We start from the raw sequence: 110905 nt of genomic DNA, 5'->3' as shown, positions 1-110905 counted from the left end.
GGCGTTCCCACGCCCACCACAGTGCCGCCGCCGGCGCCGCCTTCGGGGCCCATATCGACCAGCCAGTCGGCCGTCTTGATGACGTCCAGGTTGTGCTCGATCACGACGATCGTATTGCCCGCGTCGCGCAGCTGGTGCAGCACCTTGAGCAGCAGGTCGATGTCGGCGAAGTGCAGGCCGGTGGTCGGCTCGTCGAGGATGTAAAGCGTGCGGCCGGTGTCGCGTTTGCTCAGTTCCAGCGCGAGCTTGACGCGCTGCGCCTCGCCGCCCGACAGCGTGGTCGCGGCCTGGCCCAGCTTGATGTAGGACAGGCCCACATCGAGCAGGGTGTGCAGCTTGCGCGCGATGACGGGCACCGCCTTGAAGAACTCGGCCGCGACCTCGACCGTGAGGTCCAGGATCTGCGCGATGTTCTTGCCCTTGTATTGCACTTCGAGCGTTTCGCGGTTGTAGCGCATGCCCTTGCAGACGTCGCAGGGCACGTAGACGTCGGGCAGGAAGTGCATCTCGACCTTGACCACGCCGTCGCCCTGGCAGGCTTCGCAGCGGCCGCCGGCGACGTTGAAGGAAAAGCGCCCCGCGCCATAGCCGCGTTCGCGGGCCGTGTTCATCTCGGCCATCAGCTCGCGTATCGGCGTGAAGAGACCTGTGTACGTGGCCGGGTTGCTGCGCGGCGTGCGGCCAATCGGCGACTGGTCGACGTTGATGACCTTGTCGAAATGCTCTATGCCTTCAATCGCTTCATGTGCCGCGGGCTCTTCGTGCGCGCGGTAGAGCGTGCGGGCCACGGCGGTGTACAGCGTGTCGTTGACCAGGGTGGACTTGCCCGAGCCGGACACGCCGGTCACGCAGGTCAAGAGCCCCACGGGAAACTCGACGCTCACGCCCTTCAGGTTGTGGCCGGTCGCGTTGATCACGCGCAGCGCCTGCATGTCGCCCAGCGTGGCCTGGTGCACGGCCTCGCGCGCGGCGCGGCGTTCGGCGGCCGGGCTTTGCGGAAAGCGTGAGACCTTTTTCTTCTCGGCGATTTCCACCGCCTTCACGGTCGGCAGCCAGGGCGTGCGGCGCTTGGGCACGGCGATTTTCAGCGTCTGCGCCAAATACTTGCCTGTCAGCGAATCGGGGTTGTTCTTGACTTCGTCGAAAGTGCCCTGGGCCATCACGCGCCCGCCGTGGATACCGGCGCCCGGCCCCATGTCGATGACGTGGTCGGCCGCACGGATCATGTCCTCGTCGTGCTCGACCACCAGCACGCTGTTGCCGATGTCGCGCAAATGCTTGAGCGTGCCGATCAGGCGGTCGTTGTCGCGCTGGTGCAGGCCGATGCTGGGCTCGTCGAGCACATACATCACGCCCGTCAGGCCCGAGCCTATCTGCGAGGCCAGGCGTATGCGCTGCGATTCGCCGCCTGAAAGTGTTTCGGCGCTGCGGTCCAGGCTCAGGTAGTTCAGGCCCACGTCGTTGAGGAACTTCAGGCGCAGGCCGATTTCGCGCACCACCTTGGCGGCGATCTCGGCCTTGGCGCCTTCCATTTTCAAGGTGCTGAAATACTCAAAACTCTCGCGCAGGGTGGCGTGGCTGATTTCATAGATTGCCTTTCGCCCGGGCTGGGCGCCGCCTTCGGGCGCGCTGACCAGGTAGACATGGCGCGCCTCGGTGCGCAGGCGCGTGCCTTCGCAGTCGGGGCAGGGCTGCACGCTGCGGTAGCGGGACAGCTCCTCGCGCACGGCGGCGGAGTCGGTCTCGCGATAGCGGCGCTCGAAGTTGGTGATCACGCCTTCGAAGGGGTGCTTCTTGCTGATCTTCTTGCCGGCGAAGTTGCCCGAGTCCATCACGTAGCTGAACTTGATTTCCTCGTCCCCCGAGCCGTGCAGCACGACCTGCTGCACGTTGTCGGGCAGGTCCTCGAAGGCCGTGTCGATGTTGAATTTGTAGTGTTTGGCCAGGCTCTCGAGCATCGAGAAGTAGTAGCCATTGCGCCTGTCCCAACCCTTCACGGCGCCGCTGGCCAGGCTCAGCGAGGGGAAAGCCACCACGCGTGCCGGGTCGAAAAACTCCATGTGGCCCAGGCCGTCGCAGGTCGGGCAGGCGCCCACGGGCGAGTTGAACGAGAAGAGCCGCGGCTCCATCTCGCTGAGCGAATAGTCGCAGACCGGGCAGGAGAATTTGGCGCTGAACAGGTGCTCCTTGCCGGTGTCCATTTCCAGTGCGATGGCCTTGCCGTCGGCCAGGCGCAGCGCCGCCTCGAAGCTTTCGGCCAGGCGCTGCTGCAGGTCGGCCCGCACCTTGATGCGGTCTATCACCACGTCGATGTTGTGCTTCTCGGTCTTCTTGAGCTTGGGCAGGTCGTCGAACTCATAGGCTGTGCCGTCGACACGAAAACGCACATAACCCTGCGACTGCATCTCGGCGAAGACGTCGACGAACTCGCCCTTGCGGTCGCGCGCCACCGGCGCCAGGATCATCAGCTTGGTGTCTTCCGGCAGCGCCAGTACGGTGTCGACCATCTCGCTGACGCTCTGCGCCTGCAGCGGCAGGTCGTGGATGGGGCAGAACGGCGTGCCGGCGCGCGCGAACAAAAGGCGCAGGTAGTCATGGATCTCGGTCACCGTACCCACGGTCGAGCGCGGGTTGTGCGAGGTGGCCTTCTGCTCGATGGAGATCGCGGGCGACAGGCCCTCGATCATGTCCACATCGGGCTTGTCCATCAGCTGCAAAAACTGGCGCGCGTAGGTCGACAGGCTTTCGACGTAACGGCGCTGGCCTTCGGCGTACAGCGTGTCGAAGGCGAGGGACGACTTGCCGGAGCCGCTCAGCCCGGTGATCACCACCAGCTGGTTGCGCGGGATGTCCAGGTCGATGTTCTTGAGGTTGTGCGTGCGCGCCCCGCGAATGCTGATACGTTGGGCCGCCAGGGCCTGGGCCAGGTAGCGGCCCTGGGCGGGCTCCGCCACGTGCCGGCCTTCTGCGGCCTGGGAGGCAAGGTATTTGCTGTCGTCGGGAGAGTTCAAGATGTGGCAGCCGCAAAACTCTCCATCATAGACCGAAGCACCGTTTCAAGCACAATAGCCGTCTGTACAAGGTCTGGACGGCCGGGCTTGCCGCGCCCCGGCGCCCCAAACTCCCGATCCGCCCCGTCTTGGGTCATTTTTAACCCGCTTGTTCGTCTTTTTTGTCTGTTTTATTCCCGTGCCCGCGCCATCCTCCCCCGTGTCCTTTCCCATGACCGCCACCGAGCGGCGCGCCAGCGCCTCGCTGGCGTCGATTTTTGCGCTGCGCATGCTGGGCCTGTTCCTGGTGCTGCCGGTGTTCGCGCTGGAGGCGGCCAGGTACCCGGGCGGTGACGACCCGGCGCGCGTCGGCCTGGCCATGGGCATTTACGGGCTGACCCAGGGCCTGCTGCAGATTCCTTTCGGCATCGCCTCGGACTGGTGGGGCCGCAAACCGGTGATTATTTCCGGCCTGCTCATATTTGCCCTGGGCAGTTTCATCGCGGCCTGGGCCCCGGACCTGAACTGGCTGGTTGCCGGCCGCGCGCTGCAGGGCGCGGGCGCCATTTCGGCCGCCGTCACCGCGCTGCTGGCCGATTCAACGCGCGATGAAGTGCGCACCAAGGCCATGGCGCTGGTGGGCGGCAGCATCGCGCTGATGTTCGCGCTCTCGCTGCTGGTCGCGCCGCTGCTGGCGGCTTACATCGGCCTGCACGGCCTGTTCGCCCTGACCGGCGCGCTGGCGCTGGCCGGCATCGCGGTGGTCGCCTGGTGGGTGCCGCCCGAGCCGGTAGAACATGCAAATCGCCCGCGCGGCAGCATGCTCGAAGTCCTGAAAGACCCCGCCCTGCTGCGGCTGGATTTCGGCGTCTTCGTGCTGCATGCGGTGCAGCTGGCCATGTGGGTGGCGATCCCGGCGCTGCTGGTGGCGGCCGGGCTGGACAAGGCCCACCACTGGCAGGTCTACCTGCCGGCGGTGCTGGCTTCTTTTGTCGTGATGGGTGCGGTCTTATTCCCGCTCGAGCGCCGCGGCTACCTGCGGGCGGTGTTCCTGGGCGCCGTGGGCCTGGTTTTTGTGGTGCAGCTGGGGCTGCTGTGGGTGGCTTCGTCGGCCGCAGCGCCGCACGCCCTGGGCGCGCTGGCCGCCTTGTTGTTCCTGTTTTTCTGCGGTTTCAACGTGCTGGAGGCCACCCAGCCCAGCCTGGCCTCCCGGCTGGCGCCTGCGCCTGTGCGCGGCGCGGCCCTGGGCGTGTACAACACCCTGCAATCGCTGGGGTTTTTTGCCGGCGGCGCGGTCGGCGGCTGGGTCACCAAAGCGCACGGCGCCCCGGGGCTTTTTATGCTGTGCGGCGGCCTGATGCTCACTTGGCTGCTGGTGGCCTGGCCCATGCGGGCGCCGGGGCGGCATGCGACGGTCGCGACCACTGGTGGCGAGGCCTTGCCGGGCCAGCCAGTTAAACTGTAGCCATTCATAAATAGCAGGGCCCCGCCCTGTAGATCAGCTCAGGAGAACCCCTCATGGCATCCGTCAATAAAGTCATCGTCGTCGGCAATCTGGGCCGCGACCCCGAAATGCGCAGCTTCCCGAGCGGCGACCAGGTCGCCAACGTCACCATCGCCACCACCGACAAGTGGAAGGACAAGCAGACCGGCGAAATGAAAGAGGCCACAGAATGGCACCGCGTGGTGTTCAACGGCCGCCTGGCCGAAATCGTCGGCCAGTACCTGCGCAAAGGCTCGCAGGTGTATGTCGAAGGCTCGCTGCGCACGCGCAAGTGGACCGACAAGGACGGCATCGAAAAATACACCACTGAAATCCGCGCCGACCAGATGCAGATGCTGGGCAGCCGCCAGGGCATGGGCGGTCCCGGCGGTGACGACGGCGGTGGCGGCGGCTACGAGGCTCCGCGCCAGTCCGCACCCGCGCGCGCGCCGGCTGCAGCCGCACCGCGGCAAGCGCCCGCGGCGTCCAAGGCGGCCAGCGGCTTTGACGACATGGATGACGACATCCCGTTCTAAATACAGATACGGAAAAGCCTTTTGATTGAAGCCCGCGCTCCGAGAGGAGGGCGGGTTTTTTCTTTTCTGTCTTTCCTTTTTTATTCGTTGCTCATGGCCTGACGGACCAGCAGCGTGTCCGTGAATTGCTCAAAGGCCACGACCTTCCCGTCCCGCAGGTGCCAGACGTGGGCCACACGGGCCTGCATGTCCTTTCCCGTGGCGCGGTAAGTGCCGTGGTAGCTGCCCATCCCGACGATGTGCTCACCACCGTCGATGAGGCTTTGCAGTTCGAAGCGATAGCCGATCCAGTCCCGGCCCAGCACGGCAAAGACGTTCTCGGCCACCGCCTGCGGCCCGACCCAGGTACCCGCGCAGGGAAAGCCCGCCATCTCGGTCCAGCGCACCTGGGGCGAAACATGGGCCATCATTTCGTCGATGTTTCCCTGGGCCGAGGCGGCGTAATGGGCGCGGACGATGTCGATGTTCGACATCATGGCTTCAACCCCACTTCATCTCGCCCTTGGCGACCTTGGCGCCGATTTGCAGCGCCACGCCCATGCCGGCGTTCGGGTAACGCCGGGTCATGGCCGCGATGAGGGCGCCGCTGTCGGCGGCCTTGGCCAGCACTTCCTCGAAAGCCACGAGGTAGTCGCGTGTGTATTGGATCGCGCTTGCGTCTACAGCCGCCGTGACTGCCATGTGGCCGGGGACCACCACGGCGGGCTTGTGCGCGGCCATGGCGTCAAGCGTCTTCACCCAGGCTGCGCGCGCCTCGGCGCCCTGTGTGTCGGCGGTCCACACGTGAACGCCGGAGAACAGCAGCACACCGCCGAAGATGGCGTTCAGCGAAGGCACCCAGATGTAGCGGCGATTGGGCAGGCCGTCGGCATCGACGATCTCGATGGCCTGGCCTTCCACGCTGAGGCTGCGGCCATCAAAGGCTTCAGGCATCACGATGTCCGCCAGCGCCTGTGGGCCATTCTCCTTGAGCTGCGGGCCCCAGGTTGCCAGCTTCTTTTCCACGTTGCCCTTGATGGCCGCGATGGTGGCCGGTGCGGCGATCACCTTGGCGTCGGGAAATGCCGCCTTGATGGGCGCCAGGCTGAAGTAGTAGTCAGGATCGCTCTGGCTGATGTAAATGGTCGTCAGCTTTTTGCCGGTGGCCTTGATGGCTTTGGCCAGCGCCTTGCCGTCGGGAAGCGTAAAGCCTCCGTCGATCAGGACGGCTTCACGCTCGCCGGAGATCAGTACCGGGGCACGGAAGAATCCGTGTTCGCCGGCGGGGAAATGTTTCCAGGTCAGTTGGGTATTTGCAGCCATAGCGCTTTTCACTCCTAGGATGGCCGTCGCGACAGCCGCGCCGGCTACAGTTTTGATTGCTTCTCTTCGTGTGGTCATGGTTTTTCCTTCTTCTTGGACAGTTAACTGAACGGGTTGCGGGGAGGGCGGTGGGGCTCAGGCCGCCTCGAGCGCGCCGGCCAGCGCGCGCGGATTGGAATAAAAATCGGCGTGATTTACGACCCAGCGCTTGGCGCCCGATTCGGCCACCAGGGTGGGCACGCCACGCGCGCCGAACTCCTGCATCAAGGCCTGCCCGCGGCTGATGCGGGCCTGGTTGGCCGCGAGAAGATCCTCATCAGGCTGCGCCACCCTTGCGGCGGCCTGCTCGAGGCCGAGCCCACGCAGAATGCCGGCCAGGGTTGCCAACGAGGTTGTGTCCTTGCCGTCCACGTAGCGCGCACTCTGTATCGCCTTGAGGGCTTCCAGTTCCCGGCCCGGCGCCGTCAATGACACGGCCGTCAGCGCCAAGGTGGCGGGGCCGCTGTCAAACAGCCGCTGGCGATCACCGAGAACCTGCTCGCGGTACTGCTCGGTGAAGCGCTGCCCCGTCAGGCGCTCAATACGCTGGTCGTTGGACCAGGCATAGGCGGCGAACTCACTGTTCATGGGCCGTGCGCCCTCGCCGGAGAACAACCCCGTCGGCAGCAATTCGATGCTGACAGCTGGAACTTCGCTCAAGGCCGAGAGCGCCGGTATGGCGCCGTAGCACCAGCCGCACAGCGGGTCGAACAGGTAATGGAGGGTCTTGGTCATGGGGTTCTTTGGACGTTTCTGGCTCACTGGTGGTGATCGTAGGCACTATGCATTGACTGTTAAAGACATCTCTGATAAACACAATGTATGTTTAAAGCAAACAATCAAGACGAGGGCGGGCTTGGAGGGCTGGGAAACCTGAGGCGCCTGGCTTACTTCGCGGCGGTGGTGGAAACCGGCTCTTTCACCGCGGCAGCGGACCGCCTGGGAATCACCAAGGCAGTGGTCAGCCAGCAGGTTGCGCGGCTGGAGCGCGAATTCCGGACATCACTCTTGGTCCGCACCACACGCAAGGTGCAGCCCACCGAACTGGGCCAGGCCTTCTACCTGCGCTGCGCGCTGATCCTGCGCGAAGCCGGCGATGCCTTCGACGACCTGGCCGAGACCTCGGCGGAGCCGTCCGGCATGCTGCGGCTCACCGCGCCTTTCGACTACGGTGTCGGCGTGGTGGTGCCGGCCATCGCCGCCTTTATCCGGCGCTATCCCGCATGCAAGGTCGATGCCGTCCTCACCGACCAGACTCTGGACCTCATGTCGGGCAACATCGAACTGGCGATCCGTGTCGGCTGGCTAGCCGAAACCAGCCTGCAGGCGCGAAAAATCGGCGCTTTCCGGCAACTGCTCGTGGCGTCGCCGGCCATGCAGCCGCAAGTGGCGCGGCTCACCGGCCCGCAAGACATCGCCGGCCTGCCCTTCATCGCCAACACCGCCCTGCGCGACCACCTCACATGGAATTTCACGCTCAACGAGAGCGAGCGCCAGGCCGTGAGTGTGCAGGCCTCGATTTTTCTCGACGCCACACTCGCCGTGCGCGAAGCCGTGTTCCAGGGCGCGGGGCTCTCGGTGCTGCCGGACTATGCGGTGGCCGCCGATCTTGCGGCCGGCCGCCTCATCCAGGTCCTGCCGCAGTGGCAGCTGCCTTCAGGCGGCATCCACGCGGTCTTTCCGGCCGCGCGCTTTCGTCCCGCGAAGGTCCGTGCCTTTGTCGACCTGCTGGCGGACAGGGAGCAGCAGCGGCAGGCCGTCAACGCGTCAAGCGCAAGCTGACGCCCGGCCCGCGGAGGGTCTCTTCAGGCGTGCGGGCTCCGCTCCCGCGCCGCCTTCCAGCGCGACGAACACGGCGTGGCCGTCGTTGATCCCGTCGTGGCCACGCGCGCGCCTTGCGCCCGCCGCCGCCTTGCGCGCCAGCGCGGCGAAGCCACGGGCCGCCATCAAAGCCACGAAGGCCGTGGCGCTCAAGGGCCGGGCGAGCAAGGCGCCGGTGAAACTTGCGCAGCGAGGCTCCCAGCGCAGGATGACGCCCTGCGCGCTTCCCGCCGGTTCGATCACCGCGTTCTCATGGTCGGCAAGGTGCAGGCGCTGGCCGGCGTCGATGAAGTGGTCGCCGGGATCGTTGTGGCGCGTCAGCCAGAGGCGCCCCCGCAGCACTGTCAATTCGCCGCCGCGCCGGGGCAGGCGCAGCGCCTGGCCGGGCACCAGGTGCCGGGTTGCGCCGTGAAGCACGGCGCTCTTGGGTTTCGCATTCATCATGAACCTTTTTGCGGTATTGCCGCCGTCGCCGGTGTCAAAGCCCGGCAAGGGCATGCAGCGCGGGGTTGTCGATCTGGCCGGCGAGCAGCTTCGCCGCGGCCAGGCTTGCGCCGTCGCCCAGGGCCGCGCGATGCAGGCAGGCACGCACCGTCAGTTCGCGCATGCCGCTGCGCGCGGCGAGCTCCTGCAGTTCGTTGATCCAGGCCGAAGCCTGGGGCATGGCCTCTGCCACCGCGACGCCGCACAGCGCGTCGAGCGCATAGGCCTTGCCCCACAGGTAGGCATCGGGCAGGCGCACGCAGCGTGCCAATGCATCGACCAGGATCTCGGCGGCGCGCCGGGGCTCGCCGCGCGCCATCGCCACGCGTCCCAGCCCCCGGCCGGCAATGCCTTCCCAGCAAGGATCGCCGATCTGGCAGCCGAGCGCGAAGGCATGCTCGAAACGGTTCGCGGCGGCCTCCACGTCGCCGCGCAGCAGGTCGACTTCGGCCCGCAGCGATTGCGGCCAGGGCACAAAAGCGGTCCAGCCCGGCTGGGCCAGCGCCACCGACCGGTCCAGGGCGTCGGCGGCGGCGTCAAGCTCATCGTGCAGCAGCAGCGCGCGGCCAAGCATGGACAGCGCATAAGCACGCTGCCTGGGGTCGCCGGCTGCGGCACCTAGCGCGTCGGCCTCTTGCAGCAAGGCAATGGCGGGCGCGTAGTGCGCGGTATCGCTGAGCGCGGCGCCGTAGACGGTGGCGATGCGTGCCAGTTCCGCGCGGTCCTCGCCGGCCAGCGGCCTTGCGCGCTGCAACCATGCCAGGGTGCGTTCATAGCGGCCGCGCAGGAACTCGACGTAACCGAGTTCACGGCACGCGGCGGCGGCGAGCACCGGCGATACGTCGTGACCGACTTCCAGCGCCTCGTGAAGCGCCGTGGCGCCTTCCTCGTCGCGCCCGCGCGCGGCATGCACCAGCGCGCCGCCCAGGGCCACCCGGGCGCGCGCGCGCAACGCCGCGTCGCCGGTGGCGTCGGCCTCGACGATGGCGCGGCGCAGGCATTGCAGCCCGGCATCGAGCGCGCCGGCGCCGATCGCCGCCTCCCCGGCTTCCAGTTGCGCGAGTGCGGCGGCGCGCCCGGTGGCGGGCCGCGCGGTAGGCGTCGCAGTGGCTGTGCGCAGGGCTACGTCCAGCGCGGCGCCGGGTTGCACGCCGAGTTCGCGCTGGAACAACTCACGGCAGGCGGCGGCCTGGCGCGCAGCGCCGACCCCGTCGCCCGAAGCCGCGAGGCTGCGCACCAGCAGGGCCTGGTAGTTTTCGTCGAGCGGGTTTTGCCGCACCAGCCGGCCGGCCAGCCCGGCCGCTTCGGCCATGGCGCCGGCGGCCATGCGGGCCAGGGCGGCCTCGCGCAGCACGGCTTCCGCGGCAGCCTGAAGATGGCGGCGCTCCGTGGCGAGCCAGACCTCGAAGGCCGGGCTGCCCGAGAAGTTCATGCCCTCCAGCAGTTCGCGGTCCAGGCCGGGCACGCACAGGGCTTGCGCCCAGCTTCCTGACAGCACGGCCCTGAGGTCGACATAGCTGGCCGGCGTCAAGGGCAGGGCGATCAGTTCGCCGCGCAATTCCGCATGGCCGAGCAGGCGGCGCAGTTCGCTGAGGTTCCAGCGCAGGGCGGCCAGCGGGTCTTCGGCATCTTCGAACAGCAAGCCCGCCAGGTGTTTGCGGCTGACCGGCGCATCGCTGCGCACCAGATAGGCCAGCAGGGCCCAGGCCTTGTGCCCGCGCGGCGCCGGCACGGGCTGGCCGTCGCGCTCCACGCGCGGCGGGCCCAGCAGGTGGACGGCAAGCCCCAGGGGTGGTGGCGGCAGGCTGGGGGTTTGCGCGTCCACCGGCGGGCCTCAGGCTTCGGCGGTGGTGGGGTCGATGACGCCGGTGACCCGCGCGACGGAGTCCGCCGGGAAGCCGCCCCTGCGCGCATGCTCCCTCACGAGATCTTCGCTGGCCGCGTTGTAGATGCAGTACATCTTGCCTCCCGTCAGGTAGCTCTTGACCCACTGCACTTCGGGGCCCAGCTCGCGCAGCACGCCGCACGATTTCTGGGAGATGGAGTGCAGCTCGGCGGGCTTGAGGGCGCCGAGTCCGGGGATGGCACGTTCGATCACGAATTTGGGCATTACTGTCTCCGTAAAAAGTTGAAGGAGACCCGACGATAGGCAGTGTACGTGTGAGCCTGCGTGTGAGGAAATGGGTTCAGAGGGCGTGCCGGCCTAGCCCATTTGTGCCTTTTTGCTTACAAGTTGGGCGGGCCGGAATGTGCCTTTCATGGATAGCATCTGAGTGTTCGTGGTGCCCTGCCTGGCGGCGGCCCTTTCCAACACAGAATTCCCTCAAAAAAAATGACGAACCTGATCTCCGCGCCGCGCAGCCTCCTTTTGGGCACCGCCCTGGTACTGGGCGGCTTCTGCGTCCCGCCGACAGCCCTGGCCGGCGGCAACATCGAGCCGATCGCCGATATCCTCCCGGCCACGGGCAGCGCCGGGCTCGGCATGGTGATGCGCGTCGAGCGCTCGCCCTACAAGGACGCGGGCAGCCGCTACGACCTGCTGCCGCTCTACCTCTACGAAGGCGAGCGCCTGTTCCTGCATGCCAACCGGGGCGGCGTGAAGCTGCTCAACGGCAGCGAGCGGCGCCTGGACCTTTTTGTGGAGCAGCGCCTGGAAGGCTTTCCCACCGAGCGCCTGCCGGCCAGCCTTACGGGCATGTCGGCGCGCGACTCCGCCCTCGACCTGGGCTTGGCCTACCGCTGGCGCCAGCCCTGGGGCACGCTGCAGGCCGAGCTGGTGCATGACATCGGCAACACCTACAAGGGCAATGAATTCCGCCTCGGCTATACCTATGACTGGCGCTCCGGCCCCTGGATGCTGCGCCCCAGCCTGACGGTGGCGTTTCGCGACGCCAAGCTCAACAACTATTACTACGGCGTGCAGCCCGGCGAAGCCACGGCAAGCCGCCCCGCCTACGCGCCCGGCGCGGGCGTGCAGACTTCGCTGGGCCTTTACGGCTCCTATGACGTCACGGAGCGCTGGCGCCTGCTGGCCGGCGTGTCGGCGACCTTCCTCGGAAACAAGGTCAAGGACAGCCCCATCGTGCAAAAAAGCGTGCTGCCCGCGGTCTACGTGGGTGCGGCCTACGACTTCGGCGGCCACAAGCGCGAGTGGGCCGAGAACGGCTCGCCCACCTACTTCAAGGTGCTGTACGGCAAGTCCACCGAGGACGGCTGCCACCTGGCCAAGATCATCACGGCGCAGTGCCTGTCCACGGCCAAGACCAACCCGACCAGCATCAGCGGCGTGCAGATCGGCAAGCCTTTCCTGAACAACGTGAACGGCTGGCCGCTGGACTTCATCGGCTATGTGGGCCTGACACACCACAACGACCGCGGCCTGCAGCCCAACGGACTGCAACTCGACCTTTTCATGAAGGCCGTGTATTCAGGCTTCCCCTGGAGCGACCGCGTGAAGACCCGCCTGGGCCTGGGCCTGGGGGTGTCGATGGCGCAGCGGGCTCCTTACATCGAGTCCTCCAGCCTGGCGGCCAACGGCAAGCCGGCTTCCCGCATGCTCAACTTCCTGGACCCGACCCTGGACGTGAGCCTGGGCGACTTGATCGGCTACCGGCCGCTCAAGGAAACCTACATCGGTTTCGGCGTGTCGCACCGCTCGGGTATTTTTGGTTCGTCGCGCCTGCTGGGCAATGTCAACGGCGGCTCCAACTACATCTACACCTACGTCGAAACGGCGCTGTGACGCGCCGCGCCGGCGTGAGGTGACATCGCAGGCTGGTTCTGCACATTGCTGGCGGTGATCACGCCGCCGCCAAGGCAGACTTCACCCTGGTAAAGCACGGCTGACTGCCCCGGCGTCACCGCCCATTGCGCATCGCTAAACGCCAGCTCACAGCCGGCCATGGAGGACTGGCGCAACTCGCAAGGCGCGTCGGCCTGCCGGTAGCGCGCCTTGGCGGCCATGGCACCGGGCGCGGGTGCGCTACCCGCCACCCAGCTGCAATCCTGCGCCGTCAGCACCGTCGATTGCAGCCAGGGATGCTCATGGCCTTGCACCACCCACAGCGTGTTGGTTTCCAGGTCCTTGCGCGCCACGAACCAGGGCTCGTGCTCGCCCACGCCGCGCAAGCCGCGCGCCTGCGCGGCCTTCAAGTCGGCGCCTTTGGCTTTCACGCCGCCTATGCCCAGTCCCTGGCGCTGGCCCAGCGTGTAGAAGGACAGGCCCACGTGCTCGCCGAGCACGCGGCCCTTGTCGTTTTTGATGGGGCCGGGCGCCTTGGCGATGTAGCGGTTCAGGAAATCGCGGAAAGGCCGTTCGCCGATAAAGCAGATGCCGGTCGAGTCTTTCTTCTTCGCATTCGGCAGGCCGATCTCGTCGGCGATGCGGCGCACTTCAGTCTTGTGCAGCTCGCCCACCGGGAACAGCGTCTTCGAAAGCTGCGCCTGGTTCAGGCGGTGCAGGAAATAGCTCTGGTCCTTGGCCGGGTCCAGGCCCTTGAGCAGCTCATGCAGGCCGGTGGCCTCGTTGTGGCGCACGCGTGCATAGTGACCGGTCGCGATTTTTTCGGCGCCCAGGCGCATGGCGTGGTCCAGGAAGGCCTTGAACTTGATTTCGGCGTTGCACAGGATGTCGGGGTTCGGTGTGCGGCCGGCCTGGTATTCGCGCAGGAATTCGGCGAACACGCGGTCCTTGTAGTCGGCCGCGAAATTGACGTGCTCGATCTCGATGCCGATCACGTCGGCCACGGCCGCGGCGTCGACAAAATCAATGTTGGACGAGCAGTATTCGCTGTCGTCGTCATCTTCCCAGTTCTTCATGAAGATGCCGATGACCTCGTGGCCCTGCTGTTTGAGCAGGTGCGCCGTCACCGCAGAGTCCACGCCTCCGCTCAAACCCACGACGATCCGCTGCGCGGACTTGCCTTTTTGACCCATGGGGCAATTATCCCCGCAGCCCCAAACACCGGGGGTTTGCGGGGGTGATGGCGCGCTGGGGGCCAGGCCACTGCCGCCGCAGACCGGCGTTCGCCAGGGGGCAAACCGCCGGGTTTGCTGAGCCGTTCGGACTATTGTCGGTGGCTGCACCGTATCTTCGCGGATGTTTCCAGCACAATGGAATGCCCCCTTCTTGCAGGAGCTGCCACATTGCAACGACGTCAATTTCTTTCCCGCACCGGCCGGGCCGTCACGGCTGCCGGCATGGCCACCGGGCTGCCATGGCTTTCGTCACTGGCCCAGGCTGCGGGCCTCAAGCCCGTGGGCAAGGCCCAGGCCTTCGACTACGCGGTGCTCAAGGGCCAGGCGCGCGAGCTGTCGGCCAAACCCTACCGGCCCCGGGCTACCGCCTTGCCGGCCGGTATTTCAGACTTGAACTGGGACCAGCACCAGGCCATCCGCTTTCGCGACGACCATGCCTTGTGGGGCGATGACAAGCTGCGTTTTGTGGCGAAGTTTTTCCACCTCGGCCTGTTCTTCAAGACCCCGGTGCGCATGCACGAAGTGAGCAACGGCCAGGCACAGGAGCTGGCCTATGACCCGGCCATGTTTGATTACGGGAAAAGCGGCGTGCGGGGCGACAAGCTGCCCGCCGATCTCGGATTTGCCGGCTTCCGGCTGAATTTCCACACCGACCCGGTGCGTGACGTGGCGGCCTTCCTCGGCGCAAGCTACTTCCGCGCGGTGGGCGGCGAATGGCAGTACGGCCAGTCGGCACGCGGCCTGGCTATCGACACGGCGCAGACTTTCCCGGAAGAGTTCCCGGATTTCATCGGTTACTGGCTCGAAAAGCCGGACCCGAAAGCCGCTTCACTGACCGTCTACGCGCTGCTGGACTCGCCGAGCGTCAGTGGCGCCTACCGCTTTGTGATCACGCCGGGCGACACGCAGATCATGGACCTGGACGTGGCGCTGTACCCGCGCAAAACCATTGACCGCCTGGGCATCGCGCCCTGCACCAGCATGTTCCAGACCGGCGAAAACGACAGGCGCATGGGCTGGGACTGGCGCGGCGAAATCCACGACACCGACGGCCTGGCCATGCACAGCGGCACGGGCGAATGGCTGTGGCGCCCCTTGACCAACCCGGCGCAATTGCAGTTCAACGCCTTCCAGGACGACAACCCGCGTGGTTTTGGCCTGATGCAGCGCGACCGCAACTTTGACCACTACCAGGACGACGGCGTGTTCTACGAAAAACGCCCCAGCCTGTGGGTCGAGCCCAAGGCCGGCTGGGGCGCGGGCGCGATACAGCTGGTGGAAATCCCGACCGTGGACGAAACCTTTGACAACATCGTGGCCTTCTGGAACCCCCGGGACAAGCCGCAGGCAGGGCAGGAGCTGCTGTTTTCCTACCGGCTGCACTGGGGTGGCCAGCCACCCGCCGCGCAAGGACCGCTGGCGCGCTGTGTGGCCACACGCACCGGCCTCGGCGGCGTGGTCGGGCAAAAGCGCACCGCCTATGCATGGCGTTTTGCGGTCGATTTTGCGGGCGGGGACTTTTCCTTGCTGAACCGCGGGGCCCAGGTCAAAGCCGTGATCACCGCCTCGCGCGGCACGATTGAGTTGACGTCGGCCCGGCCGCTGGACGCCATCAAGGGCTGGCGTGCCATGTTCGACCTGCGCCCCGACGGCGACAGCACGGCACCCATCAACCTGCGCATGCATTTGCAGGTCGACGGCCAGTCATTGACGGAAACCTGGCTGTACCAGTGGACACCGCCGCCGGTGGCGCAGCGGATTCTTTACTGAGGACTGCGCTGGCCCAGGAGTGCATGCACGCTGGGATCCGTGGTCACCAGGCCCAGTGGGTAGCGTTTGTCGGCCAGGTAGTCCTCCATGCAGGTCAGCAGCAGGGGGCTGCGGTGCATGGCGGCGCTGGCCCGGATTTCGTCGGCCGTCAGCCAGACGGTGCGCACAATGCCTTCGTCCAGCGCCTGGCCGGGCACGTGCTCGCCGAGTTCACCGCAGAAGGCGAAGCGCAGGTAGGTGATGTCCAGCGGCTCGTCCTGGCCGGGCACGGCCCGCTCGAAGCGCGACAGGTAGACGCCGACGATGGCGGTGGGCTTGAAGTGGAAGGCGGTTTCTTCCAGCGTCTCCCGGGCGCAGCCTTGCACAGGGCTTTCGCCCGGGTCCAGGTGGCCGGCGGGGTTGTTGAGCTTCAGGCCGTCCCGGGTTTCTTCCTCCACCAGCAGGAATTTGGGGACGCCGTCGATTATTTTTTCTATGACCGCAGCGACCGTGACGCTGGGCTTCCATCGATTGTTCATGGCCGTGATTATCCGTGGCGTGGGTGACAGTTCTTCCGGGTATTTTTCCCGGGCCGGGTGAGCGGCTTCTATGGTGCAGGCGCCGGATGTGAGGCGCCGAACCCTCGGGCAAAACTCTCGCGCAGGTGCTCGACAAAATACTGCACGGCCTTGGGAACCTGGGCCGACCAGGGCCGCAGGGCATAGATGCGCTCGCCGAAGAAGCCCTGCACCTGCCAGTCGGGCAGCACGTGCACCAGGGGCGGCTGCCCCGGTGAGCCCCCGCCGCTCGCGGGCACGCTGAAGTCCGGCAGCAGGCCAATGCCCAGGCCGGCCACCAGCGCCTCGCGCAGGACCTCGCTGTTGTTGGCCTTGAGCGTGCCGGTGATGTTCACGCCAACCTGTTCGCGTGATTTGCGTTTGCCGCTGCGCACAAAGGTCCAGCTCGCGGTGTTGTGGCTGCCCAGGTAGAGCAGGCAGTCGTGCGCGGCGAGTTCCGAGGGTTGCGTGGGCACGCCGCGCCGCGCCAGGTAGTCGGGGCTGGCCAGCAGGATGGAACGGGTCTCGCACAGCACCCAGGCCACATGGGTTTCGGGCGGCGCATTGGTGTGGCGTATCGCCAGGTCGAAGCCCTCGTTGGCCAGGTTCACGAAGCGGTCGGTCAGCTCGAGCTCGATGTGGATCTCGGGAAAGCGCTTGAGGAAAGCCGCCACGCAGGGCGCCAGGTGCTGGCGCCCCAGGGCGACCGGCGCCGTCACGCGGATCAGCCCGCGCGGCGTGCCCACCAGGTCCTTCACGGCCGAATAGCTTTCGCTGATGCGATTGAAGGCCGGCTGCATGCCGTTGACCAGCTGCTGGCCGGCCTCGGTCAGGCCCACCGAACGCGTGGTGCGCCGCACCAGCGTCACGCCGGCGGCGCGCTCCAGCTCGCTGATGCGCATGCTGGCCGAGGCCTTGGAAACGCCCAGGCGGCGAGCCGTCTCGGTAAAGCTGCGGGTGGCGGCCAGCACCGTCAGCAGGTGCAGGTCGGCCACGAGGGGGGAGAGCTGGTCGGAGGACATCGGTAAAGCGCTCCAGGCGCCTGATTGTTCAAAAATATGAACAATGTAATCACAAATAGGGGAGTTATCAATCCGGCCCCGCGCGCCTAGACTGCCATCAAGCCGAGCTTTTCGGCGCTTGCAACCGCCGCCAGGCCTTCCATCCAGAGGATTCCCCATGTCTTTATCCCCCGCCGCCACCGCTCCGCAGGCCACCATAGGCCATTACCTGCAAGGCCGCGTCGCCGCGCCGGCCTCGGGCCGCAGCCAGGAAGTCTTCAACCCCGCGACCGGCGCCGTGTCGGGCCACGTCGCGCTGGCCAGCACGGCCGAAGTCGACGCCGCCGTGGCGTCCGCGCAGGCGGCTTTCCCGGCCTGGGCCGACACGCCGCCGCTGCGCCGCGCACGCGTGCTGTTCAAATTCCTGGAGCTGCTGAACCAGAACAAGGACAAGCTGGCCCACATGATCACCGCCGAGCACGGCAAGGTGTTCACCGACGCGCAGGGCGAGGTCTCGCGCGGCATCGACATCGTGGAATTCGCCTGCGGTATCCCGCAACTGCTCAAAGGCGACTTCACCGACCAGGTCAGCACCGGCATCGACAACTGGACGCTGCGCCAGCCCCTGGGCGTGGTGGCGGGCATCACGCCCTTCAACTTCCCGGTGATGGTGCCGATGTGGATGTTCCCGGTGGCGATCGCCGCCGGCAACTGTTTTGTGCTCAAGCCCAGCCCCATAGACCCCAGCCCCAGCCTCTTCATGGCCGACCTGCTGAAGCAGGCGGGCCTGCCCGACGGCGTCTTCAACGTGGTGCAGGGCGACAAGGAGGCGGTCGACGCGCTGCTGGTGCACCCCGACGTGAAGGCCGTGTCCTTTGTCGGCTCCACGCCGATCGCCAACTACATCTATGAGACCGGCGCGCGCCACGGCAAGCGCGTGCAGGCCCTGGGCGGCGCGAAGAACCACATGGTGGTCATGCCCGACGCCGACCTCGAGCAGGCGGTTGACGCGCTGATAGGCGCGGGCTACGGCTCGGCCGGCGAGCGCTGCATGGCGATTTCGGTGGCCGTGCTGGTCGGCAATGTGGCCGAGAAGCTGGTGCCCATGCTGGAGGCGCGCGCCAAAACCCTGGTGATCAAGAACGGCGTGGAACTCGACGCCGAGATGGGCCCCATCGTCACCTCGGCCGCGCACCAGCGCATCACGGGCTACATAGACACCGGCGTGAAAGAGGGCGCCAAGCTGCTGGTCGACGGGCGCGGCTTCACGGGCGCCCAGGCCGGCGCCGGTTGCGACAAGGGTTTCTGGATGGGCGGCACGCTGTTCGACCACGTCACACCCGACATGCGCATCTACAAGGAAGAAATCTTCGGCCCGGTGCTGGGCTGCGTCCGCGTCAAGGACTTCGCTGAAGCGGTGAACCTCATCAATGCCCATGAGTTCGGCAACGGCGTGAGCTGCTTCACCCGCGACGGCAACGTGGCGCGCGAATTCAGCCGGCGCATCCAGGTCGGCATGGTCGGCATCAACGTACCGATTCCGGTGCCCATGGCCTGGCACGGTTTCGGCGGCTGGAAAAAGAGCCTTTTCGGCGACATGCACGCCTACGGCGAAGAGGGCGTGCGCTTCTACACCAAGCAAAAATCCATCATGCAGCGCTGGCCCGAAAGCATAGGCAAAGGCGCCGAGTTCGTGATGCCCACGGCCAAATAACACGGCGCACCCTCGGGCATGACAGCCCCATCAGCCCCATCAGCCCCATCAACCGAATGGCGGTTGATGGGGCTTATTTTTGTGACCGGCATCCGCGCAGGCAAAAACTATAGACTGCCCTGACAAAAAATCGCAAAAATCTCATGTAAGCTTCATGACAGGTACAAAAACGCACACGCACAAGACAGATCGCGCACAAGCCCGCCCGCGGGCTGATGTCCACCAAGCCCATACCAACGTACTGAGGAGAGACCCATGCTGATTGGGGTACCCGCCGAAATCACGGCCGGAGAAACACGCGTCGCCATCACGCCCGAAACGGCCAAAAAGCTCAAGGCCCAGGGGCATACCGTCCGGGTGCAGTCGGGCGCCGGCGTCGCTGCCAGCGTTCCCGACGAGGCCTACACGGCCGTCGGCGCGGAGATCACCGACGCGGCGGGCGCCTACGGCGCCGACATCGTGCTCAAGGTGCGTTGCCCGCTGGACAGCGAAATGGGCCTGGCCAAAGCCGGCGGCGTGCTGGTCGGCATGCTCAATCCTTTTGATGCCGCCGGCCTGCAGCGCCTGGCCGCGGGCAAGCTGACTTCCTTTGCCCTCGAAGCCGCGCCGCGCACCAGCCGCGCGCAAAGCATGGACGTGCTGTCTTCCCAGGCCAATATCGCCGGCTACAAGGCCGTGATGATGGCGGCCGACCGCTACCAGCGCTTCTTCCCCATGTTGATGACGGCGGCCGGCACGGTCAAGGCCGCGCGTGTGGTCATCCTGGGTGTCGGCGTGGCCGGCCTGCAGGCCATCGCCACGGCCAAGCGCCTTGGTGCGGTCATTGAGGCCAGCGACGTGCGCCCCAGCGTGAAAGAACAGGTCGAATCGCTGGGCGGCAAGTTCATCGACGTGCCCTATGAAACCGACGAAGAGCGCGAAGCCGCCGTCGGCGTGGGCGGTTATGCCAAGCCCATGCCGCCCAGCTGGCTGGAACGGCAAAAGGCCGAGGTCGCCAAGCGCGTGGCGCAGGCGGACGTGGTCATCACCACGGCCTTGATCCCGGGCCGCGCGGCCCCGGTGCTGGTCACCGAGGACATGGTCAAGGCCATGAAACCCGGCAGCGTGATCGTCGACCTGGCAGCACCGCAGGGCGGCAACTGCCCGCTCACCGAAGCCGGCAAGACCGTGGTCAAGCATGGCGTGACCCTGATCGGCGAAACCAATGTGCCGGCACTCGTCGCGGCCGACGCCAGCGCGCTCTACGCCCGCAACCTGCTCGACTTCCTCAAGCTCATCATCACCAAAGAGGGTGAACTCAAGATAGATATGGAAGACGACATCGTCGCGGCCTGCCTGATGACGCAAGGCGGCGAGGTGAAGAAAAAATGACCGACAGGCTGCTTTCGCTGGTGATGCTGGCAGCCGCGATGGCCGCTTCGCCCGCGCATGCCGAAACCGTCAAGGTGGGCAGGGCCAGCATTGAGTTGCCGGAAGGAAACTGGAAAGCGCTGGCGTCCAGCAATGGGCAAGACACGGTGGACGGCAATGGCACGGGTGGTGCGCTGCCGACCGAAACCCGCTCGTTTGCCTTCATCTCGGGTGGCCGCGTGATGGCCATTCTTTACGTGGACTCGTCAAAGGGCGGGGGGATTCGCGTCAACTGGGCCAATACCTGCACGAGCAACCAGAACGTCCATGCCCTGAACCTGACGAAAGACCCCAATGCGCTCGAATGCATCCGGGCTTCAATCCCCTTGAAGGCGGAGCTGTATCTGAAGCGTGCCATGCCCGAGGTATTGAGCGCTATGGAAAGCCAGGGCCTGGCTGTGCCGCCGGCCATGCAATCCATCGGTGTGACGCTAGGCAGCTCCGGTGGCACCAGCATGCATGTGAACCTGCTCGTGGTGCCGGGCTTTCTCGGTTCGCAGGGCGAAGAGGTTTCCACATTTCCGGCGTACCTGAAACCCGGCCAGCTTGTATGGGCGCGCCAGCTGGCGGCGGCAGTCAAAGGTAGCGTCTACTCCATGAGCGGCAGCATGACCCTCCCACCCCTGGCCTTCGCTCCCCACCTTACTTCATCAACTTCTCGATAGGCGATCATGGAAGCAGTTTCCCCCACCATCATCAACCTGATTATTTTTGTCCTGGCCATCTACGTGGGCTACCACGTGGTGTGGACCGTCACGCCGGCCCTGCACACGCCGCTGATGGCGGTGACCAACGCGATCTCGGCCATCGTGATCGTGGGCGCCATGCTCGCGGCCGCGCTGACCGAAACGCCGCTGGGCAAGACCATGGGTGTGCTGGCCGTCGCGCTGGCGGCCGTCAACATCTTCGGCGGCTTCCTGGTCACGCGCCGGATGCTGGAGATGTTCCGCAAGAAAGAAAAGAAAGCCGCTGCGCCCGCTGAAGGAGCCGCCAAATGAGCATGAACCTCGTCACGCTGCTGTACCTGGTGGCCTCGGTTTGTTTCATCCAGGCGCTCAAGGGCCTGTCGCACCCCACCAGCTCGATACGCGGCAACCTGTTCGGCATGGTGGGCATGGCCATTGCCGCGCTGACCACGGCCGCGCTGATCGTCGAAATCTCGGGCGGCAAGGCCCTGGGCATGGGCTATGTTCTGTTGGGCCTGGTGGTCGGCGGGGGCTACGGCGCTTGGCGCGCCAAGACGGTCGAGATGACCAAGATGCCTGAGCTGGTGGCCTTCTTCCACAGCATGATCGGTCTGGCCGCGGTCTTCATCGCCGTGGCTGCCGTGGCCGAGCCCTATGCTTTCGGCATCGCGGCCAAGGGCAACCCCATCCCCACCGGCAACCGGCTGGAGCTGTTCCTCGGCGCGGCCATTGGCGCCATCACCTTCAGCGGCTCGGTGATCGCCTTCGGCAAGCTGTCGGGCACTTACAAGTTCCGCCTGTTCCAGGGTGCGCCGGTACAGTTCGCCGGCCAGCACAAGCTGAACCTGGTCCTGGGCCTGCTGACCATAGGCCTGGGCCTGGTGTTCATGTTCACGGGCAGCTGGCCCGCCTTCTTCGCGATGCTGGCGCTGAGCTTCGTGATGGGCGTGCTGATCATCATCCCGATCGGCGGCGCCGACATGCCGGTGGTGGTGTCCATGCTCAACAGCTACTCGGGCTGGGCGGCGGCGGGCATCGGCTTTTCGCTCAACAACTCCATGCTGATCATTGCCGGCTCGCTGGTCGGCTCGTCGGGCGCCATCCTCTCGTACATCATGTGCAAGGCGATGAACCGCTCCTTCTTCAACGTGATCCTGGGCGGCTTCGGCGGCGAGGCCGGCACGGCCGCCGCGGGCGCCAAAGAGCAGCGTCCCGTCAAGTCGGGTTCCGCCGACGATGCCGCTTTCATCCTGGGCAATGCCGAGACCGTGATCATCGTGCCCGGCTACGGCCTGGCGGTGGCGCGCGCGCAGCACTCGGTGAAAGAGCTCGCGCAAAAACTCATCGACAAGGGCGTCAACGTCAAGTACGCGATCCACCCGGTGGCCGGCCGCATGCCGGGTCACATGAACGTGCTGCTGGCCGAGGCCGAAGTGCCCTACGACCAGGTGCACGAAATGGAAGACATCAACGCCGAGTTCGGCCAGGCCGACGTGGCCATCATCCTGGGCGCCAACGACGTGGTGAACCCCGCCGCGCACGTCAAGGGCAGCGCCATCTACGGCATGCCCATCCTGGAGGCCTACAAGGCCAAGACGGTCATCGTCAACAAGCGCTCCATGGCGGCCGGCTACGCGGGCCTGGACAACGAACTCTTCTACATGGACAAAACCATGATGGTCTTCGGCGACGCCAAAAAGGTCATTGAAGACATGGGCAAGGCTATCGAGTAAGCCAGGAAGCTGTTTTCGACCGCCGGGTTTTCCGCGGCCCTTGCGCTGCGGGCCCTCCGGTTTAGAGGAGCTTCCCTTCTGATTTCCCGGGCTTCCTAGGGAAAACGCAATAGCCACGAAGAGGGCATGCCATGAGAATCCATGGCTGTAAGCAAAACGTAATGGAGAAGACAAACATGAATGCAGCGACCATTGACCGCCCATGGCTCAAGGCCTACCCGCCGGGCGTTCCCACCGACATCGACGCGTCGCAATACCCGTCGCTGGTGGCCCTGATGGAGGAAAGCTTCAAGAAGCACGGCAGCCGCGTCGCTTACAGCTTCATGGGCAAGGACGTCACCTTCGCCCAGACCGACAGCTTGTCGCAGGCTTTCGGCGCCTACCTGCAAAGCCTGGGCCTGGCCAAGGGCGACCGCGTCGCCATCATGATGCCCAACGTGCCGCAGTACCCGGTGGCCGTGGCCGCCATCCTGCGCGCCGGCTACGTAGTGGTCAACGTCAATCCGCTGTACACGCCGCGTGAACTCGAGCACCAGCTCAAGGACTCGGGCTCCAAGGCCATCGTCATCATCGAAAACTTCGCCAACACGCTGGAGCAGTGCATCGCCGCCACGCCGGTCAAGCATGTGGTGCTGTGCGCCATGGGCGACCAGCTCGGCATGCTCAAGGGCGCGCTGGTCAACTACGTGGTGCGCAACGTCAAGAAAATGGTGCCGGCCTTCAACCTGCCCGGCGCCGTGCGCTTCAACGACGCGGTCGCGCAAGGCACGCGCCTGACCCTCAAGCGCCCCGACATCAAGCCCGACGACGTGGCCGTGCTGCAGTACACCGGCGGCACCACCGGCGTGTCCAAGGGCGCGGTGCTGCTGCACCGCAACGTGATCGCCAACGTGCTGCAGTCCGAGGCCTGGAACGGTCCGGCCATGGCCAGCCTGCAGGCCGGCCAGCAGCCCGTTTACGTCTGCGCGCTGCCGCTGTACCACATCTTCGCCTTCACCGTGAACATGATGCTGGGCATGCGCACCGGCGGCAAGAACATCCTGATCCCCAACCCGCGCGACCTGCCCGCGGTGCTCAAGGAACTGTCCAAACACAAGGTCAACAGCTTCCCGGCCGTCAACACGCTGTTCAACGGACTGGCCAACCACCCGGACTTCAACACGGTGGATTGGTCGCACCTGAAGGTGTCGCTGGGCGGCGGCATGGCCGTGCAAAGCGCGGTGGCCAAGCTGTGGCTTGAAAAAACCGGCTGCCCGGTCTGCGAGGGTTACGGACTGTCCGAGACCTCGCCTTCGGCCAGCTGCAACCCGACCAACAGCAAGGCCTTCACCGGCACCATCGGCGTGCCGATTCCCGGCACTTACTTCAAGCTGCTCGACGACGACGGCAATGAAGTGCCGCAGGGCCAGCCCGGCGAGATCGCCATCAAGGGCCCGCAAGTCATGGCCGGCTACTGGCAGCGCCCCGACGAAACCGCCAAGGTCATGACGCCCGACGGCTACTTCAAGTCCGGCGACATCGGCGTGCTGGATGAAAACGGTTTCTTCAAGATCGTCGACCGCAAGAAGGACATGATCCTCGTGAGCGGCTTCAACGTCTACCCGAACGAGATCGAGGACGTGGTGGCCAAGCTCGACGGCGTGATGGAATGCGCCTGCGTGGGTGTGGCCGACGAGAAATCCGGCGAAGCCGTGAAGCTGGTGATCGTCAAGAAAAACCCGGACCTCACCGAAGCCCAGGTGCGTGAATACTGCAAGACCAACCTGACCGGCTACAAGCAGCCCAAGGTGGTGGAGTTCCGCACCGACCTGCCCAAGACACCGGTCGGCAAGATTTTGCGCCGCGAGTTGCGCGATAAAAAATAAGCCAGTGGCCAACAAGTTTTTAGAGCCTGCAAAGGTTTTCTAAGGGCGGCGCGAGTCGCCCTTTTTTACGCCTGTGCTTTGTGGGCACAATCCTGCCATGCCAATGTCCCAGACCGCCTCAAGCTCCCCGGCCCCCGTCGCCATCCTCAGCGCCCTGTTGCAGGAGCAGCAAGGCCTCATGGAGCTGCTGCACCAGCCGCGCAAGGTGACGCACGCCGGCCGCGACTTCTGGCTTGGCGACCTGCACGGCAGGCCGGTGGTGCTGGCCCTGTCGAAGATCGGAAAGGTGGCGGCCGCCACCACCGCGACCGCGCTGATCGAGCGTTTTGGCGTGCGCCGCATGGTCTTCACCGGCGTGGCCGGCGGCTTGGGCTCGGGAGTGAATGTCGGCGACGTCGTGGTGGCCAGCGATTTTGTGCAGCACGACCTCGATGCCTCGCCGCTGTTCCCGCGTTATGAAGTGCCGCTGTACGGCCGCAGCCGCTTTGAGGGCGACGCGGCGCTCACGGCGCTGCTGTTCAATGCGGCCTCGGCGGCGCTCGGTGACGGCGGCGCCAGCGCGGCCTTTCCGGGTGCGCGCGTTCACCGGGGCTTGATTGCGAGCGGCGACCGGTTTGTCTCTGGCGCCGGCGAGTCGCGCAGCCTGCATGCCGCGCTCACGGGCGCAGGCCACGCGGTGCTCGCGGTCGAGATGGAGGGCGCTGCCGTGGCGCAGGTCTGCCACGACTACGGCGTGTCCTTTGCCGCCGTGCGCACCATCTCGGACCGCGCGGACGACAGCGCGCATGTGGACTTCCCGCGTTTTGTCGAGGAAGTGGCCAGCCGCTATGCGCACGCCATCATGGAGCGGCTGCTGCTGTCGCTGGAGCCGTAATCGCAGCGGGATCAGCCCGCGCCGTGGCACTTCTTGTATTTTTTCCCGCTGCCGCAGTGGCAAAGGTCGTTGCGTCCCGGCGTGGCCTCAACCCGCACCGTCTCGACCTTGGGACCCATCGTCTTCCACAGCTCGCGCAGGTCGTACACCGCCCAGATGGCTTCGCCGAAGGCATTGAGCCGGGCAATGCTGGTGCTGGGCGCGCCGTCTTCGCTCAGGGGTGAGACCTCGGGCGCGGCCGTGTCGTCCTCGGTCATGGCCACCACGGCCTGTAGCGCGCCGTCCAGCCATTTGGCGGCATCCTTGTCGCGCGGGGCCGTCCATTCGTCGGGCCAGCTCTCGACCGCGAACATAAAGCCCAGCGCCCAGACCTGGGCAAAGGCCGGCAGGTCTTCACCCTTGAAGGCGGCGCGCTCTTCGGGCGCCATCTCGGCCACGGCGCCGCGTATGTCCATTACTTCGGGGTGGTAGCAGTTGTCGTCTTCCAGCGAATCGACTTCGGCATCGAGCGCGGTTTCGACTTCCTGCCAGCGCCGGTTCCACAGCGTGAGGAAGCGCTCACCTTGTTCGGTGCTCGCGAAGGAGCCGCCTTCCGGGTCCGGCGCCTCGCCTTCAGCGGGCACGGCCAGCAGCACGGGCAGGTATTCCGCGGCGGCGATGGGGCGGCGCGAACAGACCACGGCGGCCATGAAGCCTTCGCAGAATTCCCACTGCGGCGTCTCGTCGTAGCGGGTGCGCAAGTCGTCGAGGATGGCGTCGAGCGCGTCGAAGTCCTCGGCTTCCAGGAAAGCCGGCTCCGCCGAGGATGCTGGGGAGGAAGTGGTTTTGGGGGTGGGCTTCATGAAAAACAGTCCTGAGCCTCACGCGAGGCTCTTATGATGCAAAGTGTATCTGCCGCATCGCGGTTATTTTGCCCCTCTCCTCACAGAAGCGCCACCATGTTCCTCCAGCGTCTGGATGCCCGGTTCCCGGTCCGTTACTCCTTCATGGCGCTGTGCGCATTGGGTGCCTTGCTGGCGTTGTTCAGCCTGCTTGCCTTCGGCGTGGGCTGGCTGGCGCTGCTGGTTTGCCTCGCGTTGGTCGGGGTGGGTGTGCGCGACCTGCGGCAGACCCGGCATGCGGTGCTGCGCAACTACCCGGTCATAGGCCACATGCGCTTTCTGTTCGAGTTCATCCGGCCCGAGATGCGCCAGTACTTCATCGAAAGCGACAGCGAGGCCACGCCTTTTTCGCGCGCCCAGCGTTCGCTGGTCTACCAGCGCTCCAAGGGCGAGCCCGACAACCGGCCTTTCGGCACACAGCTCGACGTGGGCGCGCAGGGTTATGAGTGGGTCAACCATTCAATGGCGCCGACCAAGCTGGCCTCGCACGACTTCCGCGTCTGGATAGGCGGCTCACCCGAGCATCCTTCGCCTTCGGTCGAACCCTGCACCCAGCCCTACCATGCCAGCGTGTTCAACATCTCGGCCCTGAGCTTCGGCTCGCTCTCGGCCAACGCCATCATGGCGCTCAACAAGGGCGCCAAGCTGGGCGGCTTTGCGCACGACACGGGCGAGGGCTCGATCTCGCAGCACCACCGGCTGCACGGCGGCGACCTGATCTGGGAAATCGGCTCGGGCTATTTCGGCTGCCGCAACGAGGACGGCAGCTTCAGCGAAGAGCGCTTCGCGGCCAACGCGCAAGACCCGCAGGTCAAGCTGATCGAACTCAAGATGAGCCAGGGCGCCAAGCCCGGCCACGGCGGCATCCTGCCCGGCCCCAAGGTCACCTCAGAAATCTCGGCGGCGCGCGGCGTGCCGCAGGGCAAGGACTGCATCTCGCCCTCCAGCCACAGCGCGTTTTCCACGCCGGTCGAGATGATGCATTTCATCGCCAGGCTGCGAAAGCTCTCGGGCGGCAAGCCGACCGGCTTCAAGTTCTGCATAGGCCATCCCTGGGAATGGTTCGCCATCGTCAAGGCCATGCTGGAGACCGGCATCACGCCGGACTTCATCGTGGTGGACGGCGCCGAGGGCGGCACCGGTGCCGCGCCCGTTGAGTTCACCGACCATGTGGGCGCGCCGCTGCAGGAGGGCCTGCTGCTGGTGCACAACACGCTGATCGGCGTGAACCTGCGCAGCCGTGTTTCCATAGGCGCGGCCGGCAAGGTGGTCAGCGCCTTCGACATGGTGCGGCTCATGGCGCTGGGCGCCGACTGGTGCAACGCCGGGCGCGGCTTCATGATGGCACTGGGCTGCATCCAGGCGCAGAGTTGCCATACCGGCAAATGCCCGACCGGCGTCACCACGCAGGACCCGGTGCGCCAGCAGGCGCTGGTGGTGCCCGACAAGGCCGAGCGCGTGCGCAACTTCCACCGCAGCACCCTGCACGCGCTGCAGGAGCTGGTGCAGGCCGCGGGCCTGTGCCACCCGCGCGAGGTCAACGCCCACCACATCGTGCGGCGCCTGACCGACACCGAGGTGCGGCTGCTCAGCAACCTCATCATGCAGGTGGAACCCGGCGCGCTGCTGGGCTCGCTGGAAAAACAGAACACCGTGTTCAGCTACTACTGGCCGCTGGCCAGCGCGCACAGCTTTCGCGCCAACGGCGCCGCCATGCAGGCGCCGGCCGGGCCCGACGGCGCGACAGCCGCTTCGCCGGTGCATGCGTAGCTTGCCCGGCTGGCGGGGCTCCGGCATTTTTCCCCGGTTTTCCCGCTTTTGATATTTTCCGGAGCGCCCTACACTCCCTCGTCGGCCTGTCTGGCCCAAATTTCTTCCACCCATCACTTCAAGATCTTTCATGGCAGTCAAAAAATTCCTGGCGGTAGTTCTTCTGGCCGCTCTGGCCTGCACCGGTGCGCATGCGGCGGAAGCCCGCCTGGCCCTGCTGATCGGCAACGCGGCCTACAAGCCGACACCCCTGCGCACCCCCGTCAACGACATGCGCCTGATGGAAGCTGCCTTGAAGGATGCCGGCTTCACCGTGATGAAGGCCGAGAACGCGTCTCTGCGTGACATGCGCCGGCTGGTGCGTGATTTCGGCGACCGGCTCAAGGCCGACGGCGGCGTCGGCCTGTTTTATTTCGCCGGCCACGGCGTGCAGGTGCGCGGCGAAAACTTCCTGGTTGGCACCGATTCCGACATGCGCCGTGAAGACGAGGTGGCCGACGATTCGCTCAACGCCAACACCATCCTGGAGAAGATGCAGACCGCGGGCAACCGCGTCAACCTCGTGATCCTGGACGCCAGCCGCAGCAGCCCCTTTGCCGTGAAGTCGCGGTCGGCCGTTGAGGGATTGGCCGGCATGCGCGCGCCGGGCGGCTCGCTGGTGGCGCATTCCACGGCGCCGGGCTCGGTCGCGCCGGAGGGCACGGGCCGCAACGGGCTTTACGCCGAAAACCTGGCCAGGACGATTCGCCTCCCGGGCCTGCCGGTCGAGGAAGTTTTCAAGCAGGTGCGCAGCGCCGTTCGCAAGCAAAGCAACAACCTGCAAAACCCCTGGGAGAACATGGCGCTGGAGGGGCAGTTTGCCTTCAACGGCCTGCCCACGGCGAGCCGTCCCGACACCGCGACGATGGAGCTGGCTTTCTGGGAAAGCGTCAAATCCAGCAACCAGCCGGCCGAACTGCAGGCCTATCTGTCGCAATACCCTGAGGGCGTGTTTGCAAGCCTGGCTCAAGTGCGAATGGCGCAGCTGAAGGCGGGCGGACCCACCACCGCATCGGCATCGGCCGCGGAGGGTGGCCTGATTGGCACCTTGGACCTGATCGACGGCTTCAGCAAACAGAAACGCAAAATGGATGTGAGGACTGTTGATACCGGCAGCACGCGGAAGGGGTACTCCACCGGTGACATGATCTCCGACCAGGGCCAGGTTCTCCAGCTGCGTGTCGGCGAACACGTGCTGCGTGTGACCGGCGGTGCCTTGTGGACGGTGCCACTGCAGGACCAGGCCTCCGGACAGGCCTTGGTGGAACAGGTCGACACCGGCTATCGCGCGCGCGGAACATTCCGCTGGACAGCCACGCCCATAGGCCAGGGAAAGGTCCGCGTGGATGGGACGGTGGCCTACTCCTCGCCAACCCCCCTCAATGCGAAGCCGGTCTATATGTACGGCAAATGGACGTCCACCTACAGTGCCGGACGCGAGCTGGCGGACACCAGCAGTGCGCGGCTGCGAAGCGAGATTCCATTGTTCACCAACATCATGAGCACGGAGCTCAAGTTTCGCTAGCCGTACGCGATCACTCTCTGGATTTCCACCATGACTCCACGCCTGTTTCTCTTCCTGATTGCGGTATTTTTCTGGAGTCAGCCTGCGGCGGCACAAGGAACTCCCGAGCCGAAACTGGCCTTGCTGATCGGCAACGCGGCCTACAGGCTGGCGCCGTTGCGCACGCCTGTCAACGATGTGCGCCTGATGGAAAACGCCTTGAAGGAAGCCGGCTTCACCGTGATGAAGGCTGAGAACACGTCCCTGCGTGACATGCGCCGGCTGGTGCGTGATTTCGGCGACCGGCTCAAGGCCGGCGGCGGTGTCGGCCTGTTTTATTTCGCAGGTTACGGCGTGCAGGTGCGCGGCGAGAATTTTCTGGTCTCCACCGATTCCGACACGCGCCGTGAAGACGAGGTGGCCGACGATTCGCTCAATGCCAACACCGTGCTGGAGAAGATGCAGACCGCGGGCAACCGCGTCAACCTCGTGATCCTGGACGCCAGCCGTGCCAGCCCCTTTACCGTGAAGTCGCGGTCGGCCGTTGAGGGCCTGGCCGGCATGCGCGCGCCGGGTGGCTCGCTGGTGGCGCACTCCACGGCGCCGGGCTCGGTCGCGCCGGAGGGCACGGGCCGCAACGGGCTTTACGCCGAAAACCTGGCCCGGGCGATTCACCTCCCGGGCCTGCCGGTCGAGGAGGTCTTCAAGCAGGTGCGCAGCGCCGTTCGCAAGCAAAGCAATGACCTGCAAACTCCCTGGGAAAACACGGCGCTGGAAGGGCAGTTTGCCTTCAACGGCCAACCCGCTGTGAACCGTCCCGATACCGCGACGCTGGAGCTGGCTTTCTGGGAAAGCGTCAAATCCAGCAACCAGCCGGCTGAACTCCAGGCCTATCTGTCGCAATACCCCGAAGGCGTGTTTGCAAGTCTGGCCAAAGTGCGAATGGCGCAGTTGAAAGCAGGTGGGCCGATTGCCGCATCGGCGGACGGCGGCCTGCTGGGCACGCTGGAGATGACCGATAGCTTGACCAAACAAAAACGCAAACTGGACGTGAAGACCGTCGATACCGGCAGCACCCGGAAGGGGTACTCCACCGGCGATGTGATCTCCGACCAGGGTCAGGTTCTCCAACTGCGTGTCGGGGAACATGTGCTGCGTGTGACCGGCGGTGCCTTGTGGACGGTGCCACTGCAGGACCAGGCCTCCGGGCAGGCTTTGGTGGAACAGGTCGACGCCGGCTATCGCGCGCGTGGGACCTTCTACTGGACGGCCACACCCATAGGCCAGGGCAAGGTCCGCGTGGATGCAAAGGTATCGTATTCCTCGCCAGTCCCCGCCAGCTTGAAGCCGGTTTATATCCATGGCAAATGGACATCCACTTACAGCGCCGGGCGCGAACTGGCGGACTCCTCAAGCTCCGTGATGAGAAGCATGGGATCCTCCGCCACCAATTTGATGACCACCGAACTCAAGCTCCGCTAGCCGGACCTAATATCTCTCTGGATTTTCACCATGACCCCACGCCTGTTTCTCTTCCTGATCGCAGTATGTTTCTGGAGCCAGCCTGCGGCGGCACAAGGGGCTCCCGAGCCGAAACTGGCCTTGCTGATCGGCAACGCCACCTACAGGCTGGCACCGCTGCGCACGCCTGTCAACGATGTGCGCCTGATGGAGGCCGCCTTGAAGGAAGCCGGCTTCACCGTGATGAAGGCCGAGAACGCGTCCCTGCGCGACATGCAGCGGCTGGTGGGCGATTTCGGCGACCGGCTCAAGGCCGGCGGCGGTGTTGGTTTGTTTTATTTCGCCGGCCACGGCGTGCAGGTGCGCGGCGAAAATTTCCTGGTCTCCACCGATTCCGACACGCGCCGTGAAGACGCGGTGACCAACGACGCGCTCAACGCGAGCACCATCCTGGAGAAGATGCAGGCCGCGGGCAACCGCGTCAACCTCGTGATCCTGGACGCCGGCCGCGAGAACCCTTTTACCGTCAGGTCGCCATCGCCCTCCGAGGGCCTGGCCGGCATGCGCGCGCCTAGCGGCTCGCTGGTGGCGTATTCCACCGCGCCGGGCTCGGTCACGCCCGATGGCCCAGGCCGCAACGGCCTTTACACCGAAACGCTGGCCAGGGCGATTCGCCAGCCGGGCCTGCAGGTCGAGGACGTCTTCAAGCAGGTGCGCACTGTCGTTCGCAAGCAAAGCAACAACCTGCAGATCCCCTGGGAAAACACGGCGCTGGAAGGGCAGTTCTCCTTCAGCACCCAACCCGCATTGGGCCGTCCCGATACCGCGGCGCTGGACCTGGCTTTCTGGGAAAGCGTCAAATCCAGCAATTCCTCGGCCGACCTCCAGGCCTACCTGTCGCAATACCCCCAGGGCGCGTTTGCCGGCCTGGCGCAAGCCCGGCTTGTGCAGCTGAAGGCGGCCGAATTGAGCAAGGCGTCGGCGCCCGCCGTGTCCGAACTTGTGGGCACGCTGGTGAGCAACGACAGGGCTTACGGCCAGAAGAGTTCGGTCGCCGTCACGATCAGCCAGCGCAACGACCAGCGCACTGTGTATTCATCGGGCGACATCATTGCCAGCGGTGGCCGCATCGAGCAATTGCGGGTGGGCGATGTGGTGGTGAAAGTCACGTCGGGCTCACTCTGGACCTTGCCCGCCAAAGCCGGTGCCAAGGGAGAAGCCCGCATTGAACGGCTGAACGCCGGATCGCGCTCGCTCGGCAAGATGACCTGGAGCTCGGTCGATGCCGGCGGCGGCAAGACCCGCATCGATGCCAGCGTGGCCTATCACTACCGCTACCTGGGCGTTTACGACGAGCGGGTCTATGGCAAATGGACGGCAACTTACAGCGACCAGCGGGACTTGCCGGATTCGACCTCGGGACGGCTGGAGGGCCTGATGGGCGGGCGTAATGTGGTGTCAACCGAGTTCACGCTGCGTTAAGCCAGCAGGCACGGCAGAACAGCGTTTACATTGCGCTTTGAGCCCGGGCCCCGCTGGCAAGAATCCTTTTTTTCATCGACAGGATGTGCCTGTCCTTGCTTAACAGCAGGGCCTTGTGCGTGATCGCAAGGTCGATGAACTTCTGGTCGTCCGCGTCGCGGCAGGTCAGGGCCGATTTGCCGGGCGCATCGCACAAGCGAACCGCCGCGTCGAAGGCCGAGAGAACCTCCTCCGCGGTGAGCCGGTAAAACGCAAGGCGCGTCACGATCTGCGGATAGGCAAGCACGCGTTCAAGTTCGTCACGCATGGCCTGTGTTGCCAGCCACTGGAATTTGCCGTCCGCCAGGGCTTGCCGCAATGGCGCGGCGGCCGCATCGGCAAACACGAGAATGTCCAGGACGATGTTGGTGTCGATGACCACCGGTTCCCCCTGCGCAGGCAGGGCCGCGGCCGACTGCAGCACTGCGCTCACGGTTTGTCTGGCGAATCGGTCGGCGAATCGGCACCCGCTCCGCCGGCCGGCTTGCCGCGCGCCGAGCCGGCCACCATGTCGAAGCGGAACAGCCGGCATTCGATCGGACCGTTCCACATGGGCACGCGGCGCGATTCTTTCAGGCGCATCTTGCCGGGCAGCTTGAGGTCAGGCGTCAGCACGTGGGCCGTCCAGCCCGCGTAGTTTTTCTTCCAGTGCGCGGCCAGCTGTGGAAAGAAGTCGGCCGCTTCCTCGCCCCAGGCGTTTTGCGCCTGCTCGCGGCCGGGGTTGGCCGAGCGGTCGCGCGAAGTTTCGAAGGCGGGCTCTTCGCGGCTGTCGCCGCCATCGGGGTTCAAGGGCTGGCCGAACTCGTCGATGGGCTGGTTGCGGTGGTCGTGCTGGACGTCCCGGCTTTGCTGGCGCCGCTGGTCGCGGCCCTGCACACCGGTGATGCCGGCCACACCGGCCACGTCGATGCGCTCGCCATAGGGCGGGTTCACCAGCATCACGCCCGAGGGCGCGGGCGGCATGCGCTGCAGCGCGTCGCCGCCGCGGAATTCCACCGCGTTGGCCACGCCGGCACGCTCGGCATTGCGTTCGGCGAAGTCGACCATGCGGAAGGACACATCGCTGCCGAACACCGGCGCCGTGGGTTCGGTGATGGCGGCCTCGGCCTGGTCCAGCAGGCCGTCCCACACATGGCCCTGGAAGGGCAGGTATTTCTGGAAGGCGAAACGGCGGTTGATGCCGGGCGCGATGTTGCAGGCGATCTGCGCCGCCTCGATGGCGATGGTGCCCGAGCCGCAGCAAGGGTCGTAGAGCGGCACGCCGTCCTTGCACAGCTGGTCCCAGCCGCTGGCGGCGATCATCGCGGCGGCCAGGGTTTCTTTGAGCGGCGCATCACCCTTGTCTTCGCGCCAGCCGCGCTTGAAGAGCGGTTCGCCCGAGGTATCGATGTAAATCGTGACGGTGTCGGTCGTCAGGTGCACATAGACGCGCACGTCGGGCCAGCGCGTGTCGACGCTGGGCCGCACGTCGTCGAACTTGGCGCGAAAACGGTCGGCGATCGCATCCTTGATCTTCAGTGCCGCGAAGTTCAGGCTTTGCAGCGGGCTGTGCTGGGCGGTGATCTCGACCTTGAAGGTCTGCTTGGGCGTGAACCAGATTTCCCAGGCCACGTTGGCCGCGGCGTTGTACAGGTCTTGTTCACTGCGGTACTGGTTGTGCTGCAGCTCGATCAGCACGCGCTGTGCCAGGCGGCTGTGCAGGTTGAGCTGCAGCGCGTCGCGCCAGGAAGCCTGCAACTGCACGCCGGCGCGCCAGGCCTTGCCGTCGATACCGGTGACGCGCTTGACCTCGGTGGCCAGCAAGGTTTCAACGCCCGCGGCGCACGGTAAAAATAACTGGAGCTGGTTCATGTCGGATTCTTCAAAGGACTGCTGGAAATTCGATTATCGGGATGCCGGGCAAGGCGCACGGAGCGCAGGAACCGGAATGCACTTGCGGTGCATGAGGATTCCGGGCACCGCGCAACGCCGCCATGCGCCCGAGAATCGGAGTTATAGCGATTTGCGCAAATTAGCTGGGGCGATGCGCAGCGCCTCGCGGTACTTGGCCACGGTGCGGCGCGCGCATTCAATGCCCTGCTCCTTGAGCATTTCGGAAATCTGGTTGTCGCTGAGCGGCTTTTTCAGGCTCTCGGACGAGACGAATTGCTTGATCAGCGCGCGCACCGCGGTGCTGGAGGCGTTGCCGCCGGTTTCAGTGCCCAGGGCGGAGCCGAAGAAGTACTTGAGCTCAAAGGTGCCGAAGGGCGTGCCCATGTACTTGGCGGTGGTCACGCGCGAAATCGTGGATTCATGCAGGCCCAGCTCGTCGGCGATCTCGCGCAGCACCAGCGGGCGCATGGCGAGCTCGCCGTGCGTGAAGAAGTTTTTCTGCCGCTCGACGATGGCGCTGCTCACGCGCAGGATGGTGTCGAAGCGCTGCTGGATGTTCTTGATGAACCAGCGCGCCTCCTGCAGCCGTTGCTGCAGCGCCTGGCCGCCCTGGCCCTTGTGCTGCTTGAGGGCGTTGGCGTAGATGTCATGCACGCGCAGGCGCGGCATCACGTCGCCGTTGAGCGAGACCTTGAAACCGCGGCCCGACTTCACGACGATGACGTCGGGCACGATCAGGTTGCGCTCCACGTTCACGAAGCGGCGGCCGGGTTTGGGGTCGAGACGGCCTATCACGGCGATCGCGCCCCGGACGGCGGCTTCGGTGAACCCGCACAGGTGCGACAGGCGTTTCACGTCGCGTTTGGCCAGCAGCTCCATGGGCTGCTTGCACATGGCGATGGCGGCGCGGGTCTCCTCGCAGTCCTTGCAGTCCAGCAGCTGCAGGCCCAGGCATTCGGCCAGGTTGCGCGCGCCCACGCCGGCAGGCTCCATGTGATGCAGCAGCTTGAGCGCCATGGCAAAACGCTGCTCGAGGTCCTCGGCCTGTTCCAGGTCGTCGCCGGCCAGGCCCGCCGCGAGCGAGGCCAGGCTGTCTTCGAGGTAACCGTCGTCGTTGAGCGACTCGATCAGGAAATGCAGGGCCGCGCGGTCTTCTTCGGACAGACGCAGGCCCAGCGACTGGCGGTGCAGGTGGTCTTGCAGCGACTCGTGGGCGCCGGTCAGGTCGGAGGCCTCGGTGTCGCCCTCGTCGTTGTTGTTCTTGCGCGCCGGCGCATCGCTGCCCCATTCGCTGTCGTCGGGCGTGGTTTCCACCGTGCCGTCGCCTTCCCAGCTTTCCTCGAGCTTGGGCTCCGCGCTGACCTCGGCATCGGCGGGGGCCGAAGTCCCGGCATCCTCCGCGCCGCCGCCCGTCGAATCCGCCGCGGATTCAAACTCGCGGCTGTCCTGGCTGACCGGCGTGTTGAGGTGCTCCAGCCCGAACTCTTCGCGCACCGCCGTTTCTTCGGCCACCTCGAGAAACGGGTTTTCGTCGAGCATCTGCTCGACTTCCTGGCTCAGCTCAAGCGTCGACAGCTGCAACAGCCGTATCGACTGCTGCAGCTGGGGCGTCAGCGCAAGATGCTGCGAGACGCGTAATGACAGGCCTTGCTTCATCTCAAAGATTTCTGACGGGAGAGCAGAAAGAGTTCAAGCAGGGGCCGCGGAACTGGCTTTGCCAGGCCGCAGGCGCCGCCCCCTCGGGGGGGAGGGAGCTACACGAAGTGAGCGACAACAGGGGGAGTGTCATCCTACATCTTGAAGTGTTCACCGAGATAGACGCGGCGCACATCGGCGTTGTTCACGATCTCGGAGGGCGTGCCCTGGGCCAGCACGTGGCCGTCGCTGATGATGTAGGCGTGGTCGCAGATGCCCAGCGTCTCGCGCACGTTGTGGTCGGTGATCAGCACGCCGATGCCGCGCGACTTCAGGAAGCCGATGATGCGCTGGATCTCGATCACGGCGATCGGGTCAATGCCGGCAAAAGGCTCGTCAAGCAAGATGAAGCGCGGCTGGGTGGCCAGGGCGCGCGCGATCTCGACGCGGCGGCGCTCGCCGCCCGACAGCGCCGGCGCCGGCGAATTGCGCAGGTGGTCTACCCGCAGGTCCTGCAGCAGGCCGTCCAGCCGCGACTCGATCTCGGCACGGCCCAGCGGCTTGCCGTTGGTGCCCAGCTGCAGTTCGAGCACGGCGCGCACGTTTTCCTCCACCGTGAGCTTGCGGAAGATCGAGGCTTCCTGCGGCAGGTAGCTCAGGCCCAGGCGGGCGCGCAGGTGAATCGGCATGTGCTCGACCGACTGGCCGTCGATGGAAATCTCGCCCGCGTCGGCGCGCACCAGGCCCACGATCATGTAGAACGAGGTGGTCTTGCCGGCGCCGTTGGGGCCCAGCAGGCCCACGACCTCGCCTTTTTGCACGGCCACCGAGACGTCCTGGACGACCTTGCGGCTGCCGTAGGATTTTTGCAGCCCTTGCGCAACGAGGCGGCTGGGGGTGGCGGCGGGGGCCGCCGAAGTGTCAGTCACCACATCCATCTGTGAAAGGTTCTTTCTAGTTCTTTTCAGTGCCCAGCGTGGTGCTGGGGCGCAGGGCGGCGGGCGGGGCCGCGGGTACGCTGGCCGGGGCCGACGCGGCGGCGCGCGGCGACAGCATGGCGCGTATCCGGCCGCTCGGGTTGGCGGCGGTCTTGTTCTGCGCGCCGCCGTCCACGGTGAAGACGTCGGTGTTGTTGTCGTAGACGATCACGGCGCCGGTGGTTTCATCCACCAGGGTGGCGCCGTTGTAGCGGCGCACCACGGCGCGCGTGATGAATTTGACGAGGTCGGCGCGGCTGTCGTATTCGATGCGCTCGCCTTCGCCTTCGATGTATTCGTCCACGCCGTCGCGCTTTTTCCGGTAGAAGGCCAGCTTGCCGGGCGCCGCGATGGAGACCGCCTGCTGGTAGCCCTCGGGGTCCTGCATGACGTCGACCCGCGCGCCGCGCACGATGGTCGTGCCCTTGGTGATCACCACGTTGCCGGTGAACACGCTGGTCTGCTTGAGGTCGTCATAGCGCAGGGCGTCGGCCTCCGCGTTCATGGGCTTGTCCCGGTCGGCTTTTTCAGCCCAGGCCGGAAATGCCGCCCCCAGCGCCAAAGCGGCCGGCAGGATGAGGGAATAAAGGGGGTGTTTCATAAGGCACGAATCTTGCTGCTTTGGGGTTCGGCCATTGTAGCCATGCAAGCTGCGGGAATGGCTTGCACGGGGAATATTAGGGGCATAAAAAAACCCGCCTGGAATGCGGCGGGTTTTTGGGCGGCGGGCCGTTGCGGCCCCGGACGCCTTATTTGGCCTTGCCGCGCGACTGCGCGATCAGCGCGTCCGTGACCTGCAGGGCGCGGGTCATGCTCTGGGCCAGGGTGGCCGAGGTGTAATAGCGCCCGGCAATGCCCAGGGCCGGCACGCCGTCGACCTTGTAGATGTCCTGCAGCTGCGTGGCCTTGCGGGCCTTGGTGGTGACCGTGAAGGAGTTGTACATCTCGACGAACTTGGCCTTGTCGAGGCCTTGTTTCTCGGCCCAGGTGGTGATGGAGTCGGCATTGGCGAGCGCAAGTTTTTCCACGTGGATGGCGTAAAACACCTTTTTGTGGAGCTCCTCGACCTTGCCCATGGCTTCCAGCACGTAAAAAAGACGCTGCTGGGGTTCGAAATCAGGGCGGAAGGCCACCGGCACGCGCCGCACGGTCACATCCTTGGGCGCCTGCTTCATCCAGGCCTCGAGCTGCGGCTCGAAGGCATTGCAGTGTGGGCAGCTGTACCAGAAGAACTCGACCACCTCCACCTGGCCCGCGGGGACCTCGGTGGGCGCCGGCTTGTCCAGCGTCAGGTAATCGGCGCCGTCCTTGAAGGCCCTGGCCTGGGCTTGCGCCAGCGAGGGCAGGGCGATGCCGCCCAGGGTGGCGGCGGCAGCCGAAGCGGCTGTAAACGAAAACTCACGGCGTTGCATCAGATTCTTCTCCTGGTATGACGGAAATGGTGGGTAAACCGCCCCTCCGGACGGCAGCCCTCAAGGTGCGGGGCACAGGGGTTTGTACACCCGCGTCGTGAAAAGTTCAGCTTATCGGCGGTCGGGGTTCAGCGCTGTACGCGGACCAGCGCGGTTTCGATGGAATTGTTGTCCAGCCGTTCCTTGGCCTTGTCGGCGTCTTCCTTTTTATCGAAAGGCCCGAGGCGCACGCGGTACACGGTGCGGCCGGCCTGCTCGCGCTCGGTGACCTTGGCCTGCATGCCCAGCAGCAGCAGCTTGGCGCGCTGCTGTTCGGCGTCTTCGGGCGTGCGGAAGGCGCCGGCCTGGATGAAGTAGCTGAAAGGGTCCACGCCCGGGCTGGACGACAGGCCTTCGACCTTGGCCTTGGCCAGGTCGCCCAGCGGGTCGGCCGCGGGGGCCGGCTTGGCGGCGGCGGTTTTAGCGGGCGCCGAAGCCGCGGCCTTGGAGCCGGCGGACGGGTCGGGAACGGCGACACTGGGCGTTTCGGCGGGGCCTTGGGCAGGCGCCGGCGGCTTGGGCTGGTTTTTGCCGGCCAGCGGCGCGTTCGGGTTCCAGTCCTTGTTCTTCTTGGCTTCCGCGGCATCGCTGTCGGGGTTGCGCGCCTGGCTCTTGTTCATGAAAGGCACGGGCACCTTGGTGATGTAGACCGCCACGGCCAGCGCGGCGCCCAGGCCGATCAGCGCGCCAATCACCAAACCCAGCAGGGTTCCGCCTTTTTGAGTGTTCATTCCCTTGCCCACGTTCATTGTCTTGTCCTGAAAATTAGGGTGCTGCCGCCTGCTTGCATTACATCTTGCGCGGGGCGCTCACGCCCAGCACCGCGAGGCCATTGTGCAACACCTGCGCGGTTGCCGCGACCAGCGCCAGCCGGGCGCGCTTGACGGCCTCGTCGTCGACCAGGATGCGCTCGGCATCGTAATAGCTGTGGTAACTCGCCGCGAGTTCGCGCAGGTAAAACGCGACGTCGTGCGGCGCCAGGCCGGCTGCCGCATTGGCCAGCATCTCGGGGTATTTGGCGAGCAGCAGCATCAGTGCCTGGGCTTGGGGGCTGTCCAGCGCCGACAGGTCGGCCGACTTCAGGCTGGCTTCGTCGCCGCCCTGGCCGGCCCAGGTGGTGAGGATGGAACAGATGCGCGCATGCGCGTACTGCACGTAGTACACCGGGTTCTCGTTGTTCTTGGCCAGGGCCAAGTCGATGTCGAAGATGTATTCGGTGTCGGGCTTGCGGCTCAGCAAAAAGAAACGCACGGCGTCGGCGCTGGTCCATTCAATCAGGTCGCGCAGCGTGACGTAGCTGCCGGCGCGCTTGGAGATCTTGACTTCTTCGCCGTTGCGCATCACGCGCACCATGGTGTGCAGCACGTAGTCGGGGTAACCCTGCGGAATGCCCTCGCCGGCGGCCTGCAGCCCGGCGCGCACGCGGGCGATGGTGCCGTGGTGGTCCATGCCCTGGATGTTGATCGCCTTGCCGAAGCCGCGCTCCCATTTGGCCAGGTGGTAGGCCACGTCGGGCACGAAATAGGTGTAGCTGCCGTCGCTCTTTTTCATCACGCGGTCTTTGTCGTCGCCGTAGTCGGTCGACTTCAGCCACAGCGCGCCGTCCTGCTCGTAGGTCTTGCCGGCGTTCTTGAGCCTGGCCACGGTGGCATCGACGCGGCCCGAGCTGTACAGGCTGGACTCGAGGTAGTAGTTGTCGAACTTGACCGAGAAGGCTTTGAGGTCCAGGTCCTGCTCATGGCGCAGGTAGGCCACGGCGAACTGGCGTATCGAGTCCATGTCGTCCACGTCGCCCGAGGCGGTGAATTCGCGGTCGTCCGCGCTGACCGTCTTTTTCGCCAGGAAGTCGGCCGCGATGTCGGCGATGTAATCGCCGTTGTAGGCCGACTCGGGCCAGCCGGCGTCGCCGGGCTTGAGGCCTTTGGCGCGCGCCTGCGTGCTGCTGGCCAGGGTCTGGATCTGCACGCCCGCGTCGTTGTAATAGAACTCGCGCCACACCTGCGCGCCCTGGGTGGCGAACAGGTTGCAGATCGCATCGCCCAGCGCGGCCTGCCGGCCGTGGCCCACGTGCAACGGCCCGGTCGGGTTGGCCGAGACGAACTCGACGATCATGCGCCGCCCGCTGTCGGCAGCCTGCGTGCCGTAGGCGGCGCCGGCCTGCAGCACTTCGCGGACGGTCTCCTGCTTGGCGGCGGGCTTCAGGCGGATGTTGATGAAGCCGGGGCCGGCGATCTCGATGGCGTCCACCCAGCGTTCAAAGGCCGGGGCCTTGAGCAGAAGGGTGCGCAGGCTTTCGGCGACCTGGCGCGGGTTGAGCTTGAGCGGCTTGGCCAGCTGCATGGCGGCCGTGCAGGCGAGGTCGCCGTGGGCCGCCACCTTGGGGGATTCAAACGCGGCCTTGTCGCCCGCGCCGGGGGAAAGTTCTTCCAGGCCCGCGGCCAGGGCCGTGAGCAGGTCTTTTTTAATCGAGAGCATGAGGCGATTTTACGGTTAAGCCATGCGCCGTCTGGTGCCCGCGGACCACCGGCCATCGAATTCGACGTAGCCAAGCCCGTCCTTCTGTGTTTGAATTCCACGGGGATTTCGATTTCGGTTTCCCTCGTTTACCTCTGGGATGCAACTATGAAAAAACTATTGACCCTGGTCGCTATGACCTTTGCCATGTCCATGGGCTTGTCGGCCACGGCCCACGCGGCGGGCGCCGAAGCTGATTGCGCAGCCAAGTCGGCCGAGAAAAAGCTGGCCGGCGCCGCCAAGGCCAGCTTCGAGAAGAAATGCGTTCGCGATGCCGCCGCCGCGCCCAGCCCCGCCTGCGAGAAGTCCGCTGCCGACAAGAAGCTTGCCGGCGCCGCCAAAAACTCGCATATCAAGAAATGCATGGCCGACGAGAAGAAGGCCTCGGCCCCCGCCGCCGCTGCGCCCGCTGCCGCCAAGCCGGCTGCGGCAGCTTCGGCCAAGAAGTAAGCGGCCAGAGGCGGCATCGCCGCCCTAGTCCTGCAGCAAGCGCTCCCTGGCCGCCTGCTTGACGGCCTGCGTCAGCCGCTGCGCCGCCAGCGGTTCACGTGTCCAGTGCTGCCAGTACAGCCGCACGTCGACCGCGCAGCCCGGCAGCACTTCCTGCAGCGGCGGGCGGTGGGTGCGTGCCGCCAGCAGGATGTCGGGCACCATGCCCCAGCCCATGCCGAGTTCCAGCGCGAGCTCGAAGGCATCGACGGCCGGCACGAAGTGGCGCGGGTAGAGCGCGTCTTTCAGTTTGAAATGCTGCGCCAGGAAGGCGTCCTGCAGCGCGTCCTTGCGGTTGAAGATCACGGCCGGGCTGGCCAGCAGGCGGTGGGCCAGGCGGTTCGGCCCCGCCGCATTGCCGCCCGCCGCGGGTTCGTTCCACTGCGCGACCAGCGCCGGCGAGGCCATGCAGCGGTAGCGCATCACGCCCAGCGGTTCGGCGACGCAGCCGCGCATGGCCTGGGCCAGTGTGGTCACGCATCCGGTGACGTCGCCGCTTTTGAGCGCGTCGTGGGTGTGGTCCTGGTCGTCCACCACCACGTCGAGCAGCAGGCCATGCCCCTGCAGCACAGTCGCCACGCCCGGTAAAAACCAGCTGCTCAGGGAATCGGCATTTACCGCCACGCTGAGGCTTTGCAGGCGCCCGGCCTTGCCGCCGCCCTGCAGGCCTGTCAGCAGGTCGGACTCCATCAGCCGCAGTTGCCGCACATGGCCGAGCAGCGCCTGGCCGGCCGGCGTCGCGCGCACCTGCTTGCCGCGCACCAGCAGGCGCTGGCCGAGCGCGCCCTCCAGCGATTTGATGCGCAGGGACACGGCGGCCAGCGTCAGGCTCAGGGCTTTGGCGGCGTCGCCGAAGCTGCCGTGTTCGATCACGGCGGCCAGGGCGTCCAGTTGTCGGGCGTCGAGCATGTCTGATTTGTCAAGTATTAATTGATCAAAGCTAGTTTTAGTTAATTTTGTTTAATCATTATGGGCTTTGCGGGAGACTGCGTACAGAACTGATATCTCAAGAATCAAGAAGAACCCATGAACCCCCTTGCCGCCCCCGCTTTCCTGACCGGTATGGTCCTGAGCCTCTCGTTGATCATGGCCATAGGCCCGCAAAACGCCCACGTGATACGCATGGGGCTGCTGCGCCAGCACCTGTGGCTCACGGTCGCCGTCTGTGTGCTGACCGACGTGGCGCTGATCGGCCTGGGCGTGATGGGGCTGGCGCAGCTGGGCGGCCTGTCCGACAAATTGCTGGGCGCGATGACGGGCGCGGGCGCGCTGGTGCTGCTGGTGTATGGCGCGCAGGCGATGCGGCGGTTTTTGCAGCCGGCGCCGCAGGCGGCCGACGGCGCGCCGATCACGGCCGAGGCCATTTCGCGCCGCAAGGCCATCGGCCTGGCGCTCGCGCTGTCCTGGCTCAATCCGCATGCGTGGCTGGACACGGCCATCGTCATCGGCACGGCCTCGCTGGCCTATGCGCAGCCCGACAACGCGGTCTTCGGCCTGGGCGCCATCACCGGTTCGCTGCTATGGTTCACAGGTTTGGGCGTGGCCTTGTGGTGCGTGGGGCGCCGGCTTAATTCACCGGCCGTATGGCGCGCCATGGATTTGCTGGTCGCGCTGATGATGTGGGGTACCGCTTTTTGGCTGGTGCGCGGTTTACTCTAGCCGAAGCCCCGGGCCAGAAACACCGCCGCCAGCGGAATGAAGGGCAGGATGTGCGCCTGCACCATCACCAGCCGGCGTGCTTTCTTGATCTCGGGCGCGTCGGGCAGGGCGCCGCTGGCGCGCAGCGTGCGCCGCCAGCGCACAAACATCAAGGTCGGTTTGACCGAGACCAGGCCTATCACCAGGAACATCGCCAGCTTTAGATAGAGCAGCGGGTTGTGGGCATACCAGGCCGCGCCCTTGCTGCCCAGGAATACGCGCGCCAGGCCGGTCAGCAAGACCAGGCCCGCGGAGATGCCGTACACCATGTCGATCTTGCCCAGCCGCTCGACCACGGCAGCGTTCAGCCATTCGACGCGGCACAGCGCCGCTTCGCTCGCGAGAAAAACCACCATGGTGAGGATGGCCAGCAGGTGGGCATAGGCCAGGAGGGATTCGAGAGTCATCGCAAGATCCTTTTTCAGTCTCGGTTGGGGATGGGCGTCAGGGCTTGGGGGCCGCCGGCGTGCGCCAGAACTCCGCCTGGCTGTAATGGTGCTTCAGGAAGTCTACCCATAGGCGCACCCGCAGCGGCAAATGCTTGCGTTGCGGGAACACGGCGTAAATGCCGTTGGGCGGCGCGGCAAAGTCTTCCAGCACCGCCGTCAGCCGGCCGGCGGCGATCTCCGATTCGACTTCCCAGGTGCTGCGCCAGGCGATGCCGCAGTCGGCCAGGCACCAGTCGTGCAAAACCTGGCCGTCGGAGCAATCCAGCGGCCCGCCCGGCTTGAGGTGCACCAGCTCGCCGCCCACCTGAAAGGCCCAGCCGCGCGTCTGCGAGGCGTCGCTGGACAGCGTGAGGCAGTCAAAGCGCGCCAGCTCGCTGGGGTGCTGCGGCGTGCCGTGGGTTTTGAGGTAGCGCGGCGTGGCCACGCACAGGCGCCGGTTGTCGGCCATGCGCACACTGACCAGCGAGGAATCGGGCAGGTCGCCCACGCGCACCGCGCAGTCAAAGCCCTCGCCCGCCAGGTCCACCACGCGGTCACTGAGGTTCAGCGAGATGGTGACGTCGGCATGCTGCTCGCGGAATTTGGTCACCAGCGGCGCGACGTGGCGCCGCCCAAAGCCCGCCGGCGCCGTGACGCGCAAATGGCCGCTGGCCTTGACGCCGCCGGCCGACACGCTGGCTTCGGCGTTGGCCAGGTCGGCCAGCAGGCGCTGGCAGTCCTCGAGGAAAGCGCTGCCTTCATGCGTGAGCGCGATGCGCCGGGTGGTACGCACCAGCAGCTTCACACCCAGCCGTTCTTCCAGCGCGTCCAGCCGCCGGCCCATGATGGCGGGGGCCACGCCCTCGGATTTGGCGGCCGCCGTCAGGCTGCCGCGCGCCACCACCGAGACAAAGGATTCCAGCTGTTTGAGTTTGTCCATGCCTGTTCATTATGCGCATGAATGTCAGTAATCGACACGCGATTGACCCTTATTCCCCTTGTTGGGCTTACCTCAGCGCGTGATGCCCGCAGCCTGGAGGGCTTCGATGGCCTCTTCCGGATAACCGAGTTCCTGCAGCAGCTCCCGTGTGTGTTCACCGAGCCGGGGCGGGTTCATGCGCACGCCGGGCCGCTCGCCACCCAGCGTGAGCGGCAGCAGCACGGTGGACGTGACCTGGCCCGCGCGCTCGCCGTCGGACAGGGTGATGGGCGCCAGGCCGCCGGTGGCTTTCAGGTGCGGATCCTCGAACAGGTCTTGCGGCCGCGTGATGGGCGCGAAGGGCAGCGCATGCATTTCAAACACGGCGCCCAGTTCTGCGGCGCTGTGCCCGGCCAGGTGCGAACGCAGCAGCGGCATCAGCCAGTCGCGCGCGTGCACGCGGTCGTTGTTGCTGTGCAGCCGCGGGTCGGTGCGCAGTTCCTGCAGGCCGAAGGCTTCGCAAAAAATCGCCCATTGCGTGTCGCTGACGACGGCCAGGAAAATCTGCTCGCCGTCCCGGACCGTGAACACGTCGTAAACCGCCCAGGCCGAAATGCGGCTGGGCATGGGCGCGGCGGGCTGGCCGGTCACGGCGAACTGCATCATGTGCTGGGCCACCAGGAAGACGTTGTTTTCAAACAGCGCGGACTGCACTTCCTGGCCTTTGCCGGTCCCTCTTGTTGGATGGTCGCGCGCGGCCAGCGCGGCCATGGCGCCAATGGCCCCGAACATGCCGCCCATGATGTCGTTGACGCTGCTGCCGGCGCGCAGCGGGTCGCCGGCGCGGCCGGTCATATAGGCCAGGCCGCCCATCATCTGCACCACTTCGTCGAGTGCCGTGCGGTGGTCGTAGGGGCCGGGCAGGAAACCCTTGTGGCTCACGTAAACCAGGCGCTCGTTGAGTTGCGAAAGGCTGGCGTAGTCCAGGCCCAGCTTCTTCATGGTGCCGGGCTTGAAGTTTTCGCTGACCACGTCGGCCGTCGCGACCAGTTTGAGCACCAGCTCGCGCCCCTCGGGTGTCTGCAAGTCGACGGCGATGCTTTTTTTGTTGCGGTTGAACATGGGGAAAAATCCCGCGCCCGAACCGATCAGCTTGCGGGTGTTGTCCCCGGCAATCGGCTCGACCTTGATGACCTCGGCGCCCAGGTCGGCCAGCAGCATGCCGCAGGTCGGCCCCATGACCATGTGGGTGAACTCGACCACGCGCAGGCCCGCGTAGGGCAGGGGCCTGGCTGTGGAATCGGCTTCAGGCATGCGCACCTCCCTGTACAAAACCCTTGGGCAAACCCGCCTCGGGCGTCATGCCGTAAATCGCCTCGCCCGGCAGCCCGGCCCGCAGCGGCTCACGCGCGGCCATCAGCCGGCCCAGGTCCACGCCGGTCGGAACACCCATGGCCTCGAACATGAAGACCAGGTCCTCGGTGACCACATTGCCCGACGCGCCCGGTGCATAGGGGCAGCCGCCCAGGCCGCCCAGCGAGGCATCAAAGGTGCGCACGCCTTCTTCATAGGCAGCCAGGCAGTTGGCCAGGCCCAGGCCGCGCGTGTTGTGCATATGCGCCGCGCCGGCGTGCTCGCCGATCTCCGCGCGCAGCCGCCTGAAGAGGCGCCTGACCTGCGCCGGGTTGGCATAGCCCGTGGTGTCGGACAGGCCGGCTTCGTCGGCGCCCGCGGCAATGCACTGGGCCGCCAGGCGTATCACCTCGTCCTCGGCGACTTGGCCCTGCAAGGTGCAGCCGAAGGCGGTGGAAATGCCGGCCTCGACTTTGACCTGCGGCGCGGTATCGCGGCGCAGCGCCGCAATGGCGCGCACTTCCTCCACCATCTCTTCGCGCGTCTTGCGCACATTGGCCAGCGAATGCGCGGCGCTCGCCGACACCGGCAGCGTCAGCTTGTGCACGCCGGCCGCCAGTGCCGCCTGCGCGCCGCGAAGGTTGGGCACCAGCGCCATGACCGTGAGGCCCGGCAAGGTAAGGGCGTGCCGCACCACCTCGGCCGCGTCGGCCATTTGCGGCAGCAAGCGGGCCGGCACGAACGATGCGACCTCGATTTCGCGCAGGCCGGCATCGTAGAGGGCTGTGATCCAGCGAAGTTTGTCGTCCGTCGGCATGACGGCCTTGACCGACTGCAAGCCGTCGCGCGGGCCGACTTCGCTGATCAGCACCTCCGGGCGGGTAAAGTGGGCGGGGCTTGTGCTCATGTTTGATGTTCTGTAAGATAGAATGTGGTTCTTTCTAATGAAATGTTCCGCGTTAAACGCCGGCTTGTCAAGCCGCGCGGCGCGCAAGCCTTGAAAGGTGCCATGCCCCGCAAAGCCCAGATCGAATCCCTTGCCGACAGCCATGCCGCGCCTGGCGGCGCGGCCGCGGTGGACCGCGCCCTGACCCTGCTGTCGGCTTTCCGCGCGGGCGACACCTCGCTGAGCCTGGCGGAACTTGCGAGCCGCACGCAGCTGTACAAAAGCACGGTGCTGCGCTTGCTGGCCTCGCTCGAGCACGCCCGCCTGGTGCAGCGCCTGGACGACGGCAGCTACGGGCTGGGCAATGAGGTGGCGCGGCTTAACGCGGTGTATGCCGCCTCTTTTTCGCTGGACCGCGTGGTGCTGCCGGTGCTGCGCGAGCTGGTCGCGGCCACCGGCGAGAGCGCGGCCTACCATGTGCGCCAGGGCGAGGCCCGCCTGTGCCTGTACCGCGTGGACTCGCCGCAGCCGATCCGCGACCACATCCGGGCCGGTGACCTGCTGCCTGCTGATCGCGGCACGGGCGCCCGCATCCTGATCGCGTTCGACACCGACAGGGCAAGGGCCGCCGCGCGAAAAGACCATCCGCTTTACGCCAGGATCCGCGAACAGGGTTACTACACCGCTGTGGGCGACCGGCTGGCCGAGGTGGCCGGCATTTCAGCGCCGGTGTTCAGGGCCGACGGCATGCTGGCGGGCGCGGTGACGCTGACCATGCCTGCCAACCGTTACAGCGAAACCCATGTCAAGCCGGTACTTGAAGCCGCCCGCCGTCTGACAGGCCAGGTTTAGACCGTGAACAGGTTCTAAGCCCGTCTCGCTTCAGCCCTGCGCGGTCGCGCCTTCGATGCGCCACTGGATGTTGAGCGAAAACTGTTCCCCCGGCCCCAGCACACGCAGGCCGGGTTGCCCCGGCAGGTGGAAGGCATCGATGGGCTGCGTGATGGGCTCAAAACAAAACGCCGGCCCTTGCGGCGGCCGGTAGACCAGGCAAAAGTGCTGCGCCGCGCCGCCGTCCTCCTCAAAGTCCGGCATGCGGGCCGTGAGCTGCAGACCCAGTTCGGGCCAGGTGATGCGGGCTTCGCCGCCCCAACCGGTGTAGCCGTTGTCGATGAGCGGGCCGTTGGCCGGCGCGCCTTCGTTCAGGTTCCAGCCGGCCGGGAAGTCCGTCGTGTGCCCAACCGGCAAGGGATCATCACCACAGAGCCAAACGCCCTGAACCGGTGCGGTGATCCGCGTTTGAGGAGTGCGGGGAAACCAGGGGTGCACGCCCAGGCCGTAGGGCAGCGGCGCGTCGCCCAGGTGGCGCACCTGTACCTGCTGGTCCAGCCCGCCATCCACCAGCCGGAAGGTCTGCACGGCCTCGTAGTCATACGGGTTGCCATCGAAGCCGCGCGACACCAGCGTCATCACCAGCGTGTCGGCGGCCGGCTGCGAAAGCTGCCAGGGCTGCAGCCAGCCGTCGCCATGGATGGGATAGGGTTCGCCCTTGCGGTTGGGCCGCATCGCGTGAAACCGCCCCGCATGCGTAAAGCCGCCGCCACTGATGCGGTTGGACCAGGGCACCATGGCAAATGAGGCAGTCTGGTAGAGGTCTTCTGTTTTGCCGTCCCAGGGCCGCCAGAGGTCCAGCGGCCCTTGCGGGCGGTCAAGTTGCCAGGCGGCCACGCTGCCGCCCAGCGAGGGCAGCAGCCCCAGGTGCTGGCCGGCGTGGCGCAGCCAGACAACGGAATGCGCGGAATCGGTCATATTGATCTTTCAGGGGCTAGGCTGTCCAGGGGGTGTTTGTCCATGGCGTCAGCCGCCGAACAAACCGGCGGGCAGGCCGGGGCTGTCCATGGCCACCGCGAACAGGCCGCCGGCCAGCGGCTGGTCGGCGAGCTGCGCCGGGGTCAGCCCGGTTCGGGCGGTGCTGATAAACAGCGTGCGCATGTCCGGCCCGCCAAAGGCGCAGTTGGTCACATGGCTGGTCGGCAGCGGCACGCGGCAGAGCTCCCGCGCGGTGGCCGGGTCATGGCAGCTGACGCAGGCGCCGCCCCAGTGGGCAATCCACAGGCGGCCCGCGGCGTCGGTGGTCATGCCGTCGGGCACGCCGTCACCCGGCGCAAAAGCCAGCCAGAGCCGCTTGTTCGACAAGGTGCCGGCGCCGGCATCGAAGTCATAGGCATAGATGCGGCCGTTGACCGTGTCGTTGAAATACAGGCTGCGCATGTCGATAGACCAGGTGGGGCCGTTGGTCACCGCAAAACCTTCCTCATGGCGCGTGCATCGGCCGTCCGGGTCGTAGCGGTACAGCGCGCCGGTCGGGGCCGTGCAATCAAAGTCCATGGTCCCGGCCCAGAAACTGCCTTGCGCATCACACTTGCCGTCATTGAAGCGATTGCCCGGCAAGCCGGCCTCCGGCTGGTGCAGGTAGCTCGGCCCGGTGTCCGACGCCGGGTCAAACAGCGCGAAGCCGCGCCGCAGGGTCACGATCAGGCCGGGCGCATAGGCCCGTTCGGCCAGCGCCGAAATCTCCTCGTCAAAAGACCAACTGCTGCGCGCACCGGTGGCCGGGCGGAAGCGGTGCAGGCGGCGCCCAAGAATGTCCACCCAGTACAGCGACTGCTCGCGCGGCGACCACAGGGTACCTTCACCAAGCAGGGCTCCGGCCGGATGAACGCAATGCGCCCTGCCGGGCAGCGCCAGGGTCGTGGGCGTGTCCAGAATTGATGTCACTGATGTCCCCGTGTTGCGAGCCGGTGTATTGGCACGACTGGCCTCTTGCTCTTGACGCGATGGATAATATCAATGCATAGTGATGTTGAAAACTTATTATTTATAAATTCATTGATACATAAATTGCAATGTCAAACATTTCCAGCCCTCTTCCCATGCGCACCGCTCCCGCCGCCGGCACCCTGTCCGTCTTCCCCAGCCTGAACCGGCGATCAGTATTTGTCACCGGCGGAGGAAGCGGCATAGGCGCCGCCATCGTGACCGCGTTTGCGCAACAGGGCGCGCGCGTTGCCTTTATTGATGTCGCGAAGGAAGCCAGTGAGGCGCTTGCGCAGCAACTCGCGGATGCAGGGCACACCCGCCCGTGGTGGCGCGCCTGCGACGTGCGGGACGTGGCCGCGCTACAGGCCGCGGTGGCCGACGCGGCGAGCGCACTGGGCGATTTTTCGGTGCTGGTCAACAACGTTGCCAGCGATGACCGCCACAGCCTGGAGTCCGTGACCCCCGCCTACTATGACGACCGTATCGCGATCAACGAGCGGCCGGCTTTTTTTGCGATCCAGTCGGTGGTGCCGGGCATGCAGCGGCTGGGCGCCGGCTCCATCATCAACCTGGGCTCCACCGGCTGGCAGGGCAAGGGCACGGGCTACCCGTGCTACGCCATCGCCAAGTCTTCGGTGAACGGCCTGACGCGCGGCCTCGCGAAAACACTGGGCCGCGACCGCATCCGCATCAACACCGTCTCGCCGGGCTGGGTCATGACCGAGCGGCAGATCGAGCTCTGGCTGAATGCCGAAGGCGAGAAGGAGCTCGAGCGCAACCAGTGCCTGCCCGACAAACTGCTGCCCCACGACATCGCCCGCATGGTGCTGTTCCTGGCCTCCGATGACGCCGCGATGTGCACGGCGCAGGAGTTCAAGGTGGATGCCGGCTGGGTCTGACTTTGTGCCCTAATCCGCTTCGAGCTTGCGGCCGTAGAGCGTGAAGCTCGCCGTCTTCAGCGCCTTCATCATGACCTTGGCGGCGGGCGAAGGCAGGCGGTCGGTGCGGGTGATGATGCCGAAGGCGTCCATGTGGCAGGGCATGTCCAGCGGCAGCACCGAGACGATGCCGTGCGCGGCGTAATACCGCGCCACGTCGGCCGCGACCACGGCCACCATGTCGCTTTGCTGCAGCATGCGCGTGATGAAAAGCAGTGCTGAGGACTCGACCACGTTGATGGGCGGCGCCAGCCCGTCTTCCTGGAACATCAGCTCGAACCGGTGCCGCAGCACGCTGCCCGCGGGCGGCACGATCCAGGCGGCCGCCACCACGTCGCGCAGGGTGAGGCCCGACACGCCCAGCAGCGGATGCCCGGGCCTCGCCATGGCGCAGACCGGTTCCTCGACCAGGGGCTCGTAGCGCAGATTCGTCTTGTCGTGCTCGGCAAACAGGCGTGCCACCAGGATGTCGAGCCTGCCCTGCTCCAGCCGCTCCAGCAGGACCGGGCTGGTTTCGATGTCCAGCGAGATGCGCAGGCTGGGGTGCTCCTGTTTGACCACGGCGACCGCGGACGGCAGCAGGGCCAGCCCCGGCGAGGTGATCGCGCCTATGCCGACATGGCCGAAGTGCCCGGTTTTGAGCGCGGTGAGCTCGTCGTGCGCCTGGTTCAGGCTGGCCAGCGCCATGCGCGCGTGGCGGATCATGGTCTCGCCGTACCAGGTCGGCCGCATGCCGCGCGGAAGGCGCTCGAACAGCGGGACCTCCAGCACGTCTTCCAGGTCCTTGAGCAGCTTGGACGCGGCCGGCTGCGTCATGCTCAGAACCTGCGCCGCGCGGTGAATGTTGCCTTCTTCGGCGAGCGCCACCAGCAGCAGCAATTGCCGGGTTTTGAGTCGCGCGCGTATGAACCAGTGGTTGTAGGTGCTCATGGGGTTTTCCAGAATGCGTAGAACGATATCTGTTTTATCAAAAAAACGATTAGATCGATATCAAAATGAATCATAGACTGCAGCGTGACAAAAAACGAGGCTTTCATGAAATTCGGCGAAGTGCAGCAAAGCGCGCGGCATTACATCAACGGGCGCTGGGAAACCGGCACCACCACGGGCATCAGCACCAATCCCTCGGATACACGGGAAGTGGTGAGCGAATACGCGCGTGCCGACCGCAACCAGACCGAACTCGCCATTCGGGCCGCCTCCGAGGCTTTGCCGCACTGGAGCCACAGCACCCCGCAGCGCCGCGCCGACGTACTCGACCAGATCGGCAGCGAGATCCTGGCGCGCAAGGATGAGCTGGGCATGCTGTTGGCGCGGGAAGAAGGCAAAACGCTGCCCGAAGGCGTGGGCGAAGCGGCGCGGGCCGGCCAGATCTTCAAGTTTTTCGCAGGAGAAGCGCTGCGTGTCCAGGGCGAGACCATGGCATCGGTGCGGCCCGGCATCCAGGTCGACGTGACGCGTGAACCCGTCGGCGTGGTGGGCATCATCGCGCCGTGGAATTTCCCGCTGGCGATTCCGGCCTGGAAGATCGCACCCGCGTTGGCCTATGGCAACACGGTGGTCTTCAAGCCGGCCGAGCTGGTCGCCACCTGCGGCTGGGCGCTGGCGGAAATCATCAGCCGCTGCGGCTTGCCCGCGGGCGTGTTCAACCTGGTCATGGGCAGCGGCCGGGAGGTCGGGCAAACGCTGGTCGACCATCCGCTGGTCCATGCGCTGAGCTTCACAGGCTCGGTGGCGACCGGCGAACGCATTCTGCAGTCCGCCGCCGCGCGCCGCGCCAAGGTGCAGCTTGAAATGGGCGGCAAAAATCCCCTGGTGGTGCTGGCCGACGCCGACCTTGACCGGGCCGTCGATTGCGCGGTGCAGGGTTCGTACTTTTCGACGGGCCAGCGCTGCACCGCGTCCAGCCGCCTCATTGTCGAGGCGCCTGTGCACGACGCATTCGTCGCCCGGCTGCGCCACCGCATCGCCGCGCTCAAAGTGGGCCACGCGCTGGAACAGGGTATCGAAATGGGGCCGGTGGTTGACCAGGGCCAGCTTGAGCTGAACCAGTCGTATCTGGAGATCGGGCGCAACGAGGGCGCCGAGCATGTCTGGGGCGGCGAACTGCTGGAACGCCCGACACCGGGGCATTACATGAACCCGGCGCTTTTCCTGGCCCGGCCCGAGCACCGCATCGCGCGCGAAGAGATTTTCGGGCCCGTGGCCTGCGTGCTGCAGGCCGATGACTTTGACCACGCGCTGGCCCTGGCCAACGACACGCCTTTCGGCCTGTGCGCCGGCATCTGCACCAGCTCCCTCAAGCACGCCATGCATTTCAAGCGCAACGCCGAGGTCGGCATGACCATGGTGAACCTGCCCACGGCGGGTGTCGACTTTCACGTGCCCTTCGGCGGCCGCAAGGGCTCGAGCTACGGCCCGCGCGAGCAGGGCCGCTACGCCGCGGAGTTCTACACCACGGTCAAGACCGGCTACGTGCTGGCCTGAGCGTATGAAGATCACGGGAGAGCTGTCAGTTCCATTTCAACCAAAGGAGACAATATGAAGATCCATCGCCGAACCCTTGCCGCCGCGCTTGCGTGCGCCCCCCTTGCCGGCTTGCTGCCGGTCTCGGCCTGGGCGCAAAAGCCCATCGTGCTGGGCTTTAGCCAGGTGGGCGCGGAAAGCGAATGGCGCACCGCCAACACCGAATCCATCAAGTCGGCCGCCAAGGAGGCCGGCATTGAACTGAAGTTCTCGGATGCGCAGCAGAAGCAGGAGAACCAGATCAAGGCGATCCGCTCTTTCATTGCGCAAAAAGTGGATGTGATCGCGTTCTCGCCCGTGGTCGAATCGGGCTGGGAAACCGTTCTGCGCGAGGCCAAGGCCGCCAAGATCCCGGTGGTCCTGACCGACCGCTCCGTCAACGTCAAGGACACCTCGCTGTATGTGTCGTTCATGGGTTCCGACTTTGTCGAAGAAGGCCGCAAGGCGGGCCGCTGGCTGGTCGAAAAAATGAAAGGCACAAGCGGCCAGGTCAATATCGTCGAGCTGCAGGGAACCGTGGGCTCCGCACCGGCCATCGACCGCAAAAAGGGTTTTGAAGAAATCATCAAGGCCGACCCGAAGTTCAAGATCATCCGTTCGCAGACCGGCGACTTCACCCGGGCCAAGGGCAAGGAGGTGATGGAAGCCTTCCTCAAGGCCGAGGGCAAGAAGATCAATGTGCTCTACGCGCACAACGACGACATGGCGATAGGCGCGATCCAGGCGATTGAAGAGGCGGGCATGAAGCCGGCAAAAGACATCACCATCATTTCGATCGACGCCGTCAAGGGCGCTTTTGAGGCCATGATGGCCGGCAAGCTCAATGTGTCCGTGGAATGCAGCCCCTTGCTGGGCCCGCAGCTGATGGCCGCGGTCAAGGACATCAAGGCCGGCAAGCCGGTTCAGAAACGTATCGTTACCGAAGAAGGGATTTTTCCGATGGAAGTGGCGGCCAAGGAATTCCCCAAGCGTAAATACTGATTTGTGCGCTGCAATAGCGCACCGATACTGAAAAATTCATTCATAACACTCTAGGAGACAATTTCATGAAGCGTACTTTTCTGAAGACATTGCTGGCCGGGATGGCCCTGGGCGCCGTGGGCATCGCACCGCTGGCCCATGCCCAGGACAAGGGCAGCATCGGCATCTCGATGCCGACCAAATCCTCGGCCCGCTGGATCGCCGACGGCGACAACATGGTCAAGGTGCTCAAGGAGCGCGGCTACAAGACCGACCTGCAATACGCCGATGACGACATCCCGAACCAGCTCGCCCAGATCGAGAACATGATCACCAAGGGCGCGAAGGTCCTGGTGATCGCGTCCATCGACGGCACCACCCTGTCCAAGGCATTGCAGAACGCGGCCGACAAGGGCGTCAAGGTCATCGCCTATGACCGCCTGATCAAGGGTTCGAAGAACGTCGACTACTACGCCACCTTCGACAACTTCCAGGTGGGCGTGCTGCAGGCCACCTCCATCGTCGACAAGCTGGGCCTGAAGCAGGGCAAGGGTCCTTTCAACATCGAGCTCTTCGGCGGCTCCCCGGACGACAACAACGCCTTCTTCTTCTACGACGGCGCCATGAGTGTGCTCAAGCCCTACATCGACAGCGGCAAGCTGGTGGTGCGCAGCAAGCAACTGGGCATGAACAAGGTCGGCACGCTGCGCTGGGACGGCGCGGTCGCACAGGCACGCATGGACAACCTGCTCTCGGCCTACTACGGCAAGGAAAAAGTCCACGCGGTCCTGTCGCCTTATGACGGCCTGTCCATCGGCATCCTGTCCTCGCTCAAAGGCGTCGGCTACTGCACGGCGCAGCAGCCTTGCCCGGTGGTCAGCGGGCAGGACGCCGAAATTCCTTCGGTGAAGTCCATCCTGAAAGGCGAGCAGTACTCGACCGTCTTCAAGGACACGCGTGAGCTGGCCAAGGTGACGGCCAACATGGTGGACGCCACCCTCTCCGGCAAGCAGCCCGAGATCAATGACACCAAAACCTACAACAACGGCGTGAAGGTGGTGCCCTCCTACCTGCTCAAGCCGGTGGCTGTGGATGCCTCCAACTGGAACCAGGTGCTGATCGGCAGCGGTTACTACAAAGAGTCGCAGATCAAGTAACCCGGCTTGAAGCTTGAACGACGGTCTCGTGCCGCAAGGCACGGGACTGTTTACGCCCATGGGTGTCCATCACCTCTGGAGCGATTTTTGTACCAAAGGACAGGCATTGGAAACGATTCTCGAGATGCGCGACATCCGCAAGACCTTTCCCGGGGTGGTCGCGCTGAACAAGGTCAACCTGCGCGTGCGCGCCGGGGAGATCCATGCCGTCGTCGGTGAAAACGGTGCCGGCAAGTCGACCTTGATGAAGGTGCTCTCCGGGGTCTACCCGCACGGCTCCTACGACGGCGCGATTGTGTATGAAGGGCAGGAGCGCCGCTTCCTGGGTATCCATGACAGCGAGCAGCTGGGCGTCATCATCATCCACCAGGAGCTGGCGCTGGTGCCGCTGCTGTCGATTGCCGAGAACATCTTCCTGGGCAACGAGACCGCGCAGCGCGGCGTGATCGACTGGATGGCCGCGCACAGCAAGACGCAGGCGCTGCTGAAAAAGGTGGGCCTCAAGGAGTCGCCCGCCACGCTGATCACGGACATCGGCGTGGGCAAGCAGCAGCTGGTGGAAATCGCCAAGGCCCTGTCCCGGCAGGTCAAGCTGCTCATCCTCGACGAACCCACGGCCAGCCTCAATGAAGGCGACAGCCAGGCGCTGCTGGACCTCCTGCTGGAGCTCAAGGGCCAGGGCATCACCTGCATCCTCATTTCGCACAAGCTCAACGAAATTTCACGCGTGGCGGACGCCATCACCATCCTGCGCGACGGCAGCACCGTGGAGACGCTGGACTGCCGTGCTGCCGACCCCATCAGCGAAGACCGCGTGATCCGCGGCATGGTGGGCCGCGAGATGGCCGACCGCTACCCGCCGCGCGAGCCGCAGATCGGCGAAACCGTGTTTGAAGTGCGCGACTGGAGCGTCTACCACCCGCTGCACACCGACAGGCAGTTCATCAAGGGCGTCAACCTGCAGGTGCGGCGCGGTGAAATCGTCGGCGTTGCCGGGCTGATGGGGGCGGGGCGCACGGAGCTCGCCATGAGCATCTTCGGCCGTTCATGGGGTCGCCGCATCAGCGGCCAGGTCCTGCTCAACGGCCAGCCCATCGATGTGGGCAGCGTGGAGAAAGCTGTCCGCCACGGCTTGGCCTATGTGACCGAAGACCGCAAGGGCAACGGACTGGTGCTGAACGAAGACATCCAGTTCAACGTCTCGCTGGCCAACCTCAAGGGCGTCTCAAGCGCCTCCGTGATCGACAGCGGCCGCGAATACCAGGTCGCGCAAAGCTACCGCGAAAAACTCCGCATCCGGTGCTCAAGCGTCGGCCAGAAAGTGCTCAACCTCTCGGGCGGGAACCAGCAGAAAGTGGTGCTCGGGAAATGGCTGTTTACCAGCCCCGAAGTGCTCATCCTCGACGAGCCCACGCGCGGCATCGACGTGGGCGCCAAGTACGAGATTTACACCCTGATGGCCCAGCTCGCGGCCGAAGGGAAATGCATCATCATGATTTCCTCGGAAATGCCCGAATTGCTGGGCATGACGGACCGCATCTACGTCATGAACGAAGGCCGTTTCATCGCCGAGATGCCGACGGCCCAGGCCTCCCAGGAAAAGATCATGCGCGCGATCATGAAAGCAAGCTGAAATGAACAACGAGTCTTCCAACACCACCGCGATTGCGGCAAAAACCGCCGCTGCCGGCGACAAATCGCCGCTCGACTACCTGAAGCACAACTTCCGCGAGTACGGCATGCTGATCACGCTGGTGGCCATCATGGGCTTCTTCCAGTACATGACCGAGGGCACGCTCATGCAGCCCCTCAACCTCACCAACCTGGTCCTGCAGAACAGCTACATCGTCATCATGGCGTTGGGCATGCTGATGGTGATCGTGGCCGGGCATATCGACCTGTCGGTCGGTTCGGTGTGCGGCTTCATCGGCGCGCTGGCGGCCGTGCTGATGGTGGAGTACGGCTGGCATTTCGTGCCGGCCTCGCTGGTGTGCCTGGTCTGCGGCGCGCTGATAGGCGGGGTTCAGGGCTGGTTTGTCGCCTTCTTCCGCATCCCTTCTTTTATCGTCACGCTGGCCGGCATGCTGGTGTTCAAGGGGCTGGCGCTGGCACTGCTGCAAGGCCAGTCGGTCGGCCCCTTCCCCGATTCTTTCCAGATGCTCAGCTCGGGTTTCATGCCCGACCTGCTGAGCACCGACGGCCTGCGCATGACCTCGCTGCTGCTGGGCGTGGCGCTGGCCGCCGTGCTCGCCGTGGCCGGCATACGCGCGCGGGCCAAGCAGCTCAAGCACGGCATCCAGGCCGAGCCCGCCGCCATTTTCTTCGTCAAAACGGCGATGTTCTCGGCGCTGCTGATCTATTTCAGCTACCTGCTGGCTTCCTACAGGGGGCTGCCGAATGTGCTGATCGTGATGGCCGCGCTGATTTTCCTGTTCCACTTCATCACGGGCCGCACCACCATCGGGCGGCGCGTCTATGCGCTGGGCGGCAACGAAAAGGCCGCCAAGCTGTCGGGCATCAAGACCGAGCGCCTGGCCTTTTACACCTTCGTGAACATGGGCGTGCTGGCGGCGCTGGCGGGCCTGGTGTTCGCCGCGCGCCTGAATACCGCGACGCCCAAGGCCGGCCTGGGCTTTGAGCTCGACGTCATCGCCGCCTGTTTCATCGGCGGGGCCTCGGCTTCGGGCGGTGTCGGCAAGGTCATGGGCGCGGTGATCGGTGCGTTTGTGATGGGCGTGATGAACAACGGCATGTCCATCCTGGGCATAGGCATCGACTACCAGCAGGTCATCAAGGGCGTGGTGCTGCTGGCCGCCGTGTTTGTCGACGTCTACAACAAGAACAAGGCATGAAACCCCCGGCCGTTGCGAAGGCGAATACCGCGGCGCATGGCGCGAAGGCCGCGCCATGACCGTGGCCGACGCCGCCCCTGTGCTGGAGCTTGCGGGCATCCACAAACAGTTCGCGGGTATTCCGGCCTTGCAGGATGTGCGCTTGCGCCTGTATCCCGGTGAAATCCATGCCTTGATGGGGCAAAACGGCGCGGGCAAATCGACACTGATCAAGGTCCTGACCGGCGTGCTGGAGGCCAGCGGCGGCCAGATGCAGCTGGAGGGAAAACCGGTATGGCCCGACTCTCCCCTGGCCGCGCAGCGGCTGGGCATCAGCACGGTCTACCAGGAAGTCAATCTCTGCCCCAACCTGTCGGTGGCCGAAAACATCTTCGCGGGCCGCTATCCGCGGTATGGCCTTGCGCAGGGATTTCGCATCGACTGGACCACCGTGAACCGCCGCGCGCGCGAACTGGTCGCGCGCATGGGCCTGGACATCGACGTCTCGCGCCTGCTGTCCAGCTACCCGGTCGCCGTGCAGCAACTGGTGGCCATTGCGCGCGCCATCGGCATTGAATCGAAAGTGCTGATCCTCGACGAGCCGACCTCCAGCCTCGACGACGACGAGGTGCAAAAACTCTTTGAGGTGCTGCGGCGCCTGCGCGGCGAGGGGCTGGCCATTGTTTTTGTCACCCATTTCCTGAACCAGGTGTATGCGGTGTCGGATCGCATCACCGTGCTGCGCAACGGCAGCTGGGTCGGTGAGTGGCGTGCCAGTGAACTGGGGCCGCAGGCGCTGATTGCGGCCATGCTGGGCCGGGAGCTTGCCGCGCAATCCACCGCCGCCGCCGTGCCTCCGGAATTTGACGATGCCGCGCCGGCGCTTTTGCAAGCCGAAGGCCTGGGCCAGGCCGGCCAGTTGCAGGCCGTGGACCTGCGCGTGCGCGCCGGCGAGGTCGTGGGCCTGGCCGGGCTGCTGGGTGCGGGCCGCACGGAACTGGCGCGCCTGCTGTTCGGCCTGGAGACACCGGACCGCGGCGTGCTCAGGATAGCCGGCGAGACGGTCACGTTTTCCAACCCTGCCGACGCGATCCGGCACGGCCTCGCCCTGTGCCCCGAGGAGCGCAAGACCGATGGCATCGTGGCCGAGCTGTCGGTCCGGGAAAACATCGCGCTGGCGCTGCAGGCCCGCATGGGCATGCGCCGGTTTCTCTCGCGCGCCGAGCAGACCGCTTTGGCCGAACGTTTTGTCCAGGCCATGGGCATCAAGACCACGAGTGTGGACACCCCCATCGGCCTGCTGTCGGGCGGCAACCAGCAAAAGGCCATGATCGCGCGCTGGCTCGCGACCGAGCCGCGCCTGCTGATCCTGGACGAGCCCACGCGCGGCATCGATGTGGCCGCGAAGCAGGAAATCATGGAGCAGATCCTGCGCCTGGCCCAGGCCGGCATGGCCGTAATTTTCATCTCGTCCGAGATGAGCGAGGTGGTGCGCGTGGCGCACCGCATCGTGGTGCTGCGGGACCGCCGCAAGGTGGGTGAGTTGCCCGCCGGCAGCAGCGAAGACACCGTCTACGAGTTGATCGCGGCTGAACATGTCTGAAGCTTCCCACTCCCCCCTGACGGTGCTGCTTCGGCACCGCCTGGCCTGGCCGCTCATCACGCTGTTCCTGCTGCTGGCCGTGAACACGGTCTTTAATTCCAGTTTCCTGCACATCGAGTGGCGTGACGGCCATTTGTACGGAAGCCTGATCGACATCCTCAACCGGGCCGCGCCGCTGGTGCTGGTGTCGCTGGGCATGACCATGGTGATCGCCACCCGCGGCATCGACATCTCCGTGGGGGCCGTGGTGGCCATCGCGGCGGCGGTGGCCGCCTGGATGATAGGCGGCTCGGTGGCGGGCAGCGTGAGCCGCTTCCCCATGCCGCTGGCGATTCTCGCGGCGCTGGGCATCGCGCTGCTGTGCGGGCTGTGGAACGGCTTGCTGGTCGCCAGGGTGGGCATGCAACCCATCATCGCCACGCTGATCCTCATGGTGGCGGGCCGCGGCATCGCACAGCTCATCACCGGCGGCCAGATCATCACCATTTATTACACGCCGTTTTTCTTCCTGGGCAGCGGCTACCTGCTGGGCCTGCCTTTCTCGCTGTTCATCGTGGCGGGGGTGTTTGCCCTGCTCTACCTGGCGGTGACGCGCACGGCCCTGGGGTTGTTCATCCAGGCTGTGGGAATCAACCCGACCGCGGCGCGCGTCGCCGGTGTCCAGGCGCGGCGGCTGGTGGTCGCGGCCTACGCCTTCTGCGGTGTGTGCGCGGGCATTGCGGGCTTGCTGATCAGCTCCAACGTCAAAAGCGCCGACGGCAACAACGCCGGCCAGCTGCTGGAGCTTGATGCGATCCTGGCGGTCACGCTGGGCGGCACGGCGCTCACGGGCGGGCGCTTCAGCCTGGTGGGCAGCGTGATAGGCGCGCTCATCATCCAGGCCCTGACGTACGCCATCTATTCGCTGGGCGTGCCGCCCGAGATCAACCTGGTGGTCAAGGCCGTGGTGGTGTTTGCCGTGATGCTGCTGCAATCACCTGAATTCCGGGCCGAGATCGGCATCTGGATGCGGCGGCCGGCCGCGCGGGGGATGCGGCCATGAGCCGGGCGGTGACCCCTTCCATTGGAGCAGCCGCGCCCCTGCCGGCGGCCGCGGCGGCGCCAGCCGTGCGCTTCAACCCGAAATACCTGCCGCTGGCGGCCACCATCTCGCTCTTCGTCGCCATGGCGACCATGGGCTCGGTGTTCTACAGCGGGTTTTTCTCGGCGCAGGTTTTTCTCAACCTGCTGATTGACAACGCCTTCCTGGTCATCGTTGCCGTGGGCATGACATTCGTCATTCTTTCGGGCGGCATCGACCTGTCCGTCGGCTCCGTGGTGGCGCTGACCACCATGGTCTCGGCCGCGCTGGTGGAGCACCACGGCTGGAGCCCGGCCGCGGTGATTCCGCTGGTGCTGCTCATGGGCACGGGATTCGGCGCCTTCATGGGCTTTCTGATCGAGCGCTTTCGCCTGCAGCCCTTCATCGTCACGCTGGCCGGCATGTTTCTGGCGCGCGGCCTGTGCTATCTGATCAGCGTCGATTCCATCAGCATCACCAACGAGTCCTATTCGGAGATTTCGCAGTTGCGTATTCCCTTGTGGGAAGGCGCCTCGCTGTCCATCAGCGCCGTGATCGCCCTCGTGGTGCTGCTCGCCGCGGTGTTCATCGCGCACTGCACGCCCTTCGGCCGCGCCGTGTATGCCGTCGGCGGCAACGAGCAGTCGGCGCTGCTGATGGGTTTGCCGGTGCGCCGCACGCTGGTGGGGGTCTACACACTGTCGGGTTTTTGCTCGGCGCTCGCCGGTGTGGTGTTCACCTTCTACATGCTCTCGGGCTACGGGCTGCACGCCACCGGCCTGGAGCTTGACGCCATTGCCGCCGTGGTGATAGGCGGAACGCTGCTCAGCGGCGGCGTGGGGTATGTGGCCGGCACCCTGTTCGGGGTGCTGATGCTGGGAATCATCCAGACCCTGATTTCTTTTGACGGCACCCTCAGTTCCTGGTGGACGCGCATCGTCGTCGGTGTGCTGCTGTTTGTTTTTTGCCTGTTGCAAAGGCTGCTGGCAAACCGTGGCCCCAAATCCTCTTGAAACCTCATCGACCAGACACTTCCCATGACAGACCCCAAACGAAAATTACGCTCCACCGCCTGGTTCGGCTCAGCCGACAAAAACGGTTTTATGTACCGCAGCTGGATGAAGAACCAGGGCATTCCCGACCATGAGTTCGACGGCCGGCCCATCATCGGCATCTGCAACACCTGGTCGGAACTCACGCCCTGCAACGCCCACTTCCGGAAAATCGCCGAGCATGTGAAGCGCGGCATCTCCGAGGCCGGTGGTTTTCCGGTCGAGTTTCCGGTGTTCTCCAATGGCGAGTCCAACCTGCGGCCCACCGCCATGCTCACGCGCAACCTGGCCAGCATGGACGTGGAAGAAGCGATTCGCGGCAACCCCATCGATGCCGTGGTGCTGCTCACCGGTTGCGACAAGACCACACCCGCCTTGCTGATGGGTGCGGCCAGCTGCGACATCCCGGCCATCGTGGTCACCGGCGGGCCCATGCTCAACGGCAAGCTCGAGGGAAAGAACATCGGCTCGGGCACCGCCGTGTGGCAGCTGCACGAGTCGCTGAAGGCCGGTGAAATCCAGCTTCACCAGTTCCTGGCGGCCGAGGGCGGCATGTCGCGCTCGGCCGGCACCTGCAACACCATGGGAACGGCCTCCACCATGGCCTGCATGGCCGAAGCGCTGGGCACTTCCTTGCCGCACAACGCGGCGATTCCCGCGGTGGATGCGCGCCGTTATGTGCTGGCGCAGATGTCGGGCGCGCGTGCCGTCGAGATGGCACGCGAAGGCCTGACGCTGTCAAAAATCCTCACGCGTGATGCCTTCGAAAACGCGATCCGCGTCAACGCCGCCATCGGCGGCTCCACCAATGCGGTGATTCACCTCAAGGCCATTGCCGGCCGCATCGGTGTTCAGCTGGACCTGGAGGACTGGACGCGTATCGGACGCGGCACCCCCACACTGGTCGACCTGCAGCCCTCGGGCCGCTTCCTGATGGAAGAGTTCTACTACGCCGGCGGTCTGCCGGCCGTGTTGCGCCGCCTGGGTGAGAACAACCTGCTGCCGCATCCAAATGCGCTCACAGTCAACGGCCGGTCGATATGGGACAACGTGCGCGAAGCCCCGCAGTACAACGACGAAGTGATACGCCCGCTAGCCAACCCGCTGATCGCCGACGGCGGCATCTGCATCCTGCGCGGCAACCTGGCGCCGCGCGGCGCGGTGCTCAAGCCCTCCGCCGCCTCGCCCGAACTGCTCAAGCACCGCGGCCGTGCGGTGGTGTTCGAGAACCTGGAGCACTACAAGGAACGCATCGTTGACGAGAACCTCGACATTGACGCCAGCTGCGTCATGGTGATGAAAAATTGCGGCCCCAAGGGTTATCCCGGCATGGCCGAGGTCGGCAACATGGGCCTGCCGCCCAAATTGCTGCGCCAGGGTGTCAAGGACATGGTGCGCATTTCGGACGCCCGCATGAGCGGCACCGCCTACGGCACCGTGGTGCTGCACGTGGCGCCCGAAGCCGCGGCCGGCGGGCCGCTGGCCGCCGTGCGCGACGGAGACTGGATTGAACTGGACTGTGAAGGCGGCCGCCTGCACCTGGACATCAGCGATGCCGAACTGGCTGAACGCCTCGCAGCGCTGGAGGGCAAGGCCCCCGCAGGCATGCGGGGCGGCTACCAGCGCCTGTATGTGGACCACGTGCTGCAGGCCGACGAGGGCTGCGATTTCGATTTCCTGGTGGGCTGCCGCGGCTCCGAGGTTCCCCGCCACTCCCATTGACACGTTCACTGAATCATCCAACCCGCTCCTACCATGAACACCTCACGCCGGCCGCGCTACCGCGGCATCTTCCCCGTCGCCCCCACCACCTTCACCGAGTCCGGTGAGCTGGACCTTGAAAGCCAGAAGCGTTGCATCGATTTCATGATAGCTGCCGGCTCCGACGGCATCTGCATCCTGGCCAACTTCTCCGAGCAGTTCGTGCTGTCGGATGAAGAACGCGAAACCTTGACCCGCACCATCCTCGAACACGTGGCCGGGCGTGTGCCCGTGATCGTGACCACCACCCATTACGGCACGAAGATCTGCGCCGAACGCAGCCGCCGCGCGCAGGACATGGGCGCGGCCATGCTGATGGTCATGCCGCCGTACCACGGCGCCACCTTTCGCGTGGGCGAGCCGCAGATCTACGAGTTCTATGCGCGCCTGTCCGACGCGGTGGATATTCCCATCATGATCCAGGATGCCCCTGCCAGCGGTACGGTGCTTTCGGCCTGCTTCCTCGCGCGCATGGCCCGCGAGATCGAGCACGTCGCCTATTTCAAGATCGAGACCGCCGGCGCGGCGTCCAAGCTGCGCGAGCTGATCCGCCTGGGCGGCGATGCGGTGGAAGGGCCGTGGGACGGCGAGGAGGCCATCACCCTGCTGCCCGACCTCGATGCCGGCGCGACCGGTTCCATGACCGGCGGCGGTTACCCCGACGGCATCCGCCCCATCATCGAGGCACACCGCGCGGGGGAGCTCGACAAGGCTTACGCGCTGTACCAGCAATGGCTGCCCTTGATCAATTACGAAAACCGCCAGGCAGGGTTGCTGGCCGCCAAGGCCTTGATGAAGGAAGGCGGCGTGATCGCCTGCGAGGCGCCGCGCCATCCTTTCCCGGCCATGCATCCGGACACCCGCGCAGGCTTGCTGGCCACCGCCAGGCGGCTGGATCCGCTGGTGCTGCGCTGGGCGCGATAGGCCAGGCTTACGCGACGCTCAAGGCGTTCCCGACCCGGCCTGGCGCGCCAGGTGAACCTGGTGCAGCGTGATCTTGCGCACCTCGGCCTGGCTGGTCTCGATATGGGCGCGCAGCAGCATGGCGGCCTGGTCGCCGCGTTTGGCCTGCACCGCCTTGAGGATCTTGGCGTGTTCCTCATAGGTCGCGTCGACGCGCGGCTGCTTGATGAAGTCGAGCCGGCGGATGATGCGGATGCGGTCGGTCACGTCGCGGTGCACGCGGGCCATCTCGGCATTGCCGGCGGCCGCCACCAGCGCGCAATGAAACGCTTCGTCCCACTGGGCCACTTGCACGTGGTCTGTGCTGCGTTGTGCCACGGGCACCAGCCAGATGGCGGCCAGTTCGCTCAGCAGCGCCGTGTCCACCGCTGTGCTGCCGGCGCACAGGCGCTGCACGGCCGTGGTTTCCAGCACCATGCGCAGGTCGTAGAGTTGCTCGAACTTGTCGAAGTCAAAGGGCAGGACGCGCCAGCCGCTGCGGAACAGCACCTCGACAAAACCTTCCTGCTGCAGTCGAAACAGGGCCTGGCGCACCGGCGTGCGCGAGACGCCCAGGCGTTCGCTGATCTCGGTTTCGGTGAAGCGGTCGCCCGGCACCAGCTTGAAGGCGGCGATGTCGCGCTTGAGTTCGGCATAGGCCTCGTCGGCGCGCGAATGAAAGGCCGCACCGGCAACAGGGGACAACGGTGCGCGGCTCATGCCAGCAGGCTCACATGGGCAGCCACCACGCGCCAGCCGTCCGGCGTGCGCAGCCAGGTCTGGCTCTGGCGGCCGGTCTTGTCGCTGCCGGCGCGTGCGAACTCGGTGTTCGCCGTGGCGAAGTCGCGGCCGTAGGTGGTGATCACGGTGCTCAACAGGGTGCGGGCCAGCCCCTGAGAGCGCCGGCCGGCGCGGAACGCGCGTATGGCGTCGTAACCGTAGAGGTTCTCGGTGGCACCGTAGCGCAGCGTGTGCTCGCTGTTCCAGAACAGCTCGTCGAGCACTTCCACGTTGTTGCCGACCAGTGCACTTTCATAGCGGGCGAACACGGCCGCCACTTCGGCGTGAACGTCGGGCAGGTTGATGGCGTGGTTCATGATTCCCCGATTGTCAGCGAAGCCAGCGGCGCGCGGGCAATGCCGGCGGCCTCCAGCACCGCCGCCGCGCGCAGTGCCTGGTCTTCGCGCCAAGGGGCGGTGATCAGCTGCACACCAATGGGCAGGCCCCGGTCGGGCCACACCGGCACCGCGCAGACTGGCAGGCCAATGCAGGAAAAAGGCTGGGTCAGCAGGCCCATGCTGGGGCGCAGCGGCAGGCGCTTGCCGTTCAGTTCCAGCCACTCGGTGCCTATGGGGGTGGCTGCGCAGGGGGTGGCGGCGGCCAGCAGCACGTCGAAGTGTTCGAACAGGCCGGCCACGGCCTGCGCATACAGGCGGCGCACGCGTTGGGCGCGGTCTGTCCAGGCGGCCGGCAGCAAGGCACCGGCCAGGAAGCGGTCGCGCGACAGGGGCTCGAAGTCGCCGGCGCGGCGCCGCAGGTCGTCCAGGTGCAGGGCGCCGCCCTCGGCGTTGGTGATCAGGAAGGCGGCGGCGCGGCCGGCCTCGACCATGGGCAGCTCCACCGTTTCGCGCGCGTGCAGCGCCTGGGCCACACGCTGCACGGCGGCCCAGGCCTGGGGCTGCGCATGGTCCTGAAAGTAGCCGCCCAGCACACCCACGCGCAGGCCGTCCATGCCCCGCATCAACGATGGCAATGCCGGCTCGGCGCTGCGCTGCGCGCAGCCGGGGTCGCGGCGACCCGCAGCTTCGGGCCCTTGCATGAGGTCATAGGACAGGGCCAGGTCGCGTACGGAACGCGCGAACGGCCCCAGGTGGTCCAGCCCGGAAATAAAAGGGTAGCTGCCGCTGCGCGGCAGCCGGCCGAAGGTGGGTTTGAGGCCGAACACGCCGCACAGCGAGGCCGGCACTCGGATGGAGCCGTTGGTATCCGAGCCCAGCGTCAGCGGCACCTGGCCCGCGGCCACTGCGGCACCCGAGCCGCCCGACGACCCGCCGGCAATGCGCGTGAGGTCATGCGGGTTGCGGGCCGGGCCGGCATGGCTGTTTTCGGTGGTGAAGCCGTAGGCGTATTCGTCCATGTTGAGCGCGCCCACCAGCACCGCGCCTGCTGCCTCGAGCCGCTGCACCAGCAGGGCGTCGGCCGTGGCGGGGGCACGATCCCGTTCGATGGCCGAACCCGCCAGGGTGGTCACGCCCTCGATGTCGAACAGGTTCTTGACGGCAAAGGGCACGCCCAGCAGGGGCAACTCCGCGAGGCCCGGCGCATCGCCGGCGAGTTGCCGGTCCAGCAGGGACGCTCGTTGCCGTGCCCGGGCGGCGGTGACTTCGGTGAACGCGTTGACGCGGCCGTTGGTGGCGGCGATGTGCGCGAGGCTGGCTTCGACCAATGCGCCCGCGCTGATCTCGCGCGAGTGCACAGCCTGGGCCATGGCGGTCGCGTCTTCGCGCAGGCATTCCGCGGCGCGACTCATCCGGCGGCCTTTGTGGAGGGTTCGACAGGCACAAACACCGGTGCCGGGTCGTCGTGCGCATCCAGCGGCACGGCCTGCAACTGCTCGGCAAAGCCGGCGGCCAGCGCGAAAAATTGCAGCACGCCGGGCCGGTGCTGCGGGCTCAGCGGCAAGTCCAGCGCCGCCGCCGCGGCATCGACGTAGGCTTCTATTTGCGCGGGCGTCATGCGGTCAGCGCCTGACTTCGCGCTGGAAGATCTCCAGGCTGAGTTTTTTGGTGCGGATAAAACTCGCTTCGGACAGCGTTTCTACCGTGCGCGGGCGCGCATCGCCGTAAGGCAGGATTTCGGCCACGCGCGTCGGGCGCTTGGTCAGCAGCAGCACCTGGTCGGCCAGGTAGACGGCTTCTTCGAGGTCGTGCGACACCAGCAGCATGGTGGTGCCGGTCTGCATGAAGACCTCCTGCAGTTTTTCGCGGATGAACAGTGTCATCTCGAAATCCAGCGCCGAAAACGGCTCGTCCAGGAACAGCACCTCGGGGTTGGGCGCCAGCGCCCGCATGATGGAGGCCGTCTGTTGCTGCCCGCCCGAGAGTTCATAGGGATAGCGGTTCAGGTCGAACTTCACGTCGAAGGAGGCCACGAGTTCGGCCATGCGCCTGTCGACTTCGGCCTTGGACTTGCCTTCGAGCTTGAGCGGGTAGGCGATGTTGTCGATGGTGCGCATCCACGGAAACATGGCTTCGCGGTAATTCTGGAAGACGTAGCCGATCTTGGTGTCCTTGAGCGACTTGCCGTCGAACAGGATTTCACCCGCGTCGATGGGGATCAGTCCCGCGATCATGTTGATCAGTGTGGACTTGCCGCAGCCGTTGGGCCCGAACACCGAGACGATCTTGTGTTTGGGGATGTCCAGGTTGAAGTCTTCGTACAGCGGCCAGCCGGCGAAGTATTTGGTCAGGCCGCGAATCGTGATGTGCGTGCCGGCCGGGCCGGGCTGGAACTCGCGAACCGGGACGTCGGCGTACACAGGGGCGTTGAGGACGACAGTCATGACGCACTCCAGCAAGTTTCACAATTGAAGAATAGGCAGGCAGACCTCCCCTTCAAGCAGGGGCCGCGGAACTGGCTTTGCCAGGCCGCAGGCGCAGCGGCCCCCTCGGGGGGCAGAGAGCTACACGCAGTGAGCGAACGTGGGGGCAACATTATCTTCCACTCCAATGCACGATGCGTCGCTCGGCGACGAGGAACAAAATATTCAGCGCATACCCCAAAGCTCCCGCAGCCAGGATGGACGCATACATGTCCTTCACGTTCATGACCTGCTGCGAGTTGATGATGCGGTTGCCCAGGCCGGTATCGGCGCCGATGAACATCTCCGCGACGATCACGATGACCAGCGCCATGGACACCGCCGAGCGCAGGCCGACAAAGCTCGGCTGCAGGCTTTCCCAGATCAGCACGTCCTTGAACACCTGCCAGCGCGAGGCGCCCATGACTTTCGCCGCCATCACGCGTTGCTTGCGCGCGTTGATCACGCCGTAAGCGCTGTTGAAGACCACGATCAGCAGCGCGCCGAAGGCGGCAATCGCCACCTTGTTGATGTCCGATACGCCGAAAATCATCAGGAACAGCGGGATCAGCGCCGAGGACGGCGTGGAGCGGAAGAAGTCGATCAGGAACTCCACGCTGCGGTAGGCTTTTTCGTTGCTGCCCAGCAGCACGCCCAGTGGCATGCCGACCGCCGCCGCGATCAGGAAGGCTTGCACCGTGCGCCACACGGTGACCGCGAAGTCCTTGAGCAGCGGCCCGCCGGCCAGGCCGCTGAGCAGCGCGCCCAGCGCATCGATGGGCGGCGGCAGCAGGATGGCCTTGATGAAACCCAGGCGCACGGCCAGGTCCCAGATGATGAAGAGCACCACCGGGCCGATGAAGGGCAGGGCCTTGTCCAGCATCGGCTTGCGCTGGACAAGGGCTGCCGGCGCGGCTGGTGGTGTCCAGGGCTTGGCGGGCGTTGCCGTTGCTGGGGAAGCGGTATCCATGATGTTCAGCCCTTGTAGAGCATGGTGTCCACGATCAGGCGCGAGCTGAAGATGCCTTTTTCGGAGAACAGGTCGAAGAACTTCTGGAAATGCGCGACGTCGGCCGGGGTGAATTCGTTGTACATGGTGTATGCGGCCAGCGGCACTTCGCCGGTGAGCGGGCCTTCAATGGCGGTGTAGCCCTTGAGGTACTGGCGCGCCTCGACCGACTTGCTGCGCACATAAGCCACGCCCCTGCCGTAGGCGGCGACGAATTTTTTCGCGGCATCGGGGTTCTTCTTGATGAAGTCCGAGGACAGCGAGGCCGAGCCGCCGAACCACGGCGCCATCGGGTCGCCCAGCACGTAGCGCGCGATCACGCCGGCTTCAAGCACGCGGGTGGTGCCGTTCATGCGGCCTATGGTGCCGGTGGGCTCCAGCGTGTAGGCGCCGTCGATCTGGCCGGCGGCCAGCGCGGCCACATGCTGGCCTATGGGCAGTTCGACCACGGTCGCGCCGGTGGCGCCGCCGCGTTCCAGCACGGTCTTGGCCAGCGTCACGTTCTGGATGCCGGGGCCGGAGCCGACGCGCTTGCCCTTGAGGTCGGCCATGACCTTGGCGGGGCTGGCCGCCGGCACGATCACTTCGTCGAGCACGTTCTTCACGTTGCTGGGGTTGGAGCAGAAGATCTTGAAGGTGCCGGGCTGGGCGATCTCGCCGATGGCGATGTTGGCCGAGCCGGTGCCGTTGGCGGTGCCGTCGGCACGGCCCGAGAGCACCGCCTCCATCACCTGCTGCGCGCCGGCGAACTTGAGCGGCTCCACATCCAGGCCGGCTTCCTTGAAGTAGCCCAGCTCGATGGCCGAGTAGAAGGGCAGGCCGGCCGCGATGGGCCAGTAGCCAATGCGGATTTTCGGCCCGCCCTGCGCGCGCAGGATGGCGGGCATGCCCAGCATTCCCAGCGCTGCGCCGGCGGCCGTGGCCTTGATCAGCGTGCGGCGTGCCGGGCCGGAGGTGGCGGATGACGGTGCGGGGACGGGTTTCATGGAATGCTCCTGCAGGTGATGGATAAGCGGTGGATGAAAGTGAGTGGAAAGTTCAGACGGATGCGCTTGTTTTCAGTGATGCGAGGTAAGCGCGCCAGCCGCCCAGGTGCGTGATGTCTTCGGCGCCTTGCAGGGCATGCGCCTCGCAGATAAACCCCTGGACACTGCCGCCGCCTTCCAGCGCCAGCGTGCCTATGCCCAGCGGCGCGGGAATCAGCGCCACGAAGGAGCCGTAGTGCTGCACCGGCATTTCCCAGATTTCCAGCGCGATGCCGGCGCCTTCGCCGGGCGCCACGCGCAGCAGTCCCGGCTTGGGCGGTACGGTGCCGGGCAGGGCGTAAAAGCGGTAATCGGGCGCGGTGCGCGCCGGGCCGACCAGCGTGGCGCCGCGCGAGCTCAGCTGGCTGTTCAGCGGCATGCCCGACAGGTGGGCGCCCACCACGGCCAGTCTCACGGTGGCCGGCGCTTGAATTCCCGGCAAGGCCACGGGCGCGGGCAATGCTTCGTTCAATGCGCCCTGCGGCAAGCCCGTGGCGTGGTGGTAGCGCTGGCCGAGCTCGGCCAGTTGCCAGTCGCTGCCCGCCAGGCTCACCAGCGTGACGCCGAAAGGCAGGCCGTCGGGGCGCAGGCTGCTGGGCACGGAGAGCGCCGCGTAGTCCAGCAGGTTGACGAAGTTGGTATAGGTGCCCAGGTGGCGGTTCAGCGTGACGGGGTCGCGCTGCATGGCCTCCAGCGTGTAGTGCGTGGGCGCGGTCGGCAGCAGCAGCACTTCGATGTCCTGCCACATGGCGGCCGCCTGCTGGCCCAATGCGCGCAGCTTCGTCTGGGCCGCGTACAGGTCGGCGGCGCTGTAGTGTTTGCCCGCGCCGATGATGCTGCGCACCGGCTCTATCACCGCGTCTTCGTGCGCGTCGAAAAAATCGCGCACGGCGGTGTAGCGTTCGGCCACCAGCGCGCTTTCATAGAGCAGCGCGGCCGCCTCGGCCAGCGGCGCGAAGTTGACGGGCACCGGCACGCCGCCCAGGGCCTGCATGCGCGTGATGGCTTCGCCGAAAGCCTGCTCGGCCAGCGCGTCGCCGTAAAAGCTCAGCGTCGACGGCACCCCGAAACGAAAGCTCGCCGGCAAGGCTGTGTCGGCCATCGCCAGCACCCGCGAGTACGGGTCCAGCGCGTCGTAGCCCATGGCCGCTTCAAGCACCCGCGCGGCCGTGGCCACGGTGCGCGCGAAGATGGACACGCAGTCCACGCTCTGCGCGGCCGGCACCACGCCACGCGCGCTGATCAGGCCTTTGGAGGGTTTGAGGCCCACGATGTTGTTCAGGCCCGCCGGCACGCGCCCGGAGCCCGCCGTGTCGGTGCCCAGCGCGAAGTCCGCCTGCCCGGTCGCCACCACATAGGCCGAGCCGGAACTGGACCCGCCTGATATATAGGCCGGGTTGATCGCGTTGGGGACGGCGCCGTAGGGAGAGCGCGTGCCGTTGAGGCCGCAGGCGAACTGGTCGAGGTTGGTTTTGCCCAGCAGCTGCGCACCTGCATCAAGCAGCTTTTGCACCACGGTGGCGTGCGCCATGGGGGTGTAGGCAAAGGCGGGGCAGGCGGCGGTGGTGTGCACGCCCGCGACGTCAATGTTGTCTTTGGCCGCGAAAGACAGGCCGGCGAGTGCGCCGGTGCTACCGGGCGGGAAAGAGGGTGTTTGGGTGATCCAGGCCTGCGGTGCGAGTGCGGTGTCCGCGCCCGCGGGCGCCGCCGCCGGCCCGGGCGCGGCGGGCTCTGCGGAGGGATTCAATGTTGAGGAGGTGTGCACCACTTGAAAGCATCCATACTTGTGTACAAGACGAGATGCAAGAGCTGTGCCAAGCATTTGCTCTCTGTTCCGGCTCGCCTTCGTACGGAGACGGATGCTCATCTTTCAAGTGCACCGCTTTCATTAGATGTATTCAGGTCATTAATAAAACTATTTCATGTCAATTAATCGGCCAACCTGTATCAAATACAGTAGAGGCCATGGAAAAAACGCGCGCTACCACCCCGGCTCCCTTGCGCGCCGTGCTGTTCGACGCCTACGGCACGCTGTTCGACGTCTACAGCGTGGGCCTGCTGGCCGAGCAGCTGTTCCCGGGAAAGGGCCAGGCACTGGGCCTACTGTGGCGCGACAAACAGATTGAATACACCCGCCTGGTGACCACCAGCAACGGCGGCGCGTACTACCAGCCTTTCTGGGACCTCACGCGCGCCGGCCTGCGTTATGCCTGCAAGCGGCTGGGGCTGGACCTGGCCCCGGGGCAGGAAGACCAGCTCATGAACCAGTACCGCCACCTGTCGGCCTTTCCGGAAAACCGGGAGGTGCTGCAGGCGCTGAAGGCGCGCGGCGTGGCCACCGGCATTTTGTCCAACGGCGACCCGGCCATGCTGGGTGTGGCCGTCCGCTCGGCCGGGCTCGAGGGCCTGCTGGACCACGTGATCAGCGTGGACACCATCCGCAAATACAAGACCGCGCCCGAGGCCTATGCCCTGGGGCTGCAGGCGACCGGGCTGGAGGCCAGGCAGATTGCCTTTGTGAGCTGCAACGGCTGGGACGCGCTGGCGGCCACCTGGTACGGCTACCAGACGCTGTGGGTCAACCGCTACCAGCTGCCGTTTGAAGAACTGGGCACGCAGCCCGTGTACACCGGCAGCAGCCTGCGCGACGTGCTCGCTCTGCCATTCGCATAATCCGCTTTCATTTTTTATTTTTGGTTTGACGAAAAAAAGGGACAACACATGAGCACCAGCACCGCCTCCAATACCGCGCGCACCGCCAGCTACCGCCTCCAGGTCGCGACCGAGCTTTACCGCTTCATCGAAGACCAGGTGCTGCCCGGCACCGGGGTGGCGAGCAGCGCGTTCTGGAAAGGTTTTGACGCCATCGTGGCCGACCTGGCGCCGAAAAACATCGCCCTGCTGGCCGAACGCGACCGCCTGCAAACCGAACTGGACACCTGGCACAAGGCCAACCCCGGCCCCATCGCCGACATGGCGGCCTACCGCGGTTTCCTCGAAAGCATCGGCTACCTGGTGCCGCAGCCTAAAAAGGTCGGCATCACCACGGCCAGGGTGGACGACGAACTGGCGTTGCAGGCCGGCCCGCAGCTCGTGGTGCCCATCCTGAACGCGCGCTACGCGCTGAACGCCGCCAACGCGCGCTGGGGCAGCCTCTACGACGCGCTTTACGGCACCGACGTGATCGCCGAAACCGATGGCGCCGAAAAAGGCAAGGGCTACAACCCGGTGCGCGGCGCCAAGGTGATTGAATACGCGCGCTACGTGCTGGACCGCACCGCGCCGCTCAAAAAGGGCTCGCACATCGACTCGACCGGCTACACCGTCAAGGCCGGCAAGCTGGTGGTCACGCTCAAGGGCGGCAGGAAGGGCGCCGTGACCACCACGCTGGAAGACGCCGCCCAGTTCATCGGCTACCAGGGCAAGGCCGCCGCGCCCTCGTCGGTGCTGCTCCAGCACAACGGCCTGCACCTGGACATCCGCATCGATCACGACACGCCCATCGGCAAAACCGATGCCGCCGGTGTCAGCGACCTGGTCGTCGAAGCGGCGCTGTCGACCATCCTGGACCTGGAGGACTCGGTGGCCGTCGTCGACGCCCAGGACAAGGTGCTGGCCTACCGCAACTGGCTGGGCATCCTGCAGGGCACATTGACCGAAAGCGTGAGCAAGGACGGCAAGACCTTCACCCGCGGCCTGAACCCGGACCGCGAGTACAGCTCGCCCAAGGGCCTGCCCGTCACGCTGCACGGCCGCTCGCTGATGTTCGTGCGCAACGTCGGCCACCTGATGACCAACCCGGCGGTGCTGTACACGGCGGCCGACGGCGCCACGCGCGAAATTCCCGAAGGCATCCTGGACGCCGTGGTCACGACCACGATCGCCATCCATGACCTCAAGCGCAAGGGCAAACCCGGCATCAAGAACTCGCGCAAGGGCTCGGTCTACATCGTCAAGCCCAAGATGCACGGCCCGGCCGAGGTGGCGTTTGCCGCCGAGCTCTTCAGCCGCGTCGAAAAAATGCTGGGCCTGCCGGACAGCACCGTCAAGCTCGGCATCATGGACGAAGAGCGCCGCACCAGCGTCAACCTCAAGGCCTGCATCGCCGCCGCTTCCAGCCGCGTGGCTTTCATCAACACCGGCTTCCTGGACCGCACCGGCGATGAGATGCACACCGCCATGCATGCCGGCCCCATGATCCGCAAGGGCGACATGAAGGCCAGCGCCTGGATCGCGGCCTATGAAAAGAACAACGTGCTGGTGGGCCTGTCTTGCGGCCTGCGCGGCAAGGCGCAGATCGGCAAGGGCATGTGGGCCATGCCCGACCTCATGAAGGCCATGATGGAGCAGAAGATTGCCCACCCCAAGGCCGGCGCCAACACCGCCTGGGTGCCCAGCCCCACCGGCGCCACGCTGCATGCGCTGCACTACCACCAGGTCAAGGTCAGCAAGGTGCAGAAAGAGCTCGAAAAGACCAGCGCCAGCAAGGAGCGCAACGCGCTGCTCAATGGCCTGCTGCAAATCCCCGTGACGCGCACGCCGGCCTGGAGCCTGGAGGCCAAACAACAGGAACTCGACAACAACGCCCAGGGCATCCTGGGCTACGTGGTGCGCTGGATTGACCAGGGCGTGGGCTGCTCCAAGGTGCCCGACATCCACAACGTGGGCTTGATGGAAGACCGCGCCACACTGCGCATTTCGAGCCAGCACATGGCCAACTGGCTGCTGCATGGCGTGGTGAGCAAGGCGCAGGTCAAGGAAACCTTCGAGCGCATGGCCGCCGTGGTCGACAAACAGAACGCCGGCGATCCGCTGTACAAACCCATGGCCGGCAACTTTGAAACCTCGGCGGCCTACAAGGCGGCTTGTGACCTGGTCTTCAAGGGGCTGGAACAGCCCAGCGGCTATACCGAGCCTCTATTGCACGCATGGCGTTTGAAGGTCAAAGCCGGAGCAGCTTAAAGCTCGCCGGCATCCACCAGCTGCCGTTGCTTGATCACGAGGCGCAGGCTGGGATGGTCCGGCCTGCCCGAGCGAAACAGCATCACGTCGGCGTCCGCGCTGACCCAGGAGGCGCTGTCACCCGCCGCGAGTTCGGGGCCAAGCCTGGCGCGCAGTGATTGCAGCAAGGCCGCCTGAATTCGGCTCACGGCGTCTTCAGCGCCAGGGCTGAGCAGCACCAGGTCCATCTGCGCGAGCTTCTGCTGCGCAAAAAACAGCGTCTGCTCGAAACGCGCGCCTTCACACAGCGCATCGGGCACGCGCAGCGAACCCAGCGCACCCGATGGCAGGCGCCGCGGCGACCTGACGGGCTGGGCATCCACGAGGGTTGCCGCGACCTGTTCATGGCTCATGCCCAGCAGGGCGGTGTTTTCCAGGACGGTATGCGACCAGGCGCTGGAGCTGAGCCAGAAGAGCGCGCCGGCCAGCAGCCATTGGGGCCGAAAAACGGAAGCGAAACCGGAAGAAAAAGCGGAAGAAACAGGCCCAGATGACGCCAAAACAGGCTCCGCGGAAGTGGATGGCCGCCTGGGCGCCCAAAGTGTTGCGCCAAACCGACCTTTACAAAGAAGCGCCGATCTTACAAAAGAACCTCCTCCAAACGTGCTTTCGGGGGATTTAAGCGGCAGCTTGCGCTGCGTTGAGGGAAGAGCGCCGCAGGAATCATATGTGTACAGGCGAAACCAAGTGAAACACTTTGCAAGCATCCTGATGGAGACACTGTTGGCCTTTACCCTAGACATCTCTCTGGCCCCCGGCACGTATGGTTGCAAGCTGGCTGGCTGAGCGCTCTCACCTTTCATTTCCGTAAATCCTGGCTCCAGATGGCTTCGCAACCTGACGTTCTTCAATCCTGTCTCCAGTCGGCAGCCACAGCGGCGCGGTCGGCTTTGGAAAAGTGCATGGAAGATGCGGTGGCGGGCCTGCAGGTGGCCGAGACGCAGAGCATGAAAGTCGCCGAACGCGACGAACTGGGCACCGCCTGGCGCGAGCTGCTGAAACACAAGCCCGTCTGGGCCCAGCAATACCCGGCCGACCTGATGGTCCATTTCAAGGCCAATGCGGCCGCCGCGGCGCAGGCGGCCCGGACCCCCGAATCGTCTGAAGAACAGCAGGCCGCCGCGGCCGTCGCCTCCTCCAGCGCTTTCGCGAGCCTGACGCATGCCAGCTTCTCGCTGGTCGACGACCAGGACGTGTCGAAGGCGATTGAATCCTCGCGGTTGCTCCAGCTGGTGCTGCCGGCCGTGGACCACATCCTGGCCGAACTCAACAAGCTGATCAGCACGGTGCAGGGCCTGCCCAACGTGCGGCCCGAACTCAACCCGTTGCGCCCGGAAGTCTTCGCGCAAACGCTGCGCGAGATGGCGGTGGCGAGCAAGGCCGAGCCGGCTGTGGTCTCGCTATGGCTCAAATACATGGCCGATCCGCTGGGGCGGGAACTCAAGCGGCTCTATGAGCGGCTGGTCAACCAGCTTGAGCTCGCCAACGTGCAGGGTGCGACCTACCGCGTGCTGCAGACGCCGGCCAGCGTGGGCCGTGGGCGTGGGCAGGGCGGAAACGGTTCGAGCGCGGCGGCTTCCGGATCCGGCGGCGGTGCCGGGGGCGAGGGAAGCGGTGGTGGTGGCGGCGGCGCGGGTGGTGGGGAGGGCGGCTTTGGCGAGCCCGGCGGCAAGCCGGCCCCGCAGTACGCCGACCTGTCCAATTACGAAATACGCGACGAGCTGTTCCAGGACTTCCTGTTCCATGGCGGCAGCAATGCCCACCACGGCCTGGCGCCCTCTTATTACGAAACCGTCGAGGAGGAACTGGCCGCCCTCCATGCCGCGCCCGACTCCGGTTCCGCGCCGCTGGCCGAGTCACGCCCCGGTTACCTGTCTGACTATGAAGGCATGCCGGCCGTGGACCGCCCGCAGCGCCTGGTCGACGAGCGCAGCCAGCTCAGCCCGCAGGTCTGGGGCTCGTACGCCAAGCCGCGGGAACGCGCCATCGTGCGTACCCAGCTCAAGAAAGAAGCGCGCCAGGTCGGCCAGGTGCTGGGCCTGGAGGTGGTGCGCAAGCTGGTCAACCAGGTGGCGCAGGACCCGCGCCTGCTGGTGCCGGTGCGCGAGGCCATCGTGGCGCTGGAGCCTTCGCTGCTGCGCCTGGCCATGGTGGACCCGCGATTCTTCAGCGATGAAGGCCATGCCGGCCGCCGCGTCATGGAGCGGGTGGCCCAGCGCAGCTTCAAGTACAACGACGAATTCAGCCCTGAGTTCCTGGCCTTCTTCGAGCCGGTCACGCGCGCCTTCAACGAACTGAACGGCCTGGCGATCGAGGATGCCCAGCCTTTCGGCATGGCGCTGGCCTCGCTGGAATACGGCTGGGACGAGCAGGACCAGCTCGAGGCGGAAAACCGCAACAACGTGCTGCAGGCCCTGCGTTTTGCCGAAGAGCGGCAGACCCAGGCCGACCAGATCGCCTTTGAGCTGAGCACGCGCTCGGACCTGGACAAGGTGCCGGGCCTGGTGCTCGATTTCCTGTTCGGCCCCTGGGCGCTGGCGATGGCGCATGCCAAGCTCGCCGACACGCGCAACCAGATCGACCCCATGGGCTTCGGCTCGGTGGTGCCCGACCTGCTCTGGAGCGTCAAACGCGAGGTTACCCTCAAGCGCCCCGCCAAGCTGATCGAGATGATTCCCAGCCTGCTGGCCAAGCTGCACGAAGGGCTGGACCTGCTGGGGCAGGACCCGCGCGAGAGCGAGCCGTTTTTTGAAGGCCTGATGAAGCTGCACAGGCCGGTTCTCAAGCTGCGCCGCCTGAAAAGCCAGCGCGATGCCGAAGAGTCGGGCATGGCGCCGCTGGACTCCGGGTCCATGCCGCTGGAGCCCGAAGAACTCCCGGCCACGCCCGAGCAGCGCCGCGCCAAGGCCGCCGCCCATCCCTGGCTGGCGCGCGACGAACTCGATGCGGCGGGCTTTGAAGACACGCTGCCGACGGCGCCCGGCGAGCTCATGCCGCTGGAAGAAGAATACGAACAACCCGCTGCCGCGGCGGTGCAGGCCGCCCAGCCCATCGCGGAAGAGGTCGACTCTTCCCACGCCGAACTCCTCGCCGAGCAGGAGGCTTCCGCCAATGCCGCGCCGGCCCTGGCCCAGAGCGATGCCGAGCGCCTGTTGGCGGGCCTGCGGGCCGGCCATTGGGTCGACCTGTATTCGCGCCGCCGCTGGCTGCGCGCCCAGCTGATCTGGGCCAGCACCAAGGGCACGCTGTTCATGTTCGTGAGCCATGGCGGCCAGCCGCACTCCATGACCAAGCGCAGCTGCGAACGCCTGATCCGGGAGCGCCTGCTCAGGCCGGTCGACAGCCAGGGCGTGGTGGCGCAGGCGCTGGACGCGGTCGCTTCGGATGTCGCGTCCCAGACGTCGCCGGCCAGCCAGACCGAGCCCGAAACCGCGTAAACCCCCGGTTCTGTAGGAAGCGTCCCGCGTGCCGCACGCGGCGCTGTCTGACGCCTCAGCGCACGGCCGGCGTGCACATTGATGGATTCGCTTTCATCTTCAAGGGGCTGCCATGATTGAAAAAACCGCTTCCGTTCACTGGGAAGGCGCCGGCAAAAAAGGCCAGGGCCGCATCAGCACCGACACCGGTGCGCTCAAGAGCTATCCCTACGGCTTCGGCAGCCGTTTTGAAGACGACCGCAGCGGCACCAACCCGGAAGAATTGCTGGGCGCGGCCCATGCGGCCTGTTTCACCATGGCGTTTTCCTTTGCCTGCGACAAGGCCGGTTTTTCCACCACTTCGGTCGACACGCGTGCCAAGGTCCGGCTGGTGCCGCAGGGAGACGGTTTCCTGATCGACCGCATCGCGCTGACGCTGGAGGCCGCTATCCCCGGTATCGACGAGGCGAAATTCCAGGAGCTTGCCGAGGGCGCGAAGAAAGCCTGCCCGCTGTCGAAGGCGCTGGCCGGCGTGCCGGAGATTACCCTCGCGGCCACGCTGCGCGCGTAAGCCCCACGCCTACACACCGGACTACACACCCATGAGCGCCAAAACCAATTTTTCGTTTGAAGTGCAGTACACGGAGGGGACAGCCGCCGGCAAGGACGAGCGCGACGGCATGATGGCCTCGCTGGGGCCCTCGCTGCAAAAACTGTTCTCGGCAGGCGACCCGGCGGCCACCGTGACGGTGAGCGACAGCCACAAGGGCGGCGGCAACAAGATCGTTGAACTGGTCACCACGCTGCCCGACGGCGAGATCGCCGGCATCCTGCAGGCGTTCTCCGGCCAGCATGGCGTGACGGTCAGCGCGCTGGAATAAGGCTGTGCCGCCCGGCGCTCAGGCCTGCCAGACCCCGTAGCCCGCCTCGCGCAGGCCTATGCCCAGCTCGACCTCCATGTCGCGCGCGGCGTCATAGGGCATGGGGTTGTACATCTCGTAAAGCCGGGGCAGCAGGCGCACACCGAAATCGCGCGCGAAGCGGTTGGACTGGATGCCGGCCTTGTGCTTGTCAAAGCGTACGTCCGGGTCCAGCCCGGTCATGCCGACATAGACAAAGGGTTTGCCCAGCTGGTAGTCCGGGTTGGCGCGGCGAAAGCGCGCCACGTCCCAGACCTCGGGCCCAAGCTCGATCACATAGACGCTGTAGTGGTGGCTTTTGGGGCGGCGCGGCATGGCGCTGCCACTGTAGCGCACGCGGCCGGCCTATTTGACGTTTACCGCGATCAGGAAGGCGGCTGCGCTTGCGCCTGTCCCTGCGACTGCGCCTGTACCGCCTGCGAGGGGGCTTCCTGCTCGCGCCAGCTGCCCGAACTCACCAGCAGGTGGATGAAGTGCAGCTTGCCGACCGCTTCGGCCGGCAGGACGAACGGATAGAAGTCGGGCTGGCCCATGCTGCGCGACATCTCGTTGAGCATGGTGGTCAAACGGGTCCAGTGGTTGATGAAGCCCAGGAACTGCTCGGCGTCGGGGTGTTCGGGCTGGTAGAGCGCGTCCAGCGTGAAGGGGGTGAATTCCAGGTCGAAGCGATCCACGCTCAGGCCGAAGCTCAGCGCGGTGTCGATCGCGTCGCGCATGTGCAGGTAGTGCGCCCAGCATTCGGCCCAGTCTTCCCACGGGTGGGTGCTGGCATAGGCGCTCACGAAATGCAGCGGCCAGTCGGCGGGCGGGCCTTCGTCGTAGTTGCGCTGCAGGCTGGCCTTGTAGTCCAGGGTTTCGTCGCCGAAAAGCTGGTGAAAGCCCTCCAGCCAGGGCGTGCCGGCCACCAGGCGGTCCCAGTAATAGTGGCCCACTTCATGGCGGAAATGCCCGAGCAGGGTGCGGTAGGGCTCGCGCATGGCTTTGCGCACGGCCTCGCGCTTGGCGTCGTCGGCTTCGTCGATGTTGAGCGTGATCAGGCCGGTGTTGTGCCCGGTCATGATGTGCGGGCCGTTGACCGGCGAACGCAGGAAATCGAACATCAGGCCGCGCTCCGGGTCCTCGCTCATGCGCGACGCCACCGGCAGCCCCAGCAGGATCAGCGAGGACACCAGCCGCCGCTTGGCCAGCTCTATGCGCCCCCACAGGTAGCCGTTGTCGGGCTGCTCGGGGTTGGTCAGGTCGGGAATCGTGCGGTTCAGCCGGCAGGCGCGGCACATATCGGCGGGGTCGTGCTCGGCCACCAGCCAGTTGCAGGAGGCGGGGGTGGAGAGGTTGAGGCAGCGTTTGTAGGTCGGCTCACCATCGTCCGCGCTTTCTTCGCCGGGGTGAGGTGCATCGGTTTCAGCTGTCGGTGCCGCGGCGGTGGCTTCGGCTTCTGGCGCGGATTCCTGGCCGGGGATCGCCTCGAGCCGGGGTGGCTGTGTGTCGTCGGGCGGCGGCGCGGCCGGCGCGGCGTCCGCCTGCCACTCGCGCCAGGTGCCTTCGCGCGGTCCCGGCATCAGCGGCAGCAGCAGGCCGCGCTCGCAGTCGTAGCCCAGCGGCGTGTTGCAGGCCAGGCATTTGCTGTTGCGAAAGAAGACCGGCTGCCCGCACTGGCAGCGGTAGTTGCGCCCCGCCAGCAGGGGAAGAGGGGGCTCGGTGGAGGGAGCGGAGGTGGTGAGAAACAAGTGTGGCCCGGATGAAGCCCGCAGGGATGGGTGCGGGACGCCCAGAGGAAGGCCAGTGTCCCATGGTTTGCTGCCCGCGCCTGCGGCGGCAATCCCCGTGAGCCTGTCAGCGCAGGCCGACAAGCCGGCGGCCGCCGCCGGCTTTTACGCTTGCTTTTATCATCGGGTATTCACACGCCCCGCGGCAATCCCGCCGCAGGCGTTTCATCCAGAGGAAACCATGCCCACTTACCACGTCGAAATGATGGAAGGCCGGACCATCGAGCAGAAGAAGAAGCTCGTCGAGGCCATCACCCGCGTCAGCGTTGAAATCCTGGGCGGCCAGCCCGACTCGGTGGACATCCTGATCACCGACGTCAAGCGCGAGAACTGGGCCACCGGCGGCAAGCTCTGGTCCGAGCCCAGGGACTGAGCCCGGGCCTGCCGCATGCCCGCTTCCCTCGCCGGCCTGCAGGCGCGGCACGGCCCGCGCTACCGCTGGCTGCTGCTGCTGTCGGTCATGATAGGCACGATGGCCTCCATCATGTCGTCGACCATCGTCAACGTGGCGATTCCCGACATGAGCCACCACTTCACGCTGGGGCAGGAGCGCGCGCAATGGGTGAGTTCGGGCTTTATGGTGGCCATGACGGTCTCCATGCTGACCACGCCCTGGCTGCTGGCGCGCTACGGCTACCGCCGCACCTATGCGGGCACCATGCTGCTGCTGATGGCCGGCGGCATCGTCGGCGGCCTGTCCAACCATTTCAGCCTGGTGCTGGGCGCACGCGTGGCCGAGGGGCTGGCGGCCGGCGTGGTGCAGCCGATTCCCGCCATCATCATCATGCGGGCCTTCGGGCCGCATGAGCAGGGCCGCGCCAGCGGCCTCTTCGGCATGGGCGTGGTGCTGGCGCCCGCCGTGGGCCCCAGCGTAGGCGGCCTGCTGGTCGACCTGTTCGGCTGGCGTTCGATTTTTTTCATGGTGATCCCGCTGTGCCTGGTGTCGCTGTGGATGGCCTACCGCTACGTGCCCGACACCGCACCGGGCGGCGTGGCGGCGAACCGCAACACGGCCATGATCGACTGGCGCGGCCTGCTGCTGGGCGCGGTGGGCACGCTGTGCCTGCTCAACGGCATGGTCGAGTTGCACGGCACCGGCGGCGGCGCGCAGGCGTTGGTGTTGCTGGGCGGCGCGGTCGCCGCGCTGGCCGCCTTTGTCTGGTGGCAGCGCCGCCTGGCCGCCACGGGCGGTGCGCCGCTGATGAACCTGGCGCTCTTCGGCTACCGGCCGTTTGCCATGGGCAGCATCGTGGCCTTTATCTACGGCACGGCCTTGTTCGGCTCGACCTACCTGTTGCCGGTCTACCTGCAATTGGGTTTGAATCTCTCGGCATCGCATGTCGGCACCATCCTGCTGCCCGCCGGCCTGGTGCTGGCCGCGACCATCGCCGGCGTGGGCCGCCTGGCCGACAAACACCCGACCTGGCTGCTTGTCAGCACCGGGCTGGCGCTGCTGGCCGCCTCGTTCGCGCTGATGCTCACGGTGAGCCTGGCCTCGGGCCTGTGGATGCTGGTGGCCTGGGCCACGCTGGGCCGCATCGGCCTGGGTTTTATCCTGCCTTCGCTGAACCTCGGATCGCTGCGGCCGCTGCATGAGCACTTGCTCTCGCAGGGTGCCAGCGCCATCAACTTCCTGCGCATGCTGGGCGGCGCGATAGGCGTGAGCCTGTGCGGCATCGTGCTCGAGTGGCGGCTCGCCGCGCATGGCGATTCCCTGGCCAACAGCACCAGCAGCCCGGCGCGGCTGGCCGCTTTCAACGAGGCATTCCTGATGCTGGCCGTCCTTTGCCTGCTGGCCATGGTGGCGGCCTGGCAGCTTCGTGTGCCTGTGGCCGCCATCCCCAACGACGAACAGAAAGCAGGCTGACCATGTGCCAACTCCTGGGCATGAACTGCAACGCGCCCACCGACGTGACCTTCAGCTTTCGCGGCTTTGCGCAGCGCGGCGGCCACACCGACCACCATGCCGACGGCTGGGGCATCGCGTTTTTTGAGGGCGACGACAGCGTGGCCGGCGCCAGCGACAAGGGCCTGCGCCATTTTGTCGACCACCAGCCGGCCTGCAGTTCGCCGGTGGCCGAGCTGATCAGCCGCTACCCCATCAAAAGCCGCAACGTGATCTCGCACATCCGCAAGGCGACGCAGGGCCGCGTGGCGCTGGAGAACTGCCACCCCTTTGTGCGCGAGCTCTGGGGCCGCTACTGGGTGTTCGCGCACAACGGCGACCTCAAGGACTTTGCGCCCCGCCTGCACGGCAGCTTCCGGCCCGTGGGCACCACCGACAGCGAGCGCGCTTTTTGCTGGATCATGCAGGAGATGGCCAAGTCGCATGCGGGCGTGCCCAGCGTGAAGGAACTCAGCATCACGCTGCGCGAACTCGCGGCGCAAATCGCCGGCCACGGCACTTTCAATTTTCTGCTGAGCAACGGCCAGGCGCTATGGGCGCATGCCTCCACGAATCTCTATTACGTAGAGCGCAAACATCCCTTCGCGCATGCCACGCTGAGCGATGAGGACGTGAGCGTGAACTTCGCCGAACACACGCGGCCCACCGACAAGGTGGCTGTGGTGGTCACGGCGCCGCTGACCACCAACGAAACCTGGACCGCGTTCGCGCCGGGCGAACTCAAGGTGTTTGAGGACGGCGCGCTGGCGGCAGCCTAGCTTTACGATTTGGGGCAGGCCGCGGCCTGCCCGTTGAGCTGCTGCTGTTCATGGCGCAAGCTGGCGACGGCCTTGCCCTCGCCGCGCCGCAAGGTCACCCCATAGATGCTGTCAAAGTCGCTGCCCTTCCAGGGGTGGCACGGCGTTCGGCTGGCCACCTCATTTCGCGTAGCGTGGCTTTGCGGGCTTGTGCCGGGCTGAGCCCCGCCAACAGGCGTGTGCGGCGAATGATATGCATACATATCGTGGCGGTACCGCAACGAAATTCGTCGAAGAAATGACGCAAGGAGGCGGTGGGCAGGGGGAATGTCGGAATCAAGGTAATAATAATCATTCTCATTTAAAACACCTCGATCCAAACATGTCCTCATCGCGTTTTCTCCTGACACCCATCGCAAGCGCTGCCGCCCTGGCCCTCTGGCTGCCGCTAGTCCATGCGCAAACCGCCCCCGCGCCGGAGGCCGGTACGCCCACGGCGACGTTGTCCACGGTGACCGTCAATGCCAGCGCCGACGCTTCGGCCGAGGGCCTGACCCAGCCGTTTGCCGGCGGCCAGGTGGCCCGCGGCGGGCGTGTCGGCATCCTGGGCAACCAGGACATCATGGAAACGCCGTTTTCCAGCACCAGCTATACCAACGAACTGATTCAGGACCAGCAGGCCAAAAGCGTCGCCGACGTGCTGCTGAACGACCCGTCGGTGCGCACGGCGCGCGGCTTCGGCAACTTCCAGGAGCTCTACATGGTGCGCGGCTTTCCCGTGTACTCCGATGACGTGGCCTACAACGGCCTCTACGGCATGCTGCCGCGCCAGTACATTGCGGCCGAATTCCTCGAGCGCGTGGAAGTCTTCCGCGGCGCCAACAGCTTCCTCAACGGCGCGGCGCCCGGCGGCAGCGGCATAGGCGGCAGCATCAACCTGCTGCCCAAGCGCGCCCCCAACGAGCCGCTGACGCGGGCCGGCCTGAGCTACCAGAGCGGCGGCCAGGCATCCGTTTCGACCGACATCGCGCGCCGCTTCGGCCCCGACCAGGCCACCGGCATCCGCCTGAACGCGGTGAAGCGCGACGGCGGCACCGGTGTCGACAACGAGAAAATGAATCTCACGGCCGTAGGCGTCGGCCTGGACTGGCGCAGCAGCAATGTGCGCATCTCGGCCGACATCGGCCACCAGGACTACACGCTGACCGCCGGCCGCCCGAACATGACGCCGTCGGCCTTGCTGCCGATTCCCGCCGCGCCGGATGCCAAAAGCAATTTCGCCCAGCCCTGGACCTCTGCCAAAGAGCGCGACACCTTCGCCACCGTGCGCGCCGAAGCCGACTTCAACAGCGCCATCACCGGCTGGGTCGCCGGCGGCGTGCGCAACAGCTGGGAGGGCAACGACCTGGCCAACCCGACCCTCACCAACGCCGCGGGCGCCACGACCGCCACCCGCTTCAGCAACACGCGCGAAGACAAGATCACGACGCTGGAAGCCGGCCTGCGAGGGAAGTTCAGCACGGGCGGCATAAGCCACACGGTGGTCGCCTCCGCCGCGACGTATAAAAACGACCGCTACAACGCCTTCGCGTTCTCCGCGGCCAGTGTGGCCAGCAACCTCTACACGCCGGTCGCGTCGGCCTTCCCGGTGGCCAACAGTGCCGCGCCCGGTTTTGTCGGCAACAACCTGGCCAGCCCCGCGCTGCAGGCCAAGACCGAGACGTCCAGCCTGGCCATCGCCGACACGCTCTCGTTCGCGAAAGACACCGTGCTGCTCACGCTGGGGGCCCGCAACCAGACCATCAAGCAGCAGACCTTCGCCTACAACACCGGCGTCGCCGCCGCGCCCATCGAAAGCAGCCGCACCACGCCGGTCGCCGGCATCGTCTTCAAGGTCAACAGCAACTTGTCGCTCTACGGAAACTACATTGAAGGCCTGGTGCCCGGCAAGGTCGCCCCGGCCACCGTCAGCATCGCCGGTGTGGTGACCCCGGTGACGAATGCCAACACGGTGTTCAAGCCCTTCCACTCCAAGCAGACCGAAATCGGCGCCAAATACGACGCCGGCACCTTCGGCGGCAGCGTGGCCCTGTTTGAAACCAACCGCCCGCTCGACGGTGTGGTGGGCACCACCTACGGCGCCTTCGGCGAGCAACGCAACCGGGGCCTGGAGTTCTCCATCTACGGTGAACCCATGCGCGGCCTGCGCCTGCTCGGCGGCGCGACGCTGCTCGATGCCAAACAAAGCAAGACACTCACCGGCGCCACCGACGGCAAGGATGCCATCGGCGTGCCGCGCCAGCAGCTCAACCTCGGCGCCGAATGGGATGTGACCGGCGTGCGCGGCCTGGCGCTCAATGCACGCGTGATCCACACCGGCAAGCAGTACGCCAATGCGGCCAACACCCAGGAACTGCCCGCCTGGACCCGCCTGGACGTGGGCGCGCGCTACCTGATGGACATCGGCAAGGGCCGCGCCCTGACCTTGCGCGCGCGCGTCGACAACCTGCTCAACAAGTCGTACTGGGCCTCGGCCGGCGGCGCCTCGCCCACTGACAACTACCTGGTCATGGGCGCACCGCGCACCTTCGTCGTGAGCGGCAGCATCGACTTCTAAAAAAGGCCTGCCGCCATGCGAACCCTCTGGACTGTCCTCCATCGCTGGATGGGGCTGTCCACCGCGCTGTTCCTCATCGTCTCGGGCCTGACCGGCGCCGTCATCTCGTGGGACCACGAGATCGATGGCTGGCTGAACAGCAAGCTCTACGATACCGAGGCGCGCGGCCCTTTCCGCGACCCCTTCGAACTGACCGCCGCTGTCGAAGCCCACGACCCGCGCGCGCGGGTGGCCTACCTGCCGCTCGGTTTCGAGGAAGGCCATGCCGCGGGCTACTTCGTGCAGCCGCGCAAGGACCCGGCCACCGGCAAGCCCTACCAACTCGGCTACAACCAGGTGTTTGTCGACCCGGTCACGGCCGAGGTGCGCGGCAAGCGCGATTCCAACGCGGTGTCGTTCAAGCCCGAAACCTTGATGCCTTTTTTACGCAAGCTGCACTACACGCTGCATGTGCCGGCGATGTGGGGCAGTGACCGCATCGGCCACTGGATCATGGGCGGCATCGCGCTGGTCTGGCTGCTCGACAGCTTTGTCGGCTTCTACCTCACGATGCCGCGCCGCCTGCGCAAGCGCGCGGGTGCCGAAACCGTGCCGCATCGCGACCCGGCCAACTGGTGGTCGCGCTGGAAACCCTCCTGGCTGCTGCGCTGGAAGGCCGGCGGCTACAAGCTCAACTTCGACCTGCACCGCGCCGGCGGGCTGTGGGTATGGGGCCTGATCATCGTGGTGGCCTTCACCTCGTTCTCGATCAACCTGAACCGCGAGATATTTTTCCCGCTGCTGTCCATGGTGTCCAAGACCACGCCCGGCCCCTCCACCCTGGTACCGCTGGCGCCGTTGGGTGCGCGCATCGAGCCGAAGATCGGCTTCGTCGAAATCGTCGGCATCGCCCGGGCCGAAGCCACACGCCGCGGCTGGACCACATCGCCGGGCGGCGTCTTTTACAACCAGCGCGGAGGCTTTTACAACGTCTCGTTCTTCGACCACGCCACGCATGACGACAGCGACGGCATGGACCTGTCCAACCTTTACCTGAGCGCGGAAGACGGCCGCCTGATCAGCAGCAACCAGCCCTGGCACGGCACCGCGGCCGACGTGTTCGCGCAGCTGCAATTGCCGCTGCACGGCGGGCGCATCCTGGGTCTGCCGGGCCGCATCATGATGTCGCTGATGGGGATGGTGGTGGTGATGCTGTCGGTGACCGGCATCGTGATCTGGTGGCGCAAGCGGCGCTCTCGCGTGCTGGCGGTACGCCGCGAGGCGCAGGCCGGCCGCGCTGACGAAGGCGCGAGTCCTCTCAGCCTTTCAGCGCAGCCTCCAGCGCATCCATGAACATCGCCGCGACGTCAAAACCGGCCTGGTCGTGGATTTCCTGGAAGCAGGTCGGGCTGGTGACGTTGATCTCGGTCACGTAGTCGCCGATCACGTCGACGCCGGCCAGCAGCAGGCCGCGCGCGGCCAGCACCGGGCCCAGCGCCTCGGCGATTTCAAAATCGCGTTTGGACAGCGGCTGCGCCACGCCCAGGCCGCCGGCCGCCAGGTTGCCGCGCACCTCGCTGCCTTGGGGAATGCGCGCCAGGCTGAAAGGCACGGGCTTGCCGCCGATAACGAGCACGCGTTTGTCGCCCTTGGCGATCTCGGGCAAAAACTTCTGCACCATCACGCTTTGCGCGCCGTCACGGTTCAGCGTCTCGGTGATGCTGCCCAGGTTCAGGCCGTCTTCCTTGACGCGGAAGATGCCCATGCCGCCCATGCCGTCCAGGGGCTTGAGGATGATGTCCTTATGCTCGGCGTGAAAACGCTTGATGTCGGCCGCGCTGCGCGTGACCAGCGTCGGGCCGCTGAACTGCGCGAACTCGAGGATGGCGAGTTTTTCCGGGTGGTCGCGCAGCGCGCGCGGCTTGTTGAAGACTTTGGCGCCTTCCCGCTCGGCCTGTTCCAGCAAATGCGTGCTGTAGAAGTACTCGCTGTCAAAGGGCGGGTCCTTGCGCATGACCACCGCGTCAAAGCTCGCGATGGCTTCGCGCGTGTCGGGCCGGGTCGCGTCCGCCGTGAACCAGGTGTCCGCATCACCCGTCAGCCTGATGTGGCGCACCTGGGCCGTGACTTTCGCGCCGGTCTGCCAGCTCATGTCCGCCGGCAGGCAGGCGCTGACGCGGTGGCCGCGCTTTTGCGCCTCGCGCATCATCGCGAAGGTGGTGTCCTTGTAAATCTTGAAGGACTCAAGCGGATCGGCGACAAAAAGAAGGTTCATGGTTTGGAAGGGGTTCGGGTGTCTGCGGGGGCCGCTTCGGATGGGGATTCACGGCGCTGCTGGCCGTATTGTTGTACAAACAGCGCCAGCGCGCCCGCCACCACACCCCAAAAGGCCGAGCCCACACCGGCTATTACCACGCCGGACAAGGTGACGAGAAACGTGATAAGCGCCGCCTCGCGGTGCGATTCGTCCTTCACCGCCGCCGCCAGCCCGCTGCCTATGCTGCCCAGCAGCGCCAGTCCCGCAATGGCGACCACCAGTTCCTTGGGAAAGGCCGTCAACAGGCCGGTGATGGCCGCGCCGAAAATGCCGATCACGATGTAAATCGCGCCGCAGGATACCGCCGCCGTGTAACGCTTTGCCGGGTCTTCATGCGCCTCCCTGCCCATGCAGATGGCGGCCGTGATGGCACCCAGGTTGAGCGCGAAGGCGCCGAAGGGCGCCAGCACCAGCGTGGCCAGGCCGCTCAGCGTGATGATTTTGGAGATGGGGATGCCGCCATCGGCGCTGTCCGGACCATAGCCTGCCGCGTAAATGGTCGCCACACCCGGCAGGTTTTGCGAGGCCATGGTCACCACAAACAGCGGAATCGTCATGCTGACAATGGCCGCGAAGCTGAACTTCGGCATGGTGAACACCGGCATCGCGAAAGAAAAAGCCACTTCAGACCAGGCCAGTTGCCCGCGTGCGGCCGTAAAAACAATCGCCCCCGCCAGCGTCAGCACCACGGCATAGCGCGGCAAGAGGCGCTTGCCCAGCAGATAGATCGCCAGCATCAGCAGCACCAGCGGCAAGGCCGTTTGTGCAGCCGCGAAAGCCTGGATGCCGAAGCGCGCCAGCACGCCGGCCAGCAGGGCCGAGGCAATCGCCACGGGAATGCGGTTCATGGCTTTTTCAAACCAGCCGGTGATGCCGAACAGCGTGATCAGCGCTGCACTGACCATGAAAGCGGCCACCGCCTCCCCCATGGAAAACCCGCCGGCCAGCCCGGCCGTGGCCAGGACCGCCGCGCCCGGCGTGGACCAGGCCACCATCACCGGCTTTTTGAGCCACAGCGAGGGGATCACCGAGCACACCCCCATGCCGATTCCGAGGGCCCACATCCACGACGCGATTTCGGCCGGTGTGGCGTTGAAGGCCAGCGCGGCCTGGAACACGATGGCCACCGAGCTGGTGAAGCCGACCAGCACGGCCACAAAGCCGGCGGTGAAGGCGGCGAGGTTGAGGTCTTTGAAAAATTGCATTTGGGGATTTTGGCAGGGGTTTGGGTGCCGGGTCTTGCGCCGGCTTGCGCGCTCCCTCTTCTCCGTGTTCTCTGCTGAGGGCTGCTGGCCGGGGGTAGCCCGGCAGCTACTCACTTTTCTTTTGCTTCGCCAAAAGAAAAGTAAGCAAAAGAAAAGGCGACCCTGGTTGCTGCGTCCCTTCGCTTCGCTACGGGCAACCTGCGGTGCTCGGTCCAGGCGGGGTCTCGCTAAACTCGCCTTCGGCTCAAACAACGCGATCCCTGATCCGCCTGAACCTGCGCTCCTCGGCGCATCCACAAGGGTTGGGGAAGGGATACCAAATCCAAATACCGAATACCTGAAGAAACAAGGACTCGCCTTGGCGAGTCCTTGTTTGTCTTGGTTTGTTCTTTGTCTTTTGTCCCCGCTCCCGATTGCCCCGTCCTGGCTGGGCCGAGGAGCGCAGAGACAAGCGGATCAGGGCCGGCGTTGTCTGAGCGAAGCGAGTTTAGCCGGACCCCGCTTGGCTCGAGCACCGCAGGTTGCCCGTAGCGAAGCGTAGGGACCCAGACTGCGGGTCGCCTTTTCTTTGGTGACTTTCTTTTGGCGAAGCAAAAGAAAGTTACTTGCTGCCGGGCAATCCCCGGCCAGCAGAACTCAGAAGAGAGCACAGAGGAAGCACCCCCACCGGAGCAAGACAAAAGTTGGATTATTCAGCACCCCTTGTCACAATCAATCAGCCCCATCCGTCTAGCCGGTATATGGACAACCCTCCCTCCCCTTCGGCCGAAAACTTTGACGCCCACCGTCCACGCCTGCTGGGCATCGCCTACCGCATGCTGGGTTCGCATGCCGATGCCCAGGACGTGGTGCAGGACGCCTGGCTGCGCTGGAACAGTGCGCGTCCTGACGACTTGCGCAGCGCCGAGGCCTGGCTGGTGACCACGGTCACGCGGCTGTCCATAGACCGGCTGCGCGCTGCCAAGACCGCGCGAGAGCACTACACCGGCTTCTGGCTGGCCGAGCCGATGCTGACCGACACCCAGGACTCGCCCGAGCAGATGCTGGAGTTCGCCGGCGACATTTCGCTGGCCTTTCTGGCGGTGCTGGAGCGCCTGACGCCGGACGAGCGCGCGGCCTTCCTGCTGCGCGAGGTCTTTGACGCCGACTACGCGGACATGGCCCGCACGCTGGGCAAAAGCCAGGCCGCCTGCCGCCAGCTGGTCAGCCGTGCCAAGGCGCAGGTGCGGGAAGGCAAAACGCGTTTCAGCGTCAGCCGCGAAGAGCATTTGCGCCTGCTGGCGCGTTTTGCCGCCGCGGCGCGGGAAGGCAATCTGGCCACCCTCAAAAGCCTGATCAGCGAAGAGGCCAGCCTGGTCAGCGACGGTGGCGGCGTGGTGCCGTCTTTCGGCCAGGTGTTGCGCGGCGCCCAGCGCCTGGCCCAGCTCTATTTCGCCACCGCGCTCAACCATGGGCCGGCACAGCGCCTGGAGATCGCCGACATCAACGGCGTGCCGGGCCTGCTGCGTTTTGTGCACGGCCGGCTGGAGTCGGTGCAGTCGCTGTATTTTGAGAACGGCCTGCTGGCCGAGATCCACACCCAGCGCAATCCGGCCAAGCTGGTGCGCGTGCTGTCACAACTGGAAGAGGCCGGCCGTCTTAAGGGGTGAAGCTCCCGGTTGTCGGGAGCTCATTGAACTTCAAGGAGTTTTCCCCCATGAGCACGATTTCCATGCCCTCGGCCAACGGCCGCCTGCAGCACCGCAAGGTGATCCCCGAAGCCGTGGGCGCCCTGGGCGCCGTCAACGCCACGCTGGAGGACTCCAGCCTCGGCATGCGGCTGATAGACCTGGTGCGCCAGCGCATCTCGCAGATCAACGGCTGCGCCTATTGCGTGGACTCGCATGCGCGCGACCTGCTGGCCGGCGGCGAGGACCTGCAGCGACTCAACAGCCTGAGCACCTGGCGCGAAGTCACCTTGTTCACCGAACGCGAGCGCGCGGCGCTGAACTGGGCCGAAAGCCTGACCTTGCTCCCGCAGACGCAAGCGCCCGACGAGGACTTCGACGCCCTGGCCGCGTATTTCAATGAACGCGAAATCGCCGAGCTGACCATGGCGGCGGCGCTGATGAATGCCTGGAACCGCATAGGCGTGGGCCTGCGCGTGCCGGTGCGGGCCGTGCCCCTGAAAGTGCCGGCGGCCTGAAGGGGTCCGCCTAAGCGCTCTTGCCGCGCATGATGGCCGCGGCCACGTCGGCCGTGGTTTCGGCGTAGCGCTTGAATTCCATGGTGTAGGTCGCGCGGCCCTGCGTGAGCGAGCGCAAGGTGGTGGAGTAGCCGAACATCTCCGACAGCGGCACTTCGGCGCGCACCAGCTTGCCGCCGCCTCCCGCGATGTCCTCCATGCCCTGCACCATGCCGCGGCGTGACGAAAGGTCGCCCATCACGTTGCCCATGAAGTCCTCGGGCGTTTCGACTTCGACGGCCATCACGGGCTCCAGCAGCACCGGTTTGGCGCGGCGCATGGCTTCCTTGAAGGCCAGCGAGCCGGCCATGCGGAAAGCGTTTTCGTTGGAGTCCACGTCATGGTAGGAGCCGAACACCAGCGTGGCCTTCACGTCCACCACCGGGTAGCCGGCCAGCACGCCGGCCTTCAGCGTTTCCTGGATGCCCTTGTTGACGGCCGGAATGTATTCGCGCGGAATCACGCCGCCCTTGATGGCGTCGACGAATTCATAACCCTTGCCCGAAGGCTGCGGCTCCAGGTTGAGCACGGCGTGGCCGTACTGCCCGCGCCCGCCCGACTGCTTGATGAACTTGCCTTCGACGTCGTTGACCGCCTGCCGTATGGTTTCGCGGTAGGCCACCTGCGGCTTGCCGACATTGGCCTCGACGCTGAACTCGCGCTTCATGCGGTCCACCAGGATTTCCAGGTGCAACTCGCCCATGCCGGAGATGATGGTCTGGCCGGATTCCTCGTCGGTGTGCACGCGGAACGAGGGGTCTTCCTGTGCCAGGCGGTTCAGCGCGAGGCCCATTTTTTCCTGGTCGGCCTGGGTCTTGGGCTCCACCGCCTGCGAGATCACCGGCTCGGGGAAGATCATCTTCTCGAGGATGATGACGTGGGCCGGGTCGCACAGCGTGTCGCCGGTGGTCGCGTCCTTCAGGCCCACGGCCGCGGCGATGTCACCGGCGCGCACTTCCTTGACCTCGTTGCGTTGATTGGCGTGCATCTGCAAAATGCGGCCCAGCCGCTCGCGCTTGCCCTTGACCGGGTTGTAGACCGTGTCGCCGGCCTTGACCACGCCCGAGTACACACGAAAGAAAATCAGCTGCCCGACATAGGGGTCGGTCATGATCTTGAAGGCCAGTGCCGAGAAGGGCTCATCGTCGTTCGGGTGGCGCTCGGCTTCGCCTTCGTCGTCTTCGGTGTGGCCCAGGATGGCCGGCACGTCCGCCGGAGAGGGCATGTAGTCGATCACCGCGTCCAGCATGGCCTGCACGCCCTTGTTCTTGAAGGCGCTGCCGCAGAGCATGGGAACGATCTCATTGGCAATGGTGCGCTGGCGCAGGCCCTGTTTGATTTCGTCTTCGCTCAGGGCTTCACCGGCCAGGTACTTGTTGAGCAACTCGTCATTGGCTTCGGCGGCCGCCTCAATCATTTTGGTGCGCCATTCGGTGGCGGTGTCCAGCAGCTCCGCGGGGATGTCGCCGTACTCGAAATGCACGCCCTGGCTGGTATCGTCCCAGATGATGGCTTTCATCTTGACGAGGTCCACCACGCCCTGGAAGTGGTCCTCGGCGCCCACCGGAATCTGCACCGGCACGGCCACGCCTTTGAGGCGCTCGCTGATCTGGCGTTGCACGCGAAAGAAGTCAGCGCCCACGCGGTCCATCTTGTTGACGAAGGCCAGGCGCGGCACCTTGTACTTGTTGGCCTGGCGCCAGACGGTTTCCGACTGCGGCTGCACGCCGCCCACGGCGTCGTAGACCATCACCGCGCCGTCGAGCACGCGCATGGAGCGCTCGACCTCGATGGTGAAATCCACGTGGCCCGGCGTGTCGATGATGTTGATGCGGTGCTCGGGGTAGTTGCCCGCCATGCCTTTCCAGAAGGCCGTGGTTGCCGCCGAGGTGATGGTGATGCCGCGCTCCTGCTCCTGCTCCATCCAGTCCATGGTGGCCGTGCCTTCATGGACCTCACCGATCTTGTAGTTCACACCCGTGTAAAACAGGATGCGCTCGGTCGTGGTGGTCTTGCCGGCGTCGATGTGCGCGCTGATGCCGATGTTGCGGTAGCGCTCTATGGGGGTATGGCGGGGCATGGCGAACTCCTTATATGCCGGACCGCGCGTGTTGGAGTTGTGGCGTGGCCGGGCCGTCAGTTTGCGCCAAAGTGCCGTTTTTTGCTTGGCTGTTTAGCAGCAGCCACATTGACGGAAGGCCTTGCCCTCAGCTCTCGTGCAGCATTTTCGCCATGAAGGCAGGCAGCGGCCGCCCGTCGGACAACAGGTATTCGGCCATGGGCAGTACGACCTGCCGTACCGAGGCGCGCGCGCTCATCCTGTCGCGCCAGGCCAGCAGCCCCGGCGTCTCGGCGGTGAGAGGGGCGCTCATGCGCTCGCCAAACAGCATGGCCATGTAGAGGGCGATGTCGGCATTCGAAAAATCCCCGAGCATGTAGTCCTGCGTACCCAGCAGTGGCTCGAGGTAGCGGTAAAAATCCCGCGCGCCCTGCAGCGCTGCGACGGCCTGCGCATCATCCAGCCTGTCCTGCAGGCCCATCAGCTTGATGACGTGGGGAAAGTAGACCTCGTCGGAACGGTGCTCCAGCTGGCGAACCCGCGCACGGTTGGCGATGCCGGTGAGCCACAGGGCCGGTTCGGGCCGCAGGTCTTCGAGGTATTCCAGGATTTGCGTCGAATCGAAAATCTCCAGCTCACCATGCACCAGCACCGGCACCTGCTTTTTGGGATTGATGCGCACCACTTCCGGATTTTTGGGTGAATAGCCCTCGGCTTGCGTGAAGGGCACCATGACAAGGTCGAGGTCTATGCCTTTTTCAATGGCCGCGATCTGCACCTTGGCGCCGAACATGCTGAGGCGGGCGGAATAGAGGCGGATGGACGGTGATGCGGAGAAGGAGGCAGGGGGCATGGTATGGGTGTTCCGTGTGAAGCCAAAAAATTCAATGTGTGGAGGGCGGCGGTTCTCGATCGAACAGGCCGGGCGCGCCGCCGATTTCGGCGCCCTCGATCAGCAGCATGCGCAGCTTGGTCGAGACACCTCCCGGCGCCGAGAAGCCGCCCGACTGCGCGCCCGAGGCCAGCACGCGGTGGCAGGGCACGATGATGGGAAAGGGGTTGTGCCCCAGCGCCTGGCCCACGGCGCGCGCTGCACCAGGTTCTCCCAGGAGTGCCGCGATCTCTCCGTAGGTCTTGGTCTTGCCCGGCAGGATGTCCTGCGCGGCCGTGTACACGCGCAGGTGAAAGGGCGTCTCGCGGCGCAGGTCCAGCGCGCAAAAGCGCAGGTCGCGGGCCTCGCCTTCGAGCAAGGCCACCATGCCGTCTATGGCTTGCTGCTCGGCGGGCGGCGGTGCGCCGGCTTCCAGCATCGGGAACCGCCGGTGCAGGCGCGACAGCATGCGGCCTTCGGTCTGCTCAGGCAGGCGCACGGCGGCAATGCCATGGCTGTTCCACACCAGTGCGCACTGCCCGATGGCGGTGGCAAAAAGCGTGAAGTGGTGAAGTTCGCTGTCGGTGCTCATGCAGCGCTCCATGCTACACGCGGTGGTCCGCTCGCGGGGCCGCGGCAGGGGGATGTAAGAATTAATTTCGTTACCTCTCTTGCATGCTGTCCAAGCTTTTAATTTTTCGCGGACGTACCATGCCTTCTTTTTTGAAGGAACTCACATGGCAACACCGTTCTTTGGCAAGCGAGAAAACGAGACACCGACGGGCCTGCGAAACAGCCCCGGAAACGGCTACGGCAACAGCGGCTCGGCCAGTACGCTGCATTCGGCCCCGCTGTCCAGCCAGCAGAACAATGCCGCCAAACCGGTGAACGAGGCCGCGCCGTCCACCAGCACCGCCAAGGAAGGCGGCAGCAAGCTGACGGTGGGTCCCAACATCAAGCTCAAGGGTGTGGAGATCACCGACTGCGACACGCTCGTCGTCGAAGGCCTGGTGGAAGCCACCATGGATTCGCGCGTGATCCAGATCGCCGAGCAGGGCGCCTTCAAGGGCTCGGCGGAAATCGACGTGGCGGAAATCCGCGGCGAATTCAACGGCAACCTCACGGTGCGCCAGAAGCTGGTGATTTATTCGACCGGTAAAGTCACCGGCATCATCCGCTACGGCAAGCTGGTGATTGAAGAAGGCGGCCAGCTTTCGGGTGAGATCCTGTTCGGCGCGCTGGCCACCGCAAAACCCGCGAGCGTGGTGAAGCCAGGATTGCAGGCGGTGTAGGAGACATTTAAACCAAAGACAAGCCCGGTTCAACCGCGCATCGAAAAGCCACATCACTTTCATGCCGTTCGCGGCAGGAAGGTGATGCGGCGTGTTGGCGTTCGCCCTCTGCCTACAGCCAGCGGAAGGCCAACGGGATCAGCGCCGAGGCCAGCACCACCTGCAGGCCCAGCGCCAACCCGGCATAGGCCCCCGCGTCGGCATTGACCTGCAGCGCGCGCGCCGCGCCCAGGCCGTGGGAAACCGTGCCCAGCGCAAAACCGCGCGCGGCCCAGCCTGGTCCATCGCGCGGGATGCGCAGTGCGTCAAACAGGTATTTGCCGCAGAGCGCCCCGACCAGGCCCGTGATCACGGCAAACACGGCCGCCAGCGCCGGGATGCCACCTATCTTTTCGGCAATGCCCATGGCCACCGGCGCGGTGACCGATTTGGGCGCAAGCGACAAGGTCACTTCAGAGGGCAGGCCCAGCGCCCAGCCCATCAGCAAGGCCGAGCCGCTGGCGGCGATGCCGCCCGCCAGGGCCGCCAGCAGCAGCCGACCCCAGCGCCGGCGCAGCTCCTCGCGCCTGAGCCACAGCGGCCAGGCCAGCGCCACCACGGCGGGCCCCAGCAGGAAGTGGATGAACTGTGCGCCCGCAAAATAGGTGGGGTAGGGCACGCCGGTGGCCAGCAGCGCGCCGGCCAGGCACACCACTGTCCAGAGCACCGGGTTGGCCCAGGGTGGCTGGCCAAGGCGGGCATAAACCGCTTGCGCCAGCACATAAACCACCAGCGTGGCCGTCAGGCCGAACAGCGGCGTGGCCGACAGGTAGACCCAGAGTTCGACGAATTTAGGCATGGGGCGGCTCCTCTGGCGCCGCATCGCCGCGGTCCCGCAACAGGTGCAGGGTCAGCACGGTGACGAATAAACCCGCCAAGGTGGACACCACCACGGCCAGCAAAATGCGCGCACCGTACTGGCTCACGAGCGAAAGATGGGTCATGACGCCCACGCCGACAGGCACAAAGAGTAACGAAAGGTGCGAGAGCAGGAAGTCTGCGCACACTGACACAGGCTCTCGCACCAGCTCTGCGCGCAGGCCGATCAGCAGCAAAACCATGCCGATCACGGGCCCCGGAAAGGGCAGGGAAAAGCCGCGCGAAAGCAGTTCCCCTATCGATTGAAAAACCAGTAACCAGGCCAGTCCGCGCAGCGCTGCCATCGCGGACCCTAAAAGCGCGGCAGGTCGGGATGCTTGATCTGCCCGGCCCGCACCAGCATTTTTCCGTACTCGGCGCAGCGGTTCAGCGTGGGGATCACCTTGCCCGGGTTGAGCAGGCCCTTGCTGTCGAAGGCGCGTTTGACGCCGAACATCTGCTCGTTTTCCTCGGCCGAAAACTGCACGCACATGGAGTTGAGTTTTTCCACGCCCACGCCGTGCTCGCCGGTCACGGTGCCGCCCATGGCGACGCTGGTCTCCAGGATGTCGGCGCCGAAGAGTTCGCAGCGATGCAGCTGGTCGGGATCGTTGGCGTCAAACAGGATCAGCGGGTGCAGGTTACCGTCGCCCGCATGGAACACATTGGCGCAGCGCAACTGGTATTTCTTTTCCATCTCCGCGATCGCGAGCAGGATGTCGGCCAGGCGCTTGCGCGGAATGGTGGAGTCCATGCACATGTAGTCGGGGCTGATGCGGCCCGAGGCCGGGAAGGCGTTCTTGCGGCCGCTCCAGAAGCGCAGGCGCTCGGCTTCGTCGCGGCTCACCGCGATGGCGGTGGCACCGCAGCGCCGCAGCACCTCGCTCATGCGGCCGATTTCCTCCTCGACTTCCTCGGGCGTGCCGTCACTTTCGCAGAGCAAAATCGCTTCGGCGCTGAGGTCGTAGCCGGCGTGCACAAAATCTTCCACGGCGGCCGTCATGGGTTTGTCCATCATCTCCAGGCCCGCCGGAATGATGCCGGCGGCAATCACGGCGGCCACGGCGTCGCCGGCTTTGCGCAGGTCGTCAAAGCTGGCCATGATGCAGCGCGCCAGCCGGGGCTTGGGCACCAGCTTCACCGTGACCTCGGTGGTCACGGCCAGCATGCCTTCGCTGCCGATGATGATGCTCAGCAAATCGAAGCCGGGGGCATCGAGCGCATCGCCGCCGAACTCGACCTCTTCACCTTCAATCGTGAAACCCTTGACCTTGAGCACGTTGTGCACCGTCAGCCCGTACTTGAGGCAGTGCACGCCGCCCGAGTTCTCGGCCACGTTGCCGCCTATGGTGCAGGCGATCTGGCTGGAAGGGTCGGGCGCGTAATACAGGCCCAGCGGCGCGGCCGCCTCGGAGATCGCGAGGTTGCGCACGCCGCCCTGCACCACGGCCGTGCGGCTGGCGGCGTCGAGCTTGAGGATCTTGTTGAACTTGGCCAGCGACAGCGTGACGCCCAGCTTGTGCGGCATGGCGCCGCCGGAGAGCCCGGTGCCGGCGCCGCGCGCGACCACCGGCACGTCCATCGCATGGCAAGTCTTGAGCACCGCCTGCACCTGGGCATAGCTTTCGGGCAGGGCCACGACCAGCGGCCGCTGGCGGTAGGCGGTCAGGCCGTCGCATTCATAAGGTGTGGTGTCTTCGTTGTTCCAGAGCAGCGCGTGTGCCGGCAGCACCGCCTGCAGCGCACGCACGACTTGCGCTTGCCGCTCCGATCTTTCAAGCTGGCTTTGCTGTTCGTGCGAGGCGGGGGCGTTCATGGTCTGTCTGGCTCCGGGGTTGAAACCAGACTGTAGGGCAAGCGGTGGCGGCCGGGTTGAAGAAATTTAATGCCGGGCGTGAAATGCCGGCCGCCACGATCCGTTCAGAACGGGAGGAGCTTCAGGACTTGGTTCCCGGCGCTTTGCTGGCACCGGGCGTGTCATAGAACTTGACCTTGCCGGTCTTCACGTCGTACATGGCGCCTACGATCATGATCTCGCCCTTTTGCTCCATCTCGCGCAGGATGGGGCTTTTCTCGCGAATCGTCTCCACCGTGAGGCGCACATTGCTCTCGGCCACCATCTCGACAAAGGCATAGTTCTTGGACGTGCGGTCCTTGATGTCGGCGGAGACCAGGTTCGCGGCCGGCTTGATCTTGCCGATGAGTCCTGTCAGGTTGCCCAGCTGGGCATCGTCACACGCGCCCTTGATGGCGCCGCAGCTGGTGTGGCCCATCACCACCAGCAGTTTGGCACCCACGACCTTGTGCGCGAACTCCAGGCTGCCCAGGATGTCTTCGTTGACGATGTTGCCCGCCACGCGCGCATTGAAGAGGTCGCCTATGCCCTGGTCAAAGACGATTTCGGCCGGTGCGCGCGAATCGATGCAGGACACCACGCTGGCCAGCGGGAACTGGCCGTCCGCCGTGGCCTTCATTTCCTTGAGGTAGTTCTGGTGGCGCGGTTTGCCCGAGACAAAGCGCGTGTTGCCGGCCTTGAAGCGCGACAGGATTTGCGCGGGCGTCACGGCGTCCTGGCATGCCTTGGCGTCCTGGATGGTGCAGAAAGTGCCGGCTTTGACGGATTTCGCCGCGGGCTTGCCCTCGGCGTGCGCCAGGGGCGACAAAACAAACATGGACAACAGGATGCCGGCCACGCGGGCGCTGAGCTGGTTCTTCTTCATAGAAATTCCCTCGCTGAATGGTTGGTTTTGTTTGAGGCTGCGGCTGGCCAAGCTGATGCTTGCCCGGCCGTAGCCGATTCCACTCTAAACCTGCGTGAGCCGGATGTCACCTGCCGGCGCGGCCTCTGATGCCGCCGCCCGTGTGGCCCGATCAGGGCTGTTAACGCTTTTTGCGTAAGATGCGCCGCGCGTCAACAAGGCGTTGCGCAAGGCAAAAAAACACAGGCGGGGCCGAACCCGCCAGGGCGTTTGCAGGGTCGGGCGGCTCCCTCTTCAGCGCCCCATTCGCCTTTGCAAAAATAGCGAAATAGGGTTAACAGCCCTAGCCCAAACTTTTTCTCAACCAATCGGCAAACGCCGCGCATTCCCAGCGGTCCATGGTGCCGGTGCGCCAGCACAGGTAGTGCGCATGCGGGCTGGGGACATTGCCGGCGAACACCGCGTTGCTGCCCAGGCGCACCAGCGAGCCGTTTTCCAGCCAGGGTGCGCCCAGCTTGAGGCGTATCAGCGCAATGCCCATGCCGGCCGCGGCGGCATCGCACATCAGGCCGATGTCATTGAATTGCGAGCCGTCGGCGGGCTCCGGCCAGTCGAGCTTGTGGGCCGCAAACCATGTCCGCCAGGGCTCCAGCGGCGAGCGCAGCAGGCTTTCGCCTTCGAGGTCTTCGGCCGCTTCAAAAGGGCCGTGCTCGCGCACAAAAGCCGGCGAGGCCAGCGGCGCGACCTCGTCCTTGCTCAGGCAGACGTGCTCCAGGTCCGCATAGCGGCCGGTGCCGAAGCGCACGATCAGGTCGGCGTCCTCGGCCACCACGTCCAGCAGCGGGATGGACACCTGCAGCGTCAGGTCGATCTCGGGATAGGCATCGGTGAACTGGCGCAGGCGCGGGATCAGGATGGAACGCGCGAAGGTCGGCGTAACGGCCAGGCGCAGCTTGCGTTTGCCGGGCGTGGTGCTTTGCCCGGCCGCACCCGGGAATTTCTGCAGCGTGGCCAGGCCTTCGCGCACATGGGCCAGGTATTCGCTGCCCTCGGTGGTCAGAGAGAAATCGGCACGGCCGAAGAGCTTGGTGCCGATGATCTGCTCGAGCTGCTTGACACGGTGGCTGACGGCGCTGGGCGTGACGCAGAGTTCCTCGGCCGCCTGCGTCACGCTGCGCAGCCGCGCCAGCGCCTCGAAGGTCAGCAGGCATTGAATCGGTGGAATCCGCGCCGGCGTCGCCATGTTGATTACTTGAAGATCACGGTCTTGTGGCCGTTCAAAAGCACGCGGTGTTCGCTGTGCCATTTCACCGCACGCGCCAGCACCTGGCTTTCGGTGTCGCGGCCCATGGCGGTCAGGTCTTCCACGGTCTTGCTGTGGTCGGCGCGCGCCACGTCCTGCTCGATGATGGGGCCTTCGTCGAGGTCGGCCGTCACGTAGTGCGCGGTCGCGCCTATCAGCTTCACGCCGCGGTCGTGCGCCTGGTAATAAGGCTTGGCGCCCTTGAAGCTGGGCAGGAAGGAGTGGTGGATGTTGATGGCGCGGCCGGAGAGCTTCTGGCACAGCTCGTTGGACAGCACCTGCATGTAGCGCGCCAGCACCACGAGTTCGGCGCCTTCGGACTCGATGATCTCCAGCTGCTTCGCCTCGGCCTGGGCCTTGGTGGCCGCCGTGACGGGGATGTGGTGAAACGGGATGTTGTAGCTGGCCGCCAGCTGGTAGAACTCGCGGTGGTTGGAGACGATGGCGCGCACCTCAATCGGCAGCAGCCCGGATTTGCAGCGAAACAGCAGGTCGTTGAGGCAGTGGCCTTCCTTGCTGACCATGATGACGGTGCGCATGGGCTGGGTGGTGGCATGCAGCTTCCAGTTCATGCCGAAGGGTTCGGCGAAGGCCTTGAGTTGGCTGGAGAGCTCCTCGTGCGTGAGTTTGTCGCAGGCGAACTGCACGCGCATGAAAAACAGGCCCGTATCGTGGTCGTTGTACTGCGCGGCCTCTTCGATATTGCCGCCGTTGTCCAGCAGGAAGCCGGACACGGCATGAACAATGCCCATACGGTCCGGGCAGGACAGGGTGAGGATATAAGCGTGATTCATAGGGGATGAATTGTCGCAGGTGAGGCCACCGGTCGCCCGGATGGGCCGCAAAGGCCGGAGCGGGGGGCCGGCAACAGTGCCAGAATGCCGGAAACCCCTTTCCAGACGCAGGAGACACGCCATGGCCTATCAGAACTTCAACATGGAGCACCAGTGGCTCCCTTTTACGCCCAACCGCAGCTTCAAAAAAGACCCGCGCGTGTTCGTGGCGGCCGACGGCATGCATTTCACGACGCATGACGGCCGGCAGGTGATAGACGGTATTTCCAGCCTGTGGTGTGTGGGCGCCGGCCACAACCGCAAGCCCATCAACGACGCCATCAAAAAGCAGCTCGACACGCTGGACTACGCGACCGCCTTCCAGGCCAGCAACGACCAGGCCTTCAAGGCCGCCGAGCTTATCGCGGGCATGGCGCCCGGCGACCTCAACAAGGTGCTGTTCTGCAACTCGGGCTCGGAGGCGGCCGACACCTCGCTCAAGGTCGCGCTGGCCTACCACCGCGCGCGCGGCGAGGGCCACCGCAACATCTTCATAGGCCGCGAGAAGGGCTATCACGGCGTCGGCTTCGGCGGCATGAGCGTGGGCGGCATTCCGGCCAACCGCAAGGTCTACGGAGCCGCGCTGCTGCCGCGCGTGGACCACATGCGTTTCATCCACGACCCGGTCAACCACGCCTACATCAACGGCGCCGAGCCGGTCTGGGAGGAAGACCTGCTGCTGGAGCTGGAAAACCGCATCCTGCCGCTGCACGACCCGAGCAATGTGGCCGCCATCATCGTCGAGCCGGTCTCCGGCAGCGCCGGCTGGTATCTGCCGCCCAAGGGCTACCTCAAGCGCCTGCGCGAAATCTGCGACAAGCACGGCATCCTGCTGATTTTCGATGAGGTCATCACCGGCTTCGGCCGCCTGGGCACGGGTTTCGGCGCCGATTACTACGGCGTGGTGCCCGACATGCTCAACTTCGCCAAGTGCGTGACCAACGGCGTGATCCCGCTGGGCGGCGTGATCTGCACGGACCGCATCTACGACGGCATGATGAATGCCAACAGCGGTGCGCCTGAGCATGCCATCGAGTTTTTCCACGGCTACACCTATTCGGGCCACCCGGTGGCCTGCGCGGCGGCGATCGCGACGCTGAACCTGCTCAAGGAAGAAAAGCTGTACGAGCGCGCCGGCCAGATGGGCAAGGTGCTGGGCGATGCGATGCACAGCGGCCTGAAAGGCTTGCCCAATGTGATCGGCATACGCGCCCTGGGGCTGGCCGGTGCGGTGGAACTGGCACCCGTGGCCGGCGCGCCGGGCAAGCGCGCCTACGACATCTTCATGGACTGCTTCCACCACGGCGTGCTGGTGCGGCCGGCGGCCGACAATATCGTGGTCTGCCCGCCCTACATCGTGGAGAAAGAGCACATAGACCGCATCGTCAACGTGGTGGCCGACGCGATCCGCAAACACGCCTGAGGTGTTTCAGCGGTGAGGGGCGCTCAGGGCTTGGGGGCGAGTTTTTTGTCCAGGCCTTCGCAGTAGTCTTTTTCGGGAAGCGCGGGCGTTTCCCACACGGCATCGAAGGCGTCGGCTTTGTCGCTTGGCGCGGCGCCGCCGGCGCGCAGGCGCACGGCCTTGACCCTGACATCGGTCGGCAGGTGCTGCGGCACGCCCAGGTGGCGATCGGCATGGCCGCTGCCGGCCAGCAGCACCACGGTTTTTCCCGGCAAGGCGGCCTGGGCCAGCGTGTTGGCCATGGTGACGTCCTTGGCAATCTGGAGGCGCGTCATAGGCGTGACCTGGCTTTCGGGCAAGAGGTTGCAGTGGCCGCTGCGTATCAGCTGCTGCTGCGCCTTGAGCGCCGGTCCGGGTAGCTGCTGGTCAAGCTGGTGGTCCGCCATGCGGGCCGGCATCTGGGCGCGCGGCAGGTTGGCGCCCAGCACCGGCACGCCAGCGCGCACCGCCGTCATCACGGAGGGGCCGTAGGCGGCCCAGGGCCAGCCCTTGTCGTTCCAGTTCAAGGCATTGCGCACCTGCTGCTCGGTGGCGCTGGGTTTGAGCGCGGAGGTGCTGGCGCCGGTATCGGCCATTTCCAGCGCCAGGGCGACCAGTGCGCCGCGTGCGGCCAGCAGGGCAACGACCTGCTGCTGGATGCGCTGGTGTTCGGCCGCGTCGTGCTGCTCGCCGAGTATCAGGATCTCCGCCGGAAGGATGGCGTCCAGCCGTGTCGCGGTCTGTGCGGTGTCGAGGCCGGGTGCCTGCAGGATGGGCGCCTCGGGCCGGCCCGCGCAGCCGGCGGCCAAAGCCATCGCGGCGGCGCACAGCAGCCATGCCGAAGGACGAAGGGTGGGGAAATGGCGCATCGGTGGATACTAATGCTTCCGGCCCGGTTTTTGTTGGCCGTGCCCCAAGCCATGCCGCTTCTTTCACCGCCCGCCCGCGCCTTTTTTACGCGCGTCATCCTGACGCTGCTGCTCGCCTGTGCCGCGGCCTCGCTGTGCCTCTGGCTGCGCACACCTTTGCCCTGGATGATAGGCCCGCTACTGGCGACCGCCGTGGTTTCCATGCTGGGTGGCCCGACGGCCAGCTGGACGCCGCTGCGCAACAGCGGGCAATGGGTGATCGGCTGCGCACTGGGGCTTTATTTCACGCCGCAGGTGGTCGCCCTGCTGGCGGGCCTGTGGTGGGCGATTGCGCTGAACATCGCCTGGGCGCTCGCGCTGGGGCTGGCTTTCGGGGCCTGGCTTTACCGGGTGCACCATGGGCCCGGGCCCTTCCATGTCAAAGGACTGTCGCGCATCACGACTTATTTTGCTGCGCCCATAGGCGCCGCGTCTGAAATGACGCTGATGGCCGAGCGCCACGGTGCGCAGACCGACTTGGTGGCTTCCGCGCACAGCCTGCGCGTGCTGCTGGTCACACTGATCATTCCCTTCGGCTTCCAGTGGGCGGGGCTGCACGGGCTGGACGCCACCCTGCCCGGCGCGCGCGTGGTCCAGCTCCCGGGACTGGCTTTGCTCGCCGTGCTGACCGGCATAGGCTGCTGGGCCATGCTCAAGCTGGAGCGCACCAACCCATGGTTCATAGGCGCATTGGTGGTGTCGCTGCTGCTCACCGCCTGCGGCCTCACGCTGTCGGCCCTGCCGCAATGGATGACGAATGCCGCGCAGCTGGTCATCGGCATCAGCCTGGGCGTGCGTTTCACCAGCGGCTTTGTGCACATGGCGCCGCGCTGGCTGGGCTCGGTGGCGCTGGCCACGGTAGGAATGATTGCGCTGTGCGCGGGGTTTGCGTGGTCGCTGGCGCAATTCACCAGCCTGCACTGGGCCACACTGCTGCTGGGGACTTCACCCGGCGGCATCGCCGAAATGGCGATCACGGCCAAGGTGCTGCAATTGGGTGTGCCGGTGGTCACGGCCTTTCACGTCACCAGGCTGGCGGCCGTACTCTTGCTGGCCGAGCCCATGTACCGCTGGATCTACGAGAAGCGCTCAACGGCGCCAGCAGAAAGCCCACCGGCTGAATAAGCGCGCGCACTCTTCAATCAAGTAGGGGCCACGGAACCGGCTTTGCCGGGCCGTAGGCGCAGCGGCCCCCTCGGGGGGCAGCGCATTACACGAAGTGAAAAGCGTGGGGGCTAGTGAAGTGACATCGGGGTGTTAGCCAACCCGCTATAGCCTTCCAGCGTGTCTTCGATTTCTTCCTGCGTGGGCGTGTTCTGTGCCCATGCGCTCAGGCGTTGCTGGAACATCTCGGCCCAGGAGCCGTCGAGGTAGACCTCTTTGCCCGAGCGTTTGTCCACGATTTCAAAGCCGTGGCGGGCTAGCTGGGGGATGGCGGGAGCGGGCGCAGATTCTTCCGGCGCGTTCGCGTGAATCTGAACCACGGCAAAAGAGTCGGAGTCGTAAAGCATTTGCATGGTGAGGTCCTTTATCGTCAGATAGCAACGATGAGGCCAAGTTCAAGAGTCCGCACCATACGGCCTGCAAGTGTCCGGTAAAGACGCGCTACACCGTGTAAAACCACACATAAAACGCGCATAGACGTGCGTGGCAGCAACGCGGGCTGCGCGGGTCGCCTTTCAATCCTTGCTCAGGGCCGGAGCACGCTTTCCAGTGACTGCTCCACAAAATCCCCGTTTTGCTCTGTGATCTTGCTCTTGACCGGCAAATAGTCGAGCGATGGTGCGAACCAGACTTCCACCTTCTGGTCGAAATCGCCGCGCGGCTTGCGGGAAAGTTTGAGCGTCGGCATATTGCCGGCGGAAACGGTGAGGGTTTCTTCGGCTTCCACCAGGAAGGTCCAGGTATCGGCCTGGGTCGGCCCCACGGTGTACAGGGTAATGCTGTTGCCGGGCACGAATTCCGCCGGATTGCCCGCCAGCATGCCGGCCAGCTGCAGGAAAAAGCTCATGCGATCCTGGGCGCCGGCGATCCAGGGCGCGTCAGCCGTGTTGGCGCTGAAGGTCACCTTGCCCTTGTCGCGGTCGAAATGCGCCGCCCGTTCACTTCGTGATTTGTCGGAAAAGCGTTTGGGCGCCAGGCCGATCTCGGTGAGCTCGCCTTCGCTGGTCAGGATGCGCGGCTTGAGGAACAAGGACGCCGGAAACGATGCGCGCACCTCCAGGACCGCTGCATATTCGCTGCCCTTGTTCTGCCAGTTCAGCTCCGAGTTGCCGTAATAGTTTCGGCCGTCTTTTGCGCCTATGGCCTTGTATTCCAGGCGGACGGAGCCCGGCAGGCGGACCACGCCGATTTTGGTGGTTTCCGGTTGGGCCGTGGCCGCCGCCGGTGCCGGCGCCTCGGCGGGGCTGGCCGGCGGCGCCGCCTCGGGCGCGCTTGTGGCAGGGGCCTCGGCCCTGGCGGCCATTTCCGCCGCCTGCGCGAGCAGGTCGGCGGGAGACGGCGCATCGGGCACGTAGTCCGCCGGCCGCGGTTTGCGCGCCGGGACTGCCGCGGCCTCGCTGAGCTCTGGCGTGGGTTTTTTTCTGGCGGGCTTTGGCTCCGGCGCGGCCTCGGGCAGGGCGGCCGGCGCAGGTTCAGCCGGCCGCGGCGGCGGGATGCTGCGCGTCACGAAAGCTGCTGTGGCTTCTGAGGACGGCGGGCGCTCGGGGCCGAAGCGCACGGGCATGGAGGTGAGCAGCAGCGCGTGGACGATCAGCACCCCCACCGCCAGCAGGGCCAGCGCACGCCGGGACGGGGCGGCGTGGGAAGAAGGGGCGGCCAGGGTGCTCATGCCGCTTCGAACCCCAGGTCACGGGAAAGTTGCCGTGCCGCCGCCGCCAGGGGCCGGGCCACCGCGCCGTCCCAGGCGGCATCGAAGGTGGCCAGCGAGCCCAGCGCCACCATGCCCAGGGCCAGGTGGCCGTCGGCATCGAAGACCGGCGCACAAAAGCCGGCCACGCCGGGCAGCAGGGTGTTGACCGCGCGCGCCATGCCGCGCCGGCGCACTTCCTCCAGCACCTCGGCGACGCCGGCCATGGTCGTGGGCACATCCTGGCGCGCCAGTTTCTGGTTGCGCGCCAGTTCGTCCTTGACCAGCAAGGCGAGGCGGCCCTGCGGCTTGGCGCCGGTGGCGGCCAGGCGCGGCGACAAAAACGCGGTAAAGCACAGGCCGGTGGCCGAAGACAGCAAGGGCATCACGTCACCGAGGCGCAGGTTGACGGTCACGGCCCGCGGCGATTCTTCCCAGTGCACCAGGGTGGGCCCCTGGTTGCCCCAGACGGCCAGGGCCAGGGTCTGGCCGGTCTGCGCCATCAGCGGCTGCAGGCGTTGCCGGGCCAGCTTCACGCTGTCCAGCCTTGAGAGGGAAGCAAGCCCTAACTTGAGCGCCGCCGGGCCGAGGTCGTATAGCGTGGTGGACGGGTCCTGGACCACCAGGTCCAGCCGCTGGAAGCTCACGAGGTAACGGTGGGCCTTGGCCGCGCTCATGCCGGCGGCGGCGGCCAGGTCGCGCAGCATCAAGGGGCCGGGCGAGGTGGACAGCACCTCCAGCAGTGCAAAACCGACCTCCACCGACTGGATGCCCGCGCGCTGCGGCGCCGGGCTGCTGCGTGGGGAGGCGGTGGCGCCGGGGCTGGCTTTCATGGGGGTGACTAGAATTTCAGGTTTGCCGTGAGGCTGTGGATGCTTGGATCGTAACGTGGTGCAGGGAGCCGCCGCCGGCCACGGCACAATCAGGCCTTCGGCGAAAACCGACAGCCACCCACCAGGATATCGATGAAACTTGCCACCTACAAAGACTCTTCACGCGACGGCCAGCTCGTGGTGGTGTCGCGCGATCTCTCCACGGCGCATTATGCGACCGGCATTGCCGGCAAGCTGCAGCAGGTGCTGGACGACTGGAACTTCATGTCGCCGCAGTTGCAGGACCTGTATGAAACCCTGAACAACGGTAAGGCGCGCCACGCCTTTCCCTTCGAGCCTTCGCGCTGCATGGCGCCCTTGCCGCGCGCCTACCAGTGGGCCGACGGCTCGGCTTTCATCAACCATGTGGAGCTGGTGCGCAAGGCCCGCAACGCCGAGGTGCCCGAAAGCTTTTACACCGACCCGCTGATGTACCAGGGCGGCAGCGACGACTTCATAGGTGCCTGCGACGACGTGGTCGTGGCCAGCGAAGACTTCGGCATCGACTTTGAAGCCGAAGTCGCTGTGATCACGGGCGACGTGCGCATGGGGGCTACGCCGGCCCAGGCGCTGGAGGGCGTGCGCCTGCTGATGCTGGCCAACGACGTATCGCTGCGCAACCTGATTCCCGACGAACTGGCCAAGGGCTTTGGCTTCTTCCAGAGCAAGCCGGCCACGGCCTTCAGCCCGGTGGCGGTGACGCCCGACGAGGTGGGCGAGGCCTGGGACAAGGGCCGCCTGCACATGACGCTGCAAAGCACCTGGAACGGCCGCAAGGTCGGCATGTGCGAGGCCGGCCCCGAGATGACCTTCCATTTCGGCCAGCTGATCGCCCACATCTGCAAGACCCGCAACGTGCGCGCCGGCAGCATCGTCGGTTCGGGCACCGTGAGCAACAAGGACTGGAGCCACGGTTACAGCTGCATCGCCGAAAAACGCGCGATCGAAACCATCGAGGACGGCAAGCCCAAGACGCAGTTCATGAAATTCGGCGACACGATTCGCATCGAGGCCAAGGGCAAGGACGGTTTGTCGGTGTTTGGCGCGATTGACCAAAAAGTGGTTGCTGCAGCCTGAGCGCTTTGTTGACGGGGTTATCTTGAATAGGCTTTTCTTGAGCCGTCTTCAAAAACCGAGTCATCCCGCAACAGTTTTCCTTCGTCGTCCCAGCTTTTCTCACGCGTGATGCGGCCGCGCTCGTCGTAGCTTGATTCAGCCACCAGCTTGCCGGCCTCGTTGAAGCGCTGGTGTGTGCCCAGCGGCAGTTGCCGGTAGCGGTTGGAGGCGCTGAAGCGGCCGGTCGAGGCGGTTTTTCCGCTGTCGAAAAACTCGGTGGTCTGCAGCCAGGCCGCGTCGCCTTCGCCGCCGTATTCGGTCTTGCTGCGCGGCTGGCCGTTGAGGTAATAGCTCTGGTCGCTGACGGGTTTACCGGCCGACCAGCGCCTGTCGCGCGTCAACGCGCCGCTGTCGGCGAACTCCTGCTCGCGTTCCCTGAAGGAAGTCTTGCCGTCGAGCAGCCACTGGATTTCGCGCCGCTTGACGCCGGCGTTGTTGAAATGGCGTTCGGTGCGCGTACTGCCCGAAAGCTCCTCCTGGTAATCCGGCTTGCCGTCCTCGCCCAGCGTTTCATGGCGTACACGTTTGCCGGCCAGGTAGCTGCTGCGGCCTTTGAGCACGCCTTTGCCGCTGAACAGATCGAGTTGTGATGCGCCGCCCGAAAAACCGCACCAGCGGGCATCGTCGGCCGGCGGCGCCAGCAAGGGCTTGTCGCCGCAGCGCAGGGCCTGGAGCTGGCCGCTTTCGTTGAACTCGGCGTAGGCCTGCTCGACGCTACCGCCCTCGCGCGGCCCGTAAAACACGATGCGCTGCAGCTGCCCGTTGGCGTGGAAGCTGCGCGCCAGGCCCATCTGGCTGCCGTTGTCGTAGACGCTGTCGCGCAGCACCTGTCCGCCGGGCGCGAAGTCGCGCGAGCGGCCGTGCTGGTTGCCGCGCTCGTTCACGCTGTATTCGCGCTGGAGCTTGCCGTCCTTGAAATAGCGCACCAGGCCCATGAACTTGCCGCCCTGCAGTTCCTGCTCGCGCGTCGGCTGTCCGGAGTCGCGGTCCTTGCAGCGCATGAGACCGGTCTTGCCGGCGGTGGTGCCGCCGTGGTTGGGGTTGACGCTTTCGCCGTTGAGTTCGCAGTCTTGCACCGCATGCGCCCAGGCCGGCGCTAGGAGGCAGGCGCACAGCAGGGCGATGCGATGCGCGGCCCTCATGCGGCAGCCCCGGTCTGGGTGATGAAGAGACGTATGCCGCGCAGGAACATCTCGACCGAAATCGCCACAAGGATCAGGCCCATGAGCCGTTCAAAGGCCATCATGACGCGGTCGCCGGCCACGCGCTGGATGCGCTCGGACAGCACCAGCACCACGGCGCAGACGGCCATGGTGACGCAGAGCGCGGCGATCCACTCGAGCCGGCGCGCCGGCGCCTGCGACACCAGCAGCATCACGGTGGCCAGCGCCGAGGGGCCGGCCAGCGCGGGAATGGCCAGCGGCACGATCAGCGGCTCGCCCTGCAGGGGCGCGGCTTCGGGCTGGTCGGACGGGAAGATCATGCGCAGTGCGATCAAAAACATGACGACGGCGCCGGCGATCTGCAGCGACAGGTCGCTGAGGTTCATCAGGCGCAGAAAACCGTCGCCGACGAACATGAAGGCCAGCAGCAGCAAAAAGGCGATCAGCACCTCGCGCAGGATGACGAACATGCGCCGCTCGGGCGCCACGCCTTTGAGGGCATTGACAAAAATCGGGATGTTGCCGAAAGGGTCGGTGATCAGCAGCAGCAGCACCGTGGCGGAGGCAAAGGTATAGGCCATGCCTCGAGCTTATCAGGCCGTCGTTGCCGGCACCGGCCTTCGCCGCGTG

Annotated in this window: 102 protein-coding genes (1 of these 102 running past the window's edge); 46 read left to right on the top strand and 56 right to left on the bottom strand. The window is 65.7% G+C overall.

Annotated elements, in window-relative coordinates:
* Nucleotides 1-3011 carry the 5' portion of an excinuclease ABC subunit UvrA gene (gene uvrA, locus ACSQ27_RS19115; protein ID WP_436157065.1) on the bottom strand. Its footprint begins 61 nt before the window's first position, so the window shows 3011 of its 3072 coding nt (coding positions 1-3011); it begins with the start codon at nt 3009-3011; the stop codon falls past the left edge of the window.
* A 211-nt stretch (nt 3012-3222) separates the two neighbouring features.
* On the opposite strand from uvrA, the gene ACSQ27_RS19110 reads away from it, so the two are divergent.
* Together ACSQ27_RS19110 and ssb are read left to right on the top strand one after the other, a co-directional pair.
* The gene (locus ACSQ27_RS19110) at nt 3223-4455 is read left to right on the top strand and encodes an MFS transporter (RefSeq protein WP_436157259.1); all 1233 of its coding nucleotides are present in this window, start codon (nt 3223-3225) and stop codon (nt 4453-4455) included.
* Between the two features lie 53 nt (nt 4456-4508).
* On the top strand, nt 4509-5009 hold the full coding sequence (gene ssb, locus ACSQ27_RS19105) for a single-stranded DNA-binding protein (RefSeq protein ID WP_411885621.1): 501 nt from the start codon (nt 4509-4511) through the stop codon (nt 5007-5009).
* 80 nt (nt 5010-5089) lie between these two features.
* On the opposite strand, the gene ACSQ27_RS19100 is transcribed toward ssb, so the two are convergent.
* The 3 genes from ACSQ27_RS19100 to ACSQ27_RS19090 are packed head-to-tail and all read right to left on the bottom strand — an operon-like array spanning nt 5090 to nt 7085.
* Entirely contained in the window at nt 5090-5485 is a 396-nt protein-coding gene (locus ACSQ27_RS19100) for a nuclear transport factor 2 family protein (protein ID WP_436157064.1), read from the bottom strand.
* Between the two features lie 4 nt (nt 5486-5489).
* The gene (locus ACSQ27_RS19095) at nt 5490-6389 is read right to left on the bottom strand and encodes an MBL fold metallo-hydrolase (RefSeq protein ID WP_436157063.1); all 900 of its coding nucleotides are present in this window, start codon (nt 6387-6389) and stop codon (nt 5490-5492) included.
* A gap of 57 nt (nt 6390-6446) precedes the next feature.
* Complete coding sequence (locus ACSQ27_RS19090) at nt 6447-7085, bottom strand: DsbA family protein (RefSeq protein ID WP_436157062.1); 639 nt, start codon at nt 7083-7085, stop codon at nt 6447-6449.
* Between the two features lie 87 nt (nt 7086-7172).
* Between ACSQ27_RS19090 and ACSQ27_RS19085 the strand changes: the two genes are divergently transcribed.
* On the top strand, nt 7173-8132 hold the full coding sequence (locus tag ACSQ27_RS19085; RefSeq protein WP_436157061.1) for a LysR family transcriptional regulator: 960 nt from the start codon (nt 7173-7175) through the stop codon (nt 8130-8132).
* Here ACSQ27_RS19085 and ACSQ27_RS19080 read toward each other — a convergent pair.
* Genes ACSQ27_RS19080 through ACSQ27_RS19070 form a run of 3 tightly spaced genes read right to left on the bottom strand, consistent with a single transcriptional unit; the run spans nt 8118 to nt 10764 of the window.
* On the bottom strand, nt 8118-8615 hold the full coding sequence (locus ACSQ27_RS19080; RefSeq protein WP_436157060.1) for a DUF2917 domain-containing protein: 498 nt from the start codon (nt 8613-8615) through the stop codon (nt 8118-8120). The two genes, ACSQ27_RS19085 and ACSQ27_RS19080, sit on opposite strands and share 15 nt — an antisense overlap.
* 34 nt (nt 8616-8649) lie before the next feature.
* Nucleotides 8650-10479 (bottom strand): BTAD domain-containing putative transcriptional regulator, encoded by a 1830-nt coding sequence (locus ACSQ27_RS19075; RefSeq protein ID WP_436157059.1) that lies wholly within the window; start codon nt 10477-10479, stop codon nt 8650-8652.
* A 9-nt stretch (nt 10480-10488) separates the two neighbouring features.
* A complete protein-coding gene (locus ACSQ27_RS19070; protein WP_436157058.1) occupies nt 10489-10764 on the bottom strand; it encodes a DUF4242 domain-containing protein in 276 nt (91 codons plus the stop codon).
* A gap of 222 nt (nt 10765-10986) precedes the next feature.
* On the opposite strand from ACSQ27_RS19070, the gene ACSQ27_RS19065 reads away from it, so the two are divergent.
* Nucleotides 10987-12396 carry a MipA/OmpV family protein gene (locus ACSQ27_RS19065; protein WP_436157057.1) on the top strand — a complete coding sequence of 470 codons (1410 nt, stop codon included), beginning with the start codon at nt 10987-10989 and terminating at the stop codon, nt 12394-12396.
* On the opposite strand, the gene mnmA is transcribed toward ACSQ27_RS19065, so the two are convergent.
* The gene (gene mnmA / locus ACSQ27_RS19060) at nt 12375-13589 is read right to left on the bottom strand and encodes a tRNA 2-thiouridine(34) synthase MnmA (protein ID WP_436157056.1); all 1215 of its coding nucleotides are present in this window, start codon (nt 13587-13589) and stop codon (nt 12375-12377) included. The genes ACSQ27_RS19065 and mnmA overlap by 22 nt on opposite strands.
* Before the next feature lie 210 nt (nt 13590-13799).
* Between mnmA and ACSQ27_RS19055 the strand changes: the two genes are divergently transcribed.
* Nucleotides 13800-15401 (top strand): glucan biosynthesis protein, encoded by a 1602-nt coding sequence (locus tag ACSQ27_RS19055; protein WP_436157055.1) that lies wholly within the window; start codon nt 13800-13802, stop codon nt 15399-15401.
* On the opposite strand, the gene ACSQ27_RS19050 is transcribed toward ACSQ27_RS19055, so the two are convergent.
* On the bottom strand, nt 15395-15919 hold the full coding sequence (locus tag ACSQ27_RS19050) for an NUDIX hydrolase (RefSeq protein WP_436157054.1): 525 nt from the start codon (nt 15917-15919) through the stop codon (nt 15395-15397). The genes ACSQ27_RS19055 and ACSQ27_RS19050 overlap by 7 nt on opposite strands.
* Nucleotides 15920-15987: 68 nt before the next feature.
* Nucleotides 15988-16959, bottom strand: coding sequence for a LysR family transcriptional regulator (locus ACSQ27_RS19045; RefSeq protein ID WP_436157053.1), 972 nt, complete (start codon nt 16957-16959; stop codon nt 15988-15990).
* 157 nt (nt 16960-17116) lie between these two features.
* Between ACSQ27_RS19045 and ACSQ27_RS19040 the strand changes: the two genes are divergently transcribed.
* From ACSQ27_RS19040 to ACSQ27_RS19010, 7 genes are all read left to right on the top strand, one after another.
* Nucleotides 17117-18652, top strand: a complete 1536-nt coding sequence (locus ACSQ27_RS19040; RefSeq protein ID WP_436157052.1) for a CoA-acylating methylmalonate-semialdehyde dehydrogenase — start codon at nt 17117-17119, stop codon at nt 18650-18652.
* A 255-nt stretch (nt 18653-18907) separates the two neighbouring features.
* Entirely contained in the window at nt 18908-20023 is a 1116-nt protein-coding gene (locus ACSQ27_RS19035; RefSeq protein ID WP_436157051.1) for a Re/Si-specific NAD(P)(+) transhydrogenase subunit alpha, read from the top strand.
* Nucleotides 20020-20727: a hypothetical protein gene (locus ACSQ27_RS19030; RefSeq protein WP_436157050.1), complete on the top strand. Its 708-nt coding sequence runs from the start codon at nt 20020-20022 to the stop codon at nt 20725-20727. The genes ACSQ27_RS19035 and ACSQ27_RS19030 overlap by 4 nt, the downstream gene beginning before the upstream one ends.
* Nucleotides 20728-20733: 6 nt before the next feature.
* On the top strand, nt 20734-21060 hold the full coding sequence (locus tag ACSQ27_RS19025) for an NAD(P) transhydrogenase subunit alpha (RefSeq protein ID WP_074580127.1): 327 nt from the start codon (nt 20734-20736) through the stop codon (nt 21058-21060).
* Nucleotides 21057-22481, top strand: a complete 1425-nt coding sequence (locus ACSQ27_RS19020) for an NAD(P)(+) transhydrogenase (Re/Si-specific) subunit beta (RefSeq protein ID WP_436157049.1) — start codon at nt 21057-21059, stop codon at nt 22479-22481. The genes ACSQ27_RS19025 and ACSQ27_RS19020 overlap by 4 nt, the downstream gene beginning before the upstream one ends.
* Before the next feature lie 176 nt (nt 22482-22657).
* A complete protein-coding gene (locus tag ACSQ27_RS19015) occupies nt 22658-24346 on the top strand; it encodes a long-chain-fatty-acid--CoA ligase (RefSeq protein ID WP_436157048.1) in 1689 nt (562 codons plus the stop codon).
* 97 nt (nt 24347-24443) lie between these two features.
* Entirely contained in the window at nt 24444-25220 is a 777-nt protein-coding gene (locus ACSQ27_RS19010) for a 5'-methylthioadenosine/adenosylhomocysteine nucleosidase (RefSeq protein WP_436157047.1), read from the top strand.
* A gap of 11 nt (nt 25221-25231) precedes the next feature.
* Here the strand turns inward: ACSQ27_RS19010 and ACSQ27_RS19005 are convergent, their stop codons facing one another.
* Nucleotides 25232-26062, bottom strand: a complete 831-nt coding sequence (locus tag ACSQ27_RS19005) for a UPF0149 family protein (RefSeq protein WP_436157046.1) — start codon at nt 26060-26062, stop codon at nt 25232-25234.
* A gap of 96 nt (nt 26063-26158) precedes the next feature.
* Here ACSQ27_RS19005 and ACSQ27_RS19000 point away from each other — a divergent pair, with 96 nt between their 5' ends.
* From ACSQ27_RS19000 to ACSQ27_RS18985, 4 genes are all read left to right on the top strand, one after another.
* Entirely contained in the window at nt 26159-27871 is a 1713-nt protein-coding gene (locus ACSQ27_RS19000) for an FMN-binding glutamate synthase family protein (protein ID WP_436157045.1), read from the top strand.
* Between the two features lie 130 nt (nt 27872-28001).
* Entirely contained in the window at nt 28002-29435 is a 1434-nt protein-coding gene (locus tag ACSQ27_RS18995; protein ID WP_436157044.1) for a caspase family protein, read from the top strand.
* 30 nt (nt 29436-29465) lie between these two features.
* Nucleotides 29466-30896 (top strand): caspase family protein, encoded by a 1431-nt coding sequence (locus tag ACSQ27_RS18990; RefSeq protein WP_436157043.1) that lies wholly within the window; start codon nt 29466-29468, stop codon nt 30894-30896.
* A gap of 30 nt (nt 30897-30926) precedes the next feature.
* Entirely contained in the window at nt 30927-32357 is a 1431-nt protein-coding gene (locus ACSQ27_RS18985; protein ID WP_436157042.1) for a caspase family protein, read from the top strand.
* A gap of 25 nt (nt 32358-32382) precedes the next feature.
* Here ACSQ27_RS18985 and ACSQ27_RS18980 read toward each other — a convergent pair whose 3' ends face one another.
* The 8 genes from ACSQ27_RS18980 to argS form a co-directional block, all read right to left on the bottom strand.
* The gene (locus tag ACSQ27_RS18980) at nt 32383-32778 is read right to left on the bottom strand and encodes a putative toxin-antitoxin system toxin component, PIN family (RefSeq protein ID WP_436157041.1); all 396 of its coding nucleotides are present in this window, start codon (nt 32776-32778) and stop codon (nt 32383-32385) included.
* A gap of 47 nt (nt 32779-32825) precedes the next feature.
* A complete protein-coding gene (locus tag ACSQ27_RS18975; protein WP_436157040.1) occupies nt 32826-34247 on the bottom strand; it encodes a THUMP domain-containing class I SAM-dependent RNA methyltransferase in 1422 nt (473 codons plus the stop codon).
* A 141-nt stretch (nt 34248-34388) separates the two neighbouring features.
* On the bottom strand, nt 34389-35924 hold the full coding sequence (locus ACSQ27_RS18970; RefSeq protein ID WP_436157039.1) for an RNA polymerase factor sigma-54: 1536 nt from the start codon (nt 35922-35924) through the stop codon (nt 34389-34391).
* A 134-nt stretch (nt 35925-36058) separates the two neighbouring features.
* Complete coding sequence (lptB, locus tag ACSQ27_RS18965; RefSeq protein WP_436157038.1) at nt 36059-36841, bottom strand: LPS export ABC transporter ATP-binding protein; 783 nt, start codon at nt 36839-36841, stop codon at nt 36059-36061.
* 16 nt (nt 36842-36857) lie between these two features.
* A complete protein-coding gene (gene lptA, locus ACSQ27_RS18960; RefSeq protein ID WP_436157037.1) occupies nt 36858-37481 on the bottom strand; it encodes a lipopolysaccharide transport periplasmic protein LptA in 624 nt (207 codons plus the stop codon).
* A 148-nt stretch (nt 37482-37629) separates the two neighbouring features.
* Nucleotides 37630-38292 (bottom strand): thiol:disulfide interchange protein DsbA/DsbL, encoded by a 663-nt coding sequence (locus tag ACSQ27_RS18955; protein ID WP_436157036.1) that lies wholly within the window; start codon nt 38290-38292, stop codon nt 37630-37632.
* 128 nt (nt 38293-38420) lie between these two features.
* Nucleotides 38421-39062 carry an SPOR domain-containing protein gene (locus ACSQ27_RS18950; protein ID WP_436157035.1) on the bottom strand — a complete coding sequence of 214 codons (642 nt, stop codon included), beginning with the start codon at nt 39060-39062 and terminating at the stop codon, nt 38421-38423.
* A 58-nt stretch (nt 39063-39120) separates the two neighbouring features.
* Nucleotides 39121-40806: an arginine--tRNA ligase gene (gene argS / locus ACSQ27_RS18945; protein WP_436157034.1), complete on the bottom strand. Its 1686-nt coding sequence runs from the start codon at nt 40804-40806 to the stop codon at nt 39121-39123.
* 147 nt (nt 40807-40953) lie between these two features.
* Here argS and ACSQ27_RS18940 point away from each other — a divergent pair, with 147 nt between their 5' ends.
* The gene (locus ACSQ27_RS18940; RefSeq protein ID WP_436157033.1) at nt 40954-41295 is read left to right on the top strand and encodes a hypothetical protein; all 342 of its coding nucleotides are present in this window, start codon (nt 40954-40956) and stop codon (nt 41293-41295) included.
* A 24-nt stretch (nt 41296-41319) separates the two neighbouring features.
* On the opposite strand, the gene ACSQ27_RS18935 is transcribed toward ACSQ27_RS18940, so the two are convergent.
* Nucleotides 41320-42243 (bottom strand): HTH-type transcriptional regulator ArgP, encoded by a 924-nt coding sequence (locus ACSQ27_RS18935; RefSeq protein ID WP_436157032.1) that lies wholly within the window; start codon nt 42241-42243, stop codon nt 41320-41322.
* Nucleotides 42244-42360: 117 nt separating this feature from the next.
* Between ACSQ27_RS18935 and ACSQ27_RS18930 the strand changes: the two genes are divergently transcribed.
* Nucleotides 42361-42993: a LysE/ArgO family amino acid transporter gene (locus ACSQ27_RS18930; RefSeq protein WP_436157031.1), complete on the top strand. Its 633-nt coding sequence runs from the start codon at nt 42361-42363 to the stop codon at nt 42991-42993.
* Here the strand turns inward: ACSQ27_RS18930 and ACSQ27_RS18925 are convergent.
* The 4 genes from ACSQ27_RS18925 to ACSQ27_RS18910 form a co-directional block, all read right to left on the bottom strand.
* On the bottom strand, nt 42990-43439 hold the full coding sequence (locus ACSQ27_RS18925) for a DUF2214 family protein (protein WP_436157030.1): 450 nt from the start codon (nt 43437-43439) through the stop codon (nt 42990-42992). The genes ACSQ27_RS18930 and ACSQ27_RS18925 overlap by 4 nt on opposite strands.
* Before the next feature lie 37 nt (nt 43440-43476).
* Nucleotides 43477-44400 (bottom strand): LysR family transcriptional regulator, encoded by a 924-nt coding sequence (locus tag ACSQ27_RS18920; RefSeq protein ID WP_436157029.1) that lies wholly within the window; start codon nt 44398-44400, stop codon nt 43477-43479.
* Between the two features lie 72 nt (nt 44401-44472).
* On the bottom strand, nt 44473-45693 hold the full coding sequence (locus tag ACSQ27_RS18915) for a CaiB/BaiF CoA transferase family protein (protein WP_436157028.1): 1221 nt from the start codon (nt 45691-45693) through the stop codon (nt 44473-44475).
* Nucleotides 45686-46639, bottom strand: coding sequence for a hydroxymethylglutaryl-CoA lyase (locus ACSQ27_RS18910; RefSeq protein WP_436157027.1), 954 nt, complete (start codon nt 46637-46639; stop codon nt 45686-45688). Before ACSQ27_RS18910 ends, ACSQ27_RS18915 begins: the two co-directional genes overlap by 8 nt.
* 102 nt (nt 46640-46741) lie before the next feature.
* Here ACSQ27_RS18910 and ACSQ27_RS18905 point away from each other — a divergent pair, with 102 nt between their 5' ends.
* Nucleotides 46742-47470: an IclR family transcriptional regulator gene (locus tag ACSQ27_RS18905; protein WP_436157026.1), complete on the top strand. Its 729-nt coding sequence runs from the start codon at nt 46742-46744 to the stop codon at nt 47468-47470.
* A 30-nt stretch (nt 47471-47500) separates the two neighbouring features.
* On the opposite strand, the gene ACSQ27_RS18900 is transcribed toward ACSQ27_RS18905, so the two are convergent.
* Both ACSQ27_RS18900 and ACSQ27_RS18895 read right to left on the bottom strand, forming a co-directional pair.
* Nucleotides 47501-48427, bottom strand: coding sequence for an aldose 1-epimerase (locus ACSQ27_RS18900; protein WP_436157025.1), 927 nt, complete (start codon nt 48425-48427; stop codon nt 47501-47503).
* Nucleotides 48428-48475: 48 nt separating this feature from the next.
* On the bottom strand, nt 48476-49396 hold the full coding sequence (locus ACSQ27_RS18895; protein WP_436157024.1) for an SMP-30/gluconolactonase/LRE family protein: 921 nt from the start codon (nt 49394-49396) through the stop codon (nt 48476-48478).
* 155 nt (nt 49397-49551) lie between these two features.
* On the opposite strand from ACSQ27_RS18895, the gene ACSQ27_RS18890 reads away from it, so the two are divergent.
* Nucleotides 49552-50337, top strand: a complete 786-nt coding sequence (locus tag ACSQ27_RS18890; protein WP_436157023.1) for an SDR family NAD(P)-dependent oxidoreductase — start codon at nt 49552-49554, stop codon at nt 50335-50337.
* Nucleotides 50338-50346: 9 nt separating this feature from the next.
* On the opposite strand, the gene ACSQ27_RS18885 is transcribed toward ACSQ27_RS18890, so the two are convergent.
* The gene (locus ACSQ27_RS18885; RefSeq protein ID WP_436157022.1) at nt 50347-51306 is read right to left on the bottom strand and encodes a LysR family transcriptional regulator; all 960 of its coding nucleotides are present in this window, start codon (nt 51304-51306) and stop codon (nt 50347-50349) included.
* 105 nt (nt 51307-51411) lie between these two features.
* Between ACSQ27_RS18885 and ACSQ27_RS18880 the strand changes: the two genes are divergently transcribed.
* From ACSQ27_RS18880 to ACSQ27_RS18835, 10 genes are all read left to right on the top strand, one after another.
* The gene (locus ACSQ27_RS18880; protein WP_436157021.1) at nt 51412-52863 is read left to right on the top strand and encodes an aldehyde dehydrogenase family protein; all 1452 of its coding nucleotides are present in this window, start codon (nt 51412-51414) and stop codon (nt 52861-52863) included.
* Between the two features lie 54 nt (nt 52864-52917).
* Nucleotides 52918-53883 carry an ABC transporter substrate-binding protein gene (locus ACSQ27_RS18875; protein ID WP_436157020.1) on the top strand — a complete coding sequence of 322 codons (966 nt, stop codon included), beginning with the start codon at nt 52918-52920 and terminating at the stop codon, nt 53881-53883.
* Nucleotides 53884-53948: 65 nt separating this feature from the next.
* Nucleotides 53949-55019 carry a multiple monosaccharide ABC transporter substrate-binding protein gene (chvE, locus tag ACSQ27_RS18870; RefSeq protein WP_436157019.1) on the top strand — a complete coding sequence of 357 codons (1071 nt, stop codon included), beginning with the start codon at nt 53949-53951 and terminating at the stop codon, nt 55017-55019.
* Nucleotides 55020-55143: 124 nt separating this feature from the next.
* Nucleotides 55144-56652, top strand: a complete 1509-nt coding sequence (gene mmsA / locus ACSQ27_RS18865; RefSeq protein ID WP_436157258.1) for a multiple monosaccharide ABC transporter ATP-binding protein — start codon at nt 55144-55146, stop codon at nt 56650-56652.
* Nucleotide 56653: 1 nt separating this feature from the next.
* A complete protein-coding gene (gene mmsB / locus ACSQ27_RS18860) occupies nt 56654-57871 on the top strand; it encodes a multiple monosaccharide ABC transporter permease (RefSeq protein WP_436157018.1) in 1218 nt (405 codons plus the stop codon).
* Nucleotides 57872-57926: 55 nt separating this feature from the next.
* The gene (locus tag ACSQ27_RS18855; protein ID WP_436157017.1) at nt 57927-59453 is read left to right on the top strand and encodes a sugar ABC transporter ATP-binding protein; all 1527 of its coding nucleotides are present in this window, start codon (nt 57927-57929) and stop codon (nt 59451-59453) included.
* The gene (locus ACSQ27_RS18850; protein ID WP_436157016.1) at nt 59446-60495 is read left to right on the top strand and encodes an ABC transporter permease; all 1050 of its coding nucleotides are present in this window, start codon (nt 59446-59448) and stop codon (nt 60493-60495) included. Before ACSQ27_RS18855 ends, ACSQ27_RS18850 begins: the two co-directional genes overlap by 8 nt.
* Nucleotides 60492-61526, top strand: a complete 1035-nt coding sequence (yjfF, locus tag ACSQ27_RS18845) for a galactofuranose ABC transporter, permease protein YjfF (protein WP_436157015.1) — start codon at nt 60492-60494, stop codon at nt 61524-61526. The genes ACSQ27_RS18850 and yjfF overlap by 4 nt, the downstream gene beginning before the upstream one ends.
* 24 nt (nt 61527-61550) lie before the next feature.
* A complete protein-coding gene (locus ACSQ27_RS18840; RefSeq protein WP_436157014.1) occupies nt 61551-63287 on the top strand; it encodes an IlvD/Edd family dehydratase in 1737 nt (578 codons plus the stop codon).
* Between the two features lie 33 nt (nt 63288-63320).
* Nucleotides 63321-64250 (top strand): dihydrodipicolinate synthase family protein, encoded by a 930-nt coding sequence (locus tag ACSQ27_RS18835; protein ID WP_436157013.1) that lies wholly within the window; start codon nt 63321-63323, stop codon nt 64248-64250.
* A gap of 18 nt (nt 64251-64268) precedes the next feature.
* On the opposite strand, the gene ACSQ27_RS18830 is transcribed toward ACSQ27_RS18835, so the two are convergent.
* The 8 genes from ACSQ27_RS18830 to atzF all read right to left on the bottom strand — a co-directional run bounded on the left by ACSQ27_RS18830 (nt 64269) and on the right by atzF (nt 71704).
* Nucleotides 64269-64988 carry a GntR family transcriptional regulator gene (locus ACSQ27_RS18830; protein WP_436157012.1) on the bottom strand — a complete coding sequence of 240 codons (720 nt, stop codon included), beginning with the start codon at nt 64986-64988 and terminating at the stop codon, nt 64269-64271.
* A complete protein-coding gene (gene hpxZ, locus ACSQ27_RS18825; protein WP_436157011.1) occupies nt 64985-65365 on the bottom strand; it encodes an oxalurate catabolism protein HpxZ in 381 nt (126 codons plus the stop codon). The genes ACSQ27_RS18830 and hpxZ overlap by 4 nt, the downstream gene beginning before the upstream one ends.
* The gene (locus ACSQ27_RS18820) at nt 65362-66798 is read right to left on the bottom strand and encodes an AtzE family amidohydrolase (protein WP_436157010.1); all 1437 of its coding nucleotides are present in this window, start codon (nt 66796-66798) and stop codon (nt 65362-65364) included. The genes hpxZ and ACSQ27_RS18820 overlap by 4 nt, the downstream gene beginning before the upstream one ends.
* A complete protein-coding gene (locus ACSQ27_RS18815; protein ID WP_436157009.1) occupies nt 66795-67004 on the bottom strand; it encodes a DUF4089 domain-containing protein in 210 nt (69 codons plus the stop codon). Before ACSQ27_RS18815 ends, ACSQ27_RS18820 begins: the two co-directional genes overlap by 4 nt.
* Nucleotides 67005-67008: 4 nt before the next feature.
* Nucleotides 67009-67830 (bottom strand): ABC transporter ATP-binding protein, encoded by an 822-nt coding sequence (locus tag ACSQ27_RS18810; protein WP_436157008.1) that lies wholly within the window; start codon nt 67828-67830, stop codon nt 67009-67011.
* A gap of 151 nt (nt 67831-67981) precedes the next feature.
* Nucleotides 67982-68818, bottom strand: a complete 837-nt coding sequence (locus ACSQ27_RS18805; RefSeq protein WP_436157007.1) for an ABC transporter permease — start codon at nt 68816-68818, stop codon at nt 67982-67984.
* 5 nt (nt 68819-68823) lie between these two features.
* Nucleotides 68824-69843, bottom strand: coding sequence for an ABC transporter substrate-binding protein (locus ACSQ27_RS18800; protein WP_436157006.1), 1020 nt, complete (start codon nt 69841-69843; stop codon nt 68824-68826).
* Between the two features lie 52 nt (nt 69844-69895).
* Nucleotides 69896-71704: an allophanate hydrolase gene (gene atzF, locus ACSQ27_RS18795; protein ID WP_436157005.1), complete on the bottom strand. Its 1809-nt coding sequence runs from the start codon at nt 71702-71704 to the stop codon at nt 69896-69898.
* A gap of 143 nt (nt 71705-71847) precedes the next feature.
* Between atzF and ACSQ27_RS18790 the strand changes: the two genes are divergently transcribed.
* Both ACSQ27_RS18790 and ACSQ27_RS18785 read left to right on the top strand, forming a co-directional pair.
* A complete protein-coding gene (locus tag ACSQ27_RS18790; RefSeq protein ID WP_436157004.1) occupies nt 71848-72555 on the top strand; it encodes a haloacid dehalogenase type II in 708 nt (235 codons plus the stop codon).
* A gap of 48 nt (nt 72556-72603) precedes the next feature.
* Complete coding sequence (locus ACSQ27_RS18785; RefSeq protein WP_436157003.1) at nt 72604-74844, top strand: malate synthase G; 2241 nt, start codon at nt 72604-72606, stop codon at nt 74842-74844.
* On the opposite strand, the gene ACSQ27_RS18780 is transcribed toward ACSQ27_RS18785, so the two are convergent.
* Nucleotides 74841-75383 carry a hypothetical protein gene (locus ACSQ27_RS18780; protein WP_436157002.1) on the bottom strand — a complete coding sequence of 181 codons (543 nt, stop codon included), beginning with the start codon at nt 75381-75383 and terminating at the stop codon, nt 74841-74843. The genes ACSQ27_RS18785 and ACSQ27_RS18780 overlap by 4 nt on opposite strands.
* Nucleotides 75384-75707: 324 nt before the next feature.
* Between ACSQ27_RS18780 and ACSQ27_RS18775 the strand changes: the two genes are divergently transcribed.
* The 3 genes from ACSQ27_RS18775 (at nt 75708) to ACSQ27_RS18765 (ending at nt 79180) form a co-directional block, all read left to right on the top strand.
* The gene (locus ACSQ27_RS18775; RefSeq protein WP_436157001.1) at nt 75708-78320 is read left to right on the top strand and encodes a DUF1631 family protein; all 2613 of its coding nucleotides are present in this window, start codon (nt 75708-75710) and stop codon (nt 78318-78320) included.
* A 112-nt stretch (nt 78321-78432) separates the two neighbouring features.
* Nucleotides 78433-78870, top strand: a complete 438-nt coding sequence (locus tag ACSQ27_RS18770) for an OsmC family protein (protein ID WP_436157000.1) — start codon at nt 78433-78435, stop codon at nt 78868-78870.
* Between the two features lie 31 nt (nt 78871-78901).
* On the top strand, nt 78902-79180 hold the full coding sequence (locus tag ACSQ27_RS18765; protein ID WP_436156999.1) for a hypothetical protein: 279 nt from the start codon (nt 78902-78904) through the stop codon (nt 79178-79180).
* A gap of 18 nt (nt 79181-79198) precedes the next feature.
* Here the strand turns inward: ACSQ27_RS18765 and ACSQ27_RS18760 are convergent, their stop codons facing one another.
* Nucleotides 79199-79534 (bottom strand): hypothetical protein, encoded by a 336-nt coding sequence (locus ACSQ27_RS18760; RefSeq protein WP_436156998.1) that lies wholly within the window; start codon nt 79532-79534, stop codon nt 79199-79201.
* A gap of 50 nt (nt 79535-79584) precedes the next feature.
* Nucleotides 79585-80946 (bottom strand): zinc-binding metallopeptidase family protein, encoded by a 1362-nt coding sequence (locus ACSQ27_RS18755; RefSeq protein ID WP_436156997.1) that lies wholly within the window; start codon nt 80944-80946, stop codon nt 79585-79587.
* 220 nt (nt 80947-81166) lie between these two features.
* Between ACSQ27_RS18755 and ACSQ27_RS18750 the strand changes: the two genes are divergently transcribed.
* From ACSQ27_RS18750 to ACSQ27_RS18740, 3 genes are read left to right on the top strand one after another with little or no spacing between them, the layout of a single operon-like run.
* Nucleotides 81167-81358 carry a 4-oxalocrotonate tautomerase gene (locus tag ACSQ27_RS18750; RefSeq protein ID WP_436156996.1) on the top strand — a complete coding sequence of 64 codons (192 nt, stop codon included), beginning with the start codon at nt 81167-81169 and terminating at the stop codon, nt 81356-81358.
* Between the two features lie 15 nt (nt 81359-81373).
* On the top strand, nt 81374-82852 hold the full coding sequence (locus tag ACSQ27_RS18745) for an MFS transporter (RefSeq protein WP_436156995.1): 1479 nt from the start codon (nt 81374-81376) through the stop codon (nt 82850-82852).
* A 2-nt stretch (nt 82853-82854) separates the two neighbouring features.
* Nucleotides 82855-83649, top strand: a complete 795-nt coding sequence (locus ACSQ27_RS18740) for a class II glutamine amidotransferase (RefSeq protein WP_436156994.1) — start codon at nt 82855-82857, stop codon at nt 83647-83649.
* Nucleotides 83650-83651: 2 nt separating this feature from the next.
* On the opposite strand, the gene ACSQ27_RS18735 is transcribed toward ACSQ27_RS18740, so the two are convergent.
* Nucleotides 83652-83807: a hypothetical protein gene (locus ACSQ27_RS18735; protein ID WP_436156993.1), complete on the bottom strand. Its 156-nt coding sequence runs from the start codon at nt 83805-83807 to the stop codon at nt 83652-83654.
* Nucleotides 83808-84010: 203 nt separating this feature from the next.
* Here ACSQ27_RS18735 and ACSQ27_RS18730 point away from each other — a divergent pair, with 203 nt between their 5' ends.
* Together ACSQ27_RS18730 and ACSQ27_RS18725 are read left to right on the top strand one after the other, a co-directional pair.
* Nucleotides 84011-86245 (top strand): TonB-dependent receptor, encoded by a 2235-nt coding sequence (locus ACSQ27_RS18730; RefSeq protein WP_436156992.1) that lies wholly within the window; start codon nt 84011-84013, stop codon nt 86243-86245.
* Nucleotides 86246-86260: 15 nt separating this feature from the next.
* Nucleotides 86261-87577, top strand: coding sequence for a PepSY-associated TM helix domain-containing protein (locus tag ACSQ27_RS18725; RefSeq protein ID WP_436156991.1), 1317 nt, complete (start codon nt 86261-86263; stop codon nt 87575-87577).
* On the opposite strand, the gene gshB is transcribed toward ACSQ27_RS18725, so the two are convergent.
* Both gshB and ACSQ27_RS18715 read right to left on the bottom strand, forming a co-directional pair.
* Nucleotides 87543-88499: a glutathione synthase gene (gene gshB / locus ACSQ27_RS18720; protein WP_436156990.1), complete on the bottom strand. Its 957-nt coding sequence runs from the start codon at nt 88497-88499 to the stop codon at nt 87543-87545. The genes ACSQ27_RS18725 and gshB overlap by 35 nt on opposite strands.
* Nucleotides 88496-89746, bottom strand: coding sequence for a benzoate/H(+) symporter BenE family transporter (locus ACSQ27_RS18715; protein ID WP_436156989.1), 1251 nt, complete (start codon nt 89744-89746; stop codon nt 88496-88498). Before ACSQ27_RS18715 ends, gshB begins: the two co-directional genes overlap by 4 nt.
* Nucleotides 89747-90486: 740 nt before the next feature.
* Between ACSQ27_RS18715 and sigJ the strand changes: the two genes are divergently transcribed.
* Together sigJ and ACSQ27_RS18705 are read left to right on the top strand one after the other, a co-directional pair.
* A complete protein-coding gene (gene sigJ, locus ACSQ27_RS18710; RefSeq protein ID WP_436156988.1) occupies nt 90487-91395 on the top strand; it encodes an RNA polymerase sigma factor SigJ in 909 nt (302 codons plus the stop codon).
* A gap of 47 nt (nt 91396-91442) precedes the next feature.
* The gene (locus ACSQ27_RS18705) at nt 91443-91931 is read left to right on the top strand and encodes a carboxymuconolactone decarboxylase family protein (protein WP_436156987.1); all 489 of its coding nucleotides are present in this window, start codon (nt 91443-91445) and stop codon (nt 91929-91931) included.
* 10 nt (nt 91932-91941) lie between these two features.
* Here the strand turns inward: ACSQ27_RS18705 and fusA are convergent, their stop codons facing one another.
* The 3 genes from fusA to ACSQ27_RS18690 all read right to left on the bottom strand — a co-directional run bounded on the left by fusA (nt 91942) and on the right by ACSQ27_RS18690 (nt 95492).
* Nucleotides 91942-94050 carry an elongation factor G gene (gene fusA / locus ACSQ27_RS18700; protein ID WP_436156986.1) on the bottom strand — a complete coding sequence of 703 codons (2109 nt, stop codon included), beginning with the start codon at nt 94048-94050 and terminating at the stop codon, nt 91942-91944.
* Nucleotides 94051-94177: 127 nt separating this feature from the next.
* Nucleotides 94178-94882 carry a glutathione S-transferase family protein gene (locus ACSQ27_RS18695; RefSeq protein WP_436156985.1) on the bottom strand — a complete coding sequence of 235 codons (705 nt, stop codon included), beginning with the start codon at nt 94880-94882 and terminating at the stop codon, nt 94178-94180.
* Between the two features lie 31 nt (nt 94883-94913).
* Entirely contained in the window at nt 94914-95492 is a 579-nt protein-coding gene (locus ACSQ27_RS18690; RefSeq protein WP_436156984.1) for a methylated-DNA--[protein]-cysteine S-methyltransferase, read from the bottom strand.
* Between the two features lie 145 nt (nt 95493-95637).
* Between ACSQ27_RS18690 and ACSQ27_RS18685 the strand changes: the two genes are divergently transcribed.
* Nucleotides 95638-96192: a bactofilin family protein gene (locus tag ACSQ27_RS18685; protein WP_436156983.1), complete on the top strand. Its 555-nt coding sequence runs from the start codon at nt 95638-95640 to the stop codon at nt 96190-96192.
* A 112-nt stretch (nt 96193-96304) separates the two neighbouring features.
* Here ACSQ27_RS18685 and ACSQ27_RS18680 read toward each other — a convergent pair whose 3' ends face one another.
* From ACSQ27_RS18680 to purU, 6 genes are all read right to left on the bottom strand, one after another.
* Nucleotides 96305-97030 (bottom strand): LrgB family protein, encoded by a 726-nt coding sequence (locus ACSQ27_RS18680; RefSeq protein WP_436156982.1) that lies wholly within the window; start codon nt 97028-97030, stop codon nt 96305-96307.
* Nucleotides 97023-97394 (bottom strand): CidA/LrgA family protein, encoded by a 372-nt coding sequence (locus tag ACSQ27_RS18675; protein WP_436156981.1) that lies wholly within the window; start codon nt 97392-97394, stop codon nt 97023-97025. Before ACSQ27_RS18675 ends, ACSQ27_RS18680 begins: the two co-directional genes overlap by 8 nt.
* Nucleotides 97395-97402: 8 nt before the next feature.
* The gene (locus tag ACSQ27_RS18670; protein WP_436156980.1) at nt 97403-98905 is read right to left on the bottom strand and encodes an FAD-linked oxidase C-terminal domain-containing protein; all 1503 of its coding nucleotides are present in this window, start codon (nt 98903-98905) and stop codon (nt 97403-97405) included.
* 121 nt (nt 98906-99026) lie between these two features.
* Nucleotides 99027-99809: a carbonic anhydrase family protein gene (locus ACSQ27_RS18665; protein ID WP_436156979.1), complete on the bottom strand. Its 783-nt coding sequence runs from the start codon at nt 99807-99809 to the stop codon at nt 99027-99029.
* A gap of 322 nt (nt 99810-100131) precedes the next feature.
* Nucleotides 100132-101031 carry a LysR substrate-binding domain-containing protein gene (locus ACSQ27_RS18660; RefSeq protein ID WP_092130281.1) on the bottom strand — a complete coding sequence of 300 codons (900 nt, stop codon included), beginning with the start codon at nt 101029-101031 and terminating at the stop codon, nt 100132-100134.
* A 5-nt stretch (nt 101032-101036) separates the two neighbouring features.
* On the bottom strand, nt 101037-101885 hold the full coding sequence (purU, locus tag ACSQ27_RS18655) for a formyltetrahydrofolate deformylase (protein WP_436156978.1): 849 nt from the start codon (nt 101883-101885) through the stop codon (nt 101037-101039).
* A 121-nt stretch (nt 101886-102006) separates the two neighbouring features.
* Between purU and ACSQ27_RS18650 the strand changes: the two genes are divergently transcribed.
* Entirely contained in the window at nt 102007-103347 is a 1341-nt protein-coding gene (locus ACSQ27_RS18650) for an aminotransferase class III-fold pyridoxal phosphate-dependent enzyme (RefSeq protein ID WP_436156977.1), read from the top strand.
* Nucleotides 103348-103370: 23 nt separating this feature from the next.
* On the opposite strand, the gene ACSQ27_RS18645 is transcribed toward ACSQ27_RS18650, so the two are convergent.
* Nucleotides 103371-104234 carry a ChaN family lipoprotein gene (locus ACSQ27_RS18645; RefSeq protein WP_436156976.1) on the bottom strand — a complete coding sequence of 288 codons (864 nt, stop codon included), beginning with the start codon at nt 104232-104234 and terminating at the stop codon, nt 103371-103373.
* Between the two features lie 51 nt (nt 104235-104285).
* On the opposite strand from ACSQ27_RS18645, the gene ACSQ27_RS18640 reads away from it, so the two are divergent.
* Nucleotides 104286-105398 carry an AbrB family transcriptional regulator gene (locus tag ACSQ27_RS18640; protein WP_436156975.1) on the top strand — a complete coding sequence of 371 codons (1113 nt, stop codon included), beginning with the start codon at nt 104286-104288 and terminating at the stop codon, nt 105396-105398.
* Between the two features lie 110 nt (nt 105399-105508).
* On the opposite strand, the gene ACSQ27_RS18635 is transcribed toward ACSQ27_RS18640, so the two are convergent.
* From ACSQ27_RS18635 to ACSQ27_RS18625, 3 genes are all read right to left on the bottom strand, one after another.
* Nucleotides 105509-105790, bottom strand: a complete 282-nt coding sequence (locus tag ACSQ27_RS18635; protein WP_436156974.1) for a BTH_I0359 family protein — start codon at nt 105788-105790, stop codon at nt 105509-105511.
* A gap of 173 nt (nt 105791-105963) precedes the next feature.
* The gene (locus ACSQ27_RS18630) at nt 105964-107106 is read right to left on the bottom strand and encodes a DUF3108 domain-containing protein (RefSeq protein ID WP_436156973.1); all 1143 of its coding nucleotides are present in this window, start codon (nt 107104-107106) and stop codon (nt 105964-105966) included.
* Complete coding sequence (locus ACSQ27_RS18625; protein WP_436156972.1) at nt 107103-107957, bottom strand: IclR family transcriptional regulator; 855 nt, start codon at nt 107955-107957, stop codon at nt 107103-107105. The genes ACSQ27_RS18630 and ACSQ27_RS18625 overlap by 4 nt, the downstream gene beginning before the upstream one ends.
* Before the next feature lie 132 nt (nt 107958-108089).
* On the opposite strand from ACSQ27_RS18625, the gene ACSQ27_RS18620 reads away from it, so the two are divergent.
* Nucleotides 108090-109073, top strand: a complete 984-nt coding sequence (locus ACSQ27_RS18620) for a fumarylacetoacetate hydrolase family protein (protein ID WP_436156971.1) — start codon at nt 108090-108092, stop codon at nt 109071-109073.
* Between the two features lie 17 nt (nt 109074-109090).
* Here ACSQ27_RS18620 and ACSQ27_RS18615 read toward each other — a convergent pair whose 3' ends face one another.
* Both ACSQ27_RS18615 and ACSQ27_RS18610 read right to left on the bottom strand, forming a co-directional pair.
* On the bottom strand, nt 109091-110254 hold the full coding sequence (locus tag ACSQ27_RS18615; protein WP_436156970.1) for a toxin-antitoxin system YwqK family antitoxin: 1164 nt from the start codon (nt 110252-110254) through the stop codon (nt 109091-109093).
* Entirely contained in the window at nt 110251-110856 is a 606-nt protein-coding gene (locus ACSQ27_RS18610; protein ID WP_436156969.1) for a MarC family protein, read from the bottom strand. The genes ACSQ27_RS18615 and ACSQ27_RS18610 overlap by 4 nt, the downstream gene beginning before the upstream one ends.
* Nucleotides 110857-110905: the final 49 nt, after the last annotated feature.

Source organism: Polaromonas sp. LjRoot131 (genome assembly GCF_964252805.1).
Taxonomy (GTDB): domain Bacteria; phylum Pseudomonadota; class Gammaproteobacteria; order Burkholderiales; family Burkholderiaceae_C; genus Polaromonas.
The sequence above is the reverse complement of the archived record's forward strand: the minus strand, read 5'-3'. Positions and strand labels throughout refer to the sequence as shown.

Excerpts from the sequence above, each read along its gene's own strand:
- ACSQ27_RS19110 (WP_436157259.1), top strand. The coding sequence starts at position 3,223 with ATGACCGCCACCGAGCGGCGCGCCAGCGCCTCGCTGGCGTCGATTTTT.
- ssb (WP_411885621.1), top strand. The coding sequence starts at position 4,509 with ATGGCATCCGTCAATAAAGTCATCGTCGTCGGCAATCTGGGCCGCGAC.
- ACSQ27_RS19100 (WP_436157064.1), bottom strand. The coding sequence starts at position 5,485 with ATGATGTCGAACATCGACATCGTCCGCGCCCATTACGCCGCCTCGGCC.
- ACSQ27_RS19095 (WP_436157063.1), bottom strand. The coding sequence starts at position 6,389 with ATGACCACACGAAGAGAAGCAATCAAAACTGTAGCCGGCGCGGCTGTC.
- ACSQ27_RS19090 (WP_436157062.1), bottom strand. The coding sequence starts at position 7,085 with ATGACCAAGACCCTCCATTACCTGTTCGACCCGCTGTGCGGCTGGTGC.
- ACSQ27_RS19085 (WP_436157061.1), top strand. The coding sequence starts at position 7,173 with ATGTTTAAAGCAAACAATCAAGACGAGGGCGGGCTTGGAGGGCTGGGA.
- ACSQ27_RS19080 (WP_436157060.1), bottom strand. The coding sequence starts at position 8,615 with ATGATGAATGCGAAACCCAAGAGCGCCGTGCTTCACGGCGCAACCCGG.
- ACSQ27_RS19070 (WP_436157058.1), bottom strand. The coding sequence starts at position 10,764 with ATGCCCAAATTCGTGATCGAACGTGCCATCCCCGGACTCGGCGCCCTC.
- ACSQ27_RS19065 (WP_436157057.1), top strand. The coding sequence starts at position 10,987 with ATGACGAACCTGATCTCCGCGCCGCGCAGCCTCCTTTTGGGCACCGCC.
- mnmA (WP_436157056.1), bottom strand. The coding sequence starts at position 13,589 with ATGGGTCAAAAAGGCAAGTCCGCGCAGCGGATCGTCGTGGGTTTGAGC.
- ACSQ27_RS19050 (WP_436157054.1), bottom strand. The coding sequence starts at position 15,919 with ATGAACAATCGATGGAAGCCCAGCGTCACGGTCGCTGCGGTCATAGAA.
- ACSQ27_RS19045 (WP_436157053.1), bottom strand. The coding sequence starts at position 16,959 with ATGTCCTCCGACCAGCTCTCCCCCCTCGTGGCCGACCTGCACCTGCTG.
- ACSQ27_RS19040 (WP_436157052.1), top strand. The coding sequence starts at position 17,117 with ATGTCTTTATCCCCCGCCGCCACCGCTCCGCAGGCCACCATAGGCCAT.
- ACSQ27_RS19035 (WP_436157051.1), top strand. The coding sequence starts at position 18,908 with ATGCTGATTGGGGTACCCGCCGAAATCACGGCCGGAGAAACACGCGTC.
- ACSQ27_RS19030 (WP_436157050.1), top strand. The coding sequence starts at position 20,020 with ATGACCGACAGGCTGCTTTCGCTGGTGATGCTGGCAGCCGCGATGGCC.
- ACSQ27_RS19025 (WP_074580127.1), top strand. The coding sequence starts at position 20,734 with ATGGAAGCAGTTTCCCCCACCATCATCAACCTGATTATTTTTGTCCTG.
- ACSQ27_RS19020 (WP_436157049.1), top strand. The coding sequence starts at position 21,057 with ATGAGCATGAACCTCGTCACGCTGCTGTACCTGGTGGCCTCGGTTTGT.
- ACSQ27_RS19015 (WP_436157048.1), top strand. The coding sequence starts at position 22,658 with ATGAATGCAGCGACCATTGACCGCCCATGGCTCAAGGCCTACCCGCCG.
- ACSQ27_RS19010 (WP_436157047.1), top strand. The coding sequence starts at position 24,444 with ATGCCAATGTCCCAGACCGCCTCAAGCTCCCCGGCCCCCGTCGCCATC.
- ACSQ27_RS19005 (WP_436157046.1), bottom strand. The coding sequence starts at position 26,062 with ATGAAGCCCACCCCCAAAACCACTTCCTCCCCAGCATCCTCGGCGGAG.
- ACSQ27_RS19000 (WP_436157045.1), top strand. The coding sequence starts at position 26,159 with ATGTTCCTCCAGCGTCTGGATGCCCGGTTCCCGGTCCGTTACTCCTTC.
- ACSQ27_RS18995 (WP_436157044.1), top strand. The coding sequence starts at position 28,002 with ATGGCAGTCAAAAAATTCCTGGCGGTAGTTCTTCTGGCCGCTCTGGCC.
- ACSQ27_RS18990 (WP_436157043.1), top strand. The coding sequence starts at position 29,466 with ATGACTCCACGCCTGTTTCTCTTCCTGATTGCGGTATTTTTCTGGAGT.
- ACSQ27_RS18985 (WP_436157042.1), top strand. The coding sequence starts at position 30,927 with ATGACCCCACGCCTGTTTCTCTTCCTGATCGCAGTATGTTTCTGGAGC.
- ACSQ27_RS18975 (WP_436157040.1), bottom strand. The coding sequence starts at position 34,247 with ATGAACCAGCTCCAGTTATTTTTACCGTGCGCCGCGGGCGTTGAAACC.
- ACSQ27_RS18970 (WP_436157039.1), bottom strand. The coding sequence starts at position 35,924 with ATGAAGCAAGGCCTGTCATTACGCGTCTCGCAGCATCTTGCGCTGACG.
- lptB (WP_436157038.1), bottom strand. The coding sequence starts at position 36,841 with ATGGATGTGGTGACTGACACTTCGGCGGCCCCCGCCGCCACCCCCAGC.
- lptA (WP_436157037.1), bottom strand. The coding sequence starts at position 37,481 with ATGAAACACCCCCTTTATTCCCTCATCCTGCCGGCCGCTTTGGCGCTG.
- ACSQ27_RS18955 (WP_436157036.1), bottom strand. The coding sequence starts at position 38,292 with ATGCAACGCCGTGAGTTTTCGTTTACAGCCGCTTCGGCTGCCGCCGCC.
- ACSQ27_RS18950 (WP_436157035.1), bottom strand. The coding sequence starts at position 39,062 with ATGAACACTCAAAAAGGCGGAACCCTGCTGGGTTTGGTGATTGGCGCG.
- argS (WP_436157034.1), bottom strand. The coding sequence starts at position 40,806 with ATGCTCTCGATTAAAAAAGACCTGCTCACGGCCCTGGCCGCGGGCCTG.
- ACSQ27_RS18940 (WP_436157033.1), top strand. The coding sequence starts at position 40,954 with ATGAAAAAACTATTGACCCTGGTCGCTATGACCTTTGCCATGTCCATG.
- ACSQ27_RS18935 (WP_436157032.1), bottom strand. The coding sequence starts at position 42,243 with ATGCTCGACGCCCGACAACTGGACGCCCTGGCCGCCGTGATCGAACAC.
- ACSQ27_RS18930 (WP_436157031.1), top strand. The coding sequence starts at position 42,361 with ATGAACCCCCTTGCCGCCCCCGCTTTCCTGACCGGTATGGTCCTGAGC.
- ACSQ27_RS18925 (WP_436157030.1), bottom strand. The coding sequence starts at position 43,439 with ATGACTCTCGAATCCCTCCTGGCCTATGCCCACCTGCTGGCCATCCTC.
- ACSQ27_RS18920 (WP_436157029.1), bottom strand. The coding sequence starts at position 44,400 with ATGGACAAACTCAAACAGCTGGAATCCTTTGTCTCGGTGGTGGCGCGC.
- ACSQ27_RS18915 (WP_436157028.1), bottom strand. The coding sequence starts at position 45,693 with ATGCCTGAAGCCGATTCCACAGCCAGGCCCCTGCCCTACGCGGGCCTG.
- ACSQ27_RS18910 (WP_436157027.1), bottom strand. The coding sequence starts at position 46,639 with ATGAGCACAAGCCCCGCCCACTTTACCCGCCCGGAGGTGCTGATCAGC.
- ACSQ27_RS18905 (WP_436157026.1), top strand. The coding sequence starts at position 46,742 with ATGCCCCGCAAAGCCCAGATCGAATCCCTTGCCGACAGCCATGCCGCG.
- ACSQ27_RS18900 (WP_436157025.1), bottom strand. The coding sequence starts at position 48,427 with ATGACCGATTCCGCGCATTCCGTTGTCTGGCTGCGCCACGCCGGCCAG.
- ACSQ27_RS18890 (WP_436157023.1), top strand. The coding sequence starts at position 49,552 with ATGCGCACCGCTCCCGCCGCCGGCACCCTGTCCGTCTTCCCCAGCCTG.
- ACSQ27_RS18885 (WP_436157022.1), bottom strand. The coding sequence starts at position 51,306 with ATGAGCACCTACAACCACTGGTTCATACGCGCGCGACTCAAAACCCGG.
- ACSQ27_RS18880 (WP_436157021.1), top strand. The coding sequence starts at position 51,412 with ATGAAATTCGGCGAAGTGCAGCAAAGCGCGCGGCATTACATCAACGGG.
- ACSQ27_RS18875 (WP_436157020.1), top strand. The coding sequence starts at position 52,918 with ATGAAGATCCATCGCCGAACCCTTGCCGCCGCGCTTGCGTGCGCCCCC.
- chvE (WP_436157019.1), top strand. The coding sequence starts at position 53,949 with ATGAAGCGTACTTTTCTGAAGACATTGCTGGCCGGGATGGCCCTGGGC.
- mmsA (WP_436157258.1), top strand. The coding sequence starts at position 55,144 with ATGCGCGACATCCGCAAGACCTTTCCCGGGGTGGTCGCGCTGAACAAG.
- mmsB (WP_436157018.1), top strand. The coding sequence starts at position 56,654 with ATGAACAACGAGTCTTCCAACACCACCGCGATTGCGGCAAAAACCGCC.
- ACSQ27_RS18855 (WP_436157017.1), top strand. The coding sequence starts at position 57,927 with ATGACCGTGGCCGACGCCGCCCCTGTGCTGGAGCTTGCGGGCATCCAC.
- ACSQ27_RS18850 (WP_436157016.1), top strand. The coding sequence starts at position 59,446 with ATGTCTGAAGCTTCCCACTCCCCCCTGACGGTGCTGCTTCGGCACCGC.
- yjfF (WP_436157015.1), top strand. The coding sequence starts at position 60,492 with ATGAGCCGGGCGGTGACCCCTTCCATTGGAGCAGCCGCGCCCCTGCCG.
- ACSQ27_RS18840 (WP_436157014.1), top strand. The coding sequence starts at position 61,551 with ATGACAGACCCCAAACGAAAATTACGCTCCACCGCCTGGTTCGGCTCA.
- ACSQ27_RS18835 (WP_436157013.1), top strand. The coding sequence starts at position 63,321 with ATGAACACCTCACGCCGGCCGCGCTACCGCGGCATCTTCCCCGTCGCC.
- ACSQ27_RS18830 (WP_436157012.1), bottom strand. The coding sequence starts at position 64,988 with ATGAGCCGCGCACCGTTGTCCCCTGTTGCCGGTGCGGCCTTTCATTCG.
- hpxZ (WP_436157011.1), bottom strand. The coding sequence starts at position 65,365 with ATGAACCACGCCATCAACCTGCCCGACGTTCACGCCGAAGTGGCGGCC.
- ACSQ27_RS18820 (WP_436157010.1), bottom strand. The coding sequence starts at position 66,798 with ATGAGTCGCGCCGCGGAATGCCTGCGCGAAGACGCGACCGCCATGGCC.
- ACSQ27_RS18815 (WP_436157009.1), bottom strand. The coding sequence starts at position 67,004 with ATGACGCCCGCGCAAATAGAAGCCTACGTCGATGCCGCGGCGGCGGCG.
- ACSQ27_RS18810 (WP_436157008.1), bottom strand. The coding sequence starts at position 67,830 with ATGACTGTCGTCCTCAACGCCCCTGTGTACGCCGACGTCCCGGTTCGC.
- ACSQ27_RS18805 (WP_436157007.1), bottom strand. The coding sequence starts at position 68,818 with ATGGATACCGCTTCCCCAGCAACGGCAACGCCCGCCAAGCCCTGGACA.
- ACSQ27_RS18800 (WP_436157006.1), bottom strand. The coding sequence starts at position 69,843 with ATGAAACCCGTCCCCGCACCGTCATCCGCCACCTCCGGCCCGGCACGC.
- atzF (WP_436157005.1), bottom strand. The coding sequence starts at position 71,704 with ATGCTTGGCACAGCTCTTGCATCTCGTCTTGTACACAAGTATGGATGC.
- ACSQ27_RS18790 (WP_436157004.1), top strand. The coding sequence starts at position 71,848 with ATGGAAAAAACGCGCGCTACCACCCCGGCTCCCTTGCGCGCCGTGCTG.
- ACSQ27_RS18785 (WP_436157003.1), top strand. The coding sequence starts at position 72,604 with ATGAGCACCAGCACCGCCTCCAATACCGCGCGCACCGCCAGCTACCGC.
- ACSQ27_RS18775 (WP_436157001.1), top strand. The coding sequence starts at position 75,708 with ATGGCTTCGCAACCTGACGTTCTTCAATCCTGTCTCCAGTCGGCAGCC.
- ACSQ27_RS18770 (WP_436157000.1), top strand. The coding sequence starts at position 78,433 with ATGATTGAAAAAACCGCTTCCGTTCACTGGGAAGGCGCCGGCAAAAAA.
- ACSQ27_RS18765 (WP_436156999.1), top strand. The coding sequence starts at position 78,902 with ATGAGCGCCAAAACCAATTTTTCGTTTGAAGTGCAGTACACGGAGGGG.
- ACSQ27_RS18760 (WP_436156998.1), bottom strand. The coding sequence starts at position 79,534 with ATGCCGCGCCGCCCCAAAAGCCACCACTACAGCGTCTATGTGATCGAG.
- ACSQ27_RS18750 (WP_436156996.1), top strand. The coding sequence starts at position 81,167 with ATGCCCACTTACCACGTCGAAATGATGGAAGGCCGGACCATCGAGCAG.
- ACSQ27_RS18745 (WP_436156995.1), top strand. The coding sequence starts at position 81,374 with ATGCCCGCTTCCCTCGCCGGCCTGCAGGCGCGGCACGGCCCGCGCTAC.
- ACSQ27_RS18740 (WP_436156994.1), top strand. The coding sequence starts at position 82,855 with ATGTGCCAACTCCTGGGCATGAACTGCAACGCGCCCACCGACGTGACC.
- ACSQ27_RS18730 (WP_436156992.1), top strand. The coding sequence starts at position 84,011 with ATGTCCTCATCGCGTTTTCTCCTGACACCCATCGCAAGCGCTGCCGCC.
- ACSQ27_RS18725 (WP_436156991.1), top strand. The coding sequence starts at position 86,261 with ATGCGAACCCTCTGGACTGTCCTCCATCGCTGGATGGGGCTGTCCACC.
- gshB (WP_436156990.1), bottom strand. The coding sequence starts at position 88,499 with ATGAACCTTCTTTTTGTCGCCGATCCGCTTGAGTCCTTCAAGATTTAC.
- ACSQ27_RS18715 (WP_436156989.1), bottom strand. The coding sequence starts at position 89,746 with ATGCAATTTTTCAAAGACCTCAACCTCGCCGCCTTCACCGCCGGCTTT.
- sigJ (WP_436156988.1), top strand. The coding sequence starts at position 90,487 with ATGGACAACCCTCCCTCCCCTTCGGCCGAAAACTTTGACGCCCACCGT.
- ACSQ27_RS18705 (WP_436156987.1), top strand. The coding sequence starts at position 91,443 with ATGAGCACGATTTCCATGCCCTCGGCCAACGGCCGCCTGCAGCACCGC.
- fusA (WP_436156986.1), bottom strand. The coding sequence starts at position 94,050 with ATGCCCCGCCATACCCCCATAGAGCGCTACCGCAACATCGGCATCAGC.
- ACSQ27_RS18695 (WP_436156985.1), bottom strand. The coding sequence starts at position 94,882 with ATGCCCCCTGCCTCCTTCTCCGCATCACCGTCCATCCGCCTCTATTCC.
- ACSQ27_RS18690 (WP_436156984.1), bottom strand. The coding sequence starts at position 95,492 with ATGAGCACCGACAGCGAACTTCACCACTTCACGCTTTTTGCCACCGCC.
- ACSQ27_RS18685 (WP_436156983.1), top strand. The coding sequence starts at position 95,638 with ATGGCAACACCGTTCTTTGGCAAGCGAGAAAACGAGACACCGACGGGC.
- ACSQ27_RS18680 (WP_436156982.1), bottom strand. The coding sequence starts at position 97,030 with ATGCCTAAATTCGTCGAACTCTGGGTCTACCTGTCGGCCACGCCGCTG.
- ACSQ27_RS18675 (WP_436156981.1), bottom strand. The coding sequence starts at position 97,394 with ATGGCAGCGCTGCGCGGACTGGCCTGGTTACTGGTTTTTCAATCGATA.
- ACSQ27_RS18670 (WP_436156980.1), bottom strand. The coding sequence starts at position 98,905 with ATGAACGCCCCCGCCTCGCACGAACAGCAAAGCCAGCTTGAAAGATCG.
- ACSQ27_RS18665 (WP_436156979.1), bottom strand. The coding sequence starts at position 99,809 with ATGAAGAAGAACCAGCTCAGCGCCCGCGTGGCCGGCATCCTGTTGTCC.
- ACSQ27_RS18660 (WP_092130281.1), bottom strand. The coding sequence starts at position 101,031 with ATGGCGACGCCGGCGCGGATTCCACCGATTCAATGCCTGCTGACCTTC.
- purU (WP_436156978.1), bottom strand. The coding sequence starts at position 101,885 with ATGAATCACGCTTATATCCTCACCCTGTCCTGCCCGGACCGTATGGGC.
- ACSQ27_RS18650 (WP_436156977.1), top strand. The coding sequence starts at position 102,007 with ATGGCCTATCAGAACTTCAACATGGAGCACCAGTGGCTCCCTTTTACG.
- ACSQ27_RS18645 (WP_436156976.1), bottom strand. The coding sequence starts at position 104,234 with ATGCGCCATTTCCCCACCCTTCGTCCTTCGGCATGGCTGCTGTGCGCC.
- ACSQ27_RS18640 (WP_436156975.1), top strand. The coding sequence starts at position 104,286 with ATGCCGCTTCTTTCACCGCCCGCCCGCGCCTTTTTTACGCGCGTCATC.
- ACSQ27_RS18635 (WP_436156974.1), bottom strand. The coding sequence starts at position 105,790 with ATGCAAATGCTTTACGACTCCGACTCTTTTGCCGTGGTTCAGATTCAC.
- ACSQ27_RS18630 (WP_436156973.1), bottom strand. The coding sequence starts at position 107,106 with ATGAGCACCCTGGCCGCCCCTTCTTCCCACGCCGCCCCGTCCCGGCGT.
- ACSQ27_RS18625 (WP_436156972.1), bottom strand. The coding sequence starts at position 107,957 with ATGAAAGCCAGCCCCGGCGCCACCGCCTCCCCACGCAGCAGCCCGGCG.
- ACSQ27_RS18620 (WP_436156971.1), top strand. The coding sequence starts at position 108,090 with ATGAAACTTGCCACCTACAAAGACTCTTCACGCGACGGCCAGCTCGTG.
- ACSQ27_RS18615 (WP_436156970.1), bottom strand. The coding sequence starts at position 110,254 with ATGAGGGCCGCGCATCGCATCGCCCTGCTGTGCGCCTGCCTCCTAGCG.
- ACSQ27_RS18610 (WP_436156969.1), bottom strand. The coding sequence starts at position 110,856 with ATGGCCTATACCTTTGCCTCCGCCACGGTGCTGCTGCTGCTGATCACC.